This window comes from Methanoculleus sp. UBA291 (assembly GCF_002499755.1).
GTDB classification, from domain to species: domain Archaea; phylum Halobacteriota; class Methanomicrobia; order Methanomicrobiales; family Methanoculleaceae; genus Methanoculleus; species Methanoculleus palmolei.
The window spans coordinates 13,145-101,374 of record NZ_DANC01000052.1 but is presented as its reverse complement, the minus strand read 5'-3'; the positions used below and the strand labels follow the sequence as shown (position 1 = coordinate 101,374).

Genomic DNA, 88,230 nt, shown 5'->3' with positions numbered 1-88,230 from the left:
ACAGGCAGTCAGAGCAGAAAATGACGGTTTCGACTCAATCTGGGTAGATGACCACTTCCACCCCTGGTATCACACCAACGCACAGGCGGGGCAGGCCTGGGCCTGGATGGGCGCGGCACTCCAGGCCACCAAGAAAGCGTTCTTCTCGACCTGCATCACCTGCCCGATCATGCGGTACAACCCGGCAGTCGTCGCGCAGACGTTCGCCACCCTCCGGCAGATGTATCCCGGGCGGGTCGGTATTGCCGTGGGTGCCGGCGAAGCGCTGAACGAGGTACCGGTCACCGGCGAGTGGCCGAGCGTACCGGTGCGGCAGGACATGACCGTCGAGGCCATCGAGGTGATGCGGAAACTCTGGGAGAGCAACGAGCCCGTCTCCTTCAAGGGCAAGTATTACACCCTCGACAATGCGTTTCTGTACACCAAACCCGACGACGAGGTCCCGCTCTACTTCAGCGGAATGGGCCCGAAGGGAGCACAATTAGCAGGAAAATACGGCGACCACCTCATGACGGTGTCTGCGGAGCCCTCTGTGCTGAAGACGGTCACCATCCCGAACTTCGAGAAAGGCGCCCGCGAGGCCGGGAAGGACCCGAGCAAGATGGAGCGCGCCATGCTCGTCTGGTACGCGGTCGACCCCGACTATGAGAAAGCGGTTGAGGCACTGCGCTTCTGGTCCGGTTGCCTTGTTCCTTCCATGTTCAAATACAGGGTCTGCAATGCAAAAGAGGTCGAACTCCATGCAAACCTTGTTGGACACGACATGATGAAGGGCAACTTCATGATTGCAACCGACGCCGAAGGGATGATCAAGGAGATCGAGCGGTTCAAGGCGGCAGGCATCACCCACTTCTGCCTCGGGAACTCCAGCCCGGACGTGAACGCCGGCATCGATATCTTCAAAGAGGTCATCCCCGCCGTCAAGGATTGAACCGGGCTTTCCCGATCCGTCCCGATTTATGGGAGAAACGATGGAAAACCAGAACATTGCCCGGCTCATGGAGGGGGGTGCCGCCTTCTTCTCTGCAGAAAAAGCGGGCAGACGATCCGCGTGGTACTCAAACCCGGCGTGGACAGGTGCCGCCTTGACGGACTTTGCGCCGGGAGCGGATACGAAGGAGTCGTTCTCTTCCCACCTCGTCGGGGTGTGTAAGGGCCGTGAGGTTCCCGACCACCTCCGCGAGGGCCAGTGGGAGTGGAACGCCATCCTGGACGGTCATGAGAAGATGTTCCGCGACGGGAAGGAGGTACCCTTCAAGCCCGGAAACGCCTTCACCACGCCGCCTGGGGGTCAGGCACGCCGTCGCCGCCGGTAAGGAGGATGCCGCACTGCTCGCAGTATTTGTTCCCGATCCGAAATGATGGCGGGGTTTCCCGTCTCATTCTTCATACCGCATCTCTGCGTCAGGTGCCCGGGGGCACCTTCAATATCCGCCTCATTCTTTTTTTCAAATAAAGGAGTATTAACCCCGCGATGGCGTCATCCGGTTCACCGTCTACCGGGGTATCCGTGGACCCGTGCCCCGGTGAATTCGATCAACTCATTCTTCATTTCCCCCGGTTGTCCGGGCCCGGAGAATATGGCTGCACCGGGCCGGCTACGCCGTTCCGGTGCGCGGAACGTCACTTCCCCCGCCGCGCATACTCCTCGATGATCCACCGGCGAAGTCCCGCACCGGGGCGGCGCCGGGATTTTCTCTGGTATTCCGACGATCGGCACCTCCGCGAGGTCCGCCTCCCCGATAGCCGGGTCCTCTGAGATCCGGGCGATGAGCGGGATATCGCTCGTTGTGGCGACATCGTCCCGCCCCGGTTGATTCTCAGACCCGACCGTCATGCGGAATAGCAAGAGAGTCCGGCAGTCCGGACCTATCTCTCCGATATGCAGCATGCCGAGGACAGCACGAACCACAGGATGTCACAACAGAGCACCTGGCCTTCAAGGAAACCCGGTACCGGTCGCTCTTCTTGACCCGCGTCCTGGAGACCGAAAAGCCCGAGTTCCTGCCTCCTCTCCAGTACCGAAAGGAGCGTTCCTCTCCGTGGACCTGGCACTCTATCTTCAAGTTGCCCTCCGGAGAGATAGCATCGTTTATGATCGGCGTCTCGGATGCTGTCCGCGAGGAGGCTGAAGCGCCGTTCCGGGCATGCGAAGCTCATGTGGCGCAGGAGACGGACCCTTCAGAAACGAATATCTATCTTTAGTGTTGAACGTAGCGTTTCCCCTGCTCCGGGAGTACGGTCTCCGGTTTCAACGTGTCTCTGATTAAACTCCTGCAATCTGCGCTTTGATTCAGATATTCTCTAAGAATAGGTATCTCTCCTGCGGAGGAGACACATGCAGAGTTATGGTATTACTGAATATCTGCCATCGTTACCTCAGTATTGCTGATCAATAAACGACAGTTATATCTGTAGTCACAACCACAATCCATGCTGTGGACACTTAGTCCGCACATGACAAACCGGAAGAAACCATCTACGGGGTAGGACAGCTGCGGCCCGCCACAAATAAGTGGGATTGATGTGCGAGCCTCAGCCACCGTACCAGTGCTTTTGTTGGCGCTGGTGACGTATCAAGATTTGGGTAGATCTGCCCCCGATAGGTATCTTTGCCGATTGTCAGGAGGTCAGTATGAAGACACAAATCGGTTATTTTGCATCTCTGGAGCAGTATTCTCCGACGGATGCGCTTGAACAGGCAATCAGAGCAGAAAAGGTGGGTTTCGACTCGATCTGGGCCGATGATCACTTCCACCCCTGGTACCACGAGAACGCGCAGTCTGCGCAGGCCTGGGCCTGGATGGGTGCGGCGCTCCAGGCCACCAAGAAAGCGTTCTTCTCGACGTGCATCACCTGTCCGATTCTGCGGTACAACCCGGCAATCGTCGCGCAGACGTTCGCCACCCTCCGGGCGATGTACCCCGGGCGGGTCGGGGTCGCCGTGGGCGCCGGTGAGGCGATGAACGAGGTTCCGGTCACCGGAAAATGGCCGAGCGTTGCCGAGCGGCAGGACATGACCGTCGAAGCCATTGAAGTGATGCGGAAACTCTGGGAGAGCAAGGAACCCGTCACCTTCAAAGGCAATTACTTCACGCTCGACAAGGCGTTCATGTACACCAAGCCCACGGATGAGGTTCCGCTCTACTTCAGCGGCCTCGGACCCAAGGGCGCAAAACTCGCCGGCATGTACGGCGACCACCTCATGACCGTTGCAGCCGCCCCCTCGGTCCTCAAGAACGTCACCATCCCCAAATTTGAGGAAGGTGCGAGGGAAGCCGGGAAAGATCCGAGCAAGATGGAGCACGCCATGCTGATCTGGTACTCCGTCGACACCGACTACGACAAAGCGGTCGAGGGCAACCGGTTCTGGGCTGGGTGCCTCGTCCCCTCGATGTTCAAATACAAGGTCTACGATCCGAAGGAGGTCCAGCTCCACGCGAACCTTGTCCACTCCAATACCATCAAGGAAAACTACATGTGCGCCACAAACGCCGAAGAGATGATTAAGGAGATCGAGCGGTTCAAGGATGCAGGCATCAACCACTTCTGCCTCGGGAACTCCAGCCCGAACGTGAACGCAGGCATCGATATCTTCAAGGAGATCATTCCTGCCGTCAGGGATTGAACCAGATTTTCCTGAAACGTCCCTTTTTTTTGGCGAAAAACGATGGAAGACCAGAACATTGTCCGGCTCATGGAGGAGGGGCTCGCCTTCTTCCCTGCAGAGAGAGCGGGCAGACGACCCGTGTGGAACTCTAATCCGGCGTGGACCGGTGTCGCTCTGGCGGACCTTGCGCCGGGAACGGATACGAAGGGGTTATTCTCTTCCCACCTCGTCAGGGTGCGGAAAGGCTGTGAGGTTCCCGACCATCTCCACGAGAGTCAATGGGAGTGGAACACCATCCTGGACGGTTATGGGAAGATGATCCTCGACGGGAGGGAGATATCCTTCAAGCCCGGAGACTCCTTCACCACGCCGCCCGGTGTCAGGCACGCCGTCGCCGCTGATAAGGAGGATATCGCGCTGCTCGCAGTATTTGTTCCCGACCCGAAGTGACAGCAGGGGTTTCCCGTCTCATTCTCCCCGGTACCGCACATCCGCATCCGGCGAAAGTCCGGGTGCGGATTTTTCCGCCTCCGATCATCCTTTCACCCGGGGAACGTCCGGATATTATCTTCTTACCGTCTCTTCCTCGCCCTTTGCCCTTGCTGCGGCGCGGCCGATCCAGATCGTCGCGAGCACCGCGATGATCGTCACGACGATGGCATACGCCATCATTGCGACAAGCGAACTCTGATCTCCGAAGATGATCCTGAAGAGCTCCTGGATGGCTTCGTTCCACGCGAGAGCGGCGACCAGGCCGAATGCGGCCGTGATAAGGGCCGCTATATTTCCAATGACCTCTGCCTTGAATGCCATAGCATCATCACCTAGGAGCGGTGAGCGTCGTTGTATATAATGGTTCCGGGAACGGACGCTCCGGGACGGCGTCGTGCGGCGTTGACGCTCCCGCAGGCCAGATGCGCATCTTCGTCCCGCAGATCCCGGCAGGGGCTCTCACTTTTTTCCGGCACGGCGTCGTGCGGCCCTTCCTTCACTTTCGCTCCGGGCACCCAAACTACATTGGGATCGGCCGTCGACGTATAATGCAATGGATACCCTCGACGACTGGTTCCCTTACCGGGAGTACAGGCCCCACCAGCGGGAGATGCTTGAAGCGGCCGCATCTGTCGCGCGCGACGGCGGTATTGTCATGATCGATGCGCCGACCGGGAGCGGCAAATCGAGCGTGGTCTCCGCGCTCCTTGCCGAGAGCCGGGGACGCAAAGTGCTCGTCGCTGTCCGCACCATCAGCCAGCTCTCCACGTTCATGCGCGAGCTTGAACTCATCCGGGAGAAGCGCGGCGATCTCAGGTTCGCCTACCTCATTGGCAAGTCCAGCATGTGCCCGCTCGGCGGGGAGGGAGATATCTACCGGCGGTGCGAGGGTGTCAAGGCCTTCTCGACGGCGCTGATACGGGAACGGGCGCAGAAGGGATCGCTCGTCCCGGCAAACGACCGCCAGATAAAGCAGCAGATCCGGAAGATGGACCCGGACCACCCGCTCATCTGCCCCTACTTCATTCACGGCAAATCGTTTGTGGAGCCCGAGGACGCGGGATTGAAGATGATCCCGTCGGCAGCCCTGCGCGTCCGGGCCGAGCGGGTGAGCACCGAGTTGATCTGGCCCGACCAGCTCGCCGGGTTCTGCGGCGACATCTGCCCCTACGAGACGATGATGCACGCCGCCCGGGACGCCGACGTGGTCCTCGTGAACTTCTACCACCTCTTTGACGACGTCATCCGGGAGCAACTCTACCTCTCGCTCGGGATCGAGGGGCACGACACCCTGCTGCTCATCGACGAGGCGCATAACTGCGGCGATGTCGTCCAGAGCATCGAGAGCGTGATGATCGAGGAGCGCGACATCGTCCAGGCCGGGCACGAACTTTCCGGGCGCCGGCGGTCCCAGCACCAGGCGGACGCCGTCAGCCAGATCCTGCCGCAGATCACCCGGTTCATGGATGCGCTCAAAGCCTCGCACGAGGTTGAGGACTGGTTCGACCCCGCCATCTTCCAGCGGATGATCCTCTCGGGCACGCTCTACCGGAGCGTGGAGGAGGTCGTGGACGACCTCCTCAAGATCAGCGAGGGGATCCGCGAGAAGAACATGCAGGCGGGCGAATTCCGGGAGAGCGCGATTGAGCGGCTGACCGAGTTCTTCTACCGGATCTTCCGGTCCGCGGCCGACCCGGCGTACCTCACGGTCTACCGGAAGGAGGACGACGGCACGGTGGCGCTTGAGGTGAGAAATATCGACCCGAGTACCAAACTTCAGGATATCGCCCAGGCGCACGCCTGCTCCGTGATGATCTCCGGGACACTCTCTCCCATCGAGAGTTACCGCCGCTACTACTTCGGCGATCTCCCCGTCACCGCGATCTCGCTTCCGAACGCTTTTCCCCCGGAAAACCGCCGCATCCTCTGCGCAAACGATATCACCACCGCTTACTCGATGCGCCGGGACAGAGAGAACCTTGCGCGGGTCGAGGACTACATCACCACGTTTGCCGCCCTCCCGGGGAACCTTGCAATCTACTTCCCCTCCTATGACCTCTTGAACACCTTTGCGGAGTGGTGCACCCCCCGGATCAAAAGGAAACAGATCTACGTTGAGTCCAAGGATGCTACGGCCTCAGCCGCGATGCTTCGTGAGTTCATGGCCCTTCCCGGGACGGGCCGCTCCGGCACCCTCTTTGCGGTCTGCGGCGGCAAGTGGAGCGAGGGACTGGACTACCGGGGCGAGATGCTCGCGGGAGCACTCGTTATCGGTCTCCCGCTCGCGCCGTTCAACCGCGTCCGCCGGATGGTGATCGACTACTTCAGGATGAAGTTCGGCGATGAGGGAGAGTTCATCAGTTACACCCTTCCGGCGGTCAACCGTGCCCTGCAGGCGCTCGGGAGAGTGCTCCGGACGCCCGAGGATCGGGGGATGCTCGTTCTCGGGGACCGGCGGTTCCTGGAACCCCGGGTTCATGCCGGGCTGCCGCCGTGGATGCAGGAGGAGATGGCGGCGTGCACCCTCGACCTCTTCCGAAAGGAGGCCGGCAGATGGCGATCCTGACCGGATCGTGCCGATTCGGCCTCTGGTATGTCCACGTGACGTGGCAGGACGACCTCGTCTATCGGGTACGGTTCGCTCGCACGGGCCTTCCCGGTCCGGTCCCCGATGAGGTCGTGCGCTACTGTGCCGGGCGGCCGGCCGACCTCTCCTCATTCCGGAGCATCGCAACCGAGGGGGACTCAACCTTTGCGAGGATCTACCGTGCGGTTCGTGCGGTTCCCCGCGGGGAGACCGTCACCTACGGCGAGATCGCCCGGCGCGTCGGGACCGCGCCCCGTGCGGTCGGATCGGCGATGGCGAAAAATCCGACCCCGCTTGTGGTGCCCTGCCACCGTGTCGTTGCAAAGACCGGGCTCGGGGGGTTCTCCCCGGACGTGACGATCAAAGAGGCCCTGCTCGCCATTGAGCGCCGGGAGAGAGTGGGAGGAGTTAACAGGTAACTCCGCATATAGTACACCCGAGTCCAATGAAGATCGTGGTCCTGGGTGCGGGGGCGGTCGGCCTGACCGTCGCCGCAAAATTATCCCGCGTCGCGGACGTTCATGCCGTTGCCCGAAAGCGGCATGCGGACGCGATACGGAAACGGGGTTTCCTGATGACCGGAATCTGGGGGGAGGGGGCATACCGTTTCAGCTGCTCCGAGGACCTCCCCGAGATGTGGCAGGATGCCGATTACTATATCATTACCGCAAAGTCTACCGATACCGGGGAGATCTGCCGTCAGTTCGCAGATTCCATCAGAGGCCGGCCGGTGGTGAGCCTTCAGAACGGCATCGGGAACGAGGAGATCATCGGGACCTTCACCGACCGGACCATCGGCGCCATGATCATCACCGGGTTCGAGTGGCAGGACGACGCATCGGTCCATGTCTCGGTGGAGGCGGCGCCCATGAAACTGGGGCGCTACCCGTCCGGCACGAACGACGCGGTTGAGTCTCTTGCGGCCCTCCTCCGGCGGGCCGGTATCCGTGCGGAGGCGACCGCTACGGTTCGGACCGATATCTGGAGTAAAACCCTTTATAACTGTGCGTTAAACCCGCTCGGCGCCGTCATGAACGTTCCCTACGGCGCGCTCACCGACCCGCATGCCTGGGCGATCGTCACCGCAATCGTCCGGGAGGCTTACCGGGTGGCGGAGGCCGAGGGTGTCGCCCTTCCCTGGGAGGCGCCGGAGGCGTACCTGGATTACCTCCGAACCGGGCAGATCCCGGCGACGGCCGCCCACCACTCGTCGATGCTCCAGGACCTCGCTCTCGGGCGAAAAACCGAGATCGACTTCATGAACGGCGCGGTCGCGGCCCTCGCCCGGAAACATGGGATCGACGCACCGTATAACACCTGCATCACGGAATTGATCCACTTTCGGGAACGGCTCTGACGGCCGGAAAGGGAGGAATATGCGGTCTGCGATTGTTCTTGTTGGTGGAGCGGCACGGCGTGCCGGCGGACGGGAGAAGTACTTCTTTACCTTCCGGGGCAGGACGTTCATCGACCGGCTCATCGAGACCCTGCAGGAAGTGGTGGACGAGATCGTGGCGGTCGCACGGGACCCCGGGCAGTGCGAACGATTCTGTCATCTCGAGAATATCCGGTGCATACCGGATATCCGCAAAGACCTTGGACCCATCGGCGGTCTGCACGCGGGGGCGTTTGCGGTGCACGGCGAGTATGTCTTCGTTGTTGCGTGCGATATGCCCTGCGTCAATCCACGGGTGGTGACGATGCTCTTTGACGCCGCTGTCGGCTACGATGCTGCCATTCCGTGCTGGAACGCCGATATGCTCGAGCCGCTTCACGCGGTTTACCGGACGGGCGCATTGATCGGGTACCTGGAGGAGCATGAGTCGCTCTCGCTCCGCGCAATGGTGAGGAGTCTCAATACCCGATACGTGCACATGGAGGAGATCCGCAAGATCGACCCGGACCTGCTGACGTTTACGAACATCAACAACCTGGAAGACCTGGAGACGATCGACCCGTCGGCGGAGCAGGGCCGGGACGATGTATCCGGGTAGCAGGGATTAGCCGGCGTCCGCACCCGGCTCATGCGCCGGCGGTATGCAAAAACTCCTTCTCCCTCGGGGCACGTCTTCTTCGCGTGAGCCCGTGTCGCTTCCTGGAGCCCTTTTTTCCACTAACTATTCTCAGGGTAATTCGTGCGCCCCGGCAACCCCGGGCTGCTCCGGATTGGAGCAGGGCGGGAACCGGCGGAGACCTCCGGGGCGTCGGGCCGGTACGCTTCCCCGAAAAATATATATGCTCTCTCTCTCTAGTCTGGGCCCGATGTCATTTGGGGAAGTGGCTTTGACCCGCTCTACCGCCGGGCGCCCGGGCGGTTCCGGGATTACATGGGCAATGCGTTCCGGTTCGAGGACCCGCAGCCGCGAGGTCGGCAGGTTCCTGACGCCGCTCCTTCTGCTCTGCTGTCTATCGGTGGCCCTGTGCGGTGTCGCCGCAGGCGCGGAAGAGGACTATGCTCCCCTCTGGGGAGTGGGGGTCAATGATGCCGTCCGGTCCGTGGCTATCACCCAGGACGGCTCCAGGATTGTTGCCGGTGCGGGTTCGGGGATATACCTCCTGGACCGGCAGGGGAACGTCCTCTGGAAGATCCTCGTCGGTTCCCGGGTAAACGGCGTGGGGATATCTCCCGAAGGGTCCTACATCGGTGTCGCCGCAGACAAACTCTATCTCTATGACGGGAACGGAAGCCTGCTCTGGACCGAGAAGACGACTTTTATCTACCGGAGCGTGGCGCTTTCGTCGAACGGCACCTATATTGCCGCAGGGTGCGATAACGGTGCGGTCTATATCTTCGACCTGGACAAGAAACAACTCTGGGATTACGATATGGGGACCGATGGTTACGGTATTGCAATCTCGGAAAACGGCCGTAAGATTGCCGTTGGCTGTGACGACCAGGGAGTCTACTACCTGAACAGCCGGGAGGGGGAATCCTGGAGTTACGGGACCGGCAATCTCGTGAAGAGCGTGGCTCTCACCCCCGATGCGCGGTTCGTGGCGGCCGGGTCCTACGACCGCTGCGTCTACCTCTCCACAGGGGAGGGTGAGCACCTCTGGAAATATCCCACAAAAGATGCTATCATCGCGGTAGCCCTGACAAACGAGGCCGATGAGATCTTCGCCGCATCCGGCAGGACCGTCTATGTCCTCGACTGGACGGGCGCGGAACTCCAGAAGATCGCCCTCAGCGGTCGTGCCGAGTCTCTTGCCGTGACTCCCGACGGCTCGTTCCTTGTCGTCGGTGGCGGCGACGGCGATCGGTTCATCCGTCTCTTCACCGACGATGCGTCCCTGCTTGAGGGCAGGGAGCCGGTAGAGGTTGCGGCGAACGAGACCGGACCCCAAAACCAGACGGCGAGCGACACGCCCGCTCGCCTACCCCCCCCGGACAACGGTACGGCTACGGCCGGAGTGAATGCTTCAGCCCGGGATGAAGGGGCCCCGCTCACCTCCCAGGTGGCCGGGTGGCTGGAGAACATCGTAGCCCTCCTCTTTAAGCCCCAGGAAGACTTCCTTGCCTGATGCCCGCGCGGGGGGCACTTAGACCCTGTGCCTGCTCCCGCTCGCGTCGCGCGTGTAGTGTCCGAACTCGCTCTCGATCAGGGCGTCGCCGGAAAAGACGGGGCCGTCCCTGCAGACCCGCAGGCCGTGCGGGTCGGTGCAGCACGAGCCGCAGAGGCCGATCCCGCACTTCATGTAGCGGTGGAGGGAGAACTGTCCCCGCTCCGCACAACCTTCCCGGTCGAGGGCGGCGAGCACCGCAGCCATCATGATCTCCGGCCCGCAGACACAGATGTGGCTGAAGTCGGCAAGGTCGATCCGTGACACGAGCTCGGTCACGAACCCATGGTGACCGGCGGTGCCGTCGTCGGTCGCGACCATCAGCGTCGCCGCTTCCCGTATCCGGCCGGCGAAAAGGAGTTCTGCTGCGGTCCGTGCGCCGAGGAGGAACGTATCCACCTGCCCGGCCGCAACAAGCGGCAGCAGCGGGGAGGCACCGACGCCGCCTGCTATGGCGAGCGTCCTCCCGGAGACCGTAAAACCGTTTCCGTACGGACCCCTGATCCCGATCCGGTCGCCCTCGTGCATCGCAAAGAGGGCGGCGGTCGCATCCCCCACTTTCTGGACGGTGATCGCGGACGGGGAGGAGAGGGCCATCGGGATTTCGTCCACGCCCGGCACCCAGACCATCACGAACTGCCCCGGGCGGGCGGCGATCTCGCGGTCGAAGACGAACGTCCTGACCGACGGCGTCTCCTCTACGATTTTTTGTATCGTAACCCCAACGGGCATCTGCTCATCCATGGGCGCACCCCACGATCTCGCGTGCATCGATGCCGTCGTGGCTGTAGAGGTCGTTTGCTATCGTCGAGAAGATGCCGATATCGTCGACGACCGCGCTCCCGATCTCGACGGCGCTTGCTCCCGCCATCATCATCTCGACGACGTTATCGGCGGTCGAGACACCGCCGCACCCGATAACCGGGATGGAACACGCCTCATAAAGGTCGTAGACGCACCGGACGGCGATGGGAAAGATAGCCTCCCCGGAGAGCCCGCCGAAGCGGTTCCCGAGCACCGGCCGGCGGAGCGCCGTCGAGATCCGCATCGCCTTTACCGTGTTGACCGCAACGACCGCATCCGCTCCGCCGCGTTCCGCAGCCGCTCCGATCCCCCCGATGTCAGCGACGTTCGGGGTGAGTTTCACCCAGGTCGGGACCCCGAGAGCGGTCACCGCCTTCGTACACTCCTCCACGAGAGCCGGGTCGCTTCCGATCGCGGCTCCGTAGCCCGCCGCATGCGGACAGGAGAGGTTCAACTCGAACCCGGACGCCTTACCGGAGAACCATCCGGCGACCGTCCGGAACTCTTCGGGGGTCCCTCCGAAGATGCTCACGATCACCGGTTCGCCCGCGAGAACGGCCAGCTCGTCCGCGAACGCGGCGGAGGGGTTCGGCAGGCCCATGGCGTTGATGATACCGCCGTCGACGACAACCAGGCAGGGTCCGGGATGGCCCGGGTTTGGGCCCGGGCCGATGGATTTCGTGACCACACCCCCCGCACCGTTCGCGAGGACGCGGGCGAGCGACGCCCCGGTGGTTCCGAGGATGCCGGCCGCCAGCAGAAGGTGGTTCTTCAACCGGACGCCGCCGACCTTGATGGGGCCAGGATAAAGCGTAACCATTGAAAAAAGGTAGGAGTGAGGTATTATTATACTCTCGCGCCAAGGTATAATAAGGAATGAATACGCTCCGCTCTCCGGAGCCCGGGTAACCGGTATGGGCGGCGGTGAGAGACCTTACTTCCCTGTTGGATCGTTATTTTCCGTATAGCAGGGTGCTTTCACGCGCGCAGAATCGTTTGCCGTTATCTGAATGTACAGGACCGATACTATGACCTCGCTCGCAATTTTAGGGGTAGGAAAGGTGGGAGGCGAAGCGGCGTTTCTCTCCGCCGCGCTCGGTCTCGTCGACGAGATCGTCGTCTACGACGTGTACGAGCCCCTCCTCCGGGCACAGGTGCTCGACCTGCAGCACACGGGCCTCGACGTCGCGATCTCAACAGAGATGGCGGCGATGCGGGATGCCGATATCTTCGTCTTTGCAGCGGGCACCCCGAGGACGCCCGCTATCAAGACCCGGGCCGACCTCCTCGAGGCCAATGTCCCGGTGGTGGAGCGCTGCAGCAGGCACCTGCAGGGATTTTCCGGGGTCGTCATCACCGTCACGAACCCGATGGACGCAAACAACTACGGCCTCTGGAAGATGCTGGGTATCGACCGGCGGCGGTGCATCGGCTTTGGCGGCCAGCTCGACAGCGCACGGTTTGCCCGTTTCCTCAAAGAGGCCGGGATTTCCGGGCCCGCCTGGGTGCTCGGCGAGCACGGCGATCACCAGGTGCCGCTCTTCTCGAAGACCGGCGCCGATCCCGGTGTCGGGGAGCGGGAGGCGATCCTCTCCCGGATGCGGGGGGCGAGCATGGAGGTGATCCGCGGCAAAGGCGGCACGGTCTTTGGCCCCGCATACCACATCGCCATGCTGATACGCACAATCCTCGACGACCGGCGCGAGGTCCTCCCCTGCTCATGTGTGCTCGACGGCGAATACGGCCTATCCAACTGCTCGCTCGGGGTTCCCGCCCGGATCGGCCGCGAGGGTATCCTCGGCATCGAGGAGTGGGATCTGGACCCGTGGGAGGGTGCGAAGATGGCGGAAGCGGGGGCGTTCGTGCAGACTCTCTGCAGGAGATTCGATGTCTGATCAGGTGTCGGAGTCCCGTATGAGCGTTCCGTCGACCCTGGACGATTTCAGCAGGGCCCGGATCGGCATTCACCAGGTTGAATACAGCGTCGGCGCTGAGACCCCGATCATCCACATCTTCGGCCGGGACGCTTCCGGAAAAGCCGTCCAGGTCGATGTAACCGGCTTTCGGCCCTACTTCTACGTGCCCGCCGACGAGGTGGAGAAGCGTCGACCCCCAGAGGGAGTTGAAGTGGAGCCCGGGACGACCTACCGCTCCATCCGCGGCGAGCTGCTCCGGCGCCTCTACACCCGGCGCCCCAGCGATGTCCGTGACACCCGTAGCCTGTTTCGGGAGCACTACGAGGCCGATATCCCGTTTGCCACCCGTTTCATGATCGACTGCGGTCTTTCCGCCGGCGTGGAGATCCCTGCCGGAACCTCCGTGGTCGACTACCGCGAACTCGCGCCGTCCGATGTCGTAGCCCCCGCGCGCACCTGCATCATGGATATCGAGTGCGTGGACGAGCAGGGGTTCCCCGAGCCCGAACGGGACCCGATAATCTGCGTTACCTGCTGGGATTCTTTCGACGAGGACTATGTGACCCTCCTCTGGCAGCCCGGCGGGGTGCAGGGCGATGTCCCGGACCTCTGTGTCAATGGGCGGCACCGGGTCGTCCGGTATCCCGACGAGGTCTCGATGCTCCGGGGGCTCGTCGACTACGTCCGGAAGCGCGACCCGGACATCCTCTCGGGCTGGAACTTCGTGGAGTTCGATATCCCCTACATCCTGAAACGGATGGCGACGCTCGGCCTCCGGGCCGAGGACCTCGCGCGTCTCCCCGGACAGACCGCGCGGGACGCCGTCCGGGGCAGGGCAATCTTCGACCTTCTCTCCGCCTACCGGAAGATGCACCAGGCCCAGAAGGAGTCCTACCGGCTCGATGCGGTTGCCGACGAGGAACTCGGAGTGACGAAGGTCCGCTATAGCGGAACGGTCACCTCGCTCTGGCGGTCCGACCCGGCGCGGCTTGTGGAGTATAACTGCCGGGACGTCGAACTCTGTGTCGGGATCGATAAAAAGGACAATATCATTGAGTTCTACCGGGAGATCTCCCGGTACGTCGGGTGTCCGCTCGACCGGACGCTGAACTCGTCAAACGTCATCGATATCTATGTCCTGCGGAAGGCGTCGGGCAGGTTCGTCCTCCCCTCGAAGGGGCTCGCCGCCGGGGACGAGTTTGAGGGGGCGACCGTCTTCGAGCCCGCCACCGGCCTCCGGGAGAACGTGGTGGTCCTCGACCTGAAATCGCTCTACCCGATGGCGATGATGACGATCAACGCCTCGCCCGAGACGAAGAACCCGGAGGGCGAGCTGCGTGCTCCAAACGGCGTCCGGTTCTCCCGGGAACCGGACGGGTTAACGAGGAGCATCATCGCCGAACTTCTCGAGGAGCGGGACGAGCGCAAGCGCCTGCGCAATCAGTACCCCTTCGGGTCGCCGGAGTACGTCCTCTACGACCTCCAGCAGAACGTCCTGAAGGTGATCATGAACTCTTACTACGGGGTCTCGGGCTACACCCGGTTCAGGCTCTACGACCGCGAGATCGGGTCGGCCGTCACCTCGGTCGGCCGGGCGATCATCAGGCACACCCGCGACGTCATCACCGGTCTTGGCTATCAGGTCCTCTACGGCGATACCGATTCCTGTATGGTCGAGGTTCCGCCGGGGGACCTTTCGGAGACCATTGAGCGGGCGAGGGCGATTGAAGCCCGGCTGAACGCGAGTTACGGCGATTTCGCGAAGACCGAACTCAACGCCGACAGGCACTACTTCTCCATCAAGTTCGAGAAGGTCTACAGCCGCTTCTTCCAGGCCGGCAAGAAGAAGCGCTACGCCGGGCACCTTGTCTGGAAGGAGGGCAAGGACGTCGACGAGGTCGATGTCGTCGGGTTCGAGATCCGGCGGAGCGATTCGCCGCAGATCACGCGGGAGGTGCAGCGCGACGTCATCGAGATGATCCTCCGCGGGGACGCGTTCGAGGACGTGCAGGGATACCTGCGCGACGTCATCAGGAAGTACCGCCGCGGGGAGTATTCCCTCGACGAGGCAGGCATTCCCGGGGGGATCGGAAAGAGCCTGGAGAGTTACGAGAACGACGACGCCCATATCCGCGGCGCCAAGTACTCGAACAAGTATCTCGGCACCGATTTCAAGCGGGGCAGCAAACCCAAGCGCGTCTACATAAGGACCGTCACGGCGAAGTACCCGCGGACGGATGTGGTCTGCTTCGAGTACGCCGACCAGGTGCCGCCGGAGTTCGTCGTCGACTGGGAGACGATGCTTGAGAAGACGCTCAAGGGGCCGATCTCACGGATCATCGAGCCGCTGGGGTGGGACTGGCACGACGTCGATCCGTCGCGGACGACGCTCTTCGATTTCGGAATGTGACCGTCCAGGGGCGCCCCGGTGGTGGCGCGACCCGCCCGGCCGGAGCAGATGCCCACCTTCTCTTGTTCGCCCCGGCTTTTTCGTGGCTCGGTTGCGAGCCTCCGGAATCATTAAATAGTTTCTTGCGTATCCATTCTATTGCAGTAGAATATAATGTAACATTCTATTGCCGGGGCTCACTGCCCCTCCGAAGGAGTGTACGCAGATGGCGATCAAGTTATTCGATTCCGAACTGAGAGTGATGGACGTTCTCTGGCGGGAGGGGGACACCACCGCGAAGCGGATTGCCGAGGACCTCAAGGAGCAGGTGGGCTGGAGCAAGACCACCACCTACACCGTCATCAAGAAGTGCCTTGACAAAGGAGCTATCGAGCGGCGCGACCCGAACTTTGTCTGCCGCCCGCTGATCACGCGGGAGCAGGCCCGGGAGTTCGAGACCACCGAACTGATCAATAAACTCTACGACGGTGCCGCCGACCAGCTTGTCGCTTCGATTCTCGGGCGCAGGAACCTCTCTCCCGAAGAGATTGAACGTCTGAAGCGGCTTGTCGAGAGTCTGGAATGAGGTGACGACTGTGTCGATCGTGGATATGACCCTCTCCGTCTCTCTCCTCATCCTGGCGGTCGTGGCGATCCGGGCGCTCTTCCTTCACCGGGTGCCGAAAGTCACGTTTCTCGCATTGTGGGGGATCGTGGTCTGCCGTCTGCTCGTTCCGTTCTCGGTCCCATCGCGGTTCAGCGTCTACACGCTGCTCGACCGGGTGAGGGATATGGTTACGGAACCGGTCGGCACTTCAATCTCAACCGGCGGCAGTATCGTCTCCGCTGTCGGAACGCCTGCCCCGGCGGCATCGTCCGCCCTGGCCGTCTCCCCGGTGATGCTGGTCTGGCTGTCGGGTGTGCTTATCTGCGCCCTGTTCTTCGCCGTCACGCACGTGCGCTGCCTCCGCGAGTACCGGACGGCACTGCCGGTCGCAAACGACTTCGTGACCCTGTGGCAGCGGGAACACCCGTTGCGGCGGTCCGTGCGGATCAGGCAGCTGGACACCATCTCCGCGCCGCTGACCTATGGGTTTGTCAGGCCGGTGGTGCTGCTGCCGAAGACGACGGAGTATGCCGACGAAGAGCAGCTGGGATACGTCCTTGCCCACGAGTATACGCACGTCCGGCGGTTCGATGCGCTGGCGAAGTGGCTGCTCGCGGCTGCGCTCTGTGTCCACTGGTTCAACCCCCTGGTCTGGGTGATGTACGTCCTCGCGAACCGCGATATCGAACTCGCCTGCGACGAGGCGGTCGTGCGGACGTTCGGGGAGGCGACAAAGTCCGCGTATGCCCGTGCCCTGATCGGCATGGAGGAGAAGAAGAGCAGGCTGAACCCGTTCTGCAACGGGTTCGGAAAAATTGCAATCGAAGAAAGGATCGTGGCTATTATGAAAACGAAGAGAACGACGACTATCGGTATTGTTCTGGCGCTCGCACTGGTTGTCGGTACCGCAACGGCATTTGCGACGTCGGCAATGATCGATGAAAAGAATCGGGATGAGAATACGACCCACGGGGATGTAGGTGTGAGTACCGCGGCGGGCATGCTTCTCTCCCGGCTTGATGAGGATACGGGAAACGTTGTCATCAGCATGGATAATGGAAGAACATGGATGAGCGAGGAAGACTATGCTAGGGCTTATCCGACGCCCGAGGTCGAATGGTGGACTTACGACGAATATAAGGAATGGCTGGATAATGAGAAAATCCAGTTGCAGAGCATAATTGGGGGAAAAGGCTGGAATCCAACGGACGGCTGGTATGTCTGGACGCAGGAAAAGGTAGATAAGACCGTTAAGATGTACGAGGGAACGTTGGAGGATATTAAAAACGGTATGAAACTGTCCAAAACAGTGGATGGAAGCGACGAGATCGTGATGTCGTACTATCAGGGAGACATAGCTACATCATATGGGGTTTGTATCGTAAACGACGAAGGCAAAGAGGTTCTTTTCGGCCCCTATGACACCGAAGAAGAATTGCTCGCCCAGGTTCGCCCTTATTGCGAGGCAGAGGTAAGGGCTGGCAATATGACCCGGCAAGAGGCCGACGAGATCTTAAGCCGGTATCAGTGATCGGCATGCGAATGAACCCGCGTGCCTCCCGGCGCCAGACCACGGTCGGGAAACACCGGTGCAGGCCCGGGGTTCCCGGGTAACCCCGGCGATCCCGACAGCCGGAATACGGCGCGAGGACCCCCGATTCCGGTGGCCGGAGTTATTCCGCGTCACACGAACTCGAACTCTTTGGTGAAGTTGGGCTCATACCGCACCCGGTATATCGCGGGAGTAAGGGGATCGTCGTGAATCCGAATATCATATGGACATACAGGACTTCCACTCGCTTCTGCGGTATCCCACCAGTTTGTCGTATTCCACTGCACTGTCCAGTTCTCTCCGGGGTTGAGGAAGCATATCACGGCCGGGGTATATCCTGCATCGGCGATGGGCTCCCATGCACCGCTGGTGCACTTGCCTGGCATGCATCCGGATGCGTTCGCGACCCATTTATCAATCCACCATGGGCGTGGGCTGCCGAACTCCACCGGCTCATCGCCACAGTTGACGATGCCAAGCTCCACCACCTCCCCAATATGATAGACGTTCCTGTCCGTGAAGACGTAGACGCCGTTCACCGGCTCCCCCGGGCATACCCCGGGCGGTCCGCAGAAGTCCTCGGGGACGGTGCAGGTCTCGCAGGGCTCCGGTGTGGGCTCCGGGGTGGCGTTTACGGCGGTATCGGCCGGTTCGAGGCACCCGGCGCCGGCAAGGACGACGATAAGGGCTATCATTGCAATGGATACGTGAATCCGTACTTTCATTGTAATTTCTCCGTTTGCGCGCATATCTTCATGTTTCCGGATGAACGGGACCCTTCGGGCTGCATACTGGCCAGAAGCCGTCCGCTTCACCCATCACACAAACTCGAACTCCTTGGTGAAGGTGAGGTTGCCCTCAACGTACTGTATCCGGTCTGCCCGGGATATCCCGATCCAGGGGTACTGTATCCGGTATGTCCTGGGGGTAAGGGTGACGTTGTCGTCCACCGGCCGTACCTCTTTCCCCCACTCCGGAGTATTCCAGCCTGTGGTATTCCACCGCACCGTCTCCGTCTCTCCGGGATGGAGAGGCCATGTCGTTGTTTGAACAAAGCCTGAAACATAGCCAATCATCTCCCATGTACCATCGGTGTCGTTCCCCGGCATGCCCCCGGATGCGTTCGTGACCCATCTTTCAATCCTCCAGGGGATGGGTGAGCAAACATTATGCGCCCATCGCCGCAGTTGACAATACCGAACTCCACTACCTCCCCGATACGGTAGACGTTCTTGTCTGTGAAGACATAGACGCCGTTCACCGGCTCCCCCGGACAGACCGAGGACGGGCCGCAGAATCCCTCGGGGACGGTGCACGTCTCACAGGGTTCCGGTGTGGGTTCCGGGGTGGTGGTGTTTACGGCGGTACCGGTCGGTTCCAAGCACCCGGCGGTCGCGAGAACGACGATGAGGGCTATCATTGCAATGGATACGTGAATCCGTACTTTCATTGTAATTTCTCCGTTTGCGCGTGCAAAATAAGTGGGTTCAGGGGTCGCTGATACTGTAGGCCAGCGCGAGACGCTCCGATGCGCCTTCGAACCGGTATACAATAACCCTCGCCTGGTAATTCCCGCTGATCTCGGTCGTGAACTGGCCGATCTCATAGTTGTTGTCGTAGGACGCCGCGGCTTCAACCTGCTCGCCGTTCGGATCGTAGACAACGAAATCGATATCGGATTCCAGTGGGTCGTTGATCGTGTCGTAAGGCGGGTGCAGATCCGGCGGATGCGAGTCCCACGCGGCGACGACTCTGACCTTCTTCCCGGCGGGGAGACCGCCGAGGACGTAGGTCTTCGGGAAATCGCCGTAGGTCACGGTATTCGCCCACCAGCGGTTGTTCGCGATGGTGTCGTCGGCAATCGAACAGTCGATCCCGCCCGCGCCGTCGCGGTCGCTCAACCTGCTGGCATCCTCGATGTTGTGGATCGCTCCCGCCATGATGGCTGCCTTGACGGCCTCCGGCCAGGACGCAAGCTGGCTCTGCCGGTGCATCAGCAGGGCGGCCTCGCCGGATACTGCCGGTGCGGCGTAACTTGTTCCCGAAAGAGCACTTTCAATCCATGGACTCATGTCTGTTGTCGATGTGATCCGGGTACCTACGGCGACCACCTCCGGCTTCTCCCGATCGCCGTGCTGCGATTCCGGATCGTTATAGCCGGAGTATTGCCACATGGTATCACCTGGCCAGGCTGATGAATCCCGATCATCAAAAGCACCAACGGTAATGACGTTATAGGCAAGTCCAGGACACCATACATTGCCGCTGTTGGGCGGATTGCCCGCAGCGACAACGACGGTCAGATGATTGCTCCAGACGACGTGATCGAGATATTGGTCCATATCATCGAGTTCGCTCAATGTCTCTCCCCCAAAACTGCAACTGAGAATTTTTGCGCCCTGCGTTATCGCCCACTCTGTTGCAGCGACGATATCGGTATCGTCCTCGCTGGGGGCATTTGCAGAGAGCAGCGCCGGTACCCCGTAAGAGATGCCTTTGTACGTTGAGTGGGTGCTTGCAACGATGCCGGCTACCGCGGTTGCATGGGAACTCACAGGCAGATCGGGGCGATACGACGCGCCGTCAAGCAGGTAAGGGTTTGAGAACTGTATCCTCGAATTCTCGGTTCCAACTTCCGGCACTTCCACAATCGCGACCTTGATGCCTGTGCCGGTCACCCCTCTCCCCCAGACGACGTCCGCCTTCACGGTCGGCGCTGCGCTGCTGAGTGCGGGTTCATACTCCCGGGTGATGTCCATCGATACCACATCCGGCCGCTTGCCGAGGTCCTAGATCGTCTCTCGCGAGACCTCCGCGAAGACCACCGGGGCGTACTGACTGGCATAGACTACCGTTGAGTCCTGTGCCTTCAGGAAGTCGATCACCGGCGCTTCATGGGCGGCATACGTGGACCTCTGCAGGCTCAGCAGCTCCTGGTGCTGCTCCTCGCTCAGGTTGCCCTGGAACCGCGACCGGTCCATGGAGGGCTCCGTCAGCCAGACCCAGATAACGACTTTCTCGTCGGAGCGCATGGTCGAGACGCGATCCGCAAGTTCCGGGTCCAGTTTTCCATATCGTTCGCTCTTCTCAGCCGCTTCGGCCTCACTGACGGCATCGATATCGGCGACCTTCCCCTCTTCGTCCAGATACACCCCGTAGACGGCGGACGACTTTTCGTCCAGTATCTTCGCCCCCCAGAAGGTCCGGCCCGTAAGGGGGAACGTGGCAAAGGCTTCGTTTATCAGGGTTAAATTCTCCATGGGGATGCCTTCCCGTGCGGATACGTGTTCGAGCGCTCCCGCTCGATAGGTCTGCAGATCGAACGATTGTTCAATACCCGTCTGTGCGCTCACCATCGGCACAATCGCCATACCGGTGAGGAGGAGTGCCAGAACTACAGGCAGTCCCCCGATTGTTTTTGGTTGCATCGTTCACCTCCGTGTAATGGGATGGAGGCACAGCGCAACGTTTTTACAGTTCGAGAGCCCAGATCGTCATGCCTCCGGGCACGCGGGGTGCGTCATCCGGTCGTCAACCAGGGATGGGTGGCCCCCGCGCACTGCGGGATACCGATTTCGATATCCACGCTGGAGAGCTCAACGTTCCGGTATATACCTTTTCTGTGACACGCAGCTAATCCTCAGGACTGTTGGATCGAATCGTCGCTGAAAACAGCCGTTATGGGCCGGGAAGGAGGGGCGCACGGATGGTGAAAGACCTGCACGGCGAAAGAGAGCCAGGTGCCCGGACGGGCGGTGCCTCACGTATGCGTTATTGTGCCGGCTATCCCCCTGAAACACTCGCGATGGTCTGACGGGGGTTCAAGCGCCGAAGGTGCGACGCGACCCTCTTTCAATAGAGGGTCTGCCGAATGTCGTTGTAAATGTGTTGCGCGGGGGGGAACCTTACGCGAGACCCCACTTCGCACGTTCTTCCCGAAGGAACGTACTGCGCTCGATATTCCTCGACCAGGTGATCCGGCCGTCGACGACCTGCCAGGTGGGCAGCTCCAGGAGTTCGATCCCCTCGGGAACTCCGGCGACGTTCGCCCCGCCGGGTACGACCAGAATCGCCTTATCAACGCTGACGTTTCCTGCGGCAAGCGTCCGGCACCGGACCAGGAGTTCCTCGACCGCCTCCCTTGGGACCACGGGTGTCATCCTTACGTGTACGATCACCCGCTCCATCCTGCCGGCGGCCCGACGGGAGAGCATGCATTCCGGCTGCTCACTGCCGGAGGCGGGATACCATGCAAACTGCCACCCCTCCCCGGGGGAGAACCGCCGGGCAAGGGCCTTCTGGACATCAAGATACGTAGAATCCTTTATGCCACCCATGTCAATATCCTCTGCTCTACTGTATGGTCACAGCTAAATATAAGTATTATAGTTATCGCTTCCCGCCGTTTCTGCATCCATTCGGTGGCGGGTCTCGACCGCCTTTCGTCTCTCCGGACCTGTGCGAAGGAAAACGCGAGGAAAGGCCCGGACCCGCATACCGGTGGAATCCCGAAGGAACGCTTTTATGCTCCGACCGATAGTATGCCCCGGGGCTGTTGGAATGGCAGAGGCAACGCAGACGGAAGCCGGGGTTGTAGAAGCATACGAGAGGCTGGCGCACGAGGTGCTGGAGCGGCCGGAGAGCATCCCGAGCGCCATCCACAACCTCCTCCTGAAACTGGCGGAAACGCATCCCGGAGCGGTTTACTGGATTGTCCGAAAATTCTACCAGGAATACCTCCGGCTCTATGTCTCCGACACCGGGTATATCGGTATCGCAGACAGATACGAGCCGGAACTCCTGTATCCGGGCGATATCGCCCTATATATGGTTCCCGAGAGTCCGCAGCCGGGCGACGTACTTCAGATCACCTTCACCGATAAAAGTGAGGTGAGCGTTTACGTTGTCCACGGCCGGGTCATCCGGTGCAATGAAGACCGGTCGGTACAGGTTGCGGATACCAGCACCGGAGTGGACTATAAGGTCGTCGACTGGAACATCCTCGGGAAGTTAGTCAGGGTTATCCCGTTTGGAACCGATGAATGGCAGGACCTCTTCGCTGCATCCGGTGTCCCGAAGGACTGGATCGCCACGTCGGTTGAGGAGAGCATCCGCTCCATTCAGGGATCGGACGTTCCCGGAAAGGACGAAGTGATCGCGGAGCTCAAGGGCCGCCTTGCGAAACTGGTGTAGCGGGGCGAGAGAGCCGCTATGTCCCCTTTCGGTATAGGCTCCTCCAGGTTTCGCCGCGGCCGGCCGCCGCACCCGCTGCCGAAGGACGTCTCTTGGGCCTCGCTCTGCCGCATACGATACGAACCTTTTTTTCGGAGAACGCGCTACCCTCGCTACATGAAGCATCTGGCAGTGATCATACTCGCTCTGCTCCTCATTCCGTCGGGAGTCCATGCCCTCACCTTCCTCGGCGGGGACCAGCCGGTGATCGACACCCCCATCCCCGACGACGTAATCGTCTCGGGAGGGTCCGTGACCGTCAGCGCCCCTGTAAATAGTCTGACGGTTGCCGGGGGCACGGTGACGGTGAATGCGCCAATCGAGGGCGACGTCATCGCCGCGGGAGGCACCCTGACCGTCAACGGCGACGTCGGTGGGAAGGTGCTCGCCGCCGGGGGCGAGATCGAACTGAACGGGAACGCGACGAACACCCTCATCACCGGGGGCACGGTCCGGATCGGCGAAAATGCCGTCATCGAGCGCGACGCAGTGATCGGTGCGGGAGAGGTCACGAACGCCGGAACGGTCCTGCGCAACCTGACGGTCTCGGCCGACACCTTTACGAACACCGGCACGGCCGGGAACGTGACGTTCGAGGAGGAACAGGATTCGGGATTGCTGCCCGGCCTCTTTGCGGTGTTTGCCGCGATAGGGTTCCTGATCCTCGGGCTCCTCTTCGTCCAGTTCCTCCCCGAACCGTTCGCGGCGGTGGTCCGGCAGATTGAGGCTCGTCCGGTCATCCTCACGGTTGTCGGGTTCTTTGCGATCATCGTATCGGCGATCCTCCTCCTCATCGTTGCCGTCACCATCGTCGGACTCCCTATTGCGCTTGTCGGCGGGCTGCTCTTCATCGTCGCCTTGATGCTCTCGTCGCTCTTTGTCGCGTATGCCCTCGGGGTCGTCATTGCCTCCCGCGCTGGGCGGAAACCGGGGCGTGCATGGACCTTCGTCCTCGGGTTCGTGATCCTGCAGATCCTCTTCTTCATCCCGCTGCTCGGGACGATTGTTCAGGTCGTTGCGGTCAGTCTCGGTTACGGGGGGATCCTCTATGCACTCTGGAGAGCCCCGCCGTCCCGCGCGGTTGAAGGGGCGGCGTAGCCTTTTTTTTTAGTGGGAGGCGCTTTCCCCGTGCGCCTGTCCCGTCTTCGTCCCGGCTCCCGCTCCCGTCGGTCGCTCGACCGGCTCGATCCGGGTCCCCGGCAGGATCACCAGGTTATACGCGTCGTGATCCCGGTTGAAACGGACGAGGACCCCGTAAAACTGGACAATTGCCCCGTAGGCAAGACCTTCGAGCGCATCGCGGTTCGTGCCGCGGAGAGTCGCCGGGGCCACGGCGTAGGTCGGCTCTGCGGGCGTCCCGTCGCAGACCTTGTAGACCTTCGTCCGCTTGTCGCCGAGGTTCCCGGACATCAACGCGGCGACGACGTTGATCTTTCGATCACGGTGCCGGTAGAGGTGGGAGAAGCGGACGAATTTCGCCCCCGCCGGGACACGGTAGGCATGCTGCGTCTCCGGAGCCTTACGCAGGAGTGCGGAGGAATACTTGATATCGACGTTGACGAACCGGTACCCGTCCTTTCCCCCTGCGAGGCGTCCCATCAGCCGGGTCGGCCGGATGTCGCCCTTCTGCTCGAAGGTCCAGCACCGTGCGGGGTTACAGGCGGTACACCAGACAAACGAGCAGGGGCTGTGGATGGTGAGGCCCCGGTCCGCGATTGCGCGCGCGGTCCGGCGCATGGCGATTGCGTTGGCAAGGTCGGCGGGCTCCACGACGACGATCGTCCCGTCTGGCGCGAGATGGTCGGCGAGACCGACGACAAGGTCGGCGCGCCGGTCGATATCCAGATGACGGAGCTCGTTTAAGACGTTTGAGAAGACCATGAGGTCGATTCGGTCGGGCAGGTCTCCGGCGGCGAGCGTCCCGATATCTCCGCGGATAGGCCTATGCACCTGCACCGCGTTTCCTTTCGCTTCGGCAGCGGCCGGAACCAGGGCGTTGTAGGCCTCGAGGTGCTCATCGGAGCGCTCGACGGCGTAGACCTCGGCCGAGCCGTTCCCGACCCGGGAAAAGAGGTCGATGACGGCGAGCGGCACGACCCCCGGCCCGGTGCCGAGGTCGAGGATGCGCATGTGGGGCTTTGCCAGCCCCTGGCCGATGACCTGCCAGAGGATGTGCTCGAACTGCACCAGGTAGACGGGCGCATGGTAGGCCAGGTAGCCGAGAACCGGGTAGGCCTTGCGGTAACTCACCTGCTGCTCTTTCCAGTACCGGCTCTTCTGGGCGAGGATGGCATTCGCTATCCGGTCGAGCACGACCGGGTCGTCGGCAGATTTGCCGGTCTTCTTTCCGATATAGCCCTCGATCAGTCGCTGGATGTAATCAGGCACTTCCGGATTCCGGAAGAACGCGATCTCACGCTCGCGCCCGGCTTCGTCGACCGCGAACCGTTCTTCCGTGCGGCCGATCACGTAATCGTCGCCGGCTGACCGGATCGTCAGGCCGAGGCCGTCGAGGTGCGGGCGGATCTCTCCGGCGAGGCGTTCCAGCGATTGCCCGTATCCCAGGTCTTTTTGCAGTTCCGAGAGCCTGAACGTCGGCTTTGTCCCCAGAAGGTGCTTCAGCGCTGCAGCAGTATCCTGCTCGGTCATGGCGTACCAACTCGGGCGGGGTGACTAATACAGGTTGCGGGCGGCGCTCTGTTGTGCCGCAAAAGAGTGGTGCCGGAAAACCCCGGCGGCCTCGTTCAGGCCGCGCCGCGGCCCAACATTCCTTCCTCCCGTCCCAGCCGGAACGCCCTGGCGTTGACCTCGACGGTCTTTTTCGGGACGCACCGCCGCACGGCTTCTTCGAGGCTCCCGGGCTGGAGCGGGATATCCCCGGACGCCGCGCCGAGCATCACGATGTTCTGCGAGAGGATGCTCCCCGCCTCCTCTGCGAGGCGTGCGGCGTCGATGCAGGTGACCTCGAGATCGGAGAGCGCGGCGAGGATGCTCTCCTCGTCGGGCACGGCGAGTTCCTGCTGGTAGACCGATGTCGGGACGACCAGGTGCCGGTTCACCACGAGCCTCCCTCCGGCCGGGAGGTAGTGGCGGTAGCGGAGGGCTTCGAGGAGGTCGAAGGCAATCAGGAGATCGGCCGTCCCCGGCACGATCAGGGAGCCGAACCGCCCGTCGATGCGGACGTGGCTCTCCACCGACCCGCCGCGCTGCGCCATGCCGTGGGTCTCGGCGCTCCTGACGGTCCGGTTCTCGATGATGCACGCCTCTCCAAGGACGTTCGAAGCGAGCACGGTGCCCTGGCCGCCGATCCCGACGATCAGGATGTCGAACGAGGGTTTCATTGCCGTCCCTCCGCGCCGATCGCACCCGACGGGCATATGTCCGCGCAGACGCCGCATCCTGCGCAGAGTTCGGTTATCGTCGCGATCTTTCCGGAGAACGCTATCGCCGGACAGCCGAACGACCGGCAGGCGCCGCAGCCCCTGCACGCCTCGGGGTCGACCGCATAGGCCTTGCGCCGTATCCCGCTCCGTCGGGCGGTGATGACGCAGGGCTGCTTTGAGATGACCACCCGGACGCCCTTACGTTCTTTTGCCCGGCGGAAGGTGTCGAGGAGCACGGGAAGGTCGTAGGGGTCGATCGTCTCGACCCAGGAGACCCCGCACGACCGGCAGATCGCCTCGAGCGATATGGGGGTGCTCTCGACGCCCATGGCCGTCACGCCGGTGTTGGGGTTCGGCTGGTGGCCGGTCATGGCGGTGATCCGGTTGTCCAGGATGACGACGACCATATCGGCGCCGTTGTAGACGGCATTCAGGAGCCCGGGTATCCCGGTGTGCAGGAACGTCGAGTCGCCGATAGTGCAGACCACGGGGTGCTCCTCGCCCGCCCTGGCGATGCCGCTCCCGACGGTGATCGAAGCGCCCATGCAGATGGTGGTGTCCACCGCCCCGAGCTGGAGCCCGAGGGTGTAGCACCCGATGTCGCTCGGGAAGATCCCATCGCGGAAGACCTTCCGCATCGCGTAGAACGTCGGCCGGTGCATGCACCCGGCGCAGAGGATCGGCGGGCGGGGCGGTACCCCCGGGACCGGGGAAGCCTCCGGGAAGGTCGTTGTGGGGGTGATGCCCGCCTTCTTGACGGCGTCGGCAACGGTTGCCGGGGTGAACTCCCCTTCGTAGGGGACCGTGCCGGTCATCTTGCCGAGGACCTCCGTCTTCGTCGCCACCTGGCGTACCGCCTCCTCGACGACCGGGGCGAGTTCCTCGACGACGAGGACCTTTTCATGCCGGTCGACGAAGCGCCGGAGCCACTCCTCATCGATCGGGTAGGCGCCGATGACCGCGAGCGAGACGTCGCCCCCGAGCACCTCCTGGACGTAGGCGGCGGCGACGCCGCTCGTGACGACGGCGGTGGCGCCCCGGACGGTGTGGCGGTTGTAGCCGAGTTCAACCAGCCGTTTTTTGAGCGCCGGCTGTTTTTCGTTCAGTCTTTGGTGCAGCACCCGGGTGTGTGCGGGGATGACCACGTACTGCTTTGGGTCGCGGTGGAAGGCGGCCGTCCGGTGTTCTGTGCCGACCTCGCCGATACTGACGTCGCCCTTCGAGTGGCAGATACGGGTGGTTGGGCGGAAGATAACCGGCAGGCCGAACTCCTCGGAGAGAGCGAAGGCGTCCCGTATCATATCGTGGGCTTCCTGGACCGATGCCGGGTCGAGACAGGGGAGCCGGGCGAAGTGCGCGTAGCGCCGTGTATCCTGCTCGTTCTGGGAACTGTGTGCAAAGGGGTCGTCCGCAGAGAGGAGGACGAACCCGCCGGTCACCCCGGTGTATGCGCTCGTCATCAGGGGATCGGCGGCCACGTTCAGCCCGACGTGTTTCATGGTGCAGAGTGCGCGCAGCCCGCACCAGGCGGCGGCGAGTGCATTCTCGAAGGCGACCTTCTCGTTCGTGGACCACTCCACGGTGAAGGGGCGCTCCTTCTGAACCCGAAGGACGTCGATCACTTCGGAGGACGGCGTTCCCGGGTAGCCGCTGGCAAAATCGATATTTGCTTCCAGGCATGCATGAGCAATGCCCTCGTTCCCGAGTAGGTATCGTACTGCCATTTGTCACTCAACTGTACTTCTATTATCGGTTTTCAACATAGTGCTTTGGTTGCCGATCCAAAACAATTAGATGCTAAAACGGCAGATAGTATAAGGCAGTCGTACTTGGGCCCGTAGCATAGCCGGTGGTGCACCCGGCTGATAACCGGGAGGTCGTGCGTTCGAATCGCACCGGGCCCATATCCTTTGATCAGTCTCTTCAGGGGAGCCCCGCGGTTCGGCACCACCGGGGCTGCTGTCTCCCTCGTCCTTTCCCATAGATTGACCGGATAGACCCGGCACCGGCGGGCCACGGTGACGGCGTTTCCGGGGAGGCCGCCCGTGCAGCGGAACGGGCGAAGCAAGGTCTTTGCACAATCTTTAAATTGAAGATTATACAACGTTTATAGGCACTACTATGAGTGTATCCGGGCCCGTAGCATAGCCGGTGGTGCACCCGGCTGATAACCGGGAGGTCGTGCGTTCGAATCGCACCGGGCCCACTTCATTCTGCTTTCCTTTCGACGCATTGGGGACGTAAACGGAGTCAACGCGGTGACCGGTTTATTTACTGATCGGGAGGCAGTAAAGTCACTATTCTTTAATTCCTGTCCTGTTTTGCTCAGTTTCTGATTTGCCTTCCTTCTTCATTTTTTTCTCCTGTCCGGACAATTCCGGCGTACCCGGCGCTACGCGCCGTCTTGGAGTGAGCGATTACACAGATCAGGGGATATATAGGAGATGGATATGTGCTTGCGGGATATCGTGGAGAGATCCGATGTTCGACAAAAATTATTATTACGGTTGAAGCTCAGTCGGACGACTTGTATGGCACAATCGGATGTGAGGAAAGAAATGCTGCCCGAGGACAGGTACGTTCAGACGCAGAAGGAACTGCTGAGCATGCCTCAGGACGGCATCAAGGAGAAGCTGGAAGAACTCAAAATGATGTGCACGTGCCCGGAGTGCCCCACGAACAACGACTGCGCGAAAAGCACGAAGGAGCTTCTCTTCTGCTCTACCGGGAGCAGTTTCCACTGTATCGCGGAAAGCAAAGGGTGCCTTTGCCCCACCTGCCCGGTGGCCGAGCAGCTGGGACTCGGTCATCAGTCCTTCTGCCTTATGGGAGATGAAAAGGCTCAACGCTTCGATTCGATGCTTCAGGGGTGAGGCTCAATGACGGCCCTGCCGGGGCCGCGGAGCACATGAGAATCGGCAACTATCCGGGAACATGCGTCCCATTACCGGAACGGGACCCGAAGCCTGCGGGTCAGGGGGCCGTCTCCCCGGCGTCGACTCGGTCGGCACTTCCGGGGCAGGGCGGTTGGCCCCCCGCACCGCTTAGACCAGGTCCTTCTGGCTCCCGCAAGAATGACCGCTCCTGACAATGTTGACGATACGGTGGTGCAGGTGCATGACCCGAAGGGGCAGCGTTTGGCTATACAGAAAACTATGGGCGTCTACCTGACCGGCACGCTGTAAACGCCTGATTTGAAGACATCCTCGATCAGACCTTTTCCCTTTCCTTGAGCATGAAGCCGTGTCCGCACTTCAGGCAACAATACTGTTCGTAGGCTTCGTCGCCCTCCGGCAGCAAAGTACGCCCGATCTTGATGCCGTCCGCGCCGCACCTGGGACAGCCAGCAACGTTCATACTGTCGAAGCCTTCGTATGCGTCTCGATTTGAGCGCCCGTCATCGCACGCCGTTCCCCCAGGCCATTTCCGGAGGTGGAGGGGTAGATGAGCGGTCGCAACATCTCGCTTGCTATTTTCCATGAACTGAGATGAGCGTAGCTGAGCATTAAAGTATGCCATGTACTGATATATGGCATACATAAGTTAAACAGACTTCCGAGACGATGTCTTTTGAATCAATGGCTGAACGATCTGGCGCTTCTCCGATATCCGGACGAATTCCAAATGTATTATACCGGTGGCTGGAGGAAAAAGTTGAGAGTGGAGAGTATCCGAACCTGAATCAGGCATTAATAGGTCAATTGATGAGGGCAAAAACCCTTGAAGAAGAACACGAAAATCGAAAAGAACTGATCAAATTAAAATCCGATATTATAAGAGAAGTTATTGAGGACCTTTCGAATTCTCTTCCTTAAGTGTGCTTCAGATTAGCCAGGCATGGATGATAGGACAGCGTGAACCGCTGACCTGATGGTTTCTCTGCACTGGCGGTCGGTGCGTTCATGTTCGTGGTACTCGTGATGGCCACGAGTTCCGGACGACGTCTCCCCCGACATATCATTGCTGCGGGTGATCGCGCCTGGTTGCGGTCTACAGGGGCTGTACCCCGGGGTGGGATATCAAAACGCAGAGGAAAGCAAGGCGAGGTCCGTGAAAGGAACTGCAAAAAAGTGGTTCCGTGAGCGCACCCGTCGAGTCTACGTCTGCGTCCGGCGGTAGACGACATGTTCGAGGAGTAAGACCGTGATGACGCCCACCACGAAGCCGTTCGCGACCAGGGGGCGGATCGTTGCCGGAAACCCTGCGGCGATTGCTGCAGGCAGGAACGCCACCACGGTCCCGAGAAGAAGGGGAATGCCAACGATCAGCCCTTCGTCGAATGTCCCGAATGCCCGGTTCTCCTGCCCGAGCATCAGACCTGCCGCGATCTGGGCGGCCATGACGTAGGCGAGGACGACGCCGATGACCGGGCCCGGGATGCTTCCCAGGTAGCCGATAGCAAGCGGCGATGCGGCGAGGAGCCCGAGCGCAACCGCGGCCGGGACCAGGGCGAACCGGGACGCGCACCCGGTTGCGGCGATGACGCCGGGGGAGAGGGAGAAGTTCACCGGGCCGATCACTCCCGTGAGGCCCGCAAGGGCGTTGCCGAGACCGGTGACGGCCACCCCGCGGTTCACCCGCTCACCCATCGCGTCGGCCGAAAGAAGGCCGCCCACCGACTGGATGGACCCGAGGTCGTTTACGGCAAGCGCAAGAAAGCAGACCAGGAATGCTGCAAGGACCCCGGCGTCGGGCACGGCGAGCGGCGCGAGCAGACCTCCTGGGAGTGCGAGCAGGGCAGTATCTGCAGGGGGCAGCGGGACCGCACCGAAGAGGGCGACGTAGGCCAGGGTCCCGAGGATGATCGCCCAGAGCGCAAGGGTCGACTTCCATATCCCCTTGAGGAACCCGTTTGCAAGAAAGAGAATGAGAGCGAATGCAAGGGCGAAGAGGAAGGTATGCGTCGAGGGAACCGTGCCGCCGCCGTCTGTGATCAGGTTGAGGATGGTGGGGGCGAGGGTGAACGCGATGAGTATGAGGACGACCGTGATCACCCGGGGCGTAAAGAGGGCCTTCAGATACCGGAAGAGTCCGGTCGCCGCGAGCCCTGCAAGGAGAAGCCCGCCGATCACCAGCGACGCGTTGATTGCCGCAAAACCGCCGTCGAGACTTGCGAGGATGCCGATCAGGAGCACCGTCGCCGGGCCGATCACCAGGGGAAGTTTGTGTCCGATGTAGATCTGAGCCAGCATCACCAGGGCGATGAGGAGGAAGAGTTTCTGAAGGTAGGGGATGACCGACCCGTCGGGCTGGAGGTCGGCCACCACCTTGCCGATGATGAGGATGGCGGGGACGCTCACCGCCAGCCACTGCAGGCCGAAGATGAGGAGCGATGCCGGTCCCGGCCGGTCGTCGATACCGTAAGTGAATTCCATCGTAATAACTCCTGGCGGAACCGCCGGTCCCGGAGCGGGCCCTGGCGGGGCGTTCCGGCCCACCTTATGTCCATGTTGTCCCCCGGCTCCATAATGGTTCCCTTTTGGGCGCGAGGGGGTCCATTCGTGGCGGCTGGCCGGTTTCCCTTCGTACCGGGAACCATCAGGCGGAGTGTCGGGCCATGGGAGAGGCGGTCCTCTGTCGGCTCCGCAACCAGAGAACGGTAACTTTGAATCCGTCGCTCCGCGCGACCGGGCGATCGTGGTGCTCCCGGTTCTGATTGCTCCCGCCCGCACGTGACACAAGAACCGCCTCTTTTACATCCGTGAAAAGAGATCTATCCATATGATTCGCACCGGTCATGCGACTGAAAACTCCTGCATAACCCTCCTTTCCTCTCCCGCCCCCGTTCAACCCTGCACCGTGCGATGCCGGGGGAGGAGGCGGGCGTGAACGCCGTCGAGGTCCGGCACCTCTCGCGGTCCTTCGACGGCCGCGAGATCCTCCGCGACGTCTCGTTCACCGTCGGGCACGGCGAGATCTTCGGCTACCTCGGCCCGAACGGCGCCGGGAAGACCACGACCGTCCGTGTCCTCCTCGGTCTCCTTGCTCCCGGAGCGGGGGAGGTCCGGGTCCTCGGGCGGGACCTCGCCGTCGACGACGATGCGCGCGCGAGGGTCGGCGTTCTCTTTGAGAACAACGGCCTTGCCGACCGGATGAGCGCTGCCGACAACCTTGCCTACTACGCCGGGCTCTACGGCGTCGACGACCCTGCCGGGAGGATCGATGAACTCCTCACCCTCGTCGACCTTGCCGACCGGCGGGACGACCTGGTCGGGACGTTCTCGACCGGCATGAAGAGAAAACTCGGGATCGCCCGGGCCATCCTCCATCGGCCGGAGGTCGTATTCCTCGACGAGCCTTCCTCCGGCCTCGATCCCGGCGCGCAACGGATGGTCCGCGACCTCATCGTCGAACTCTCCCGGCGGGAGGAGATGACGGTCTTTCTAAACTCCCACCACCTCGACGAGGTCCAGCGCATCTGCTCCACGGTCGCGATCCTCGCCGGGGGCAGTATCCGGGCCTTCGATTCGGTGGCAAACCTTACCACGGCCTCCGGCCGCCCGGCCGTGACGGTCGTCCTTGCCGACCCGGGCGACCGTCCACGTGCGTGCGAAACGGTCGGGAGACTGCCGTTCGTCGCCGGGTGCGACATGAGCGGCGACGCCCTCCTCTGTACCCTCTCCGACCCGGGTGCGACCCCGGACCTCATCGCGGCCCTCGTCGGCGCCAACTTCCGGATCGAGGAGGTCCGCCGGTCGTCCCGGTCGCTTGAGGAGATCTACCTTTGTGAGGTTGAAGGGGCAGAGCGGGAGGGCTCCCTCCGCAAGGGGGAAGGTGAAAGCGGCGCCCCAGCGTCTGGTTCACTTTCACCCCGCGCGGCGCGGCTTAATCGTCTCAGGGGTCCACTATGACTCTATTGTATGCTGCGGGGGTACCGGTACCGGCTGTATCCGACAAAGGATCAGATGATCCTGATCGCCAAGCACCTCGGGTGCTGCCGGTATGTGTACAACTGGGCGCTCAACCTCAAGAACCAGATTTATCACAACGAAGGTATCAGCCTGTCCGGGTACGCCCTCATGAACCAGCTTCCGATGCTCAAGGAAGAGTTGCCGTGGCTGAAGGAGGTCAACGCCCAGTCACTGCAACAGTCGATGCACCACCTTTCGCGTGCATTCACGAACTTTTTCGAGGGTCGTGCAGAAGAGCCGACCTTCAAGAAGAAGCACGACCCGGAACAGTCTTTCATGGTTCCACAGTCGTATACCGTGGACTTCAAGCAAGGAACGGTAAAACTCCCGAAGATCGGTGCGATCAAAACCGTGTTCCACCGCACCTTCGTGGGAACGATGAAGTCTGCGACGGTCATCCGCAGATCGACCGGTCGGTACTTCATCAGCATCGTGGTCGAGGACGGCAGGAAATCCCCGAAACCCGCCGATCCGATCCCGGACCAGACGATCGGGATCGATATGGGGCTCTCGCACTATGCTGTCCTCTCGACCGGCGATGCGGTGGCAAACCCGAAGTATCTCAGGAACGCTCAAACGCGGTTAGCCGTGCTCCAGCGCAGGCTCGACCGCAAGAAAAAGGGTTCCAGGAACCGGAACAAAGCCCGGTTCAAGGTCGCCCGGTGTCACCAGAAGATTGCCGATCAGCGGCGGGACTTCCAGCACCAGCTCTCTTCTCGACTGGTTCGCGAAAATCAAGCACTGGCTGTGGAGTCCCTGAACGTGAACGGCATGGTGAAGAACCCCTCTCTGGCCCGGGCGATCGGCGATGCCGGATGGGGCATGTTCCTCTCGATGCTGGCGTACAAGTGTCAGGAAGCAGGGAAAACCCTGCTGAAGATCGGGGTCTTCGAGCCGTCTTCAAAGACCTGTTCGGTCTGCGGGTACCGGAAGGTCGATCTGACGCTGAAGGATCGGGCGTGGACGTGCCCGGACTGCGGCACCTGTCACGACCGGGATCTGAATGCCGCGATCAATATCCGAAACTTTGCACTTGCAGGCGTGGAACGCGCCGAAGAGCCTGTGGACTCGCTCCCGCTGGGGAGGGGGATGAAGCAGGAAGCCCCCTGCGTACGCTTGGGGTAGTTCACCTCGAACACGTCGGCCGGGCGGAGGGCGGAGCATGAGCACGCTCGGCGTCATCGCCCGCCGCGAAATAAGACTCGCCATCCGGAACCGGAGCCTCCTCATCTCCGGGCTGATCTTCGCCGTCTGGCTCCCGGTCATGTCCGCCCTCGGGATCGCCGCGGGTGCCGGTGAAGAGGTTACGATCCTTGCCGGCAGCATCGCCGCCGTCACCCTCCCGGTCGGGATCTTCATGGGCTACATCTTCTGTGCCGACGCGTTCCTCCGGGAGAAGCGGGACGGCACCATCGAGACGCTCCTCTGCGCCCCGGTCTCGCTCCGCCGCCTCTGGGAGGGGAAAGCAGCCGGAGTTGCGGTGCCTGCGTACCTGATGACCCTCTTCTCTGCGATAGTGACCGTCGCGGCGGTCACCGGTCTCACCGACGCTCCCATCGCCGCCGAACCCCTGCTTCTCCTTCACCTCGCGGTCGTCGTCCCGATCTGGATCGCCGCCGCGGCAGGGCTCATCGGCGCGGCCCAGCTCGCACTCGGGATGCGGGAGAACCAGATCCTCGGGTTCGTCTTCATCTTCGGGTTCATCTTCCTGATCGTCGGGCTCCAGGGGATTGCGCCGGGCGGACCGGGCCTTTCGGCGACGACGGAGGGGGTCCTTGCGATTGCAGGGATAGCGCTTCTTGCCCTTGCCCGGTTCATCGCCGGAAAGGTAACGAAGGAGCGGATTGTCCGGACGATCCCGTAAACGGGGAAAAGTCCCTCCCAAATCCCCGTTCCGACAAAAAAAAGTAATGCCGGTTCTTCTTATAAACCCGGGGCTGCCTACAGCGTCTCCTCGCCGTAGAGGTACGGCCTGAGCGCCTCCGGGATCGTGACCGAACCGTCCTCATTCTGGTAGTTCTCGAGGATCGCCCGGATCGCGCGGGATGTCGCGATCGCGGTGCTGTTCAGAGTGTGTACGTAGCGCTTCGAGGTGAAGTCGACGGGATCGCGCACCTTAATGTTCAGCCTGACCGCCTGGTAGGCCGTGCAGTTCGAGCAGGAGACCACCTCGCGGTAGCGCTCCTCGCGCGGCATCCAGACCTCGATATCGTACTTCTTTGCGGCGACGGTCCCGATATCCCCGGTGCAGATCAGGACGACCCGGTAAGGGAGGCCGAGCCGCTGGAAAACTTCTTCGGCATTCGCCAGCAACTCCTCGTGGAGGGCCCCGGACTGCTCCGGGACGCAGTAGATGAACTGCTCCACCTTGTGGAACTGGTGGACGCGGAAGAGCCCTTTCGTATCGATCCCGTGCGCCCCGATCTCGCGCCGGAAGCACGGGCTTAGCCCGGCGAGCCGGATCGGCAGGTCCTTCGTCTCGAAGATCTCGTCGCTGTACATCGCGGCCATCGGGTGTTCGCTCGTCGCGATGAGATACTCGTCCTCCCCGTCGATCTTGTACATAACGTTCTCAAAGTCCGCAAGGTCGGTCACGCCCTCGTATGCAGCCCGGTTCAGCATATAGGGGGGGATGATCGGAGTATACCCGCGCTTGACGAGGAGGTCCATCGCAAATCGCTGAAGCGCCATATCGAGCAGGGCGAGCCTGCCCTTCAGGAAATAAAATCCAGCTCCGGCGATCTTCGTCGCGCGTTCAAAGTCCGCCCAGTCGTGCTCAACGGCGAGCGAGCCATGGTTCTTCATGTCGAACGCGGGAACCTTCGGTTCGCCCCAGCGCCGGATCTCGACGTTCTCCGTATCGTCCTTGCCGATGGGCACGCTCTCGTCCAGGATGTTCGGCAGCCGCATCAGGCGGTATCTCACCGATGCCGTGAGCGTATCGCGCTCCGCCTCCGCCTCCTTAACCCGTTCCGGAAGGCCCGCCGCCTCGGCGAGGAGACCCGCGATATCTTCTCCCGCCTTCCTTGCCTGGCTGATCTCGCGGGATATGACGTTTCTTCGGTTGCGCAGGTCTCCGATCTCCACGGTGAGTTCCCGTGCCCTCCGGTCCATCTCCAGCACCTCATCGACCCAGGTCAGTTTTTGGATGTCTCCTCTCTTCGTGAGGTCTGCCCTGACGGTCTCGGGGTGTGCACGAACGAACTTCAACTCAAGCATATTGTCTCAGTACATACTTTGCCACGACGGTATATGGATATGGTCATGTCGGCCTCCGCCTCGTCGGACGCATACAAGGCCGGTTCACCCCCCGGCAAAACACCTACTCTTATAATTTCCCGCGACCCAACTCTCTTCGCATGGAAAAAAACCAGAGGATCATCCTGGTGGCAGGCGGCCTTGTCACGTTCGGGCTCTTCTTCATCGAACCCTTCTTCGCCCTCATCGCGCTGGTCTGTGTGCTCGCCCTCCTGATGAGTTTCCATATCATGGGAGATATGGCGGCCTATCCGCTCATCACGGCGGAACTCTCCGAAAACGCCCGGGAGATCGTCGTCACCAACGCGGGCACCGAACGTGCGCGGAATATCCATGTCGCCCTCGTCCCGCTCAACGTCGAATTCGACGTCGCATCGCTCGACCCGGATGAGAAATCCGGATTCAGCCTTACGTCAATGGTCTCCGAGGCGAAAGCGGTCGTCACGTACGAGAACTCCGCCGGTCGGGAGTTCTCGCGCTCGTACCCGCTCTCGGCGCTTGGGGCCGGGTACGACCCCACCGAGCCGATGTTCCCGATCTTCGGGAATAAGTGACGGGAACTGGTGCGCCCGGTAGAAGTTTTTACCCCACGGTACCGGCCGCCTAATCTTTTGAAGCGAGATATTCGAGCGTTTTTGCGAGTGCGGCTGTCAGTTCCTCCTCCTTCTTTGCATACTCGTACAGCGCCCGGTAGAGCATGAAGGCGAGGTCGTAGCCGTAAATGTCGAACGCCTCCTCCGGGGTGAGAGGAGCGAGGTAAGAGTCGACCCGGATCTCGGTGTTGGTGTACATGACCTCGTAGAAGACCCCGTCCTCGCCGAGGACGCAGACCTGGGTATCGACGGGCATATTCGGGTCGTCGGGGCGATACGGAAGCGGGTCGGTCTTTCCGAGGACGATCATCTTCTTCTCGTAGTATTCCTGGTCGTAGAGGTCCCCGGACGCCTCTCTCTTTGCGCGCCGGAGCATCTCAAGGCCGATCCCGCCGACGACCGGCACCGTATCGGCGGCCATTCGTGCGAGAAGCGCTCCGGCATTCTCCTTTATCGCCGTAGTCGCCTCTTCCTTCTTCGCCTGCAGGTCCCCGAGGGTGTCGAGGAGCCGGGTGTATCCCTCTTCGATGATCGGATCCATTTTGCTCACCTAACTCTTACGCGCGCCGGCATAAGGACACCGGTTTGTCCCCCGAACCCCTTCTTAAGGACTAAGCCGCCTTTTTCGTCTTCTCTCTCGGCGCTGTCGTCAGGGTCTGTCGGAGGCGCTCTATGCCGAGGGCGCCTCCGTACGCGGCCGTGCTCACGAGAATGATCGTCGCTCCCGACGGGACGTTGAAGAGGTAGGAGAGCCATATCCCCGTCACGGAAAAGACGATGCCGAGGCCGACGGCGCCAAGCATCATGCTCCAGATGCGGGTGGTGTAAAGGCGGCTGATCGCCGCCGGGAGCGTGAGGAGCGCGATCACGAGGATGATCCCCACCACCCGGATCAGCATCACCACCGTGAGCGCAATCAGCACGAGGAGGAGAAGCGAGAGCCGCTCGACCGGGAGGTTCATGACCGTCGCGTAATCCGGGTCGAACGTGATCGCCTGCAGTTCCCGGTAGAGGTATGCCACGACGGCGACGATGATGACGATGAGGGCCGCCATCAGCAGGATATCGCCTCGCGGCACGAGGAGGATGTTCCCGAAGAGGTAGGAGAAGAGGTCGGGGGCGAACCCCGGCGTCAGGTAGACAAAGAGAATTCCGAGCGCCATCCCGGCCGCCCAGACCGCGCCGATGAGCGTATCCATCTGCTGCTTTACCCGGAGCTGGAGCGCGCCCATCCCGAGCGCCACGGCAACGGTGAACCCGGTGGCGCCGAGAAGCGGGTCTATCCCGAGAAAGTAGCCGAGACCTATCCCGCCGAAAGCCGCGTGGGAGATGCCGCCGCTGACCGAAACCATCCGCCGCACCACGACGTAGGTGCCGATGATCCCGCAGGCGACGCTCGCGAGCGCCCCGGCGACGAGCGCGTTCCTGAAGAACTCGAAGTCGAGAACCTCGAACATACTACTCCTCCTCTGAGTGTTCCGAGAAGACCCGGTGCGGGACGCCGTGGGCGATCAGGTCCACCGGGCAGCGGTATGTGGCCTCGAGCATATCCGCCGTGATCTCCTTTGTATCGTGTGTATAGAGGCGCCGGTTCAGGCAGGCGACTCTGGTCACGTGCTCCGGGATCACCCCGATGTCGTGGGTCACGAGGACGATCGCCATCCTGGCGCGGAGCCGGTCCAGAGTCCCGTAAAACTGCGCCTCCGTCGGGGCGTCGACGTAGACCGTCGGCTCGTCGAGGAGGAGCACCTTCGGGTCGCCGACGAGCGCCCGGGCGATGATCGCCCGCTGTTGCTCCCCGCCCGAGAGGTCCCGTATCTGCCGGTCCGCAAGATGGGCGATCTGCATCGTCTTAAGCGCCTCCTCGGCCCGGGCGCGGTCTACGGCATCGTAGCGCCGGGGTCTGCGGGAGATGTGGCCGAGGCGGCCGGAGAGGACCATCTCCCGCACGGTGATGGGATACTCGAAGTCGAACGTCCGGAGCTGAGGGACGTAGCCGAGGTTCTTTCGCATCGCCGCTTCCGTGCTGCCGAGTATCCGGACCTCCCCGCGGCAGGGAGGGAGGAGGCCGAGGATCACCCGGAGGAGCGTCGTCTTCCCGCCGCCGTTCGGCCCGATGATCGCGTAAAAATCGTCCGGATCTATGGTGAGGCTCACTCCTTCGAGCACGGTCTGACCGCCCAGCCTGACCCAGACGTCGTCGACCTCGATCACGGGGTTTTTCATGGACTGCTGTTCCCAACGAACTTCGCGGTCATTCTCCGCATGCTCTCCAGATAGTCTTTCTCAAGCAGGTCTACCGGCACCACGGTGCCGCCGATCTCGTTTGCAATCACCTCAGCGCTCCGCGATGAGTGACTCGGCACCACGAATATCGTCTTGATATGCTCCTCCCTCGCCTGAGTGACAAGTTCCGCTATCCTCTGCGGCGAGGGCTCCTTCCCCTCGCTCTCGATCGCGATCTCGGTAAGGCCGTAGTCCCGGGCGAAGTAGGCCCACGCCGAGTGATAGACCATAATCTTCGTCACCCCTGATCCGGCAAGCGTATCGGCGATCTCCGCGTCAAGGGCGTCGAGTTCTGCAAGGTAAGCGTCGGCGTTCCGGCGGTAGTCGTCGGCGTGCTCCGGGTCGACCTCCGTGAGCCCCTCACGGATGTTCTCGACCATAATCTTTGCGTTCCGTGGAGAGACCCATACGTGGGGGTCGGCCCCGCCGTGATGGTGGTGCTCCTCCTCTACCTCACCATGTTCCTCTTCTTCGTGTTCCTCTTCCTCATGGTGGTGCTCCTCTGTAGTTGCGATCATATCGATGCCGCGCGAGCAGTTGACGACCAGCATATCGGGATTCTGGGCGGCGATCTTATCCTTCCAGGCGAGCTCGAACTCTACCCCCGATCCCACCGCGGCATACATATCCGCCTTTGCGACATCGGCAAGGACTCCCGGCGGCGGTTCGTAGGTGTGTGGGTCGGCCCCCGGCGGCACCAGCAGGACCACCCGGACGTGGTCGCCTCCCACCCGCTCCACGAACTCCTGTTCGGGGAGTATGGTGACCGCGACGACGACCTGCCCATCCTGCTGCCGGTCGGTTTCGGTACACCCTGCCATGGCTGCCGTCATCAGGAGAATTCCGAAAACGGCTGCAACGAGCGAAAAAGAAATGATTTTGCTTTTATCCTGTGGCTTCATGATTATCCACCCAAAATTTGGTGTGAATCTAAATATTCTCCCTTCCCCGGTAAAAATATTTTGCCGTTACGTCTCGTGATCGCCAGAGGGGCAGCAGCAGCAACAGTCATGCTCGATCTCCCCGCAGACACTCATCATCGGGTGTCCGAGCGACGCACATATCCTGTCGGTCAGACTCTTTGAGACGCACGGCTCGATCTTTTTCGCCTCCTTGCAGGCCTCGTCTGGCTCAAGGCCGTAGTGGCTGAGCACCAGGGCGACGATCCGATGACGCCGAACCAGGAACCTGGCGTAGGCAGTGCCGGTCGGGGTGAGTCGCACCCCGTGGTAGGGTGTATGTTCTATGTATCCTGCTTTTGCAATCTCTGCGAGGGTCTTTGTCGCCGTCGAAGGCGCGACCGAGAAGTTGGCGGCAATCTCGGTTGTCTTCACGACATCGCCCTGCATGTGGATGTACTTGAGGTATTCAGCCTTCCGCGAGGAGAGCTCGTACCCGGTGATCCCCTGCATGGCAGAATGGTATGCCTCTCCCGGAAGAAAAATTTTCTGTAGGGCTAAATTTTCTCTCCGTCATCGGGCGGGACCACCTCGCCGATGACATAGTGCCGCCGGTTTTCCCGGACCACCGCCCTCCCGGAGAACCCGAACGGCAGATCCTCCTCGACGACGACGTTGAGGTAGCAGGGGTTGCGGCAGACGGTCGACCCGGGTGCGTTCTTCTCGGTCGCAACGACCGGCGTCTCCCTCCCGATCCAGCGCTCGTTGTAGCGGTCGTAGATCCGGTTCGCCTCGCGAAGGAGCGCCCGTGAGCGGTCTTTGCGTATCCGCTCGGGGATGTCTTTTAAGGCGGCGGCGGGCGTGCCGGGTCTCCTGGAGTAGCGGGTGATGTTCACCTTCACAAACGCCGCTCTTTTCAGGAGATCGAGGGTCTGTCGGAACTCATCGTCTGTTTCACCGGGAAACCCGGTGATGAAGTCGGAAGAGATCATCATCTCCGGGTAGCGCTCCCTGAACGCGTCGACGATCCGGAGGACATCGGCCGCAGAGTAACCGCGCTGCATCCGTTCGAGAACGGAATCCGACCCCGATTGGACAGGGAGGTGCAGAAACCGAAAGACTTTATCGCTCCCGTAGACATCGAGGAGCGGCTCGAGGACCCGCATCACCGATGCCGGGTGCATCATCCCCGGCCGGACGGCGAACCGTCCGGGGACTTCTCCGATCGCCCGCAGAAGGTCGGGGAGCGACTCGCCCCGGTCGAGCCCCCAGGCGGCCACGTCCTGACCGGTCAACTGGATCTCGTAGGCCCCCGACGCGGCAAGACGGCGGACGGCATCGAGAACGTCTTCAGGCGGCGTGCTCACGAGTTCTCCCCGTGCGTACCGGGTGATGCAGTAACTGCACCGGCCGACGCACCCGCTCGCCACCTGCACCACGCCGACCGCTCCTGCACCCGGGGTACCGCAGTTGCCGCACCGCTCGTGGATCTCGTCCGGGAGGATGACGTGCGGCATACAGACCGAACGGATCTTTTCCATCTGGACAAGCGGCATGCACCCGGTCACGTAGAGGTCGCGGTCGGAGAAGGCCGCCAGACGCCGGAGCATCTTCCGTTCGGTCGCGCCGATCACCGTGCAGGTGTTGATGATCACGGCGTCCGCCTCGTCCGGTCCGGTCGGTGTGCAACCGAGACGCTCCAGCACCGCCTCCAATCGTCGGGTGTCGGCATGGTTGTAGGTGCAGCCGTAACTTTCAATGTAAACTCGTTTTCCTCGCAGGTCTTCCAGGCTCATGGTGATGACTCCCCGCGCGCAAAGTCGGTAACCGGCTCGCTCTTCTGACGGCTGAATTCCCTATCAGCAGGAATTCTCCGGCCGATTTCATGCGAGAGCGCAACGCTTAACCGCTGGTGTTACAACTTCTTTACCTGATGATTAAAATAGGGTTGCTGGGATGCGGCAACGTCGGCCATGTCATCGCCACGCACGCGGAGAACATCCGGGTTGTCGCCGTCTTCGATATCATCCCCGGGCGAGCCGAAGAACTCGCGGCGCTCTGTCACGCCCGGCCATATACGGACTTTGACGCCTTCATGCGGGAAGATTTTTCTATCGTCGTGGAGGCCGCTTCAGTCGGTGCCGTCAGGTCCTACGCGGAGACGGTCCTTCGATCCGGAAGGGATATCATCGTCCTCTCCGCGGGAGCTCTCGCAGACGAGGAATACCGCGAGCGTCTCATCGAGGCTGCCCGGGAAGCGGGAAAGACGATCCGTATCCCGAGCGGTGCCGTCGTCGGGCTCGACAACATCAAGATCGGCCAGGTCTCGCCGCCGAAGACACTCCTCCTGCGGACGACCAAACCTCCCGCATCACTCGGGATGACCGCCGACACCCCGACGGAGATATTTAAGGGGCTGGCGCACGATTGTATCAAGCAATTCCCGAAAAACATCAACGTTGCGGTGGCGCTGGGGCTCGCAGCCGGCAGGGACGCCGACGTGGAGCTCTGGGTCGATCCTGCGGCGGAGAGAAACGTCCATGAGATATTCGTCGAGGGCGACTTCGGAGACATCTACGTGCGGGTCAGGAACGTCCCGAGCCCTGATAACCCGGCGACAAGTTATATGGCGGCCCTCTCCATCCTGACGCTCTTAAAGAACCTTGAGAACCCTCTGGTGGTGGGAACGTAACAATGGAGGAGGAGATTCGTGCGCTTAAAATCAGGAAGAACGCAATCGTCATGGCGCATAACTACCAGCCGATGGCGATCCAGGCGCTTGCAGATGTGGTGGGCGACAGTCTCGAACTTGCGGTGAAGGCGAAGGAGGCCGAGGCGGATCTGATTGTCACCTGCGGGGTCCGGTTTATGGCCGAGACGGCAAAGATCCTCAACCCGGAACGGAAGGTAATCATGCCGGTAAAGGATGCGGGTTGTCCCCTGGCCGACTTTTTGACCCCGGACCTGATCCGGGAGGCGCGGCGGCGCTACCCGGACGCAGCCGTTGTGGTCTACGTCAACAGCACCGCGGAGAGTAAGGCGCTCGCGGATATAACCTGCACCTCCGCGAACGCGGTTCGGGTCGTGCGGTCGCTTCCGAACGACACCATCCTCTTTGGGCCGGACGCAAACCTTGCCGCATACGTCCGGCGGGAGGTCCCCGAGAAGACGATCATCCCGGTGCCGCCCGGCGGTCACTGCTACGTCCATACCGGGTTCACCCTCACCGATCTCGAAACGGCGCGAAAGATGGGCGGCCTGGTCGTCTGCCACCCCGAATGCCCGCCGGAGGTCCAGGAGCGGGCCGACCAGATCGTCTCCACGGGGGGCATGGTGCGAAACGCAGCCGGCGCAGACGAGCCCTGGTCGGTCTTCACCGAGCGGGAGATGGCCGCCCGCCTCCGGGCGCTCTATCCCGGACGGGTCTTTTACGAGAAACCGGAGGCCGTCTGTGCGGATATGAAGAAGACATCCCCCGCCGATCTCCTCCTCGCGCTCGAGCGCGAGGAGGAGGAGGTCGTCCTCCCCCCCGGGGTCATGGGCCGGGCACGGCGGGCTATCGAGCGGATGATCGCCGTCGGGGCGTGAGTGCATGATCCCGGTTGAGGAACTGCTCCGGTTCGTCCGGGAGGATGCACCGTGGGGCGACGTCACCTCGGAAGCGGTCGTCCCCGATGTCGTCTGCCGTGCGGTGATCCGGGCGAAAAACTCCGGCATCGTCGCGGGCCTCGCGGAGGCGCTGGTGCTTTTCGAGCACTACGGCGTCACGGTTCGTGTGCGTATCCCCGACGGCCGTGCGGTCGCTCCGGGCGCGACCCTGCTCGAACTCGACGGCTCCGCACGGGCGATCCTCCTTGTGGAGCGGACGGCGCTCAACATCATCGGGCGCATGAGCGGGATTGCAACCCGAACCCGGGAGGCGGTCGATGCGGTCCGCACGGTCTCGCCGTGCGTGCGGGTTGCCGCGACACGGAAGACGGCCCCGGGACTGCGGATGCTGGACAAGAAAGCAGTGGTCCTCGGCGGGGGCGACCCGCACCGCTACTCTCTCTCGGATATGATCCTCATCAAGGACAATCACCTCGCGCTGGTGCCGCTCCCGGAAGCGGTTCGGAGGGCGAAACAGCAGAGCCTCTACCGGACGGTAGAGGTGGAGGCGGAGACGGTGGAAGACGCCGTCACGGCTGCAGAGGCCGGGGCTGATATTGTTCTGCTCGACAACATGACGCCGGATACCGTTCGCGAGACGGTCCGGGCGCTCACCGGACGGGGCCTCCGGGAGCGGGTGACTCTGGAAGTCTCCGGAGGAGTCGCCGTCGATGACCTTGCCGGGTATGCCGCAACCGGGATCGATATCATCAGCATGGGTGCGCTCACCCACACGGTCAGAAACTTCGACGTGAGTCTGGATATCCTGACGGGTGCGGGAACGGTCCGGATCCCGTGACCGGCGCCGTGCGCCCTCCGGTAAAGTCGCGGTTCTGGAGATACTCCCTGACCGCCCGCGATCCCGCCCAACCGGCGTCAAGTTGCCTGACGATGGCATCGATCTTCTGGACCTGCTGCCGGATCACTTCCGAATATTCGTTCTCGCTCAGGTCGGCCGTCGCCATGAGCAGCTGGAGGGGATGGCGGATCCGGTCGGCAAGCGTCGCGAATTGTTCGATGTTCGCTTCAATCTGGCTGATGGCCATTCTTGTCGCTTCGCCGGGGAGTGTCTCCTCCCCCAGGGCGACTTCCCGCCATATCCCGTCCTGCCGGATGGCGGCGGCCCGGTGCGTGGAGGCAACCTCCAGCAGTTCGCGTGCCCCGCAGGCGCTGAGCGGATAGGCGCAGATAGCGGCGATCCGGCTGTTCCCGATAACCTGATTCACTACCGTCTCATACTCCATGAACATATCCCATTCCGCTCCCGTCAGCCAGGATATGTTGCCGGTGAGGAAGAGACCCTCGTAGCCCCTCTTCTGCGCCTCGATTCCTTTCTGGATGCAGTTGTTCAGTGCCGCGGAGCATGAGAAACGGCCGTCCTGGAGATACCAGTCGCGTGCGTCAAGGATCTGGATCTCCCCCCGCTTCAGGCGTCGATCCAGGTCTTTGACGCTCCTTGCGAGCACCTTTTGCGCAGCATCAGCCTGCAGGGGTCTTGCGGTGAGCCATACGCAGCAGGCATCCCGCTCGAACCCTGACTGAAGATAGGGCACCAGGGTATCGATGAGGTCCCGCCGGTGCTGGTAGATGAGGCAGGCGTGCGTGCCCCAGGGCGGGCTGAAGAGGGCTGCCGGTCCGGCCGTAAGGTAATCCGGTTCTGTCAACGCGGGCACCATTCCCATGAAACCCCGGGACCCGTTTCCGGGTCTGTGCAGGTCCGCACATCATCTCCGGGGGATCTGCGATAGGACGTGAAACGTTGGGATACAAGAGGCTTCTGATCTTTTGCGGTACCGGATCTCATCCGGCCGGCATCTACCGGCGCAGGATATCGCTTCCGTCGGATGATTGTCCTGTGAGGAACGAGGTGGAAGTCAGAATACGCCCGGTGCGTCCTCCATCGTGAGCTCGTCGAGGAACGGCATCACCCCTTTGATGTACGGCACGGGTTTCCCCTCCCGTAGTATGAGTTCCCCGTAGGCGACGATCTCCACGATCAGCGGGAGTTCGTCCAGGCGCCGGGAGAAGAGAGGGTCCGACTCGGTAGCGAACCGGAGAAACTCCTCCAGCCTGATGAACGGACGCTCGAGGTCCGGGACGTCGCTGTACTCCTGCAGGTCTTCCCGGAGCGTGGAGGATCTGGCCAGGTCTTCCTCAAAGTAGAGAAAAACCTGGAATTTGTGGCGTTTTCCCATCGTATCGAGTTCCTGGATGTCGATCTTTGCCCCCGGGGCGATGCCGAGATGCTCCAGGTCCGGCGGGAATATCGTGCCTTCCGGTGTACCGGTCGGGCTCTTCATGATTATGGTGAAGGCGGCGAAAGTAGAAAAATGCACCTCCTCAAAGCAGCACCTGCCCCGCGGGGGCAAAACCTTATACTCCGGGGGCTCAAGACGGGGTGAGGTGGCCTATGGCAGGGAGGGGTTCGCCGGTACCGGGAGGAGGGGTTGCAGGCCCCGGAAGGGAGACGAAACTCCACAGGTTCCTTTCGATGCTGGAATCCGGGAATCTGAACGAGCGGTGGCGGGCTGCGGATGCGCTCGGGGAGATGGGCGACCGCCGTGCGGTGCAACCGCTGATCCGGGCGCTGGATGACGAGTTCGTCGAAGTCCGGTGGAAGGCCGCGAGAGCGCTCGGGACCCTTGACGGACGTGAACCTGTCCTTCCGCTGATACGGAGCCTGGAGGACGGGAGTTCCTGGGTCAGGACCGGCGCCGCATGGGCGCTCGGGAACATCGGCGATCCCCGGGCCGTCGAGCCGCTGATTCGGCTGCTCGACGACGCAAAACCCCGGGTCCGGAGGATGGCGGCATGGGCGCTCGGCCGGATCGGGAACCCACGGGCCCGGGAGCCGCTCGTGCGCCTCCTCGGCGATGCCGACCGCGACGTCAGGCTTGCTACCCGGCAGGCGCTCGACGAGATCGGGACCGAACGGGAGATCCCGAGCGTCTGATGTGGTGTCCCCCTCTACTCGACGTTGATGCCCTGCTTCCTCTGTGCGGGATCGGGAAGGTCGCGGCGGGGGAGTTTCCTCAAGTCTCACGGGGTTGAGGTGCTCGACCTGGACCTCGATGTCTGTAAGACGATTGATTGCACGCGTTCATCGAGGCGCATCCCGACCTCTGGTATGAGGGTATCGGGGCGTTGTGAGGGGTGGCTGTCACCGGCTGAAGAGGCGTTTCTTCGCCACGTCGTCGCTTCCGCACCCGGGGTCTTCCGTGCCCCTGCGGTTGTATCTCTCGTTGACGGGTGCAGTCAGTTCTCTTCGCGGGCCCGGAGCGCCTTCCGGCATGCCGGGCAGAGCGTCTTCTTCTTCCGGTCCAGTTCGTCCAGCGTCCGCGGTTGGAACATGACGCATTCGGGGTTGCTGCAGTGCCCGAGCCCGAGGAGGTGCCCGAGTTCGTGCGCCCCCTCTTTCGCGGTCCGGTCGATAAGGTCGGCATCGTCCGGCGTCCGGCCGTAGTATTCGTTTCCGAGGCGAGCGGTCGAGACGACGGCGACGTCGCACGTCGGTCTTGCGAGGCCGAAGACGAAGTCGCATCCGTCGACGTAGAGGTCCCGGGAGGTGACGAGCAGCAGGGGGCCGGAGATTGGATATCGACGGGTAAAGGTGTCCTGCAGGCGGTCCAGGATACTCTGTGCATCGTGCTGGTTGCGGCATCTGTCGTAGCCTTCGATGAGGAACGGATAATCGATGAGTTCAGGTTCCCTTTCGAGGATCCTCGCGATCATCCGGATGACCGGAAGTTCGATACCTTCCGGTGCCTGCCGGTCCCAAAGAATATTGACGCCCATTACCTAATCTCTGGGTAATGTGTCACTATAAACGTATTGAACGAAGCATCGGGGAGTACATCGCCGGTCGTTACCGGCGGGTTGTGGAAGTAGGCATCGGTAACAACCCCGAAGCCGCGCGGATGATCGCGGCCGCCGGCGCTCTTATGCGCTGCACCGATATCAGGCCCGGCATTCGGCACGCCGGGCTCACCGTGGTGGCCGACGATATCTTTGAGCCCGAGATCGGGCTTTATGCGGGTGCGGACCTGATCTATGCCGTGCGTCCCGGTGTGGAGATGGTCCCGCCGCTGATTGCGCTTGCCGGCCGGGTCAACAGCGACCTCCTCATCTACCACCTGGGGTGTGAGATATACGGGGACGGCGGCGAACTTGTGGATTGCGGCCCTGTTCTTCTCCACTGCTATCACCGCCGCCTGCCTTAAAAGAGCGTCGCCTGGCCCGGGGGGAGGTCCTGCTGCACATCCCCGGAATCATCGCCGGGCGGGTCGTTATCCCGGGTCTTTCTGCCCTTTCCGGAAGGTTTCTCTTTGCCCGATATTTTCTTCTCCTTTGCCTTCTCCTCCTTTGCCACGTCTTTGACCACCTTCGTGGCCATGGCCCTGTCGTGTATGAGGAGAGCGAGTTCGTCGGCATCCAGCTGGAACTCGCGGACGTAGGTTGCGGGGTCCTGCTCGACGATGATGCTGATCGCGGTGAAGAAATCTTCACGCAGTGCGTCCTCCGGGATATGCGTCATCCCGCTGAGTTTTCGGGCGAGGCCCCCCCTGACCGCCTTCTGTTTCTTTGACGTTCCCATCTTCTGCCAGCGCGCCGGCGGCAGGATGCGGCCGTGGACGCCGTGCGCGCCGGCGGCGTCGGCGACGCCGATGAGCATGATTGCGCTCGCGTAGCGCCAGAGGGTGTAATACTGCCGCCGGTAGGTTCGGCCGATAAACTCGTCCGCTCTTGATAAGCAGGCGTAGCCCTTCGCCCGGGAGGCGGAATCGGGCATGTGGTCGATGCTCCCTTCGAGCCATTGCTCGACGGCATCGGGGGTATCCTCGACCTGCACCGCCATGCGGAGCAGGTCGGCGTCCCGGAGCCCCTTGTACGCTCCTCCGACGAGCTCGAAGATGGTGGACCGCTCGTCCTTTGCCGAGGTGTGGAGGTCTTCTGCCGTGAGGTGCTCCTTCCCGATCGCCGCGGCGTAGAGCATGTTCACCGCGGCACGCATATCTCCGCCGGCACGGTTCGCGATCTCGTCGAGTGCGACAGGATCGCATGCCATGCGCTCTGCCGCGCAGATCTGGCGGAGGCGGGGGACGATCGAGCGGGCCTGGAGCGCCCGGAACTGCACCGGTTCCGTGGCCGCTTTGAGGTCCCGTGAGAGGGCATAGTAATCGTTTGCGATCAGGATGATCGGTTGTCTGGCCGCCGCGATGATCTCCACAATCGCCTTCGCCCCGCCCCGGTCCGCCTGTCCGTGCAGGTTGTCGGCCTCGTCGAGCAGGATCAGTTTACGGGTCGCGCCGGAGAGGCTGGCCGTGGTGGAACCCGCTCCCGCCACCCGTTCGAGGGCTGATTTGGTCCGCTGGTCGGAGGCGTTCAACTCCACCACCTCCCAGTTCATATCGTTTGCAAGGGCATGGGCGCTTGATGTCTTGCCGATACCGGGTTTCCCGTACAGGACGAGTGGCTTCTTCTGCCGCGACCAGTCCCGCGCCCACTCATACATCTGCCTGACGGCGCCGGAGTTCCCCACAACGTCCTGGAGACGCTGTGGCCTGTACTTTTCCACCCAGTCCATAGCGATCTATTCGTCGCGGCGCATCAAAAATACAACCCCGGTGCGGCAGACATCCGGTGTTCCCGTACAGGGAGAGCAACGCTTGCCCCGGCGGATGTCATCCGGGCTCCTTTTCCCGGGGGGAACCGACCGGATGCGCATCGCCGGGAGCGGCTCTTTGAACAGAGTGCATAATATCGGTGAATCAAATACATTATCTCTGATGAGGCAGAATACCATAAAGAAACGTGGAGTGCTGGTGTTCTTGTGGTGAAGGATTGCTCCACCGATACGGTAGCACAGGCCGTCAGGGAATACGAGGGCGTTACCCGGAAGCGGGTGATCGGGGATATGGTCCGCTTGCTCCGGATGGAGAGCCCCGACGTTGTCGCCTCGTTCGGTGAGGATGCCGCGGTTATCCGGCATAATGCAGAGGATGCATTGCTGCTTGCGGCAGACGGCATCTGGAGCAGGTTGATGGAGGCCGATCCGTTCTGGGCGGGGTACTGCGCTGTGCTCGTGAACGTCCACGATATCGCCGCCATGGGTGGACGGCCCATTGCGATGGTCGATATTCTCTCCGTTACGAACGACCTGATCCGCGATGAGGTGACCCGGGGCATGGTCGCTGCGTCCAGGCAGTTCGGCGTCCCGATTGTGGGCGGGCACCTGCACCCGGAAACGCCGTACAGCGTTGTGGATGTGGCCATTCTCGGGACGGCTAGGATGGATCAACTCATCTTCTCGGATACGGCAGAGGAGGGCGACGTGGTGGTCGCGGCGATAGACCTCGCCGGGCGGGTGCACCCGTCCTGCAGCTTCAACTGGGATTCGGTCACGATGAAGTCGGCAGAGGTGGTGCGGGCTCAGATCCGGGTGATGGAGGACCTCGGGAAGGAGCACCTCGTGACGGCCGGAAAAGACATCAGCAACCCGGGCGTCATCGGGACCCTGGGGATGCTCCTTGAAGTGAGCGAGAAAGGTGCGGTGATCGACCTTGAAGCGATTCCAAGACCGGACCTCTCTGCAATAGGTCTCCCCTTCGAGCACTGGGTGCGCATGTATCCCGGTATGGGATTCATCCTGACCGCAAAGGAGGAGAACGTGAAGGAGGTCTGCCGCCGCTTTAGCGATACCGGCATCGCTGCTGCTCCTATCGGTACGGTTGACGGGAGCCGGATACTGACCGTCAGGTACCTGGGTCGGGAGACGCAGGTCTTTGACCTGGACCATAACGGCATCATGCGGATCTTCACCGAAGGCGGGATATGCCGGTAACGATCGGGCTTGGTGCCGCATCCCCCGGGGAGAGCGTCTTCTCGACCGTCCGGGCGGTCGGCGGGGCGGTCGATCTCGTTCTGTTTTCCTATCCTGGAACTGCCGATTCGTTTGGAGGTGCCGTGGAGGTCGTCGAGGCAAAAGAGCCGGAGACGGCCCTCATCGAGGCTCTTGCCGACGGCCGGATCGATGCCGCCGTCAGGGGCACCCTGCCCGCATCCTCCACGCTCGCGGCCCTCAAACGGGCCGCGGGCGTCGATCACCTCGAGCGGATTGCCCTTCTTGAGACCGCCGACGGACATCTCTTCCTCCTCGCCCCCGTGGGGGTCGATGAGGGCTGGACGGTCATGGAAAAGATCCGGTTCGTTGAGCGCGGCCGGGAGATCGCCCGGCGTTTCGGCCTCTCCGGGGGGGTGGCGGTCCTCTCGGGCGGACGGCTCGGCGATCTCGGGCGGCACCCGGTCGTGGACCGGACGATGGCTGATGCCGAACTCGTTGCCCGTCTGACCGGTGCGGAGCACACCGAGATTCTAATTGAGGAGGCGGCGCGGCGGTATGGGGTGGTCGTCGCTCCCGACGGGGTCTCCGGGAACCTGATCTTCCGCACGCTCACGTTCCTTGGGGCCGGTGTCGGACATGGGGCTCCGGTGGTAAATATCGATAAAATTTTTGTGGATACGTCGCGCGCCTCAGTAAATTATACCAATGCAGTAATGCTCGCAAAATCTCTTGCGGAAACTCCTGTCTCTTAAATTTTCGCTCTTTTAACAAAAATACCCCCGATATGGTGGTATTCCAATCGCCATAATTTACTGCCGGGTATCCGGATGCTCAGCCCGGATGTACCCTCGATGGGGGAGAGGGACGTAAATTTTGGAGATAATCCCGAAATGTTTAAATATTAACTCATACACTTCTTTTTAGAGGTGAGATTAGATTATGGCAGATCTACCTATTGCTGCGGTCGTACGTATCGCAAAGAAGAATGGTGCTGAGAGAGTGGGCAGCGATGCCGCTGCTGCACTGGTAACGAAGGCTGAGGCGTATATCGCCGAGCTGACCAAGGAAGCCAACAGGCTTGCCCAGCACGCAGGACGCAAGACGATCAAGGCAGAAGACGTCGAGCTCGCGGTTAAGTCCGCGTAACTCGGTCTCTCTTTCTCTTTACCCGGGGCTTTCCAGGCCCCTTTCTCTGATTGTTCCGGTAGCGGAAGGCGTCCCGGAAAACCCGGTTTGAGGGTCTTTTCGACGGCTGCCCGGGGGGAGTGTTAACGTCCGAACCGGTGCTTCACAGCCTCCGGATAGCGCCCGGTTGTTGTGGGGGTGCGGCAGCATGCCGCTGAGAGGGGTTTTACCAGAGTCCAGAGACCCTCTGCCGAGAGCCGTTGGGGCCCATCCAGGGGATGCCCACAGCGCCACCGGGTAAAATTCTAAAAAAAAAGCAGATGTGGAAGCGAGGTCGATTACTCCTCGGCTTCTTTCGTCTCTTCTTCCGTCCCGGGGACTTCCGGCGCCGCTTCAGGCTTTGCCGGGCGCGGGAACGTCTCCTTCATAACAACGTTCTCGATTTCGGGGTTGTATTCGAATATCTCGCGGATGAGGGTGCCCCGCCAGACCAGCCAGCGCCGGTCGTACATGATTGCGGGAGGAAGCGCCAGTTCGGCCACGCCGTCGGCGATACTGATCTTGATGTCGGTTCGGCCCGAGAAGAGTTTGATGAGACCCGCGATCTGTTCGACCGGGTCATCGACCTTCTCGAGGATTGCATAGGAGTAGTGCAGGGTTTTTCCCGCAAGCGGGTGATTGAAGTCGACGACCGCGCGCCTCCCGATGACGTCGACGACGATGCCCTCGCGGCCTTCAACCTCGACCCGTGTTCCTCGCTTGGGTTTCTCGCGGAACTGCGTGGCCGGCACGGATCGCACCTGCTCTTCCTCGTGCGCCCCGAACGCTTTCTCAGGCGGGACGTCAACCTCTCCTTCGGCGCCGACCTCTTTCCCGATCAACTCGTCTTCAAGGCCGACGATGACGTGGTGGCTCCCCAGGCGGACGGTGACGGGACCGTACTCCGCCTGCGGGTTGTAGATCCCCTCTTCCTTTGCGATCTCTTCATCGGTAGTATCGAAGATATTCTCACCGACGCGGCCGGTGTACCTGAGCCTGACAAAGTCTCCTTCCTTAAGTGCCATTTCATTCACCTTTGGTAAGCGGATGCGTTACGGTTCCGGTACGGGAGGCGTCCCGATCCGTCGCATACCGCGCGTCTCGTTGTTCCTTTTCATTTGGATGGAATGGTATTTACTGTTTGCCGCCGCATTCCGGCGGCCCGGCACCCCGCCCAAACGTTGAAGTCCCCTTCAAGAGTAAAGTGTCCGACGGCAGGATCATGGATGAGACGCAGCAGGGGGCAGGGGATGTCTCGTATGCCCCTTCTCCCCCGGAAGAATTTTGTGGTAGACGGGAGGAACGCGAGCGGCTCCTGTCCATTCTCGCGCGGGCAGGAGCGCATGGGCAGGCGGTGATGATCTCCGGGCCGCCCGGGATCGGGAAGAGCTCGCTCTTAACCTGGCTCGCATACGAAGTGCAGGACCGCCCCGGAGGGCTGCAGTCGCCCGTCCTCAGGGGTGAGGTCTTCGACCTCCCGGGAATGATCTTCTTCGCGATTCGTGAACTGCAAAACGACCTGCGGAGGCATGTCGTATCGGCCCGGTTCGGGGATCTCTTCGGGGGCGAAGGCATAAGGGAGGCGATCCGGTATGCCGACGATGTCTTCGAGAAGTATGCCGCCCCGGTGGAACCGGTCGGCCTGCTCCCGAAGACCGGCGAAGAGATCATCGGCATCTACGCCCGGTCGCCCAGGGTCGGGTACGACCGGGTGCGCGGGGCGTTTATGGATTTGCTCCGGGAACTCGGGGAGTTGACGGCCGGGACCGGCCATATCGCGTCGGTCCTGCTGGACGACGTTCATCTTGCTTCAAGCCTTGACAGACGTCTCCTCAGGGATATCCTGCACGACCTCCCGCCCGGCATCTTTCTTGCCTTCACCTGCGGGGCCGGAGGCGCGGCCGGTCCCGGTTGCGCACCGGTGCAGGAGGAAGAGATCCGGGACCTCGGTGTCCCGGAAGTGGCCCTCTCCGGGATGCGGGGGCACGAGATCCGGGAGATGGCAAAAAGGCGTTTTGACCTCTCCCTCGGCGACGAGGCTGTCGGCCTCCTCGCCGGGACTGCAAGCAGTCCGTTCAGCCTCATGGCCTGCTTCAACGCCCTGCGCCGCCGGGGTCTCCCTCCCTCAACGACGAACGTCAGGGGCGTGCTCGCCGGGGCAGGGGACCCGGCGACGCTGGTTTTTGCCCTGCTCCCCGGGTCCGGGAGGGAGTGGGTGGAAGAACTCTCCGTCTTAAACCCCCCGTTCCCGGTACCGGTCATGGCCTGCATGCTCGGTCTCCCGGAAGCAAGCGTAACGGACCGGGCAGGGAAGAGCGGCATACTCCGGAGGCTTCCCGGCGGAGAGTACGCCTTTGCACACCCTCTCCTGCAGGAGCACTGCAGGCGCACTCTCCCTTCCGGTGCAAAGGTAGCCCTCAATGCCCGTGCCGCCGACTGCTTCGAACGCTCCATGCCCCGTCTCCCCGACAGGCTGTACGTTCTCCTCTCGCTTGCCTGCCATCTGTTTTATGCGCGGGAGTATGAGAAGGCGGCGGACCTGAATAGGGAACTCGGGCTCCGGTTCTACCACCGCGGGGATTACGCGACGGCTCTGGTGCTGACAAAACGGACGATCACCTCCGCAGAGCATCTCGGGGATGAGGCCCTCCTCGCCGCAGCACAGGAGCAGAGAGACCTGATCCGGCAGAAAATCCCGGCACGGACCGGGCCGTGCGGTGAAGGTTTATCGTCGTTCCGAAGAGACGATTGACGACTGGTATGATTGAGGTAGAAGCAAAGTTTGCGGTCCCCGACATCTCCCGTGTCAGGGACCGGCTGAGCCTGCAAGGGGTGCGGATGGCCGGGAGACAGCAGGAGCGCGACGTCTACTACAATGCCCCCCATCGTGATTTCGGGGAGACCGACGAGGCGTTGCGTGTCAGGTACGACGATACCGGGGTTACCGTGACCTACAAAGGGCCGAAAGTCCTGGTCGGGAGCGCGAAGGCCCGTGAGGAGTTCAACCTCGCGGTAGCCTCGGGGGAGACCTTCGAAACGATCCTCTCGCGTCTTGGTTTTCGACATGCCGCCACGGTCTTGAAGGTGCGGGAGTTCTACGAGATGGACGATGTGACGGTGACGCTCGACGACGTTGCATCCCTCGGGACGTTCATCGAGATCGAGATCCTGACAGAAGGGAATAACGAAGAAGCTGCCGACCGGATCGGGGTGATTGCAAAAGAATTAGGTGTAGATGGTCCACCGATCTACACCTCGTATCTGGAGATGCTGTTATCTAAACGGCAATAAGATCTATCTGAATATCTTTTGGCTCTTTTCCAAAGTGGATGAGAGCACCGTAGCCGTCTGAGGCGGGTCCGGGGTTGACGACGGTGACGCCGTCGACCTCGGTGACGCCCCGCGCTTCGTGGATGTGGGCGCAGCAGACCAGGTCGAACCGGGTCATGTGCTTCCTGATGCTCTGGCTCCCGACGTGGTTCTCACCGACGCCATCCAGCACTCCATACGGCGGAGCGTGGCTGACCAGAACGTTGTGGACGTTTTTGTCCATGCGGTTGACGATCCGGGTGAGTTCTTCATCGATCTCTTCTTCCGTCAACTCAAACGGCGTGCCGAAGGGAGTCGCGTTCGAACCGCCGAGACCTGCGAGCGTGATCTTGCCAAGCGCGATCCATGAGTCGTGCAGGCAGACCGCATCGGAGTGCTCGAGCACGTCGACGATCTCGCGGGGGTCGCAGTTTCCGGGGATTGCAAAACACGGTACGTCAAAATTGGAGAGTACCGACTCTACAGGCTCAAGTGGACCGAAGTTGGTGATGTCGCCTGCAATGATGACTGCATCGTAGTCGTAGCCGGGAAAAGCATCAAGCTTTCCGTAGTTACCGTGCAGATCTGCTAGGAGTAGCACATCCGTCATGCACTATAGATGAGAAGTGTGTCTAAAAAACCTTATCTCATGATCCATCCAGGATCCGGTTATCCTGCCGCTGAGCGCCAGTTTGCCGAGAACTTTTTTCGTTTCCGGAAGGAGGCTGCGTGGCGGGTTGTTCTGGAGCGGGGTCCCGGGCAGCGGCATAAAGTAGTGGATATGCGCCGTTCCCGCCCGGGTGACCAGCTTCACGAGGTCGAGCGTTGCGCGCTGGTCGTCGTCGCTCTCAAACGGCAGCCCGAGGATGAAATCGACGACCGGAACGAGCCCGTTCTCCCGGCAGAGGTCGACGGCGCGGATGACATCGTCCACGGTATGCCCCCGATGCAGGCGGCGGAGCACCGCATCGCTCCCCGACTGGGCACCGAAGTGCAGGCGGGTGTTGGCGCACGTGTCGAGAATGAGGTTGATAGATTGCCGCGAAACGCACTCCGGGCGCACCTCGCCGGGAAAGGTGCCGAAATAGATCCTGCCGTTGAGGCTCCGGAGAAGCCGTTCCACCCGGTCCAGCCGAAGATGGATGCCGTCCGATCCGTAGGCGAATGCGTTTGGGGTGACGAACCGGATGTCCCGGTAGCGTGAGGAGTAGCGGGCGATCTCATCGACGGAGCGGTGGCGCATGCACCGCCCGAAGAGGCGGGGTGTCTGGCAGTATCCGCAGGAGAACGGGCATCCCCGGGTGATCTCGATGAACCCCGTGATCCGGGAGAAGGGCGGGTAGCCGTCGAGGAGGACGGTGTGGCGGGCAGGTATATAGCCGGCGGCGGTCGCGACGCCGGGCGGCGGCTCCTTCCCCTCTTCAAGGGCGGATAGGAGCGCCGGGAGCGTATACTCACCTTCTCCGACGACGACGTAATCGGCGTACTGCGCCGCCTCCCGGTAGCACGCAGAGGGGTGAGGCCCTCCTGCAATCGTTATGCAGTCCGCTCCCGCGATTTCGTCGCGATAAAGACGTTCGTTGATGGAGTTCAGGCTGTAGATGGTGACGTCCGGGCGCGGTCGGTCGGTAACTTCGATGTGGTAGCCGTGGACCTCGCACGCCGCGGAGAGTACGGCGAGCGTGTTGTTCGCCTGGGGTATGGCGCGCCAGTTGACGTTCATGGCATGGAGAAGTTCCTCATCCTGTTGCCCCGTCGGGAGATCGGGGCCGGCGGGAGAGCCCTCCTGTATTCGATCGATCCGTGGAACCGGGGCATAGTCGGCTCTCTTGGGCTCTGTATACCGTCTCTTCCAGGAAGAAGATTAATGTGACGTTGCCGACGAAATATGAGAAGGTACATGAAAATCACTGATTTCATGAAGATCTTTTCGAGCGAACGCCGAATTGAGGTTCTGGATGCACTCCTGCAGCAGGAGACCAAGGATACGATTAAACAGCACATTCCCTCCTCAACGTATGCCTTTACCGTCAATTATCTGAAGAAGGCGGGTTTTGTCAGGGAAGTCGACGGCGAGGTCTCGTTGACCGACAGGGGACACGCAAGCCTAATCATATTCCAGCGGTTCAAGGAGAGCATCGAAACCCTGCGCATGCTTTACGAAGCCTTCCCGGACCATGTCATTGCTTTCCCGGACGAGTTCGCTCTTCGTCTCTGCGAGATCCGCGATGCTCAGGTGATCACCTCGGAGCCGTTCGACATATTAAAACCGCACCGCGTCTTTACTGATTATCTGAAGAATACCCGGGAGATATACGGAGTATCCCCACTCCTTTTTCCTGATTACCCGGAATTCTTCAAGGGCCTGGCGGAGAGCGGCGATCCTATCTCTCTGGTGGTCACGCAGGAGGTTTACGATCTCATCTCGGCCTACCCGCTTGAGAATTACGGCAACCTTGAGGTATACCTCACTCTGGAAACGCCCAGGATCGCTGCCACTGTCACGGATACCTTTCTCTCCATCGGGTTCTTCTACAAATCGGGGAGTTATGACTTCACACGGGACCTCATTGCAACGTCTCCCGAAGCGATAAATTTTGGAATGGATCTGATCCGCCACTATAGAACCAGGTCCCGCAGAATCGTATAGCCTGAATAGAGAATCCACTCCCCGTCGACGAGTGCGTTCCTGAGCATCTCGAACTGGTTGCAGTAGGCAACGATGTAAAAAGCACTGTGAACCAGACTGATGAGCAGAACGTCGATGCCGGCAATACAGCCTGTGAAGTAGGCGCCAAAGACTACAATGTGGGCGGAAAGGCTGATGCCGAGCAGCAGGGTGGTGACCTGCGGCCGGGAGAGGAGCGTCGGGATCGTTATGATCCCCGCCATTTTATCCTTATCGACGTCGCGGACGTCGTAGATGACGGTGTTGACGAAACTTTTGCAGAAGAAGAAGAGGCAGATCAGCACGATCGGCAGGGTGACGGCGCCAAGGAAGATGAGGATGCCGAGCGACCAGGTGAGAGCGACAATGCAGTTTTTCATTCCGCTGCTTCCCTTTAACCGGTGACCCCCAATGCCCTTTGCATAGAGGTAAGCAACGAGGAACGGTATGAGGAGAGCGGGGTTCGGGTAGAGGACGAATGTGCCGATCATCGCGATGCCGGCCGTCACCAGAAGAGCCTTTCGGAACCGACTTCCCCGCTTCTCATCCTCTTTATTCTCCACGCCGCGGTCGAACGCATAGGCCGAGTATGCAATGAGCGCCGCGGCGGCAAACTCAGTGAGCGGTACATGTTCGCCGAGAAACCCGTATGCGAATTGCAGTTTGAGGGCTCCCGAGAGCGTAACTACAAGTATCGAGATGATAAGAGACTGTGCTTGCATAGTGTACACGATCCGGGATAGCAAAATATTACATTCTGACCGAAATTGTACAGTACTCTTGTAAACGCTCCGTACCGTTGTAATTTCTCAAAATGGCGGTATTTCTTCGTTGAAAGGGTAAGAAACTCATATATACCGGATATTTTTAAAATAGATCCGGGGAAGACGGATGCATGGTCGGGGCGGCGGATATGGATTGTAACAGAGCCGGGCTAAATGGATCGGAACGAGAGCGGATAGCCGAGATGTTACTTTGCCGCGACAGTTGCTGCACGCAGGGCGAACCCCGCGGTGCGACTGCATCTACCAGGAATATGCTGGTGCTGCTGGTGGACCGCCTGGAGGACGGAGTCGTAGTGATCGGTCCGGATCAGGCCGTCGTCTGGATGAACAGGGCCATGGAGAGGCTCTTTGGGGTAAGCGGCTACGAGACCATCGGTATGAACGCCGTGGAGTTCATTTCCCTCTGCGTCTCCCCGAACCTTCAGGGCGGCGAGGATTTAAAAGCGGACTTCATCGGGTCCTGCTTTTTCTGTGAGAATATTCCGACGAGGCGATACCGCATATCCCGAAATCCGTGCAGGGGAATCTGGGTGGAGTACTCGAGCACCGTCATCCCCAGCGGGCCGAACCGGGGCGCGCGCCTGGATACCTTTCATGTCAGCCAGGATTCCGGCCGACTGGAAACGAATCTTCAGGAATATCGGCAACGCTACGACTTCCTTGAGACCGTCTCTTCCGACCTGGTCGTGTGCCTCGACCCCGGCCTTGCGATAAGATCGGTGAGCCCCTCGGCAAGGCTCCTCCTTGGGTATAATCCGGGAGATCTGGCCGGTAAACACCTCTCTTCTATAATGACTCCGGAGTCTATTGCTGAATTCCAGAAGGCCTGTTTTCTGGACCGTGTCTCCAGGGGATCGACAGGACGCTCCGTTCTGCCAGGGAACGTGCGTACGATAGAAGCAACCCTCACGGATATGCAACGTCAACCGGTTGCGGTGATCTTCGGGTTCGCGCTTGTCGGCGACGATGAAGGCAATCCCGCCGGGACCATTGCGGTTGCGCACCGAAAGTCCGGTAACCAGAGCGACGAACACCTGTGGCAAGAGGTCTGCTCCCAGTTTAACCGGAACATTGAGCACCTCGCGTGCCTTGGCGATCGCATCAAAAACCCGCTTGCCGTCATCATCGGTCTCGCGGGCATGCAGGACGGTGCGGCCGCCCGGCAGATCGCCGAACAGGCGCAGATCATCGATAGGATCGTCACGGAGTTGGACCAGGGGTACGTCGCATCGCTGAACGTCAGGCAGTTCCTGCGAAAGCACTATCATCTGGAAGATGACGCCCAACCCCGGGTTACGCCCCCTAAGTCCGGGTCGGCATGAGGCGTCGTCGGCTGGCCCGATTCGTCCCGCTGAACCATTACGTGACACGATAATTTTTCGTTGGGAGGCCGCTGCAGTGAAATCGCCCGAAAGCCGCTCCCCCCAAGGTATATTTGCTCTTTACTATACTGTAGCAAGAATTAAATATGGCCCATCCCGTATGGACCCTCTTGCTGTGGGATGGAACAGCCCACGCTTTCGTGGAGACGTGATGCACATGAGAGGAGCTACTACACAGATGGAGAGACGGAACATTATACGGGGAAAAGATATTGCAGATTATTCGGTCAGAAATCCGAGTGGCGAGGACCTCGGAAATATCAAGGATATCGTGGTCGATATCAACGAAGGCTGCACCGCCTATGCCGCTCTCTCGTTCGGCGGCATCATGGGGCTTGGCGATAAACTCTTCGCCGTTCCCTGGGCGGCTCTCCAGTACAACGCATCCGACGACTCCTTCGTTCTCGACGTACCTAAAGAGCAGCTGGAGAACGCACCGGGATTTGACAAAGGGAACTGGCCGACGACCGCCGAACGCGAGTGGCTCACCGGTATGTACAGCCACTACGGCTACACGCCTTACTGGGAACGCCGTCAGGAGCGGTGAACTCCCTCACAAGAGCCGTGATTGGATTGGCCGCGGGCCCGTGTGAAGAACCGGGTTTTCGGCCGGGAACACTTTAGATCGGCCGGCCGGGGAGACCGCAGAGCGCCGGATGGAGAAGGACAGCCGGCCCATGCACCCGGCACCGATCTCCTGCAGTTCTTCGCCGCTCCGGGGGTATGCTGGTATGCAGAACGGATTATCAAGACGAAAGAAGACGATCCGGGATATCGATGTGCGGGAGAGAAGGGTGCTCGTCCGTGCCGACTTCAACGTGCCGCTCGACGCCGACGGCGCCATCGCCGACGATACCCGAATCCGGGCCAGCCTCCCGACGATACGCTACCTCTGCGAGCGGGGCGCACGGGTCATCCTCTGCTCTCACTTGGACCGGCCGGATGGCGTGGTCGTGGAGCGGCTACGCCTCGCCCTCGTGGCGAATCGTCTTTCGGTGCTGCTCGATCGGCCGGTCGCCGCGCTGCAGGACTGTGTCGGGCCGGAGGTGGAGGGCACGGTTGCGGGGATGAACAATGGAGACGTCGTCCTCCTTGAGAACCTCCGGTTCCACCCGGAGGAGAAGGTGGACGACCCGGTCTTTGCGGCGAACCTCGCCGGCCTCGCGGATATCTATGTCGACGATGCCTTCGGCGTTTCTCACCGGGCCCATGCATCGGTCGTGGGCGTTCCTGAGCATCTGCCGGCGGTTGCCGGGCTCCTGCTCGAAAAAGAGGTGGACACCTTTACCCGCATCCTGGAAGACCCCGAACGGCCGTTTGCCGCCGCGATCGGCGGGGCCAAGGTGAGCGATAAACTGGCGGTTCTCGAACACGTCATCTCCCGGGTGGATCTGCTCCTTATCGGAGGCGGCATGGCAGCGACGTTCTTCGCGAGTCGGGGATACGGGACCGGTAGATCACGCGTTGAGACCGATAGCCTCGATGCCGTCAGGGATCTTGAGGCAAAAGCCGCGGAACGTGGCGTCCGCCTCCTTCTGCCCCGGGACGTCGTCGTTGCGGAGAAACTGGAGCCGGGCGTCCCGGTCCGGGTTGTACCCTCAACGGCGATTCCGGACGACCGGATCGTTGCTGATATCGGACCGGGGGCTGCCGATGAGTTCTGCCGTGCACTTGCGGGCTCGCGAACCGTTGTCTGGAACGGGCCGATGGGGGTCTTTGAGGTCCCGGAGTTTGCCGAAGGGACCCGCCGGATTGCCGCGGCCCTCGCCACGCTCCGTGGTACGACGGTTATCGGCGGCGGTTCGACCGCGGATGCGGTGGGGATGTTCGGGCTTGCCGACGAGATGACCCATGTCTCGACCGGCGGCGGGGCCGCCCTCGCGATGCTTGCGGGAAAGCCGCTTCCGGGCGTTGAGGCACTCGACGATGCGGGGGACCCATGAGACGCATCGGCGTCCTGACGAGCGGCGGCGACGCCCCGGGAATGAACGCCTGCATCCGGGCGGTGGTGCGTACCGCACTCGCGCACGACCACGTCGTCCTCGGGATACGCCATGGGTATGCCGGGCTCATTGCCGGCGACGCGGTGCCGCTCGACCGGACGGCGATCCGGAACACCATCCACCAGGGCGGTACGATCCTCGAGACCTCCCGGAGCCTGGAGTTCTCCACGGAGGAGGGGCGGCTCCGGGCGGCGGCGGCCATTGAGCGGCTGGAACTTGACGGCCTCGTCCTGATCGGAGGAGAAGGGACGTTCCACGGTGCAAGCCTGCTTGCCGCCGAAGCGGATACGGCCGCGCTCGTCGGGGTGCCGGCGAGCATCGACAACGACGTCTACGGGACCGACTACTGTATCGGGTTCGATACCGCAGCGAACTGCGCGGTTGAGGCTATCGACCGCATCCGCGACACGGCCCGGTCCCACGAACGCCTCTTCTTCATCGAGGTGATGGGGCGCACGGCCGGATTTCTGGCACTCGAGAGCGGCATCGCCGGCGGTGCCGAGGAACTGGTCATCCCGGAAGAAGAACTCTCGATCGCCCGGATCAGCGAGCGGATACGGGAGGGGTTCACCATCGGGAAGAAAAGCGCAATCGTGGTGGTGACGGAGGGAAAGACGCCGGGGATCTCCTTTCAGATCGCCCGGGAGGTCAGTGAACGCCTCAACTTCGAATCGCGCGTCGTCGTCCTCGGTCATCTCCAGCGGGGCGGGCCGCCGACGTTGCGCGACCGGGTGCTCGGGAGCCTCTTCGGTGTCGCCGCCGTCGAGGCGTTGCTTGAAGGCCGGAGCGGGTGCATGGTGGGCGAGGTCGGGGGCGACCTTCTGTGCACGCCGCTTGAGAAGACCTGGCAGAAGAAGAAACCGCTCAACGAGCACCTGCTGTGGATATTTCAGTTCCTCTCGGAGTAGGTGGAGGCATGCGTCCGCCTCCTCGTGGCATGGGGGCGCGGCAGGAGCACAGGGGGAAGCCCCGGGGTCGGTCGTCTCTGAGGGCTGTTCTTGGGCCTCCGGAATGGGAGACCGGGGAGTCCTCCGACGAGGCCCCCTTCCCGAAGCTCAGATGGATTTCTCCCAGCCCTGGCCCATATCGATGAGGGGCCGCACCTCACCGACCTCAAACGTCACCGAGGCATGGATCATCGCCGCCGCATCTTTGCCTGCGGCCATAGCGATCTTCTTCCGGTAATCCTCCAGCGCCGCTCCGGATGTTGCAAACTCCTTCATTTTCAGGTAGACCCGAAGCCCCTTCCAGTCCATAAGCGTCGCTCCCTGCTCCATGATCGTGAAGACGGCATTCGGGTTCTCCTGCAGGTAGGCAAACGTGCGGTTGTTCCCGAGCCCCATAACGACGGTCTTCTCGTCGACCATCATCGGCGAGCCGAAGACCGCCGCATCGACCTTGCCCTCTCTGTTTGCTGTGCTGAGGACGCCGAGCCGCGGCTGTTTGTTGAAGTAATCCATCAGTCTGGATGACATGATTCGTTCCTCTTTTTAAGTCCGATCTTATCGCCTCTCCTTAAAAGAGTATGGGTGCCGGGACACGGCGGGGTACCGTCTCCCTCTAGATTGCCAGGAACTCCCCGGGAGCGAGGCTGGTGGCGAGCATCACCGTGTTGATCTCCCGGTTTCCTGTCCAGGTTCCGGTTTGCCTGTTTCCTGCATCCATCCAGAACCGTTCGATTCTGCCGGCAAGCGGCACGTACTCCACGAGCGCCCCGGCTCGCCGCTGCACGGGGCTCTGCCGCCCGAAAAGGTCAGGGTTCTCCCGGATCCGCTTCACGAGAGCGTCCACCCCCGATAGGCCGATCGAGAGCCCGAACTCCCTGAAGGCAAGGCGGTACGCCGCAGGGTACTCGAGCGCACCGCTCCCGACAAATGCGGCGAGGCCTGTCCGGGCAGCATCGAGAACGGAGGCCAGCAGGTCTATGTACGCAAAGCCGCCCCTGATCATCATCTCCACTACCCGCCCGGCATCAAAGAGGAGACCGCCAATGCCGAGCGGGTCGTCCGTGGCCAAGCCCCCTTCCCGACAGATGCCAGCCATATCGACGATCTCCGGGGATAGGTCGGACTGCAACGATCCTCCGCATCCACTGCCCCCCGCCATCTGGAGCTCGCTGTAGGTGACGAACCCGTCAAGCGGGTCGTGCTGGCCCATTGCGGGAACGAGCGGCCGGGAGAGGTCGATGCTCATCTTCCAGTACATTCTCTTCCCGCCGCCGGAGGCGGGGACGTAGGTGAACGCGGCATGGGCCGTCTTTGCAAGTTCAGCCGCCCATCGGGTATACGCCGGGTCTCCGGTGACCCGTCTCACCCGGTTGAGGGCGTGCATCCACTTGGTCAAATAATGATAATACTGCCCGTCCCGGTCCCATTCCAGTTGCTCGTCGAACGGTTCGCCCGGCCCGCGTTCGGGAAGCGGTTTACCGATCCGGAGGCCGCCCCGGGTCGGGTGCGCCTCTCCCTCCTTTTCGGAGAGACCGCTGATCCAGCCGGTCCTCCGGTCATCGTCACGGTGCCGGCCGAGGATGTGATGCACCTGGTCGACGAGACGGAGGGCGAGGTCCCGATAGGACGCGTCGCCCGTCCGGCGGAAGAGTCCAAGGTAGTTGCAGACCGCGTAGGCGTCCGTCCAGAGGTAACGCCGGGGACGGATACCCGACGGGTCAAGCCCCGTCCGGGCGGCAAACTCAGCCATGAGGTCCCGGACGGCTGCAGTACTCGCATCGTCTCTCATTCCTCTCTCCTCGGGAATAGCGACACCCGGTGAGGTGCCGCAGGTATGCGGGATGGTCCCCGCCTTAAACGTTCTGCTGATCGAGGAACGACAAAATTCGGAGCCCGGGTAGGTGAAGATGTGGCCCTCGCTCAGTATCCCGTCGCGTAAAAGTACCCGTCTTCCTCCACCACACGCACCGGGACGCAAAAGAGCCCGCCGATGGCTTCATTGGTCAGGACATCCGTCTTCGGGCCGTCCATCCTGACGGCGCCGTCCCGCATCAGAACGACCCGGGAGATCTCCGGGATGATATCGGGGAGGCTGTGGGTGACGAGGACGATGCCGGTGCCCGACCGTGCGATCTTCCGGAGAGTCTTTCGGAAGATGTGGAGCGCGGCGAGGTCAAGGCTGTTCGTGGGTTCGTCCAGAACGAGAGTGCCCGGGTCGTGGACCAGGGCCCTCCCGATCAGGAGCCTGCGCCCCTCGCCGGAAGAGATCTCTGTCATCGGGCGGTCCGCGAGGTGGGCGACCTCGAGGAACTCGAGGATCTCGTCTGCCTTTCTCTCCATATCGGGCGTCACCTTATGGGAGAAGAGCCCGACGCTCGAGAAGAACCCCGAAAGCACGACCTCGCGGCCCGATATGCCGCGGGTGAAGGTGTGCTGAAGGTCGCCGGAGACAAGCCCGATGTGGGAGCGCAGGTCGAAGGCGTCCCACCGGTCCTGCCCCCGGAACCTGAAGACGACGCCCGGCCCCGGAGAGGAGGGGTAGTACTCACGGGTGATCGCCCGGATGAGCGACGACTTCCCGGCACCGTTCGGCCCGAGGATGGCGATCTGCTCTCCCTCCCGGACCGTGAGCGAGACAGAGTCGAGGAGTTTCCGGCCGCCCCGGACGACGCTGACGTTCCGAAACTCGACGAGCGGCGGGGAGGACGGTTGAGCGTCGGCGGTACCGTCAACCAAGCTGACCGTTCCGTCGGATGGGGGTTGCGGGAGGGTATTCGGTGTAGGGTCCATTGAATGTCGCTACCGTGTACATTGGGCTGTTCTCTTCAAAAGGTATGCTCCGTCATCGCGGGGCGCCGAACAGCACGGCCAGCCTCTTCGGGTCATCCGTGTAGACGTGGAGGAACCCTGCGGGCTCCAGCCTCACCCTGAGATGGCCGGGATACCGCAGGCTGACCAGGGAGCGATAGAGCAACTCCAGCATAAACACCGCAAAGCCGACCTCAAAGAAGACCTGGAAGACGAATTCGGGGTCGACAGCCTGGGCGTCCGGATACCGCATCCACCCAACCCCTGCCCTGACGAAGAATACCCCCGCATACGTGAGGACCAGGAGCAGGGCAAACGCCCGGCGAAGAACGGGAGGATACGCCTTTATCATCACGACCGACCTGAAGGCATCCTTTCCGAAGGCGAGCGGCCGGGAACGCGATCTTCGGACGATGACGGAATTCTCGGACGACTCAATCACGGTCCCCTTTGTATCGTGATAGAGGTGCACCGCGGCATACGTCATAAAGGAGAGACCCATGAGAATAGAGAACCCGGGACGCAACGCGGGTATCAGGAGGCCTGCCACGAAGAGCCCGCCGAAGACGAGAATCGAGATCGGTAAGAACCAGGGACTGACGTAATCCACGAATACGCCCTCCGCCATTTCCCGGCTGCCTTCTCTCGCCGCGGTCTCGATCTTGCCGTCCGGCACGGCATACCGCTTCCGGTCGATTCCGGCCGCCGCTGCATTCGGGCACCAGCCGAGTTTCTTTCTGAGATACTCCACAAAGATTATCATCGGGAAACCTCCAGCGTCCGGGCTATCCGTTCGGGGTCGTCCGTGTAGATGGCGGCAATCTTCTTCTCTGCGGTCGTTATCGTCAGGGTCTGCGGGTAATGTGCCCGCGCATAGGTGCGGTAGAAGATCACCAGGAAAAAGATCGCGGCGGCAAACCCGAAGATAAACCGCATGGAAGCCGGGTTGGAGAATCCGCTGTATATGCTGCCGGCCGCCGAAACGAGAAGCGCCGTCAGAGCCGCCGCGAAGATCCAGGAGGGGACGGGGGGTTTGTTCTCTCTCACCTCCGCCTTCACGACGGCATCCTTCGGGATAACGATTGGCCGGAAGAACGGGCGCCGAATCACGATGATGCCGCGAGCGATCTCGATACTGGCTTTTTGTACGACTCCATACAACTCCACCCCGGAATATGCGGCGAGTATTATCGCCAGCAGAAGACGGCCCCCTGCTTGAGGCAGAACGAAGAAGCACCCGATGAGAAGAGCGCCGGCAACGAGCAGCACGAGGTAGATTCCCGGAGTGCCGATAGGGCCGTAGTCCACAAGGACACCCTCCACTACCTCCCGTTCTCCGCCCGCCGCGGTCCTGGTCCCGAACGCGGCCTCCGGCACAGCATACCGCCTCCGGTCGATTCCGGTGGCGGCCGCATTCGGGCACCAGCCGAGCCTCTTCCGGATATACTCCAGAAATATCGCCATCAGGAAACCTCCAGTACCTGGGCTACCCGTTCGGGGTCGTCCGTGTAGACGTGGAGGTACCCGGCGGGCTCCAGCTTCACCCTGAGATGGCCGGGATACCGCAGGCTGACCAGGGAGCGACAGAGCAACTCCAGCATAAACACCATGAAGCCGACCAAATAGAAGGCGTGGAAGATAAAATCGGGGTCGGCCGGGCTGCCCGGATACCGCATCGCCCCGATCCACACCATGCCGTAGAATACCCCCACATACATGAAAATCAAGAGCAACGCGGACACCCAGCGGGGTATGGGCAGGTAAGGTTGTTTCACCTCGACCGATCTGACGGCATCTTTTCCGAAGACGAGGAGGCGAGTACGCGATCTCCGGACAACGACCGAACCCCCGGATGACTCTATTTCAGCCTTTTTCGTATCGAGATAGAGACGCACCACGGCATACGCCATAAAGAAGAGGCCTGTGAAAGCATAGAATCCGGGACGCAGGGAGGGGATCAGGAAGCCCACCACGAAGAGCACGAAAAAACCGCCGAAAACAAGAATCAACAGCGGTAAGAAACGGGGACCGATGTAATCCACGAATACGCCCTCCACCGCCTCGCGTCTGCCTTCTCTCGCTGCTCCGATCCCGACCTCGCCGGCCGGCGTGGCATACCGGCGCCGGACGGTTCCGGCCGCTGCTGCGTTCGGGCACCAGCCCATCCACCTCCGTATCGCTTCAGCGAATCTCAGCATCATGCGGATGCCTCCCCGCCGAAGTTTGCGCGGTAGATCTCCTTGCGGTGGAAGAGGTAGATCGCCATGATGATGATCCCGCCGACAAGCGTCGCCGCCCCCCAAGTTAACGGCTGCCAGGTGACGATATCGCCGAAAAGCGTCTCCTTCTCGAACTTGTCCCCGGCACGGATGCTCTGCGCGTCGTAATACACGACGACTGCGGAGAGGATGATGAGGATCGGGAGGAACTCACGGTCGTACACGACCGGAAGAAGCCAGGCCAGAGCAATGAGGATCAGCAGCATGTTGTCCTGGTAGCCGCCCCGATCGGCGCCTGCGGCGCCGGCGAGCTCCGGGCCGGGGTTTGGTTCCGGGCTCCTTCCCTTCCACGCATCCCCGTAGCCCGCTTGTGCGCTCGTGCGCTTGATCGGTTCGACGGCGCCGGCATTCGGGCACCAGCCGAGCTTCTTCCGGATATACTCCATGAAGACCGTCATCCGGCCACCCCCAGCGTTCGGACTACCCGTTCGGGGTCATCGGTGTAGATCACAGCAATCCTCTTCTTCGTGGTCGTTATCGCCAGGGCCTGCGGGTAGCGGGTCCGCACGTAGGTGCGGTAGAAGAGCGCCGGAAAGAGGACTGCGGCGGCAAGCCCGAAGAGAAACCGCATTGAGGCCGGGTTTCCAAACCCGGTGTATACGCTGCCGGCCGCCGAAGTGAAGAGCGCTGCCAGCGCTACCACGAGGAGCCAGAGGGGGACGGGGAGTTTGTTCTCTCCCACCTCCGCCTTCTCGATGGCATCCCTCGGGATGACGAGCGGCCGGAAGAGCGTCCGATTGATGGTGATGACGTCGTGGGCGATATCGATACGGGCTCTTCGTACGGTCCCATACAACTCCAGAGCGGCGCAACCCAGTGCGATAGCCAGCAGAAGGAGGCCTCCTGCCGGAAACATAACAGAGGTTGTCGGAACCGTAACGAGGGTTGCCGGAGTCATGGCAAAGAAACATCCAATGAAACAGGCACTGGCAAGGAGCAGCAGAAAGAGCCTTCCCGGAGTGCCGATCGAGCCGTAATCCACCAGTGCACCCTCCACCACCTCCCGGCCGCCTTCTTTCGCCGTCTCGACCTCTACCTCAAGCGCGGCACACCGTCTGCCGGTCATTGCCGCATTCGGGCACCAGCCCATCAACCTCCGTATCGCTTCAGCAAACCTCAACGCCATATGAGTTCGCCCTCCGTTGCCGTATCCAGGGTATATACCGACCCCCACTCCGCGATCATGACCGCCTGGTGCCGCCGCTCCCAGAGGATCGTGAGGCCGAACCAGACCCAGCAGATGAGACTCACGCCCAGCATGATCCCGAGAAGTCGGTCGAACAACCCTCCCAGGACAAGATACGCCATACCGGCGGCGACGAGAACGGCGGCCGCCGGCATCCTCAGGTGCTGGACAACGCGCTGTCTTCGGCTCATGTTCTCTCTGCGGAACTCGCCGGCGGCAACCCGCGCATACCGGGAGCGGTAACTGAGCAGAGAGCCGAAGAGCGCCCCTATCCCGACGGCAAGGCCCGTCCACATGGCGAGGTGCCCCGAAGCATCCCCGAACAGGATAACGAGCGCCGCTGTCGCCGCCGATGCACCCAGCGCCGCGACGAGCAGCTGGTTGTGGTGGCGATGCCACCATCCGGTGCCGGCCCGGAAGGAACCGTCCTGCCCGCCCGGTATCGTGGTCGTCGTCGTCAGCGCCGCGAGATCCATCCGCACCGATCCTGCCATGGGGCACCAGCCCATCAGCCTCCGTATCGCCCTGGTGACCTTCAGCATCATGCGCTTTCGCCCTCCGCTGTCGTATCCAGGGTGTACATCGATCCCTTCTCTGCGATCAGGGTTGTGCAGTGTCCCCGCTCCCAGAGAATCGTGACACCGTACTGAGCCCAGCCGACGAGGCTCAAGGCCAGCGTGAACCTGATGATCCAGCCGGGCATGCCGCTCAGGACAAAATAACCCATAAAGGCCACGAGGAGAACGGTGGCCACCGGCATGCTCAGGCGCCGGACGATGCGCTGTCTTTTAGTCATGTTGGCCTCGATGAACTCGCCGGCAACAATCCGTGCGTACTGCTTCCGGTAAGCAAGCAGGAAGCCGAGGACCGCTCCCGCCCCGATGGAAATACCCCAACACGACCGGATACCCTGAAACATCCTCGACCAGGAGAAAAGCTACCGCTGCCGCCGCCGAGAAGGCTACCGCCGTAACCAGCACCCGGTTGTGGTAGCGGCTCCACCGCCCGGGCCCGGTTCGGGAGAGCCCGGCCCTCCTGCCCGGCACCGCGGCTGTTTTCGTCCACCGCACCGGCGGGTCCGTCCGCATCGACCCCGCTCCAGGGCACCACCCGAGATAGGCCCATATCGCCTCTATGAACGGCATCATACGAGCTTCCGGAGTTTCGCGAAGAGTTCTTCGGCCATCCGCGTGGGGTCGCCGGTCTTTTCAAGCGCGATACCCAGTTCGTCCGCGTAGTCCCAGAGGAGCTCGATGCACCGGGTGTATCGCGGGCATGCGCCGCAGTCGCCCTCGTGCTCGTACCAGACCTGCACACCGCGGTCTGCCGATATAAACACGACTGCGTTCACGTTGAACGGGACGGAACGCCCGAAAAGGACTCCTTTCTCCGCGTTCAGGCTCTCAACGTCGATCTGGTTTGCATGCGCCATCTCTAGAAGCGTCTTCTCGACTTTCCGGTCCATGGCAAGCAGCGCCTTCGAGACCGCCTGGCGGGATATGCTGAAGCGATCTGCGATACTGACGTTAGGGAGGCCGTTGCGGCGGAGTTTCCAGAACATAAACTGCCTATCGTTCAGGGGAAGAGGCATGTGTCAATAGTCATTGGTTGACATTATATACTTTATGATCTGCCCTTCTCCGGACCCGCCGTCCGGGAAGCGGATCAGAAGATTCTTCCCCGTCACCCCGGAAAAGGTCTGTATGGACATGGAACTGCGTGAGGCCTACATCCGGTTCCATGAGCAGTACTTCCCCGGGACGGAACTCCGATCACGTTCGAGGTCGGGGGCAGGACCGACGGGGTGGAGCGGGCCTCCGTCCCGAAGGGCTGGAGGTGCTTTGTCTGCGACCTTGTCAGGGTGAGAAAAGGGACGGGCCTCGTCTTTTCCGAAGACTCGATCGGGTGCCGCGGGGGGAGGTTCTACCTTGGCTACGACGCCGAGCGGTTTCCCGATTTCCGTTACTTCCTCTCCTACGGAAAACCCGGCGTTATCGAAGGAGAACGCTACAAGCAGACGCCGGAGATCGTGGACGAACTCGACCGGGGGACTGCCCGGATGCCTGCGACGGGAAAGCACATCGTCTTCAAGCGCTGGGACCGGCTCACGGATGCGGACAGCCCGGACGCCGTGGTCTTCTTCGCGCGGCCTGAGGTGTTTTCCGGCCTCTTCACGCTCGCAAACTTCGATAGAGCCGACCCGAACGGCGTCGTCTGCCCGTTCGGAGCCGGGTGCAGCTCGGTCTTCTACTACCCCCGGCTTGAGCAGCAGAACGAGAACCCGAGAGCCGTGCTCGGGATGTTCGACCCGTCGGCACGGTCCTGTGTCCCGTCCGACGTCTTGACGATGGCTTTCCCCATGAAGAAGTTTGCAAAGGTAGTCGGCTATATGGAAGAGAGTTTTCTCACGACCGGGTCCTGGGATACGGTGATGAAGAAGATTATTCGAAGCAACGCGCTGAATTCACCCTGAACATGGACCGGAGTTGCCGTATTTCCGGCAACTATCGGTCACCGGGCCGGCGATACTATCGGTTCGGTCTCTGCCGGGGAGTGCCGTTGGCCCGGCTGCAGAATAATGGGACAATCCCAAAATTTATCCATTGATTTATAGGTGATAATTTATAAAAATTTCCTCTTATACTTCTTTATTGGTCCTTACGTCAGGAAACATGCATGTCTGTGAGTTGCCTGATATTAAAGGGCAATTCCGGTAAATCTTTCATAAATGTGAGGATATAGATCAGAATCTTCCTGATGATTTCGGGATTGGCGCGGTGCTGACCAGAGGAATAATATACCACTGCTGATGGTATTTACTATTGAGTTGCAGTGGCACGGAAGGAATCATGACGTGCTCGCCATACAGCAGAAGGACGCCTCTCTAAAGAGCAGGTCCGTACGACGCCCGAGGGTGATGAAGATCAGGTCCGCCGAAATGGGAGCCCGAGAGTGATATGGCCGATGAGATTTCCCGTGCGGTTGATGCAGATTTCCCGGGATACTCGTCCGCTCGCCGATGCATCATTTAGAGGAGACTCTCGATTTTGACATTGAATTACGAATCGCTCAGAAAGATGGCGGAAACGATCAAGTCTCTAGAGAACCTGATCGCGTGCGCGAACGTCCCCATCATCGTCTGGGATGCGGCGCTCAGGATCACCCTGTTCAACAACGCCTCCGAGCGGCTGACAGGTCGTGCCGCTCACGCGGTCCTCGGTCAGTCTCCGGCCATTCTCTTCCCCGAAGACAGACAAGAAGAGTTGATGGATCTTGTCCGGAAGGTGACCGCCGGGGAGTGGTGGAAATCCGTTGAAATTCCTATATTCACGGTAGATGGTGAGATCAGGACCGTCCTGTGGAACACTGTTGCCGTATATGATAGCGTTCAAAATACGGTCTCTTCGGTCATCGCACAGGGGCAGGATATTACCGAGCGTAAGCGGGCCGAGGGGGGACTGCAGATATTACGCGACGAACTGGAGATGCGCGTCCTGGAAAGCACCCGGGCACTCCTGGAGTCCGACAAGACCCTGCAGGCTGAGATCGCCGGGCGCGTTCGGGCAGAGGAGGCGACGAGGGCGGAGCGGAAACGTCTCTATGACATCCTGGAGGTGCTGCCGGTGTACGTGACGCTGCTGTCGCCGGACTATCGCGTGCCTTTTGCCAACCGCTTTTTTCGGGAACGGTTCGGCGAGCCCGGGAGCCGGCGCTGCTTCGAGCACCTTTTTTCACGCACGGAGCCCTGTGAGAACTGCGAGTCTTACCATGTCATGAAGGCAAAGGAGCCTCACCACCGGGAATGGACCGGTCCGGACAACCGCGACTACGAGATCTTTGATTTTCCCTTCACCGGCACCGATGGCTCTTCCTTCATTCTGAAGGTGGGCATCGACGTCACCAGGCGCAAGCGTGCCGAGGATGCCCTGCGGAAGTTAAACGAGACGCTCGAGCAGCGTGTCATTGAGCGTACGGACGAACTCGCGAAGGCCAGCGTCATCCTCACCGCCATCACCGAGAACACGCCGGCGCCCATCTACGTTACCGACCGTCTGGGCCGTTTTGTGATGTGCAATCCTGCCATGCTCAGAGTGATCGGCCGATCCGCCGGCGAAGCGCTTGGACGGTCGGCGATTGAACTCCTCGGCCCGGAGGCGGGCGGCCCCCTCATGACCAACGATCGACTCATTATGGAGACCGGGGCTACTGAGACCTTTGATGAAACGATCAGCGGCCGAATCTTCTTTTTCACAAAGACGCCCCTGCGGGGCGCGGGGGGAGACGTCACCGGGGCCATTGCCGTCGGAACGGAGATCACGGAGTTAAAGCAGGCTGAAGCGCAGACGCAGGAACTTCTGGAACGGTTGCAGCGGTTCGCCGAAGAGATGGAGGTCCAGAATGAAGAACTGCAGCGCACCACCGAGCAACTCCAGCAGAAAGGGGACGAATTGGCTCGCCTCAACCGGGTCTTGCAGGAAAGTGAGGCACATTTCCGCTCTCTCATAGAGAATGTATCGGATATTATCGTGCTCCTCGATAAAAAGGGGTGCATCACCTATACGAGCCCTTCAATCAAGCGGATTGGAGGCTACGACCCTGCCGATCTCATCGGTCGGAGCCTGCTCGACCTGGCACATCCCGACGATGTGCCGAAGGCGGTGGAAGCGATGAGAACCGGAGCGGCCCGGTCTTCGGCGAGACTCAACTTTGAGGTCAGGATTCGCGACATTGCCGGGCGATGGGTATTCCTCGACGTCACGGGCGCGAGCCTGCTCCGGGAGGGGAACGATTGTGGTTTCATCATGAACGCACGCGACATCACCGATAGAAAACGGGTCGAAGAGGAGCGGAACAGGCTGGTGGCCAGTCTTGAAAAGGCGCACAGGGAGGCAAACCTCTATCTCGACATCATGACCCACGATATCCGGAACGCGAATAATGTCTCCAGCATCTACGCCGATCTCATGCTCGACCTGCTTGAGGGTACCGAGAAGGTTTACGCTCAAAAACTCCGCGACAGCATCGTGCGGAGCACTGAGATCCTCATTAATGTGGCGACGATCCGACGAATTCATACTGAATCGGCGGTATTTGTACCGATCGATCTCAGCGCCGTTGTCGGGGAGGAGATCCGGAATTTCCGTGGAGTATCGATACGAATGGAGGTCCCACCGTTCAGGGTCCTGGCAGATAGCCTCCTGTCGACGGTTTTTACGAATCTCATCAGCAATGCCGTGAAGTTCGGCGGACTGGACGTGGAGATCGTCGTTCGGGCGGAGGAGCGGGACGGCGGGGTGCTGGTCTCGGTGGAAGATAACGGGCCGGGTATTCCGGACGACCTCAAAAGAAAACTCTTTCAGCGGTTCGAACGGGGGAAAGCCCTGGGAAAAGGGGAAGGACTCGGACTCTTCATCTGCAGAACGCTCGCCGAACGCTACGGAGGGCGGATCTGGATCGAGGACCGCGTGCCGGGATGCCCGGATAAAGGAGCGGCGTTCCGATTCGTACTCAAAAAGGCGGAGCAGGACCAAAAAGGTTGATTTTGCCGATGGTCTTCCGCAGGGCCCTCCTCTGCACGCGGCGGCATCCCCGCGCAGCGGGAGGTTCAGCGCTCCCGGTCGGTCGCATCATTCGGATTGGAGCGGGAGACCCTCCGGGACATTTCGCGGCATTGATATAGTTCCCGCGAAAAACACCTCCCCCGGGATGGCAGACACTCCAGTTCTTTCCCGGTCCGCGAGCACCGTGTTCTTTCTCGCTGTAGCGGTATTTCTCATCATCGGCATCAGGGCGATCTCGTATATCGCCACCATCATCGTCGTATCGCTGATCCTCACCATGATCGCATATCCCGCGGTGAAAGCGCTCCGGTCACGGGGACTGTCGGGGACCGCCGCCGTCGGTGCGGTCACCGTCGCCGCATGTCTTGCAGTCCTGCTCATCTGCTATCTTGTCTTCTTCTCGTTCGAAAGCCTGATCTCGGCGCTCCCCCTTTACCAGCGGGAGTTGACCGTCAGGCTCTCAGAACTTCTTGCCGTCTTAGAACGGTTCGGATTCAGCACGGGCTCGTTCTCCCCCTCTTCAATCGACCTGCAGCGGGTTGTCGGGCTCCTCTCTTCATCGGCCATAGGCCTCGCAGACCTCCTCCTCTATCTCTTCTTCATAGCGGTGACGACCATCTTCATGCTCCTTGAGGCCCCCCGGGTGCCCGCCCGCATACGGAGCATTACGGATCGATCCGAGAGTGTCGAGGCCTTCTCCCGCATGAGTAAGTATCTGATCGACTTCGTCATCGTCAGAACCGAGGCAAACCTCGTCCACGGTTTTCTTTTCGGTGCGTTCCTCTGGGTCATGGGGGTGCATGGAGCGGTTCTCTGGGGCGTGCTGACGTTTCTGCTCGCATACATCCCCTACATCGGTCTCATCATCGCGGCGCTCCCGGCGCTCTTCTTCGCCTGGCTGCAGTACGGGCTCTGGGGCGTGGTTCTGGTGATCGCCGCAGTTGTCGTCTTAAACGCACTGGTAGAGAACCCGATATTCGCACATTTCGCGTCGAGACGTTTTGACATCCCTGCTCTCGTCGTCATTCTCTCGGTCATATTCTGGGGATGGGCTCTCGGAGTCGCCGGAATGATCTTTGCCGTTCCGCTTACCCTTATCGTCCTGATGGCCGTCCAGTTCAGCGACGATTGGGCCTGGATGAATACGGTCCTGGGAGTCGACCATCTCTTTAAGGGTGAGCAGAAGCCCCGGACCGCGAGCAAGGAGACCGGGGCGCCGACGGCGAGATGAGAGGGCGGCCCGGACATGTTGCGGCGCCGGAAGGTTGATGCCTGCTTTGCGCACCTCGCGCATGAGATCGTCTGGAACCTCCGGAACGCACAGGGTCACGGGTATTTTCCCTTGCAGGGTGAGGGATTCTCGCACTGCACCTATCGGTGCTCAGGTTCGCTTGCGCTCACGTTCCCGGGTTCCCTCGCACCCAACGGTGCCCGTGCGATCCCACCGCGGTCCACTGCGGGCATGCCCGGTGAAGGATCAGGTTCCGGGCTATCCCTGTATGGACGAGCCCGGAAGACACACAGGGTCTGGCACCGGTCCCCCTGGAGATGGATGACGGGGATCGGAAGGGTATTTCAACAGCGTAAAACGTCTTTTCCGCATTCTTCAAGCCCGATCTCCTCCTGGCGGGTCCCTCAACGTCGGACGTTGCCGTCCACGACTCCGGCTTGCTCGCCGGCAGCAATCGCCAAAAAAAGATAGGATGTTTCGAAGAGTTACTCGGTCGGCTTTCCGTCGTAATGCTCTTCCTGTGCCATGGCCTCCGCGCGGGTCTTCCGGACGACCTTGTCCTGGTGCTCCGGCGGGGAGTAGATCGTATAGAGTTTGAGATCGGCGGCCTTTGAGGTGTTGACGACGTTGTGCCTTGCGCCGCTCGGTACGATCACGGCGCTGCCGTCTTTGACCGCGTGCTTGACGCCGTCGATCACAACAACTCCTTCCCCTTTCTCGAACCGGAAGAACTGGTCGACGGTGTCATGCACTTCCTCGCCGATCTCCTCGCCGGGCTTGAGGCTCATCAGCACGAGCTGGCTGAACTTCCCCGTATAGAGGACTCTGCGGAAATCGGTGTTCTTTACAGTCTCAGTCTCGATGTCTGCCACAAATCCTTTCTTCATATTCACAACCTCTCTGTTACCGGGGTCGATTAGCAAATGGTGTTAACGGTTCAATGTGAGGCGCCGCAACTATTTCATCGTATTGATCCCGGCATGACCACTCCCGACCCGGCCCCTTTATTCAAAATCTTGATGGGATGAGGGAAGAGACCTTTCAGGGAAAAACCCGGGACCCTCATGATCCTATCACCTGCATTCTATGAACGAGATACCGTGACCGTCGCAAAGGACCTGCTGGGATGCCTGCTTGTTCACCGGGACGGGGCGGGGACGACGATGGGCTGGATCGTCGAGGATGAGGCCTATCTCCGGGGGGACCCGGCGGCCCACTCGTTCCGGGGAGAGACAAAGAGAAATTGCGTTATGTTCGGTCCGGCCGGCCATGCCTACATCTATCGGATCTATGGTCTGCACCTCTGCGTCAATGTCGTGACCGGAGAGGAAGGAGCGGGTGAGGCGGTCCTGATCCGTGCGCTCGAACCGGCCGCCGGGATCGACCGGATGCAGGTAAGGCGCGGGATCGACGACCCGGTCTCTCTTGCGAGCGGCCCGGGAAAACTGACGCAGGCGCTCGGCATCACCATGGACCTCAACGGCAGTTCCCTCCTTGACGGCCCCCTGCAGGTCTGGTCGCCCGGGAGCCTCCCCGGACGCCGACCGGAGGGAATGCCCGGGGAGGTGGTGCAGACGACCCGGGTAGGGATCACGAAGGCGGCGGACCTCCCCCTCCGGTTCTACCTGAAGGGGAGCCGGTACGTCTCGCGGCGGTGACGCCTCCGGGACCCCGGCGCCGGGGCCTGTTCCCCTCCGTCGCCCGGCCCTGCAGCGTTACGGTATATTCGGTCACCGGGATCTCTTTTCCCGCATGTCTCAGGGCCTCGTCCACGACAGAGCGCACCCCGCTACAGCAGGGCACCTCCATGTGCAGGACCGTGATCGACCGGATCGTGTGCCGCGAAAAGATCTCCGCAAGTTTGGTGACATACCCCCCGATGTCTGCATCCAGTTTCGGGCAGAAGACGAGCATGATCCTGCCCCGCAGGAACTCGCGGTGAAAATCCGCGTAGGCAAAGGGGACGCAGTCCCCGGAGACGAGGAGGTCCGCGTCGTCGAAGTAAGATGCCGCAGGGTTCACGAGCGTCAACTGGATCGGCCACTGCCTCAGTTCAGACTCCGTCCGCCCGGCACGCCCCTGATCGCCGGCCTCCTCTTCTCCTGGAAGGCTCCGCGCCACGGAACCCGGGCACGGCGCCGCAGGAGGCCGGGCGGCGTGCCGGGGAACCGGGATACCGTGCCCGGCGAGATACGCGACCGCCTGGCGGTAGAGTTTCTCCTCTCCGTGGCCAAGAAGGTGTTCAAGGTGCGCCCTGACGACGGCCTCCCCCTGGGGGACAATCTTTGCCATCACTGCCTCCTCGTCGTACGGCCCGGCCTCCCGCTCAACGACGCAGATCGCCCCCTCCGGGCACGCCCCGATACAGGCACCGAGTCCGTCGCAGAAGAGGTCGCTCACCAGCCGTGCCTTTCCCTCGATGATCTGGAGCGCTCCTTCCGGGCAGTCGGGTATGCAGAGCCCGCACCCGGTGCACTTCTCCTCGTTGATATCGATGATTTTTCTCTTCATCCGGGACTTCCTCCATCCGATAGATCGTAACCGGCCCCCGCTCAAAAACGTTTGCAACCCGGGGACGATCTCCCGGGTGCAGTATCGCGCCTCACAAGAAAGCAGTTATCCCTGAAAAAAAGATTTATATGGTAATGTCCTCATCACCGGTCCGTCGCCCTGCATCTACCTTCGATATCTTCAATGTTTATTTTGAGCGCATCTACGACCCGACGATGCACGTTGTCTTTGTATTCGACGGCGAACTCGACGACGAGGTCCTGAGGAAGGCGACGAAGCGGCTGATCGCGTCCGATCCCTACCTGCGGTCGAGGTTTGCAGAAACGGACGGCCTGCCCGTCTGGGAGGAGGTCCCGGAAGAATTGTGGGAGCGGGCGTTCGTCCTCGCCCCGCCCGGAGAAGATGAGAGTCGGCCCCTCAGCGAACCCCCGCCGCCGCTCGATCTCCGCTCCGGGCCGCAGGTGCGGGTCGGTCTCTACCGCCGGGCGGGAGGCGACATCCTCGTCGTCACCTGCCACCACGGCTTCTGCGACGCCCACGGCGCCACCGTCCTTGCACGAGACCTCTTTGCGACCTACCGGGGGATCATGGAGAACCCGGATTTTCGGCCGGTTTCCCGGAGACCTTACGACCGGAGCACGGACCGCGTCCTCGCGCTCTACTCTGAGGAGGAGCGGGAGCGCGCACTCGCCGCGGAAGAACCCTTCGTCGACCGGTGGCGCTTCCCGGTCGAACGGATGGGGAGGGGAACCCCCAGGATCGCCTCCCGGACGCTCTCTTCCGGACGACTCGGGCTCATAAAAGCGTTCGGCAAGCCACATGGGGCTACGGTGAACGATCTCCTCATCGTTGCGTTCTTCCTTGCCTTTATAAAGATCCGGAGCGATCCTGCGGACCTGGGAGCGCCCCGCTCTCTTCTGACATCCGCCGACCTGCGGAGGAAACACCCCGGTTGCCCGGGCAGGGACCTCCCGATGAATTTCTCCGTCTCCTATGAGGTCACCCTCATCGCAGAAGAGGGAGAGCGTCTGGAGGACCTCATCGACCAGGTAACGGCGATAACGGCCCGCCGTAAGGCAGGGGACCTCGGCCTCGCACCCATCCTCTTCTACGAAGGGATCATGGCGGGCGGGATGCCGGCGATGCGCGCGTTCTTTGACGAGATGATCGAGCGGTACCAAAAATCCGGCCTGAAAAACCCGGTCTTCTCCAATCTCGGGATCTTTGATCCCGGCGACTACCTCCCCGTTCCGGGGAAGAACGGCACGGACCTCGATCTCCTGGACGTCCGGTACCTCCCCTGCGTCTGCTGGCCGTATGGATTCCTGATGATTGCCTCCACCTTCCGCGACCGCCTGACGATCACGACGGCGTACGAAGAAGGGCCCTACTCGACGGCAGCCATGGAGCGTTTCCTCGAGTACGTGGATGAATTCCTCCCGTGAGGCGTGCAACTCTCCCCCGCGGGAGACTCATACCTTTTTTGCTGTTGCGCCCACCATTGCACGGATAGGGCGGTGCCGGGCCGAAGGTCGGGCATCGTACGGGAGAGCACTCATATGAATGCGCGCACGTTCAGCGTAAAGCCGGTCGGCATCGTGCATGCCGACGAAGGATCGTTCTTTATAGAGATAGCCGAACCGTTTCGGCCAGCCCTCCTGGGGCTTGACGGGTTTGGCCATATACTCGTGCTCTGGTGGTGCGATCGATCCGATACGGAGGAGTGCCGGAGCGAGACCACGTGCAGAAAACCTTACACAAAGGGCCCTGAGATGATCGGGATCTTCGCCACCCGGTCGCCGGTTCGGCCAAACCCGATCGCACTCTCGGCGGTCCCGGTGCTCGGCATCGATACCGCCGCAGGCATTATCAGGGTTCCATTCATCGATGCCGACGATCACACGCCGGTGCTGGACATCAAGCCCTACCTTCCGGCTACCGAGCGGGTCCGGGATGTGAATGTGCCTGCATGGTCGTCTCACTGGCCGCAGTGGTACGAAGACAATCGGGGGTTCGACTGGGCGGCGGAGTTCACGTTCGGGGAATGAGCGAGCATATGCCGGCCGGCGCAGCGTAACCTCCACCAAAATCACGGTAGATGACCGAGGAAATACGAATCCGGCGGTGAGCCGGCAGAGAAAGACGCTGCTACGACCGGATCGCGGAACCTCTGTGAGGTGGTCGGTATCCCTCCGACATCGGGGCTGCTCTCGCCGGCTCGATCATCGGCCTCCACCTCACCGGCCTCGACTTCTCAGGTGTGGGGCATTGAGGAGGGCGCGTACGCGATGCTCCAGGGGACCCGTCCGTAGACCCTTGCCTGCGGGATGTTTGACTCCCCCGTCGGTCTGGCCGCATGGATCATCGAGAAGTTCCGCCCATGGAGCGCCGGTGATCCCGGGCCGGTCTTCTTGAAGGACGACCTGCCGACCAACATTATGCTCTACCGGATCTGCGATTTTCCGGTCAAGGATGACCGGCAAGGGTCACCCTTCCGGGTCGTATGACCCGGACATGAGGATATCCCCGGTCACAGAGAGCCCCCTTAGCGGATTCCTGTATTCTGCAGCGATATACGACGAACACGTCTCCTTCGGGACCTACTCCCCGCACCCGAACGGACGCCTTCATACGCTCCGATACGAATTCCCGGAACGTCTATGCGTGATAGCGCGCTCCCTCAAATCGTCGGTTTGGCGACTTATAGTAGAAAGAGACAGGGCCGTCAGGTACCGCGAAGAGTGGGTCTCGCTCTCCCCGGAGGGTATCGGCCCGGTCCCGCTACGTGAGTATGCAGAGCGCACGCCGGAGGATATCCGGGCGTTTTTCCATCCGTTTCGTGAGGCGTCGGCGTAACGAAGCTGGTTCCCGGAAGGGAGCAATTTTTCCCGGGATCGGGTCGGCCCATCCAAAAGTTGAAGTCGGCGGCGACCAGAGATACGGAAGAATGCAGCACACGAAGAACGGGTACGGGACGGGCCGCTTCCGAAACACAGGGGCAGGCGGGGTGAACCCTTGATCTGCGCACCGGGAGGCCCTGCCCTGGTCTCGTGGAACGTCACCCTCCGCTGTCCGCTGAAGTGCGCCCACTGCTACGCGGACGCAGGCGAGAACGAAGCGGAGGGGGTGCTCTCGACCGATGAGGCGTTCTCGGTCATCGACCAGATAGCAGCGACCGGAAAACCCGTCGTCGTCCTCTCCGGCGGGGAACCCCTCCTGCGGGAGGACATCTTCGAGATCGCCCGGTACGGGACCGAGCGCGGGCTCGTGATGGCGATGGGCACGAGCGGCTACCTCCTCGATCACGAGACGGCAGAACGGCTCAGAGAGGCGGGAATCCGGTCGGTAGCGATCAGCATTGACTCGGTGGATTCACAGCGGCACGACGCGTTCCGCGGCGTTGCCGGGGTATGGGAGCGGGCGGTCGCGGCGATCAAGCACTGCCGCGACGCGGGGATCGACGTCCGGATCAACATGACGGTCATGCGTCCCCTCCTCGCCGACGTCGAGGCGGTCCTCGCCCTGGGTGAATCCCTCGGCGTACGTGACTATCAGGTCTTCTTCCCGGTGGAGACCGGGAGGGCACGCGGGCTTGGCGCAGGCAGCCCCGGCGAATATGAGACGCTGATCCGGGAGATTCTCGTCAGGTACCGGAAAAGCGATCTCCGGATTCGCCCGACGTGCGCCCCCCAGTTCCGCCGCATCGCAGACGAGGCTGGGATCGAGAACTCCGGGTGGAGCCGGGGGTGTCTGGCCGCCATCAGTTACTGCCGGATCTATGCGACCGGGGAGGTGACGCCCTGCCCCTACCTGCCGGTGAGTGCGGGCAACGTCCGCACCACCCCGTTCCACGAAATCTGGTACAACTCCGACCTATTTTCAGCTCTGCGCGATCCGGACCGGCTCACCGGGAAGTGCGGGCGGTGCGACTACCGGACAACCTGCGGGGGGTGCAGGGCGCGGGCGTACCGCGGGGCCGATACCGTCCCCGCCCGGTGGTGCGACGGTCTCCTGCGGCCGGACGACCCCTGCGGAGAGGTCTCGCGCGAGGACCCGTGGTGCCGGTACGAGCCCCGGAGCATCGACCGGACCGACCTCGCGATCCTCGATGCCCTCCAGGACGACCTCCCCCTGGTGCCCCGCCCGTGGGCCGCCATCGCGGCGCCCCTCGGGATCACGGAGAACGAACTTTTGGCACGGATGCAAAGGCTGCACGTCTCGGGCATTCTCCGCAACGTCTCGCCGGTCTTTGAATCACGCCGGTTTGGGCTTGCCACCGCGTCCCTGATCGCGCTCCGCGTGCCGGAGGACCGGGTGCGGGAAGTGGCCGGGATCGTCAACGGCTACCCGGAGGTCTCGCACAACTTCCGGCGGGACCATCCCTACGCCCTCTGGTTCACCCTCGCCGCCCCGACAGAGGATCGGCTCGACGAGGTGCTCGCGGATATCCTTGCCCGAACGGGCATCTCCGGGGAGGATGTGCTCAACCTCCCCACCGTGCAGGCCTATAAAATTGACGTCCGTTTCCGTCTCTTCGAGGAGGACCATGGACCCGATTGATGCCGGCCTTCTTGCAGAACTTGAGAAAGGGGTGCCTACGGTCAGTGAACCGTTCTCCGAGATTGGAAGACGGCTCGGCATCCCGGGGGAGGAGGCGCTCGCGCGGACCCGCCGCCTCCACGACGCGGGGGTGATCCGGAAGATCCGGGCGCGGATAAACCAGCGGCTCGTCGGGATCACGGCAAACGCCCTCGTTGCGTGGCGGCCGCCCGCGGAATGGGACGAAGAGGCGTTTTCCCGGTTCGCGTCCAGTCCCGGGATCTCCCACTGCTATCTGCGCCGACCGGTGCCGGGGAGGTGGGAGTACGTCCTTTATACCGTGCACCACGGCAGGAGTCGCGAGGAGGTGCTCCGCGCGGTCGAGGAGATTGCACGGGCGGCCGGGTGCGGGGAGTATCTCGTGCTCTTCAGCACCGAGGAGTTCAAGAGAGTGCCGAATGTACGTATCGGCGAGAATGGAGGTGACCTGCCATGAACAGGATTACACAGTGTATGCATGGACGGGGCACGGTCAGCGGCGTCATGCGTCACCAGAACCGCCCTCTTTCCGAGATGCCGGGGAAATACCTCGCGTTCGCGCGGGATTACAGGCCGGTCGTCTTCTGGAACCTCACCGACCGGTGCAACCTCGCCTGCGCCCACTGCTACAGCAGGTCCGGGCCGGCCTGCGGGACGGAGGAAGAACTCTCGACCGGTGAGGCCCTCACGCTCATCGAAGACTTTGCCGCAGCGGGCGTGCCGCTCATCCTTTTTTCCGGCGGCGAACCCCTGCTCCGCGAGGACCTACCGGAACTCGCACGCGCGGCGGCGAACCGGGGGATCAGGACTGCTCTCAGCACGAACGGCACCCTGATCACCGCCGACGCCGCCCGGATGATCCGGGACTGCCGGATCGGGTACGTCGGGATATCCCTCGACGGTGCGGGACCGGAGACCCACGACGCGTTCCGGGGAACGGCCGGTGCGTTTGAACGGGCGATGGAGGGGTTTGCCCGGTGCCGGGAAGCCGGCATCCGGACCGGCCTCCGGGTCACCCTGACGAATGCGAACCGGGGAGAACTCGAAGCCCTGATCGACCTCGCGGCGGCGCTCGGCGCCTCCCGGTTCTGCCTCTACTGGCTTGTGCCCAGCGGGCGGGGGGGCGACGCCTACGACCGTCTCCAGGTGGGGCCGGAGGAGGTGGACGGGGCGCTCACCCTCCTTTACCGGAGGGCGTTGGAGACCGATCCTGGGTCCATGGAGTTCCTCACCGTCGACGCCCCGCAGGACTGCGTCCATCTGCTCCGCGCTATGGAGCGGGACGGGTCCTCCGACGTTGCTGAGGCGGAAGCACTCGTCCGGTCCCTGAACGGGGGGTGCAGCGCGGGCAGGCGGGTGGCGAACATCGATCCGCAGGGAAACGTCTACCCCTGCCAGTTTGCCCGTGCGCGCGAGTTCCTCGTCGGCAACGTCCGGGAGCAGCCGTTCTCCCGGATATGGCAGGAGGCGGAAAACCCGGTTCTCTCCCGGTTCAGGGCCGTTCCAAGGGAACTCGCGGGGAAGTGCGGAAAGTGCGGATACCGCGACCTCTGCGGTGGGGGCTGCCGGGTGCGGGCGTATGCGGCCGGCGGGGACCATGCTTCGGAAGACCCGTTCTGCTTCGTCGATACCGGCCGGTAAAAAGAGAGTGAGCGGCGGGCGCTACTCCACGCGGTCGAGCGGGATGCCGAGCGCCTCCGCAACGCCTTTCCCGTAGGCCGGGTCGGCCTTCAGGCAGTTTCCGATGTGCCGGATCTTGATGAACTCGGGCGCATCTCCCATGGCGCGGGCGGTGTTCTCGAAGAGGACCTGCTGCTCGCCCGGGCTCATCAGGCGGAAGAGTTTACCAGGCTGGGTATAGTAGTCGGAGTCGTCCTCGCGGAAGTTCCAGGCTCCCGCCGCGCCGGAGATCTCGAGGGGCGGCTCCCGGTATTCCGGCTGCTCCTGCCATTCGCCGAAACTGTTCGGTTCGTAGCCGACGGCGGCGCCGGCGTTGCCGTCCACCCGCATCTGACCGTCGCGGTGGGAGGGGTTCGCAAAACACTTCGGGCGGTTGACCGGGATCTGGTGGTGATTGACGCCCAGGCGGTAACGCTGCGCGTCCCCGTAGGCGAAGAGACGCCCCTGCAGCATCTTATCGGGCGAGAACCCGATGCCCGGCACCACGGCGGCGGGGTTGAACGCGGCCTGCTCCACATCCTGGAAGTAGTTCTCGGGGTTTCTGTTCAGTTCGAGCACGCCCACCTCGATCAGCGGGTACTCACCATGGTACCAGACCTTGGTCAGGTCGAAGGGGTTGTAGGGCATCTTCTTCGCCTGTTTTTCAGTCATCACCTGGATGTACATCGTCCAGCGGGGGAAGTCGCCCCGTTCGATGCTCTCGAAGAGGTCGCGCTGGTGGCTCTCGCGGTCTTTGGCGACGATCGCCTCGGCCTCCTGGTCGGTCAGGTTCTTGATGCCCTGCTGGGTCCGCAGGTGGAATTTAACCCAGACGCGCTCGTTTTTTGCGTTGATCATGCTGAACGCATGGCTGCCGAAACCGTGCATGTGGCGGTAGGAGAGGGGGATCCCGCGGTCGCTCATGGTGATGGTCACCTGATGGAGCGCCTCCGGAAGGGAAGTCCAGAAGTCCCAGTTGCTGGTTGCAGAGCGCATGTTCGTCCTCGGATCGCGTTTTATGGCGCGGTTGAGGTCAGGGAATTTGTGGGGGTCGCGTATGAAGAAGACGGGGGTGTTGTTGCCGACCAGGTCCCAGTTTCCTTCCTCGGTATAGAACCGCATGGCAAAACCGCGGATGTCGCGCTCTGCATCGGCTGCACCGCGCTCACCGGCGACCGTCGAGAAGCGCACGAAGACCTCGGTCTCCTTGCCCACCTCAGAGAAGAGTTTTGCCTTGGTGAACCGGGTGATGTCGTGGGTGACGGTGAACTTGCCGAAAGCGCCGGAGCCCTTGGCATGCATACGCCGCTCCGGGATCACCTCCCGGTCGAAGTGAGCGAGTTTCTCCTGGTACCAGACGTCCTGCATCAGCATGGGGCCGCGGGGACCTGCGGTCACGGCGTTCTGATTGTCCGGCACGGGTGCGCCGGCGGCGGTGGTCAGTTTCTTTTTATTCTCCATGATCTACTCCTCGTTTCTCTGTGCTCGTTGAATGAGGCAGGGTGGGGAAATCCCTTTAATGTAGACTTTATCTCCGTTCATTTAAATCTTCCCGGACAAGCGTCCGCCGGAGCGGCAGGGCGATCCCGGTCCCGGCGGCTACGGAGGGAAAGGGTCGTTTGCGGAGGAGACTCCGGAAGGGAAACCGTTTTCTCCCGATAGTGGACGCAGGGAGAGTGTCAACAGGCGGACCAGCGCCCGATACCCCGTGATCCGGCAGTTTGCGCCTCCGGTGTTCAGGTCCCCGGGCGTTCCGGTATCCTGCCTGATCTGCCATGGGAGGGCCGGCCGCTCGCTCCGGGTTGCTCACAAATATTGCCGCAATCTATGCGTCTTCATGAAGGATTCAGCGGGTTTTACCATTTACTCCATGTATTTATCATCTTTTTACAAAGCAGTAGTCAGCGCTTCACCGTTCCGGACATGGACCGTACGCCGGAAGATGCGCCAGGACTACCTGAGTTCCACCACGCAGGGTTCGGGCATACCCTTGTTTCGGAAACAAACGTGATGAGCTGGAGGACTTGAATGGAAAAAAAACAAATTTACATCGGTCTCGCGGTTATCGTCGTTGTGATCATTGCAGGTGTCGCGATCTTCTGGTCACAGGGGGGGCAGGCAGCACCTGCAGCAGACCCGGTGACCTCAGCCGAACTAAAGACCCTCAGGGTGGGCTATCTCCCGAACAACGGCGGGACGCTGATCTTCGTTGCGCAGGAGAAGGGCTTCTTCAGGGAGCAGGGCCTCAACGTGGAACTCTCGTCGTTCACGAACAGCGCCGAAGGTGTTAACGCAATCATCTCCAAAAAACTCGATACCGGTGGATTCGGGGTTGCCCCTCTTGTCTTCATCGCAAAGGGTGCAGACCTCACCGTATACGGCGGACAGATGGGTGCCGGAGCCGGAATCATCGTGAAGCCGGAGAATGCTCAATTGTATAACGATCTCTCCGATTACAAAGGAAAGACCGTCGCAACCGTCCGTATGTCGTCGGGGGACATCAACTTCCGGGGAGCGCTCCTGGACGCCGGGTTCGACCTGAAGAAAGATATCACCATCCAGGAACTGGAATCGGCCGCTGCGGTCACGGAAGCGGTGAAATCGGGCAAAGTCGATGTGGGGCTGACCTGGACGCCGTATATGGAGATCGCCAAGAAGCAGAACCTCCCGGTCGTTCTCTATACGGACGACTACTTCCCGAAACATCCCTGCTGCCGCATCTCGGCCCTCACCGAGACGCTGGAAAAGGACCGGGATACCTACGTGAAGTATGAGAAGGCGCTCATCAAAGCCTACCACTACTCAAAGACCAATCCGGAAGAGACCGTCGATGCGGTATTGAAGTACGTTCAGACCGATAGAGACGTCCTCACCGAGGCCATCAACTCTCCGCACTTCTACATCTCGCCGGACCCGAACACGAAGGGCATCCTGCACACCTACGACCTGCTTACGAGGATTAAGTATGTCGACACGACGACGGTCGACGTCAACGATCACATCAACACGTCCATCTACAAGGAGGCGCTCGACGAACTTATCAGGGAGAACCCTAACGAGACGTTCTACCAGGAGCTGAAAGCGGAATTTGCGACCCTGAACCCCTCGTAACGGGAAAGATCATCCTGCAACTCTTTTTTCCGCTTCTTCAGCGATCTTTCACACCTCATCGAAAATATGCATGCCGTCAAAAGATTGAGATATCGGCCTGGCAGACCGGTTGCGTGATGTGGAGCCATCCCGATACTCTCCGGATCGACAATACATGAAGTCATCCCAGAAGTGTCTAGCGCTGAAGATTCATATCGTTCAGAGTATTTTGACACATCCTGGGAGGAATTAAGCAATTTTTGGTGTCAAATTGCTGACACGGCTTCCCTCCGGGTATCGCCACGCGGGGGAGGGGCCGGGAGGGGGATGGCCCCTTCGAAACTCTTCGAGTTTCTCAAGTGCCCGCCCTGTGGTCGGGCACCCTTCGCAGCCTCACGGTGCTCATGCACCCGGTTCGAAGACCAAAGGTCTTCTCAAGCTCCGGCCCTTCGGCCCGTCGCACCGTTCCGCCGGGTACACCTCCCGATCCCTCACTCGAA

92 protein-coding genes and 2 tRNA genes are annotated in these 88,230 nt (G+C 61.5%); 49 read left to right on the top strand and 45 right to left on the bottom strand.

Annotated elements, in window-relative coordinates:
* Both BP737_RS12610 and BP737_RS12605 read left to right on the top strand, forming a co-directional pair.
* Positions 1–931 (top strand): TIGR03557 family F420-dependent LLM class oxidoreductase (locus tag BP737_RS12610; RefSeq protein ID WP_342686229.1); only part of this gene is annotated, 931 nt, incomplete at its 5' end.
* A gap of 28 nt (positions 932–959) precedes the next feature.
* Complete coding sequence (locus BP737_RS12605; protein WP_342686228.1) at positions 960–1,316, top strand: cupin domain-containing protein; 357 nt, start codon at positions 960–962, stop codon at positions 1,314–1,316.
* A 173-nt stretch (positions 1,317–1,489) separates the two neighbouring features.
* Here the strand turns inward: BP737_RS12605 and BP737_RS12600 are convergent, their stop codons facing one another.
* On the bottom strand, positions 1,490–1,837 hold the full coding sequence (locus BP737_RS12600) for a hypothetical protein (protein WP_292409748.1): 348 nt from the start codon (positions 1,835–1,837) through the stop codon (positions 1,490–1,492).
* A 798-nt stretch (positions 1,838–2,635) separates the two neighbouring features.
* On the opposite strand from BP737_RS12600, the gene BP737_RS12595 reads away from it, so the two are divergent.
* Both BP737_RS12595 and BP737_RS12590 read left to right on the top strand, forming a co-directional pair.
* Positions 2,636–3,628 (top strand): TIGR03557 family F420-dependent LLM class oxidoreductase, encoded by a 993-nt coding sequence (locus BP737_RS12595; RefSeq protein ID WP_342686227.1) that lies wholly within the window; start codon positions 2,636–2,638, stop codon positions 3,626–3,628.
* 42 nt (positions 3,629–3,670) lie between these two features.
* On the top strand, positions 3,671–4,060 hold the full coding sequence (locus tag BP737_RS12590) for a cupin domain-containing protein (protein ID WP_342686226.1): 390 nt from the start codon (positions 3,671–3,673) through the stop codon (positions 4,058–4,060).
* A gap of 114 nt (positions 4,061–4,174) precedes the next feature.
* On the opposite strand, the gene BP737_RS12585 is transcribed toward BP737_RS12590, so the two are convergent.
* Entirely contained in the window at positions 4,175–4,423 is a 249-nt protein-coding gene (locus BP737_RS12585) for a DUF5654 family protein (protein ID WP_292409741.1), read from the bottom strand.
* A gap of 232 nt (positions 4,424–4,655) precedes the next feature.
* Here BP737_RS12585 and BP737_RS12580 point away from each other — a divergent pair, with 232 nt between their 5' ends.
* From BP737_RS12580 to BP737_RS12560, 5 genes are all read left to right on the top strand, one after another.
* Entirely contained in the window at positions 4,656–6,668 is a 2,013-nt protein-coding gene (locus BP737_RS12580) for an ATP-dependent DNA helicase (protein ID WP_292409740.1), read from the top strand.
* Positions 6,656–7,108: a methylated-DNA--[protein]-cysteine S-methyltransferase gene (locus tag BP737_RS12575; RefSeq protein ID WP_292409739.1), complete on the top strand. Its 453-nt coding sequence runs from the start codon at positions 6,656–6,658 to the stop codon at positions 7,106–7,108. Before BP737_RS12580 ends, BP737_RS12575 begins: the two co-directional genes overlap by 13 nt.
* Before the next feature lie 26 nt (positions 7,109–7,134).
* Positions 7,135–8,046 carry a ketopantoate reductase family protein gene (locus tag BP737_RS12570; protein ID WP_292409738.1) on the top strand — a complete coding sequence of 304 codons (912 nt, stop codon included), beginning with the start codon at positions 7,135–7,137 and terminating at the stop codon, positions 8,044–8,046.
* A 19-nt stretch (positions 8,047–8,065) separates the two neighbouring features.
* Positions 8,066–8,683 (top strand): molybdenum cofactor guanylyltransferase, encoded by a 618-nt coding sequence (gene mobA / locus BP737_RS12565; RefSeq protein ID WP_292409737.1) that lies wholly within the window; start codon positions 8,066–8,068, stop codon positions 8,681–8,683.
* A gap of 268 nt (positions 8,684–8,951) precedes the next feature.
* Positions 8,952–10,211: a WD40 repeat domain-containing protein gene (locus BP737_RS12560; RefSeq protein WP_292409736.1), complete on the top strand. Its 1,260-nt coding sequence runs from the start codon at positions 8,952–8,954 to the stop codon at positions 10,209–10,211.
* Between the two features lie 18 nt (positions 10,212–10,229).
* Here BP737_RS12560 and BP737_RS12555 read toward each other — a convergent pair whose 3' ends face one another.
* Together BP737_RS12555 and BP737_RS12550 are read right to left on the bottom strand one after the other, a co-directional pair.
* Positions 10,230–10,994, bottom strand: a complete 765-nt coding sequence (locus tag BP737_RS12555) for a dihydroorotate dehydrogenase electron transfer subunit (RefSeq protein ID WP_292409735.1) — start codon at positions 10,992–10,994, stop codon at positions 10,230–10,232.
* A complete protein-coding gene (locus tag BP737_RS12550) occupies positions 10,987–11,874 on the bottom strand; it encodes a dihydroorotate dehydrogenase (RefSeq protein WP_292409732.1) in 888 nt (295 codons plus the stop codon). The genes BP737_RS12555 and BP737_RS12550 overlap by 8 nt, the downstream gene beginning before the upstream one ends.
* Positions 11,875–12,082: 208 nt before the next feature.
* On the opposite strand from BP737_RS12550, the gene BP737_RS12545 reads away from it, so the two are divergent.
* From BP737_RS12545 to BP737_RS12530, 4 genes are all read left to right on the top strand, one after another.
* Entirely contained in the window at positions 12,083–12,949 is an 867-nt protein-coding gene (locus tag BP737_RS12545; protein ID WP_292409758.1) for a malate dehydrogenase, read from the top strand.
* Between the two features lie 19 nt (positions 12,950–12,968).
* Entirely contained in the window at positions 12,969–15,380 is a 2,412-nt protein-coding gene (locus BP737_RS12540; RefSeq protein ID WP_292409756.1) for a DNA-directed DNA polymerase, read from the top strand.
* Positions 15,381–15,585: 205 nt separating this feature from the next.
* Positions 15,586–15,945 (top strand): BlaI/MecI/CopY family transcriptional regulator, encoded by a 360-nt coding sequence (locus BP737_RS12535; protein WP_292409730.1) that lies wholly within the window; start codon positions 15,586–15,588, stop codon positions 15,943–15,945.
* A 10-nt stretch (positions 15,946–15,955) separates the two neighbouring features.
* Positions 15,956–17,497 carry a M56 family metallopeptidase gene (locus BP737_RS12530; protein ID WP_292409728.1) on the top strand — a complete coding sequence of 514 codons (1,542 nt, stop codon included), beginning with the start codon at positions 15,956–15,958 and terminating at the stop codon, positions 17,495–17,497.
* A 152-nt stretch (positions 17,498–17,649) separates the two neighbouring features.
* Here BP737_RS12530 and BP737_RS12525 read toward each other — a convergent pair whose 3' ends face one another.
* From BP737_RS12525 to BP737_RS12500, 6 genes are all read right to left on the bottom strand, one after another.
* Positions 17,650–18,243, bottom strand: a complete 594-nt coding sequence (locus BP737_RS12525; RefSeq protein ID WP_342686225.1) for a hypothetical protein — start codon at positions 18,241–18,243, stop codon at positions 17,650–17,652.
* A gap of 93 nt (positions 18,244–18,336) precedes the next feature.
* Positions 18,337–18,525, bottom strand: coding sequence for a hypothetical protein (locus BP737_RS12520; protein WP_292409726.1), 189 nt, complete (start codon positions 18,523–18,525; stop codon positions 18,337–18,339).
* A 65-nt stretch (positions 18,526–18,590) separates the two neighbouring features.
* Positions 18,591–18,968 carry a hypothetical protein gene (locus BP737_RS12515; RefSeq protein WP_292409724.1) on the bottom strand — a complete coding sequence of 126 codons (378 nt, stop codon included), beginning with the start codon at positions 18,966–18,968 and terminating at the stop codon, positions 18,591–18,593.
* Between the two features lie 37 nt (positions 18,969–19,005).
* On the bottom strand, positions 19,006–20,277 hold the full coding sequence (locus tag BP737_RS12510) for a S8 family peptidase (RefSeq protein WP_292409754.1): 1,272 nt from the start codon (positions 20,275–20,277) through the stop codon (positions 19,006–19,008).
* A gap of 30 nt (positions 20,278–20,307) precedes the next feature.
* A complete protein-coding gene (locus BP737_RS12505) occupies positions 20,308–20,946 on the bottom strand; it encodes a hypothetical protein (RefSeq protein WP_292409722.1) in 639 nt (212 codons plus the stop codon).
* 477 nt (positions 20,947–21,423) lie between these two features.
* The gene (locus tag BP737_RS12500) at positions 21,424–21,855 is read right to left on the bottom strand and encodes a hypothetical protein (protein WP_292409720.1); all 432 of its coding nucleotides are present in this window, start codon (positions 21,853–21,855) and stop codon (positions 21,424–21,426) included.
* 223 nt (positions 21,856–22,078) lie between these two features.
* On the opposite strand from BP737_RS12500, the gene BP737_RS12495 reads away from it, so the two are divergent.
* Complete coding sequence (locus BP737_RS12495; protein WP_292409718.1) at positions 22,079–22,711, top strand: hypothetical protein; 633 nt, start codon at positions 22,079–22,081, stop codon at positions 22,709–22,711.
* A 156-nt stretch (positions 22,712–22,867) separates the two neighbouring features.
* Positions 22,868–23,848, top strand: a complete 981-nt coding sequence (locus BP737_RS12490) for a hypothetical protein (RefSeq protein WP_292409716.1) — start codon at positions 22,868–22,870, stop codon at positions 23,846–23,848.
* 9 nt (positions 23,849–23,857) lie between these two features.
* Here BP737_RS12490 and BP737_RS12485 read toward each other — a convergent pair whose 3' ends face one another.
* From BP737_RS12485 to iorA, 3 genes are all read right to left on the bottom strand, one after another.
* The gene (locus BP737_RS12485) at positions 23,858–25,399 is read right to left on the bottom strand and encodes a small ribosomal subunit Rsm22 family protein (protein WP_292409715.1); all 1,542 of its coding nucleotides are present in this window, start codon (positions 25,397–25,399) and stop codon (positions 23,858–23,860) included.
* A 95-nt stretch (positions 25,400–25,494) separates the two neighbouring features.
* Positions 25,495–26,091: an indolepyruvate oxidoreductase subunit beta gene (locus tag BP737_RS12480; RefSeq protein ID WP_292409714.1), complete on the bottom strand. Its 597-nt coding sequence runs from the start codon at positions 26,089–26,091 to the stop codon at positions 25,495–25,497.
* Positions 26,088–27,857, bottom strand: coding sequence for an indolepyruvate ferredoxin oxidoreductase subunit alpha (iorA, locus tag BP737_RS12475; protein ID WP_292409713.1), 1,770 nt, complete (start codon positions 27,855–27,857; stop codon positions 26,088–26,090). The genes BP737_RS12480 and iorA overlap by 4 nt, the downstream gene beginning before the upstream one ends.
* A 107-nt stretch (positions 27,858–27,964) precedes the next feature.
* On the opposite strand from iorA, the gene BP737_RS12470 reads away from it, so the two are divergent.
* The 3 genes from BP737_RS12470 (at position 27,965) to BP737_RS12460 (ending at position 29,006) form a co-directional block, all read left to right on the top strand.
* Positions 27,965–28,037: transfer RNA gene (locus BP737_RS12470), tRNA-Ile, on the top strand.
* A gap of 229 nt (positions 28,038–28,266) precedes the next feature.
* Positions 28,267–28,339, top strand: a tRNA-Ile gene (locus BP737_RS12465).
* Positions 28,340–28,691: 352 nt separating this feature from the next.
* On the top strand, positions 28,692–29,006 hold the full coding sequence (locus tag BP737_RS12460) for a DUF2769 domain-containing protein (RefSeq protein ID WP_292409711.1): 315 nt from the start codon (positions 28,692–28,694) through the stop codon (positions 29,004–29,006).
* A gap of 337 nt (positions 29,007–29,343) precedes the next feature.
* Here BP737_RS12460 and BP737_RS12455 read toward each other — a convergent pair whose 3' ends face one another.
* A complete protein-coding gene (locus BP737_RS12455) occupies positions 29,344–29,490 on the bottom strand; it encodes a hypothetical protein (protein WP_292409709.1) in 147 nt (48 codons plus the stop codon).
* A gap of 206 nt (positions 29,491–29,696) precedes the next feature.
* Between BP737_RS12455 and BP737_RS12450 the strand changes: the two genes are divergently transcribed.
* Positions 29,697–29,948, top strand: coding sequence for a hypothetical protein (locus tag BP737_RS12450; protein ID WP_292409707.1), 252 nt, complete (start codon positions 29,697–29,699; stop codon positions 29,946–29,948).
* A gap of 282 nt (positions 29,949–30,230) precedes the next feature.
* On the opposite strand, the gene BP737_RS12445 is transcribed toward BP737_RS12450, so the two are convergent.
* The gene (locus BP737_RS12445; protein ID WP_292409704.1) at positions 30,231–31,508 is read right to left on the bottom strand and encodes a uracil-xanthine permease family protein; all 1,278 of its coding nucleotides are present in this window, start codon (positions 31,506–31,508) and stop codon (positions 30,231–30,233) included.
* 450 nt (positions 31,509–31,958) lie between these two features.
* Here BP737_RS12445 and BP737_RS12440 point away from each other — a divergent pair, with 450 nt between their 5' ends.
* From BP737_RS12440 to BP737_RS12430, 3 genes are read left to right on the top strand one after another with little or no spacing between them, the layout of a single operon-like run.
* Positions 31,959–32,984 (top strand): ABC transporter ATP-binding protein, encoded by a 1,026-nt coding sequence (locus BP737_RS12440; RefSeq protein ID WP_292409702.1) that lies wholly within the window; start codon positions 31,959–31,961, stop codon positions 32,982–32,984.
* Positions 32,985–32,993: 9 nt separating this feature from the next.
* Positions 32,994–34,169: an RNA-guided endonuclease TnpB family protein gene (locus BP737_RS12435; protein ID WP_292409700.1), complete on the top strand. Its 1,176-nt coding sequence runs from the start codon at positions 32,994–32,996 to the stop codon at positions 34,167–34,169.
* 37 nt (positions 34,170–34,206) lie between these two features.
* The gene (locus BP737_RS12430) at positions 34,207–34,908 is read left to right on the top strand and encodes an ABC transporter permease (RefSeq protein WP_292409698.1); all 702 of its coding nucleotides are present in this window, start codon (positions 34,207–34,209) and stop codon (positions 34,906–34,908) included.
* Positions 34,909–34,985: 77 nt separating this feature from the next.
* Here the strand turns inward: BP737_RS12430 and serS are convergent, their stop codons facing one another.
* A complete protein-coding gene (gene serS / locus BP737_RS12425) occupies positions 34,986–36,263 on the bottom strand; it encodes a serine--tRNA ligase (protein WP_292409696.1) in 1,278 nt (425 codons plus the stop codon).
* A gap of 140 nt (positions 36,264–36,403) precedes the next feature.
* Here serS and BP737_RS12420 point away from each other — a divergent pair, with 140 nt between their 5' ends.
* Complete coding sequence (locus tag BP737_RS12420) at positions 36,404–36,856, top strand: hypothetical protein (RefSeq protein WP_292409694.1); 453 nt, start codon at positions 36,404–36,406, stop codon at positions 36,854–36,856.
* Between the two features lie 49 nt (positions 36,857–36,905).
* Here BP737_RS12420 and BP737_RS12415 read toward each other — a convergent pair whose 3' ends face one another.
* The 6 genes from BP737_RS12415 to BP737_RS12390 all read right to left on the bottom strand — a co-directional run bounded on the left by BP737_RS12415 (position 36,906) and on the right by BP737_RS12390 (position 41,876).
* A complete protein-coding gene (locus BP737_RS12415) occupies positions 36,906–37,436 on the bottom strand; it encodes a hypothetical protein (protein WP_292409692.1) in 531 nt (176 codons plus the stop codon).
* A gap of 70 nt (positions 37,437–37,506) precedes the next feature.
* Positions 37,507–38,352, bottom strand: coding sequence for a metal ABC transporter permease (locus BP737_RS12410; RefSeq protein WP_292409691.1), 846 nt, complete (start codon positions 38,350–38,352; stop codon positions 37,507–37,509).
* A 1-nt stretch (position 38,353) separates the two neighbouring features.
* The gene (locus tag BP737_RS12405) at positions 38,354–39,121 is read right to left on the bottom strand and encodes a metal ABC transporter ATP-binding protein (RefSeq protein WP_292409689.1); all 768 of its coding nucleotides are present in this window, start codon (positions 39,119–39,121) and stop codon (positions 38,354–38,356) included.
* Positions 39,118–40,083, bottom strand: a complete 966-nt coding sequence (locus tag BP737_RS12400) for a metal ABC transporter solute-binding protein, Zn/Mn family (RefSeq protein ID WP_292409687.1) — start codon at positions 40,081–40,083, stop codon at positions 39,118–39,120. The genes BP737_RS12405 and BP737_RS12400 overlap by 4 nt, the downstream gene beginning before the upstream one ends.
* A 66-nt stretch (positions 40,084–40,149) precedes the next feature.
* On the bottom strand, positions 40,150–40,593 hold the full coding sequence (locus BP737_RS12395; RefSeq protein ID WP_292409685.1) for a metal-dependent transcriptional regulator: 444 nt from the start codon (positions 40,591–40,593) through the stop codon (positions 40,150–40,152).
* Between the two features lie 44 nt (positions 40,594–40,637).
* Positions 40,638–41,876, bottom strand: coding sequence for a tRNA (N(6)-L-threonylcarbamoyladenosine(37)-C(2))-methylthiotransferase (locus BP737_RS12390; RefSeq protein ID WP_292409683.1), 1,239 nt, complete (start codon positions 41,874–41,876; stop codon positions 40,638–40,640).
* A gap of 137 nt (positions 41,877–42,013) precedes the next feature.
* Between BP737_RS12390 and nadX the strand changes: the two genes are divergently transcribed.
* Genes nadX through nadC form a run of 3 tightly spaced genes read left to right on the top strand, consistent with a single transcriptional unit; the run spans position 42,014 to position 44,527 of the window.
* Positions 42,014–42,772, top strand: coding sequence for an aspartate dehydrogenase (gene nadX, locus BP737_RS12385; protein WP_292409681.1), 759 nt, complete (start codon positions 42,014–42,016; stop codon positions 42,770–42,772).
* 2 nt (positions 42,773–42,774) lie between these two features.
* Positions 42,775–43,668, top strand: coding sequence for a quinolinate synthase NadA (gene nadA, locus BP737_RS12380; protein WP_292409679.1), 894 nt, complete (start codon positions 42,775–42,777; stop codon positions 43,666–43,668).
* A gap of 4 nt (positions 43,669–43,672) precedes the next feature.
* Positions 43,673–44,527 carry a carboxylating nicotinate-nucleotide diphosphorylase gene (nadC, locus tag BP737_RS12375; protein WP_292409677.1) on the top strand — a complete coding sequence of 285 codons (855 nt, stop codon included), beginning with the start codon at positions 43,673–43,675 and terminating at the stop codon, positions 44,525–44,527.
* Here the strand turns inward: nadC and BP737_RS12370 are convergent.
* Positions 44,466–45,404, bottom strand: a complete 939-nt coding sequence (locus BP737_RS12370) for an MEDS domain-containing protein (RefSeq protein ID WP_292409675.1) — start codon at positions 45,402–45,404, stop codon at positions 44,466–44,468. The genes nadC and BP737_RS12370 overlap by 62 nt on opposite strands.
* 198 nt (positions 45,405–45,602) lie before the next feature.
* A complete protein-coding gene (locus BP737_RS12365; RefSeq protein ID WP_292409673.1) occupies positions 45,603–46,028 on the bottom strand; it encodes a hypothetical protein in 426 nt (141 codons plus the stop codon).
* A gap of 110 nt (positions 46,029–46,138) precedes the next feature.
* Between BP737_RS12365 and BP737_RS12360 the strand changes: the two genes are divergently transcribed.
* Complete coding sequence (locus tag BP737_RS12360; protein ID WP_292409671.1) at positions 46,139–46,681, top strand: HEAT repeat domain-containing protein; 543 nt, start codon at positions 46,139–46,141, stop codon at positions 46,679–46,681.
* A 302-nt stretch (positions 46,682–46,983) separates the two neighbouring features.
* Here the strand turns inward: BP737_RS12360 and BP737_RS12355 are convergent, their stop codons facing one another.
* Positions 46,984–47,523 carry an archaemetzincin family Zn-dependent metalloprotease gene (locus BP737_RS12355; RefSeq protein ID WP_292409669.1) on the bottom strand — a complete coding sequence of 180 codons (540 nt, stop codon included), beginning with the start codon at positions 47,521–47,523 and terminating at the stop codon, positions 46,984–46,986.
* Between the two features lie 17 nt (positions 47,524–47,540).
* Between BP737_RS12355 and BP737_RS12350 the strand changes: the two genes are divergently transcribed.
* Positions 47,541–47,948, top strand: a complete 408-nt coding sequence (locus tag BP737_RS12350; RefSeq protein WP_292409667.1) for a UPF0146 family protein — start codon at positions 47,541–47,543, stop codon at positions 47,946–47,948.
* On the opposite strand, the gene BP737_RS12345 is transcribed toward BP737_RS12350, so the two are convergent.
* Positions 47,945–49,312: a replication factor C large subunit gene (locus BP737_RS12345; protein WP_292409665.1), complete on the bottom strand. Its 1,368-nt coding sequence runs from the start codon at positions 49,310–49,312 to the stop codon at positions 47,945–47,947. The genes BP737_RS12350 and BP737_RS12345 overlap by 4 nt on opposite strands.
* A 246-nt stretch (positions 49,313–49,558) precedes the next feature.
* On the opposite strand from BP737_RS12345, the gene BP737_RS12340 reads away from it, so the two are divergent.
* The 3 genes from BP737_RS12340 to BP737_RS12330 all read left to right on the top strand — a co-directional run bounded on the left by BP737_RS12340 (position 49,559) and on the right by BP737_RS12330 (position 51,715).
* Positions 49,559–50,569: a methanogenesis marker 2 protein gene (locus BP737_RS12340; protein ID WP_292409664.1), complete on the top strand. Its 1,011-nt coding sequence runs from the start codon at positions 49,559–49,561 to the stop codon at positions 50,567–50,569.
* Positions 50,560–51,321, top strand: coding sequence for a methanogenesis marker protein Mmp4/MtxX (gene mtxX / locus BP737_RS12335; RefSeq protein ID WP_292409662.1), 762 nt, complete (start codon positions 50,560–50,562; stop codon positions 51,319–51,321). Before BP737_RS12340 ends, mtxX begins: the two co-directional genes overlap by 10 nt.
* A gap of 187 nt (positions 51,322–51,508) precedes the next feature.
* A complete protein-coding gene (locus BP737_RS12330; protein WP_066955067.1) occupies positions 51,509–51,715 on the top strand; it encodes a histone family protein in 207 nt (68 codons plus the stop codon).
* A gap of 317 nt (positions 51,716–52,032) precedes the next feature.
* Here the strand turns inward: BP737_RS12330 and BP737_RS12325 are convergent, their stop codons facing one another.
* Positions 52,033–52,758: an FKBP-type peptidyl-prolyl cis-trans isomerase gene (locus tag BP737_RS12325; RefSeq protein WP_292409660.1), complete on the bottom strand. Its 726-nt coding sequence runs from the start codon at positions 52,756–52,758 to the stop codon at positions 52,033–52,035.
* A gap of 197 nt (positions 52,759–52,955) precedes the next feature.
* On the opposite strand from BP737_RS12325, the gene BP737_RS12320 reads away from it, so the two are divergent.
* Both BP737_RS12320 and cyaB read left to right on the top strand, forming a co-directional pair.
* The gene (locus tag BP737_RS12320; RefSeq protein WP_292409658.1) at positions 52,956–54,485 is read left to right on the top strand and encodes an AAA family ATPase; all 1,530 of its coding nucleotides are present in this window, start codon (positions 52,956–52,958) and stop codon (positions 54,483–54,485) included.
* A gap of 8 nt (positions 54,486–54,493) precedes the next feature.
* Positions 54,494–55,024 (top strand): class IV adenylate cyclase, encoded by a 531-nt coding sequence (gene cyaB, locus BP737_RS12315; protein ID WP_292409656.1) that lies wholly within the window; start codon positions 54,494–54,496, stop codon positions 55,022–55,024.
* Here the strand turns inward: cyaB and BP737_RS12310 are convergent.
* A complete protein-coding gene (locus tag BP737_RS12310) occupies positions 55,011–55,652 on the bottom strand; it encodes a metallophosphoesterase family protein (RefSeq protein WP_292409653.1) in 642 nt (213 codons plus the stop codon). The two genes, cyaB and BP737_RS12310, sit on opposite strands and share 14 nt — an antisense overlap.
* Positions 55,653–55,655: 3 nt before the next feature.
* The gene (locus BP737_RS12305) at positions 55,656–56,765 is read right to left on the bottom strand and encodes a TIGR04013 family B12-binding domain/radical SAM domain-containing protein (RefSeq protein ID WP_292409651.1); all 1,110 of its coding nucleotides are present in this window, start codon (positions 56,763–56,765) and stop codon (positions 55,656–55,658) included.
* A 165-nt stretch (positions 56,766–56,930) separates the two neighbouring features.
* On the opposite strand from BP737_RS12305, the gene BP737_RS12300 reads away from it, so the two are divergent.
* Positions 56,931–57,692 carry a helix-turn-helix transcriptional regulator gene (locus BP737_RS12300; RefSeq protein ID WP_342686224.1) on the top strand — a complete coding sequence of 254 codons (762 nt, stop codon included), beginning with the start codon at positions 56,931–56,933 and terminating at the stop codon, positions 57,690–57,692.
* On the opposite strand, the gene BP737_RS12295 is transcribed toward BP737_RS12300, so the two are convergent.
* Positions 57,662–58,432, bottom strand: a complete 771-nt coding sequence (locus BP737_RS12295; protein ID WP_292409646.1) for a hypothetical protein — start codon at positions 58,430–58,432, stop codon at positions 57,662–57,664. The genes BP737_RS12300 and BP737_RS12295 overlap by 31 nt on opposite strands.
* 245 nt (positions 58,433–58,677) lie before the next feature.
* Here BP737_RS12295 and BP737_RS12290 point away from each other — a divergent pair, with 245 nt between their 5' ends.
* The 4 genes from BP737_RS12290 (at position 58,678) to pfkA (ending at position 62,788) form a co-directional block, all read left to right on the top strand.
* Complete coding sequence (locus BP737_RS12290; RefSeq protein WP_292409644.1) at positions 58,678–59,817, top strand: PAS domain-containing protein; 1,140 nt, start codon at positions 58,678–58,680, stop codon at positions 59,815–59,817.
* Positions 59,818–60,034: 217 nt separating this feature from the next.
* Positions 60,035–60,424: a PRC-barrel domain-containing protein gene (locus BP737_RS12285; protein ID WP_292409642.1), complete on the top strand. Its 390-nt coding sequence runs from the start codon at positions 60,035–60,037 to the stop codon at positions 60,422–60,424.
* Positions 60,425–60,608: 184 nt separating this feature from the next.
* Complete coding sequence (locus BP737_RS12280; RefSeq protein WP_292409641.1) at positions 60,609–61,820, top strand: phosphoglycerate kinase; 1,212 nt, start codon at positions 60,609–60,611, stop codon at positions 61,818–61,820.
* Positions 61,817–62,788 (top strand): 6-phosphofructokinase, encoded by a 972-nt coding sequence (pfkA, locus tag BP737_RS12275; RefSeq protein ID WP_292409640.1) that lies wholly within the window; start codon positions 61,817–61,819, stop codon positions 62,786–62,788. Before BP737_RS12280 ends, pfkA begins: the two co-directional genes overlap by 4 nt.
* 147 nt (positions 62,789–62,935) lie before the next feature.
* Here the strand turns inward: pfkA and BP737_RS12270 are convergent, their stop codons facing one another.
* The 11 genes from BP737_RS12270 to BP737_RS12220 form a co-directional block, all read right to left on the bottom strand.
* Complete coding sequence (locus BP737_RS12270; protein ID WP_292409638.1) at positions 62,936–63,355, bottom strand: pyridoxamine 5'-phosphate oxidase family protein; 420 nt, start codon at positions 63,353–63,355, stop codon at positions 62,936–62,938.
* An 85-nt stretch (positions 63,356–63,440) separates the two neighbouring features.
* Positions 63,441–64,616 carry a hypothetical protein gene (locus BP737_RS12265; protein ID WP_292409637.1) on the bottom strand — a complete coding sequence of 392 codons (1,176 nt, stop codon included), beginning with the start codon at positions 64,614–64,616 and terminating at the stop codon, positions 63,441–63,443.
* A 131-nt stretch (positions 64,617–64,747) separates the two neighbouring features.
* On the bottom strand, positions 64,748–65,563 hold the full coding sequence (locus BP737_RS12260) for an ABC transporter ATP-binding protein (protein WP_292409635.1): 816 nt from the start codon (positions 65,561–65,563) through the stop codon (positions 64,748–64,750).
* Between the two features lie 106 nt (positions 65,564–65,669).
* Positions 65,670–66,398 (bottom strand): DUF1673 family protein, encoded by a 729-nt coding sequence (locus BP737_RS12255; RefSeq protein WP_292409633.1) that lies wholly within the window; start codon positions 66,396–66,398, stop codon positions 65,670–65,672.
* Positions 66,395–67,099 carry a hypothetical protein gene (locus tag BP737_RS12250; protein ID WP_292409631.1) on the bottom strand — a complete coding sequence of 235 codons (705 nt, stop codon included), beginning with the start codon at positions 67,097–67,099 and terminating at the stop codon, positions 66,395–66,397. Before BP737_RS12250 ends, BP737_RS12255 begins: the two co-directional genes overlap by 4 nt.
* Positions 67,099–67,836: a hypothetical protein gene (locus BP737_RS12245; protein ID WP_342686223.1), complete on the bottom strand. Its 738-nt coding sequence runs from the start codon at positions 67,834–67,836 to the stop codon at positions 67,099–67,101. The genes BP737_RS12250 and BP737_RS12245 overlap by 1 nt, the downstream gene beginning before the upstream one ends.
* A complete protein-coding gene (locus BP737_RS12240) occupies positions 67,833–68,312 on the bottom strand; it encodes a hypothetical protein (RefSeq protein WP_292409627.1) in 480 nt (159 codons plus the stop codon). The genes BP737_RS12245 and BP737_RS12240 overlap by 4 nt, the downstream gene beginning before the upstream one ends.
* Positions 68,309–69,040 carry a hypothetical protein gene (locus BP737_RS12235; protein WP_292409625.1) on the bottom strand — a complete coding sequence of 244 codons (732 nt, stop codon included), beginning with the start codon at positions 69,038–69,040 and terminating at the stop codon, positions 68,309–68,311. Before BP737_RS12235 ends, BP737_RS12240 begins: the two co-directional genes overlap by 4 nt.
* Positions 69,031–69,645 carry a DUF1673 family protein gene (locus BP737_RS12230; RefSeq protein WP_292409623.1) on the bottom strand — a complete coding sequence of 205 codons (615 nt, stop codon included), beginning with the start codon at positions 69,643–69,645 and terminating at the stop codon, positions 69,031–69,033. The genes BP737_RS12235 and BP737_RS12230 overlap by 10 nt, the downstream gene beginning before the upstream one ends.
* Entirely contained in the window at positions 69,642–70,019 is a 378-nt protein-coding gene (locus BP737_RS12225) for a hypothetical protein (protein WP_292409622.1), read from the bottom strand. The genes BP737_RS12230 and BP737_RS12225 overlap by 4 nt, the downstream gene beginning before the upstream one ends.
* Before the next feature lie 225 nt (positions 70,020–70,244).
* On the bottom strand, positions 70,245–70,691 hold the full coding sequence (locus BP737_RS12220; protein WP_292409619.1) for a hypothetical protein: 447 nt from the start codon (positions 70,689–70,691) through the stop codon (positions 70,245–70,247).
* 213 nt (positions 70,692–70,904) lie between these two features.
* Between BP737_RS12220 and BP737_RS12215 the strand changes: the two genes are divergently transcribed.
* From BP737_RS12215 to BP737_RS12205, 3 genes are all read left to right on the top strand, one after another.
* On the top strand, positions 70,905–71,573 hold the full coding sequence (locus BP737_RS12215) for a DUF169 domain-containing protein (RefSeq protein WP_292409617.1): 669 nt from the start codon (positions 70,905–70,907) through the stop codon (positions 71,571–71,573).
* 574 nt (positions 71,574–72,147) lie between these two features.
* A complete protein-coding gene (locus BP737_RS12210; RefSeq protein ID WP_292409615.1) occupies positions 72,148–74,640 on the top strand; it encodes a PAS domain S-box protein in 2,493 nt (830 codons plus the stop codon).
* Positions 74,641–74,806: 166 nt separating this feature from the next.
* Entirely contained in the window at positions 74,807–75,892 is a 1,086-nt protein-coding gene (locus BP737_RS12205; protein ID WP_292409613.1) for an AI-2E family transporter, read from the top strand.
* A gap of 485 nt (positions 75,893–76,377) precedes the next feature.
* Here the strand turns inward: BP737_RS12205 and BP737_RS12200 are convergent, their stop codons facing one another.
* A complete protein-coding gene (locus BP737_RS12200) occupies positions 76,378–76,779 on the bottom strand; it encodes a cupin domain-containing protein (RefSeq protein ID WP_292409611.1) in 402 nt (133 codons plus the stop codon).
* Positions 76,780–76,992: 213 nt separating this feature from the next.
* Between BP737_RS12200 and BP737_RS12195 the strand changes: the two genes are divergently transcribed.
* On the top strand, positions 76,993–77,550 hold the full coding sequence (locus BP737_RS12195; RefSeq protein WP_292409609.1) for a DNA-3-methyladenine glycosylase: 558 nt from the start codon (positions 76,993–76,995) through the stop codon (positions 77,548–77,550).
* On the opposite strand, the gene BP737_RS12190 is transcribed toward BP737_RS12195, so the two are convergent.
* Positions 77,483–78,403, bottom strand: a complete 921-nt coding sequence (locus tag BP737_RS12190) for an ATP-binding protein (RefSeq protein WP_292409607.1) — start codon at positions 78,401–78,403, stop codon at positions 77,483–77,485. The two genes, BP737_RS12195 and BP737_RS12190, sit on opposite strands and share 68 nt — an antisense overlap.
* A gap of 134 nt (positions 78,404–78,537) precedes the next feature.
* Between BP737_RS12190 and BP737_RS12185 the strand changes: the two genes are divergently transcribed.
* Both BP737_RS12185 and BP737_RS12180 read left to right on the top strand, forming a co-directional pair.
* The gene (locus tag BP737_RS12185; RefSeq protein ID WP_292409605.1) at positions 78,538–79,848 is read left to right on the top strand and encodes a condensation domain-containing protein; all 1,311 of its coding nucleotides are present in this window, start codon (positions 78,538–78,540) and stop codon (positions 79,846–79,848) included.
* Between the two features lie 114 nt (positions 79,849–79,962).
* Positions 79,963–80,451 (top strand): SAM-dependent methyltransferase, encoded by a 489-nt coding sequence (locus BP737_RS12180; RefSeq protein WP_292409603.1) that lies wholly within the window; start codon positions 79,963–79,965, stop codon positions 80,449–80,451.
* A gap of 206 nt (positions 80,452–80,657) precedes the next feature.
* On the opposite strand, the gene BP737_RS12175 is transcribed toward BP737_RS12180, so the two are convergent.
* Positions 80,658–80,840 carry a hypothetical protein gene (locus BP737_RS12175; RefSeq protein WP_292409602.1) on the bottom strand — a complete coding sequence of 61 codons (183 nt, stop codon included), beginning with the start codon at positions 80,838–80,840 and terminating at the stop codon, positions 80,658–80,660.
* Between the two features lie 35 nt (positions 80,841–80,875).
* Between BP737_RS12175 and BP737_RS12170 the strand changes: the two genes are divergently transcribed.
* The 4 genes from BP737_RS12170 to BP737_RS12155 all read left to right on the top strand — a co-directional run bounded on the left by BP737_RS12170 (position 80,876) and on the right by BP737_RS12155 (position 84,622).
* Positions 80,876–81,259 carry a hypothetical protein gene (locus BP737_RS12170; RefSeq protein ID WP_292409600.1) on the top strand — a complete coding sequence of 128 codons (384 nt, stop codon included), beginning with the start codon at positions 80,876–80,878 and terminating at the stop codon, positions 81,257–81,259.
* 159 nt (positions 81,260–81,418) lie between these two features.
* Entirely contained in the window at positions 81,419–82,963 is a 1,545-nt protein-coding gene (locus tag BP737_RS12165; RefSeq protein ID WP_292409598.1) for a radical SAM/SPASM domain-containing protein, read from the top strand.
* The gene (locus BP737_RS12160; protein ID WP_292409596.1) at positions 82,950–83,438 is read left to right on the top strand and encodes an AsnC family transcriptional regulator; all 489 of its coding nucleotides are present in this window, start codon (positions 82,950–82,952) and stop codon (positions 83,436–83,438) included. Before BP737_RS12165 ends, BP737_RS12160 begins: the two co-directional genes overlap by 14 nt.
* The gene (locus BP737_RS12155; protein ID WP_292409594.1) at positions 83,435–84,622 is read left to right on the top strand and encodes a radical SAM/SPASM domain-containing protein; all 1,188 of its coding nucleotides are present in this window, start codon (positions 83,435–83,437) and stop codon (positions 84,620–84,622) included. Before BP737_RS12160 ends, BP737_RS12155 begins: the two co-directional genes overlap by 4 nt.
* 21 nt (positions 84,623–84,643) lie before the next feature.
* On the opposite strand, the gene BP737_RS12150 is transcribed toward BP737_RS12155, so the two are convergent.
* A complete protein-coding gene (locus tag BP737_RS12150; protein WP_342686222.1) occupies positions 84,644–86,101 on the bottom strand; it encodes a catalase in 1,458 nt (485 codons plus the stop codon).
* A 567-nt stretch (positions 86,102–86,668) separates the two neighbouring features.
* On the opposite strand from BP737_RS12150, the gene BP737_RS12145 reads away from it, so the two are divergent.
* Positions 86,669–87,751 carry an ABC transporter substrate-binding protein gene (locus BP737_RS12145; protein WP_292409588.1) on the top strand — a complete coding sequence of 361 codons (1,083 nt, stop codon included), beginning with the start codon at positions 86,669–86,671 and terminating at the stop codon, positions 87,749–87,751.
* Positions 87,752–88,230: the final 479 nt, after the last annotated feature.

Excerpts from the sequence above, each read along its gene's own strand:
- BP737_RS12605 (WP_342686228.1), top strand. The coding sequence starts at position 960 with ATGGGAGAAACGATGGAAAACCAGAACATTGCCCGGCTCATGGAGGGG.
- BP737_RS12600 (WP_292409748.1), bottom strand. The coding sequence starts at position 1,837 with ATGACGGTCGGGTCTGAGAATCAACCGGGGCGGGACGATGTCGCCACA.
- BP737_RS12595 (WP_342686227.1), top strand. The coding sequence starts at position 2,636 with ATGAAGACACAAATCGGTTATTTTGCATCTCTGGAGCAGTATTCTCCG.
- BP737_RS12590 (WP_342686226.1), top strand. The coding sequence starts at position 3,671 with ATGGAAGACCAGAACATTGTCCGGCTCATGGAGGAGGGGCTCGCCTTC.
- BP737_RS12585 (WP_292409741.1), bottom strand. The coding sequence starts at position 4,423 with ATGGCATTCAAGGCAGAGGTCATTGGAAATATAGCGGCCCTTATCACG.
- BP737_RS12580 (WP_292409740.1), top strand. The coding sequence starts at position 4,656 with ATGGATACCCTCGACGACTGGTTCCCTTACCGGGAGTACAGGCCCCAC.
- BP737_RS12575 (WP_292409739.1), top strand. The coding sequence starts at position 6,656 with ATGGCGATCCTGACCGGATCGTGCCGATTCGGCCTCTGGTATGTCCAC.
- BP737_RS12570 (WP_292409738.1), top strand. The coding sequence starts at position 7,135 with ATGAAGATCGTGGTCCTGGGTGCGGGGGCGGTCGGCCTGACCGTCGCC.
- mobA (WP_292409737.1), top strand. The coding sequence starts at position 8,066 with ATGCGGTCTGCGATTGTTCTTGTTGGTGGAGCGGCACGGCGTGCCGGC.
- BP737_RS12560 (WP_292409736.1), top strand. The coding sequence starts at position 8,952 with ATGTCATTTGGGGAAGTGGCTTTGACCCGCTCTACCGCCGGGCGCCCG.
- BP737_RS12555 (WP_292409735.1), bottom strand. The coding sequence starts at position 10,994 with ATGGATGAGCAGATGCCCGTTGGGGTTACGATACAAAAAATCGTAGAG.
- BP737_RS12550 (WP_292409732.1), bottom strand. The coding sequence starts at position 11,874 with ATGGTTACGCTTTATCCTGGCCCCATCAAGGTCGGCGGCGTCCGGTTG.
- BP737_RS12545 (WP_292409758.1), top strand. The coding sequence starts at position 12,083 with ATGACCTCGCTCGCAATTTTAGGGGTAGGAAAGGTGGGAGGCGAAGCG.
- BP737_RS12540 (WP_292409756.1), top strand. The coding sequence starts at position 12,969 with ATGAGCGTTCCGTCGACCCTGGACGATTTCAGCAGGGCCCGGATCGGC.
- BP737_RS12535 (WP_292409730.1), top strand. The coding sequence starts at position 15,586 with ATGGCGATCAAGTTATTCGATTCCGAACTGAGAGTGATGGACGTTCTC.
- BP737_RS12525 (WP_342686225.1), bottom strand. The coding sequence starts at position 18,243 with ATGAAAGTACGGATTCACGTATCCATTGCAATGATAGCCCTTATCGTC.
- BP737_RS12515 (WP_292409724.1), bottom strand. The coding sequence starts at position 18,968 with ATGAAAGTACGGATTCACGTATCCATTGCAATGATAGCCCTCATCGTC.
- BP737_RS12510 (WP_292409754.1), bottom strand. The coding sequence starts at position 20,277 with ATGGACATCACCCGGGAGTATGAACCCGCACTCAGCAGCGCAGCGCCG.
- BP737_RS12505 (WP_292409722.1), bottom strand. The coding sequence starts at position 20,946 with ATGCAACCAAAAACAATCGGGGGACTGCCTGTAGTTCTGGCACTCCTC.
- BP737_RS12500 (WP_292409720.1), bottom strand. The coding sequence starts at position 21,855 with ATGGGTGGCATAAAGGATTCTACGTATCTTGATGTCCAGAAGGCCCTT.
- BP737_RS12495 (WP_292409718.1), top strand. The coding sequence starts at position 22,079 with ATGGCAGAGGCAACGCAGACGGAAGCCGGGGTTGTAGAAGCATACGAG.
- BP737_RS12490 (WP_292409716.1), top strand. The coding sequence starts at position 22,868 with ATGAAGCATCTGGCAGTGATCATACTCGCTCTGCTCCTCATTCCGTCG.
- BP737_RS12485 (WP_292409715.1), bottom strand. The coding sequence starts at position 25,399 with ATGACCGAGCAGGATACTGCTGCAGCGCTGAAGCACCTTCTGGGGACA.
- BP737_RS12480 (WP_292409714.1), bottom strand. The coding sequence starts at position 26,091 with ATGAAACCCTCGTTCGACATCCTGATCGTCGGGATCGGCGGCCAGGGC.
- iorA (WP_292409713.1), bottom strand. The coding sequence starts at position 27,857 with ATGGCAGTACGATACCTACTCGGGAACGAGGGCATTGCTCATGCATGC.
- BP737_RS12460 (WP_292409711.1), top strand. The coding sequence starts at position 28,692 with ATGCTGCCCGAGGACAGGTACGTTCAGACGCAGAAGGAACTGCTGAGC.
- BP737_RS12455 (WP_292409709.1), bottom strand. The coding sequence starts at position 29,490 with ATGAACGTTGCTGGCTGTCCCAGGTGCGGCGCGGACGGCATCAAGATC.
- BP737_RS12450 (WP_292409707.1), top strand. The coding sequence starts at position 29,697 with ATGTCTTTTGAATCAATGGCTGAACGATCTGGCGCTTCTCCGATATCC.
- BP737_RS12445 (WP_292409704.1), bottom strand. The coding sequence starts at position 31,508 with ATGGAATTCACTTACGGTATCGACGACCGGCCGGGACCGGCATCGCTC.
- BP737_RS12435 (WP_292409700.1), top strand. The coding sequence starts at position 32,994 with ATGCTGCGGGGGTACCGGTACCGGCTGTATCCGACAAAGGATCAGATG.
- BP737_RS12430 (WP_292409698.1), top strand. The coding sequence starts at position 34,207 with ATGAGCACGCTCGGCGTCATCGCCCGCCGCGAAATAAGACTCGCCATC.
- serS (WP_292409696.1), bottom strand. The coding sequence starts at position 36,263 with ATGCTTGAGTTGAAGTTCGTTCGTGCACACCCCGAGACCGTCAGGGCA.
- BP737_RS12420 (WP_292409694.1), top strand. The coding sequence starts at position 36,404 with ATGGAAAAAAACCAGAGGATCATCCTGGTGGCAGGCGGCCTTGTCACG.
- BP737_RS12415 (WP_292409692.1), bottom strand. The coding sequence starts at position 37,436 with ATGGATCCGATCATCGAAGAGGGATACACCCGGCTCCTCGACACCCTC.
- BP737_RS12410 (WP_292409691.1), bottom strand. The coding sequence starts at position 38,352 with ATGTTCGAGGTTCTCGACTTCGAGTTCTTCAGGAACGCGCTCGTCGCC.
- BP737_RS12405 (WP_292409689.1), bottom strand. The coding sequence starts at position 39,121 with ATGAAAAACCCCGTGATCGAGGTCGACGACGTCTGGGTCAGGCTGGGC.
- BP737_RS12400 (WP_292409687.1), bottom strand. The coding sequence starts at position 40,083 with ATGAAGCCACAGGATAAAAGCAAAATCATTTCTTTTTCGCTCGTTGCA.
- BP737_RS12395 (WP_292409685.1), bottom strand. The coding sequence starts at position 40,593 with ATGCAGGGGATCACCGGGTACGAGCTCTCCTCGCGGAAGGCTGAATAC.
- BP737_RS12390 (WP_292409683.1), bottom strand. The coding sequence starts at position 41,876 with ATGAGCCTGGAAGACCTGCGAGGAAAACGAGTTTACATTGAAAGTTAC.
- nadX (WP_292409681.1), top strand. The coding sequence starts at position 42,014 with ATGATTAAAATAGGGTTGCTGGGATGCGGCAACGTCGGCCATGTCATC.
- nadA (WP_292409679.1), top strand. The coding sequence starts at position 42,775 with ATGGAGGAGGAGATTCGTGCGCTTAAAATCAGGAAGAACGCAATCGTC.
- nadC (WP_292409677.1), top strand. The coding sequence starts at position 43,673 with ATGATCCCGGTTGAGGAACTGCTCCGGTTCGTCCGGGAGGATGCACCG.
- BP737_RS12370 (WP_292409675.1), bottom strand. The coding sequence starts at position 45,404 with ATGGTGCCCGCGTTGACAGAACCGGATTACCTTACGGCCGGACCGGCA.
- BP737_RS12365 (WP_292409673.1), bottom strand. The coding sequence starts at position 46,028 with ATGAAGAGCCCGACCGGTACACCGGAAGGCACGATATTCCCGCCGGAC.
- BP737_RS12360 (WP_292409671.1), top strand. The coding sequence starts at position 46,139 with ATGGCAGGGAGGGGTTCGCCGGTACCGGGAGGAGGGGTTGCAGGCCCC.
- BP737_RS12355 (WP_292409669.1), bottom strand. The coding sequence starts at position 47,523 with ATGGGCGTCAATATTCTTTGGGACCGGCAGGCACCGGAAGGTATCGAA.
- BP737_RS12350 (WP_292409667.1), top strand. The coding sequence starts at position 47,541 with ATGTGTCACTATAAACGTATTGAACGAAGCATCGGGGAGTACATCGCC.
- BP737_RS12345 (WP_292409665.1), bottom strand. The coding sequence starts at position 49,312 with ATGGACTGGGTGGAAAAGTACAGGCCACAGCGTCTCCAGGACGTTGTG.
- mtxX (WP_292409662.1), top strand. The coding sequence starts at position 50,560 with ATGCCGGTAACGATCGGGCTTGGTGCCGCATCCCCCGGGGAGAGCGTC.
- BP737_RS12330 (WP_066955067.1), top strand. The coding sequence starts at position 51,509 with ATGGCAGATCTACCTATTGCTGCGGTCGTACGTATCGCAAAGAAGAAT.
- BP737_RS12325 (WP_292409660.1), bottom strand. The coding sequence starts at position 52,758 with ATGGCACTTAAGGAAGGAGACTTTGTCAGGCTCAGGTACACCGGCCGC.
- BP737_RS12320 (WP_292409658.1), top strand. The coding sequence starts at position 52,956 with ATGGATGAGACGCAGCAGGGGGCAGGGGATGTCTCGTATGCCCCTTCT.
- cyaB (WP_292409656.1), top strand. The coding sequence starts at position 54,494 with ATGATTGAGGTAGAAGCAAAGTTTGCGGTCCCCGACATCTCCCGTGTC.
- BP737_RS12310 (WP_292409653.1), bottom strand. The coding sequence starts at position 55,652 with ATGACGGATGTGCTACTCCTAGCAGATCTGCACGGTAACTACGGAAAG.
- BP737_RS12305 (WP_292409651.1), bottom strand. The coding sequence starts at position 56,765 with ATGAACGTCAACTGGCGCGCCATACCCCAGGCGAACAACACGCTCGCC.
- BP737_RS12300 (WP_342686224.1), top strand. The coding sequence starts at position 56,931 with ATGAGAAGGTACATGAAAATCACTGATTTCATGAAGATCTTTTCGAGC.
- BP737_RS12295 (WP_292409646.1), bottom strand. The coding sequence starts at position 58,432 with ATGCAAGCACAGTCTCTTATCATCTCGATACTTGTAGTTACGCTCTCG.
- BP737_RS12290 (WP_292409644.1), top strand. The coding sequence starts at position 58,678 with ATGTTACTTTGCCGCGACAGTTGCTGCACGCAGGGCGAACCCCGCGGT.
- BP737_RS12285 (WP_292409642.1), top strand. The coding sequence starts at position 60,035 with ATGAGAGGAGCTACTACACAGATGGAGAGACGGAACATTATACGGGGA.
- BP737_RS12280 (WP_292409641.1), top strand. The coding sequence starts at position 60,609 with ATGCAGAACGGATTATCAAGACGAAAGAAGACGATCCGGGATATCGAT.
- pfkA (WP_292409640.1), top strand. The coding sequence starts at position 61,817 with ATGAGACGCATCGGCGTCCTGACGAGCGGCGGCGACGCCCCGGGAATG.
- BP737_RS12270 (WP_292409638.1), bottom strand. The coding sequence starts at position 63,355 with ATGTCATCCAGACTGATGGATTACTTCAACAAACAGCCGCGGCTCGGC.
- BP737_RS12265 (WP_292409637.1), bottom strand. The coding sequence starts at position 64,616 with ATGAGAGACGATGCGAGTACTGCAGCCGTCCGGGACCTCATGGCTGAG.
- BP737_RS12255 (WP_292409633.1), bottom strand. The coding sequence starts at position 66,398 with ATGATAATCTTTGTGGAGTATCTCAGAAAGAAACTCGGCTGGTGCCCG.
- BP737_RS12250 (WP_292409631.1), bottom strand. The coding sequence starts at position 67,099 with ATGGCGATATTTCTGGAGTATATCCGGAAGAGGCTCGGCTGGTGCCCG.
- BP737_RS12245 (WP_342686223.1), bottom strand. The coding sequence starts at position 67,836 with ATGATGCTGAGATTCGCTGAAGCGATACGGAGGTGGATGGGCTGGTGC.
- BP737_RS12240 (WP_292409627.1), bottom strand. The coding sequence starts at position 68,312 with ATGACGGTCTTCATGGAGTATATCCGGAAGAAGCTCGGCTGGTGCCCG.
- BP737_RS12235 (WP_292409625.1), bottom strand. The coding sequence starts at position 69,040 with ATGGCGTTGAGGTTTGCTGAAGCGATACGGAGGTTGATGGGCTGGTGC.
- BP737_RS12230 (WP_292409623.1), bottom strand. The coding sequence starts at position 69,645 with ATGATGCTGAAGGTCACCAGGGCGATACGGAGGCTGATGGGCTGGTGC.
- BP737_RS12225 (WP_292409622.1), bottom strand. The coding sequence starts at position 70,019 with ATGTTTCAGGGTATCCGGTCGTGTTGGGGTATTTCCATCGGGGCGGGA.
- BP737_RS12220 (WP_292409619.1), bottom strand. The coding sequence starts at position 70,691 with ATGCCTCTTCCCCTGAACGATAGGCAGTTTATGTTCTGGAAACTCCGC.
- BP737_RS12205 (WP_292409613.1), top strand. The coding sequence starts at position 74,807 with ATGGCAGACACTCCAGTTCTTTCCCGGTCCGCGAGCACCGTGTTCTTT.
- BP737_RS12200 (WP_292409611.1), bottom strand. The coding sequence starts at position 76,779 with ATGAAGAAAGGATTTGTGGCAGACATCGAGACTGAGACTGTAAAGAAC.
- BP737_RS12190 (WP_292409607.1), bottom strand. The coding sequence starts at position 78,403 with ATGAAGAGAAAAATCATCGATATCAACGAGGAGAAGTGCACCGGGTGC.
- BP737_RS12185 (WP_292409605.1), top strand. The coding sequence starts at position 78,538 with ATGTCCTCATCACCGGTCCGTCGCCCTGCATCTACCTTCGATATCTTC.
- BP737_RS12180 (WP_292409603.1), top strand. The coding sequence starts at position 79,963 with ATGAATGCGCGCACGTTCAGCGTAAAGCCGGTCGGCATCGTGCATGCC.
- BP737_RS12175 (WP_292409602.1), bottom strand. The coding sequence starts at position 80,840 with ATGTTGGTCGGCAGGTCGTCCTTCAAGAAGACCGGCCCGGGATCACCG.
- BP737_RS12170 (WP_292409600.1), top strand. The coding sequence starts at position 80,876 with ATGACCGGCAAGGGTCACCCTTCCGGGTCGTATGACCCGGACATGAGG.
- BP737_RS12160 (WP_292409596.1), top strand. The coding sequence starts at position 82,950 with ATGGACCCGATTGATGCCGGCCTTCTTGCAGAACTTGAGAAAGGGGTG.
- BP737_RS12155 (WP_292409594.1), top strand. The coding sequence starts at position 83,435 with ATGAACAGGATTACACAGTGTATGCATGGACGGGGCACGGTCAGCGGC.
- BP737_RS12150 (WP_342686222.1), bottom strand. The coding sequence starts at position 86,101 with ATGGAGAATAAAAAGAAACTGACCACCGCCGCCGGCGCACCCGTGCCG.
- BP737_RS12145 (WP_292409588.1), top strand. The coding sequence starts at position 86,669 with ATGGAAAAAAAACAAATTTACATCGGTCTCGCGGTTATCGTCGTTGTG.